Raw genomic sequence first — 81,583 nt, forward strand, 5'->3', positions numbered from 1 at the left:
TCGCCACGGTGGCCGCGCAGGAAATCGATCAGCTGCTTGCGGGCGTTGTCCTTCTGCACCACGGTGTAGCGGATGTTGGGGCGGTCGAACGAGCTGACGAAGTGGCGCGCTTCCTGCAGATCCAGACGCTCGGCGATCTCGCGCTGGGTCGGCGGGTCGGCGGTGGCGGTGAGCGCGATCCGCGGAATCTGCGGCCAGCGCTCGTGCAGCACGGTCAGCTGGCGGTATTCCGGGCGGAAGTCGTGGCCCCACTGCGACACGCAGTGGGCTTCGTCGATGGCGAACAGGGCGATCTGGCTGCGTGACAGCAGCGACAGGAAGCGGCCGGTCAGCAGCCGCTCGGGGGCGACATAGAGCATGTCCAGCTCGCCGGCCAGCAGCTCGCGTTCGACGCGGCCGGCGGTCTCGGCATCCAGGGTGGAATTCAGGTACTCGGCACGAACGCCGAGCTGGCGCAGGGCTTCGACCTGGTCCTGCATCAGCGCGATCAGTGGCGAGATGACGATGCCACATCCGTCACGCAGCAGGGCCGGCACCTGGTAGCACAGCGACTTGCCACCGCCGGTGGGCATCAGCACCAGGGCATCGTGACCGGCAGCGACATGCTCCACGATGTCCTGCTGCGGACCACGGAAATCGTCGTAACCAAAGACGCGTTGAAGCAGGTCGTGCGCGGGACGGGAAGCCATCCGGCTAGTTTACCCCGGCGGGGGAGTCGGCAGGGCTGCGCCCTGCACCCGCTGCAAGCCAGTGCAACGTCAAAGGCAACAGCCGGCTCTGGGGTGATTCGTGGTTTGGTGGGGCGGTGTCGGATTGCGGGGACGCCGCAAGTACGTCCCTGTAGGCTTGGCAGCCGCATCCATGCGGCTGACACCCCGCAATCCGACACCGCCCCACCTTCGACAGTTTCCCGCGGCCGTTGGTGGGTGTCGACCTTGGTCGACACATCTGTCAGATATCGACAAACAAAATGGGGTCAGATCCGTTTTCCTGCGGAAAACGGATCTGACCCCAATGGCTTTGCTGGCAGATCGCGGAAAACTGTCGAAGGCGGGGTGGGTCCGGTTGCGGGGGCGTGAGCCGCATGGATGCGGCGACCGAGCCTACATGGACGTATTCACGGCGTCCCCCGCAACTGGACCCGCCCCGCCAATCCACGGATAGCCCGCTTTTGACGTTGACGTTGACGTTGCAGTTGCCTCTGCGGGTGCAGGGCGCAGCCCTGCCGCCCCCGCCAACCCTTACTGCAGCAGGGAACGCAGCATCCAGGCATACTTCTCGTGGGTCTGCAGCCGCTGGGTCATCAGATCCTCGGTCGGCGCGTCGTCCCCCTTGGCCGCCACCTCCAGCACTTCACGTGCCGTACGGCATACCGCTTCGTTGGCGACCACCAACTGGCGTACCATTTCACGCCAGTCCGCACTGTCGGTCAGGCCCGGTTCCTCGACGATCGAGGTCAGCGCAGCGAATTCCCGGTAGGAGCCCGGGGCATTGAAGCCCAGCGCGCGGATGCGCTCGGCCACATCGTCCAGTGCCGCCCACTGCTCGGTGTACTGCGTCTCGAACATGGTGTGCAGCGAGTTGAACATCGACCCGGTCACGTTCCAGTGGAAGTTGTGCGTCTTCAGGTAGAGCGTGAACGCATCGGCCTGGAAGCGCGACAGACCGTCGGCGATCTTCTTGCGGTCGCCCTGGGTGATCCCGATATCGATGTTCGGCGCCGACGGTGCCGCCGCCGCAAGCTTCTGCTTGCCGGTCTTGGCCTTGGTCGTGCTCTTGGTCTTCGCCATGGGGTTCCTCCTTGTGGAATCGTTGGCCTTCACAATAAACCGGTCGTGATGACTGGTCGCTTTCAAAGTTTTGAACGAACCGATTGATGAACTCTATCGATAAAAATCCATCGCCCCGCCTGCGCCAACAGCGCGCCGCCATCGACGGCGCCATGAGCCGCGACCGGGGCCGTTTGCTGGGGATGCTCTCGCGTTGCCAGGCCAAGCCACAGGATGCGGCACTGGCCGCCACCTTCGAGCAGGCCTTGCAGGCGTCGGTGCAGCGCCGGCAGGTGCGGGCGCAGCAGCAGCCGTCCATTACTCTGGACCCGCAGCTGCCGATTGCGCGTGAAGCCGACGCCATCATCGGGCTGATCCGCGACCACCAGGTCGTGGTGATCGCTGGTGAAACCGGTTCGGGCAAGACCACCCAGCTGCCGAAACTGTGCCTGGCCGCCGGCCGTGGCCAGGCCGGCATGATCGGCTGCACCCAGCCGCGACGGATTGCCGCACGTGCGGTAGCCAGCCGTGTCGCACAGGAACTGCAGAGTGAACTGGGCCAGCTGGTGGGCTACCAGGTGCGCTTCAACGACAAGGTCAGCGAAGACAGCCGCATCAAGTTCATGACCGACGGCATCCTGCTGGCGGAGATTGCCAGCGACCGCTGGTTGTCGAACTACGACACGATCATCGTCGACGAGGCGCACGAGCGCAGCCTCAACATCGACTTCCTGCTGGGCTACCTGAAGCAGCTGCTGCGCAAGCGCCCCGACCTGAAGCTGATCGTCACTTCGGCCACCATCGACACCGGACGCTTCGCCCAGCATTTCGACAATGCGCCGGTGATCAGCGTTGAGGGCCGCACCTACCCGGTGGAGGTGCGCTACCGCGCGCTGGAAGGCGAGGGTGAAGACCAGGGCGAACGTACCGTCAACGATGCCATCGTGTCGGCTGTCGACGAGATTACCCGCCTGGATGCACGCGGCGACGTGCTGATCTTCCTGCCGGGCGAGCGCGAGATCCGCGATGCGCACCAGTCGCTGGAACGGCGAAAGTACCGCAACACCGAGGTACTGCCACTGTATGCGCGGCTGTCCAACCAGGACCAGGACCGGGTGTTCAATACCGGGCCGAACCGGCGCATCGTGCTGGCCACCAATGTGGCGGAAACCTCGCTGACGGTGCCGCGCATCCGTTACGTGGTCGATCCGGGCCTTGCCCGCGTCAAGCGCTACAGCCCGCGCAACAAGCTGGACCGCCTGCACATCGAGCCGATCTCGCAGGCCAGCGCCAACCAGCGCAAGGGGCGCTGCGGCCGTATCGCCGAGGGCATCTGTTACCGCCTGTATGCTGAGGCCGATTTCCAGGCGCGGCCGGAGTTCACCGATCCGGAAATCCGCCGCTCCAGCCTGGCCGGGGTGATCCTGCGCATGCTGCAGCTGGGCCTGGGCCGCATCGAGGAGTTCCCGTTCCTGGAAGCACCGGACGAGCGCGCGGTGGCCGATGGCTGGCAGCAGCTGACCGAACTGGGGGCGATCGATGCCGAACGGCGCCTGACCACCATCGGCAAGCAGATGGCGCGCCTGCCGGTGGACGTGAAGCTGGCGCGCATGCTGGTGGCCGCGCAGGCCGCCGGCTGCCTGCGGCCGATGCTGGTGATCGCCTCGTTCCTGGGCATCCAGGACCCGCGCGAACGCCCGCCCGAGGCGCGCGGTGCGGCCGACAGCGCGCATGCGCAGTTCGCCGATGGCCGCTCCGAGTTCGTCGGCGTGCTGCGCCTGTGGGATGCCTACCGGCAGGCCCATGAAGACCTGACCCAGTCCAAGCTGCGCGACTGGTGCGGCCGTCATTTCCTCGGTTTCCTGCGCATGCGCGAATGGCGAGAGCTGCATCGCCAGCTGCGGCTGCTGTGCGAGGAGCTGGGCTGGAAGGAAGAGGCCAGCGAGGCGTCGATGGCACCGTTGCTGGCCGGCAGCAGTGCGCCGGCCCCGGCGCGTGATGACGCGGCCGCAGTAAAGGCCACCCGCGGCCAGTTGCATCGTGCCGCGCGCCTGGCCCGCGAAGGCAAGGCCGAGGCCGCACCGGCGCCGGTGGCCGTGCGCGCGCAGAAGGAACAGGCGCCGGTTGGCGGCGGTTTCAGCGAACGTGTGCGTGGCGCTGCCTACCAGACCCTGCACCGTGCGCTGGTGGCGGGCCTGCCGACGCAGATCGGCCACCGCACCGAGAAGGGCGATTTCCAGGCGCCGCGCCAGCGCCGCTTCCTGCCGTTCCCCGGTTCGGCGCTGGCCAAGCGGCCACCGCCGTGGCTGCTGGTGGCCAACCTGCTGGATACGCAGAAGGTATGGGGCATGACCCTGGCTGCGATCGAGCCGGACTGGGTGATCGCCGAACTGCCGCACCTGCTGCTGCGCAAGCACTTCGACCCGCACTGGTCGCGCGCGCAGGGCCAGGTGCTGGCGTCCGAGCAGATCAGCCTGTTCGGCCTGGTGCTGGCACCGAAGAAACCGGTCCACTACGGCCGCATCGCGCCCGGCGAGGCGCATGACATCTTCGTGCGCCAGGCACTGGTGACCGGCGAGATCAACACCCGCGCCAGTTTCGTCGCCGACAACCAGAAGGTGCTGGAGGTCGCGCGCGAGGAAGAAGCCAAGCTGCGCCGCGCCGGCATCGTTGCCGACGAAGACTGGCAGGCACGCTGGTACCTGGACCGGGTGCCGCCGCAGATCCATTCGGCCTCCGGCCTGGATGCCTGGTGGAAGGGTCTTGCGCCGGAACAGCGCAAGACCCTGCACTGGTCGCTGGCCGACCTGTTGCCGGGCGAAGGCAGTGAGCAGGAGCGCTACCCGAAGTACCTCGCGCTGGGCCAGGCACGATTGCCGCTGCATTACCGCTTCGAGCCGGGTGCCGAGGATGACGGCGTAACCCTTGACGTACCGCTGCACCTGCTCAACGCATTGGATCCGGTGCAGCTGGGCTGGCTGGCGCCCGGCTTCGTTGCCGACAAGGCTGCGGCGCTGATTCGCAGCCTGCCCAAGGCGATGCGCCGCAACTACGTGCCGGCGCCGGACTTTGGTCGCGCGTTCTACGAGGCGTTCCCGCAACCCAGTGCCGATGCCATCACCGGCGAACTGGCGCGTTTCCTGTCGCGCGCAACCGGCGCGACCGTGACCGCGCTCGATTTCGAGCCCGGTTCGATCGAACCGCACCTGCACATGAACCTGCGGCTGCGCGACGAGCAGGGCAAGGTGCTGGCGACCTCGCGTGATCTGGATGCACTGCGCGCCAAATTCGGCGGTCGTGCCGGCGATGCGTTCGCTGCACGCGCCGGCCGCGAGATGGCGGCCGATGGCCTGCGTACGTTCCCGGCCACGCCGATTCCGCTGCAGGTGCCCGGTGAAGCGGGCGTGCCGGCGTATCCGGCATTGCTGGACGAGGGCGACAGCGTGGCGCTGCGCATCTTCGCTGATCGGCAGCAGGCGCAGGCGGCTCATCCGCTGGGTGTGCGCCGCCTGCTGGAGATCGCGCTGGCCGAGAAGATGAAGCAGGCACGCAAGCAGTTGCCGGTGGGTGCCAAGACGGGCCTGCTGTATGCGGCGATCGAATCGCAGGAACGCCTTCGTGGCGACCTGGTCGATGCGGCGATGAACGCCGTACTGGCTGAAGGCCTGGAAGACATACGCGATGCGGCGGCCTTCGAGCAGCGCCGCGAGCATGCGGCCAAGGCGCTGTTCGGTGAGGCCATGTCGCGGCTGAAGCTGGCCGAGACCATCCTGGCGCTGGTGGCCGAACTGAAGCCGATGCTGGAAGCGCCGCTGATGGGCTGGGCGCGCGGCAACCTGGACGACATGGAGGCGCAGCTGGCCGGGCTGATCCATCCAGGCTTCCTGCGCGATACACCGGCCGACGCATTGGCGCAGTATCCGCGCTATCTGAAAGCGATGATCCTGCGTACCGAGCGCGCCAAGCGTGATCCGCCGCGCGATCAGGCGCGCATGCTGGAACTGCATCCGTTCCTGGAAGCGCTGGAAGTGGCTGAGCAGCAGGGCCTGCGCGAGCACCCGCAATGGCAGGCGCTGCGCTGGGATCTGGAAGAGCTGCGGGTGTCGCTGTTCGCGCAGGAGCTGGGCGCGCGGACCGGCATCTCGGCGAAGAAGCTGGCGCAGCGGGTAGCCGCACTGCGCCAGGCGTGACTCCGATGATGTGATGACGTAGAGCCGAGCCCATGCTCGGCTGCTTTTTTGATGCCTCGTCATCTTCCCGTGCAGATCGCAGCCGAGCGTGGGCTCGGCTCTACACGATGGGCGTCGTTACTTGGTACGACGCACCTTCGGCTGGGTGTTCACGCCGTCGACCTTCAGGTACCACACGCCCATCACGCCGGGCTTGATGCTGACGGCGGGGGACTGCTTGCGCACGCCTGCCAGGGTGCTTGCATCGGTCTGCTCCCATTCCTGGCCGTTGTCCAGCACGTAGACGCGGCCTTTGCCGAAGCCGCGGAATTCGCCCTGCAGCACGCCGACGATCGGCTCGCTGCTGCCGAAATCGAAGAAGCCGCGATTCTTCACGATCACTTCCTGACGGCCTTCCTCGCGTGCCGATTCCCGTACGGCGGCAACCGCCTGGGTGGTGGCCGCTTCGACCTTGCCCTGCAGCCAGCGGTTCAGCGTGGCCAGTTCCTGCGCACTGAGCTTGTCCAGGCCAGCAGCCTTGAACTCGGCCGGTGACATCTGCTGCTGCAGGTCACCCTCTACCACGCGCTGGGCCAGCGCAGGCGCCGACAAGGACAGCAACAGTGCGGCACAGGCCAGCAGCCGTAGGCGGAAACGCGGGGCGATCGAGGACATGTCGGGACTCTCCTGGGTTTGACCGCGAGTGTAACGGCATGTCTTTATGCCGGGTGATGGTGGCCGCGGTGATTGTCCCTGAACGGCGCCGGCGCTAGTGTAGAGGCCTCTGTCTTGCCTGCTCGATGCTGTGAACCGCGCTTCCGTCCCCGGCCTGGATGCCTTGTTGAACCGTCCCTCGGCAGCCGTGCTGCCTGCTCCGCTGCGCCAGGCCCTGCGCGGGCACTGGGAAGCGCCGGAATGCGACCACCAGATGCGCGCCAGCTGGTCGGTGCTGGGTGACACCCTCGACGCACTGGCGATGCTCTCGGCCGACGAAGGCGCGGTGGTGGCCGCATTGCTGTTTGACCTGCCGGGCCTGCGGGCGAGCCTGGAACAGCTGCCGCTGGGCAACCACAAGGCGGCGGTGATCGGCCTGCTGGATGGTCAGGACGCCGCCGACCCGGTGTGGGCGCTGCATGCCGGCCGTGAGGCAGGGCGCAACAGCGAGGGCCTGCGCCGCCTGCTGCTGGCGATCATCCGCGACCTGCGCGTGGTGCCCATCCTGCTGGCCCGGCAGCTGGCGCGGATGCGCGCGGCCGACAAGCTGGATGACGAGCAACGCCGCGCGCTGGCACAGCTGACACGCGACATCCACGCGCCATTGGCCAACCGCCTGGGCATCTGGCAGCTGAAGTGGGAGCTGGAGGACCTGGCGTTCCGCCACCTGGAACCGGAGACCTACCGTCGCATTGCGCGGGAGGTGGACGAAACCCGCATCGCCCGCGAGCGTTACGTCGAGAACGTCAAGAAGGTGCTGTCGCGCGAGCTGGTCGCGCAGGGCATCAAGGCCGAGGTCAGCGGCCGCCCGAAGCACATCTACAGCATCTGGCGGAAGATGCAGAAGAAGCGTCTGGCGTTCGACCAGCTGTATGACATCCGTGCGGTGCGCGTGATGGTCGACGACGTCGCCGCCTGCTATGCCGCGCTGGGCGTGGTGCATGCACTGTGGGCGCCGGTGCCGAGCGAGTTCGACGATTACATCGCCCGGCCCAAGGCCAACGACTATCGCTCGCTGCATACCGCCGTGGTCGGCCCGGAAGGGCGCACCATCGAAGTGCAGATCCGTACCCATGAGATGCACTCGCAGGCCGAGCTGGGCGTGGCCGCGCACTGGAAGTACAAGGAGGGTGGCAAGGGCGCGGAGAAGTCCTTCGACCGCAAGATCACCTGGATGCGCCAGCTGCTGGAGCAGGCGCAGGACGGGCAGGGCAATGAGCTGGCCGGGGCGCTCGATGCCGAGCTGACCGAAGACCGGGTCTATGCACTCAGCCCGAAGGATGAGGTGCTGGATCTGCCGCAGGGCGCCACGCCGCTCGATTTCGCCTACCAGGTGCACACCATGGTGGGCCACCGCTGCCGGGGCGCCAAGGTCAACGGTCGCATCGTGCCGCTGACCTATCGCCTGCGCAGCGGCGACCGCGTCGAGATCCTGACCGGCAAGGAGGCCGACCCCCGCCGCGACTGGCTGATGCCGGCCAACGGCTTCCTGGCCAGCAACCGCTCGCGGGAAAAGGTACGCAGCTGGTTCCACAAGCTGGACCGCGCGCGCAACGTGCAGGCCGGGCGCGAACTGCTCGAGCGCGAGCTGAAGCGCCTGGGGCTGCAGCACTCGGACCTGGCCATCGCGGCGAAGAAGTTCCATGCCGACAGCGTTGACGACCTCTACATCCAGGTGGCGCTGGGCGATACCGGGCCGAACCAGGTCAGCCGTGCCCTGCTGGAAGCCGAACGTGCAGCAAGCCAACCGGCGCCCGCGCCGAGCCTGCCGCGGCCGACCGCGCGCCGCGAGAACCTGGGCAAGTCCAAGTTCACCGTACAGGGCGTGGGCAACCTGCTGGTGCAACTGGCGCGCTGCTGCCAGCCGGTGGCCGGCGAACCCATCGTCGGCTACCTGACCCGTAGCCGCGGTGTCACCGTGCATCGTGCAGACTGCGCTGCGCTGGCCCGTCTGGCGGCCACCAGCCCGCAGCGCATCCTGCCGGTGGAGTGGGGCCAGGCCGGGGGCGGCTACGAGGTGGACGTCGTGGTCGATGCGGTCGATCGCCGCTGGCTGCTGAAGGACATCACCAACCTGATCGCCCAGGAAGACGCCTACGTGCTGGACATCCACAGTGACAACGTGCGCAACAGTGGCCGTGCCCACCTGCGCCTGCGGCTGAAGGTGAGTGACTACGGCCAGCTGTCGACCCTGCTGGGCAAACTGGACGCGCTGCCCGGCGTGAGCGAGGCGCGTCGCCTCGGCTGAGCTTCACGCTGCCCCGGCTACCCTGCACGCATGGAACGCGAGCCCCCGCATCGCCTGCATGGCGCTGAACTTCCTGCGCTGGACCGCGTTCGCCGCGAAGGCCGTTGGTGGTGGCTGCAGGCACGCCACGCGCGCCGGGTGTGGCGCTGGGCGCTGGTCGCGGCGCTGGCGGTGTTTGTGCTGCTGGTGCTGCTGCGCAAGCCGCTGGCCGACTGGTTCTGGGATGAGCCTCGGATCGAGCAGCTGCTGGCCGAAGGTGATGGCGCACTGGCGGCCGGGCGGCTGAGTGCCGCCGATGGCAGTGGTGCGCGCGAGCGCTACCAGGCCGTGCTGGCGCTGGATGGAGATCGTCCGCAGGCCCGCGAAGGCCTGGCCCGTACCGGCGCGGCGGCCCTGCAGCAGGCCCGCGAAAAGATGCAGGCCAACGATCTCGACGGCAGCGCGCAGGCGCTGGCACTGGCCCGGGAACTGCAGGTACCACAGGGCGAGGCGGACGCCGTGGCGCGCCAGCTGCGGGCCCGGCGCAGCGCAGGTGCTGGCATCGGTGCACTGCTGGCGCAGGCACGCAACGCCTTCGCTGCGGGTCGGCTGGATGAAGGTGACAGCAGCGCGCTGCCCCTGTTCCAGCGCATCCTGTCGCTGCAGCCGGACAATCTGCCGGCGCTGGAAGGTCGCGAAGATGCACTGAGCGATCTGCTGCAGCAGGCGCGCGCGCTGGCGGGACGCGGCGAGCTGGCCGAGGCCGCCGCACTACTGCAGCGTGCGCGCCAGTTCGATGCCGGCCATGCTGATCTGCCCGCCAGCCAGGAAGCATTGGCGCAGGCCGTCGAGCGGCGCCTGCGCCAGGCCCAGCGCGCCCTGCAGCGCGGGCAGCTGGAGTCCGCAGCAAAGGGATTTCTCGCCGTTCTGGCAGTGGCGGCCGATGATGCCAGCGCCCAGCGCGGCCGTGAACAGACGTTGCAGGCGGTGCTGGCACGCAGCCAGACGCAGGCCGACGACTTCCGGTTCGAGGCGGCGCGGGCCGATGCCGCGCTGGCGGAGGAGCTGGGCGCTTCGCCGGCCGCGCAACAGCAGCTCGCGCAACGCCTGCAGCGCGCACAACAGGCGCAGAAGGCGCTGCAGCAGCCGGCGGCCAGCAACACGCAGCGCGAGCGCCAACTGCGCGACCACCTGCGCAGCATCGAGCGCGCCGAACGTTCCGGGCAATGGATCAGTCCCCCCGGCCACAGTGCATTCGACGCATTGCGCGAAGCGCAGTCACTGGCGCCGCGCGATGCTCGGGTGAAGGCTGCTGCGGCGCGGCTGCTGCCCGCCAGTCGCGGCTGCTTCGACGACAACCTCCGGCAGAACCGCGTACAGGCGGCAGGGGCCTGCCTGCAGGCGTGGCAGACCCTGTCGCCGACTGCGGCCGGGCTCCCCTCGGCACGCCTGCGCCTGGCCCAGCGCTGGCTGGCCATCGGCAGCGAGCGACTCGGCAGCGGCGACCTGGCTTTCGCCGCGCATGCCGCCGAACAAGCCCGCTTGCTGCAACCGGACCTGGCCGAGCTGCCGGCGTTCGAAGAGCGCCTGCGCCGTGCCGGCGGTCTCCCTGATTAGGTGAAAAACACCCGCTGCACGGTTGCGCGCGCAGCGTCGAGGGAGAAGTGCTTTGCGATGTTGGCCAGGCCGGCTTCGGACAGTTGCCGCCACAGCTGCGGATCCTGGTACAGGCGGACCACCGCATCGGCGAAGCCGGCCGCATCATCGGCCACCAGCACGTCCTCGCCCGGGCGCAGGTGCATCCCTTCCACCGCGCAGGGGGTACCTACCACCGGCTGGCCATGGGCCATGCTCAGGTTGATCTTGCCTTTCACGCCGGCACCGAAACGTAGTGGCGCGATGGAAATGCGTGCGCCATCCATGTAGGGAGTGATGTCCTCGACGAAGCCGTGCATCTGCACGCCGGGCTGGCGCGCGGCCAGGGCCAGCAGGGATTCCGGCGCGGCAGCGCCGATGCAGTGCAGGCGCACATCGGGCAGGCGGGCGCGGATGCCGGCGAAGACTTCGCCGATGAACCATTCCATCGCGTCCAGGTTCGGCGGGTGGCGGAAGCCGCCGACGAACACCAGGTCATGACGCTGCTCGAACGGTTTGCCGGCACCGGCGATGTCATGGAGGTTGGAGATCAGCTCCACCCGCACCGTTGGCGCGTCGGCCTGCAGCTGCTCGCGCTCGGCGGAACTGACCAGCACGGTGACCTCGCACTGCTCCATCACCGCCAGTTCGCTGGCGCGGGTACGCTCGGCAGCGCGCAGCAGTCCAGCATCGCCGGCCACTTCGGCACCACGACGTTCGCGCAGGTAGTGCAGGTCCACCGTGTCGAACACGGTGCGCGCCTGCGGCGCATAGCGCTTCAGCAGCGGCAGGCACTCGTGGGCAACATGGTGGCGGACCAGCAGCGCTACGTGGAAGCGTCCACCATGCGTGCGCAGCCAGCTGGCGACGCCATCGAGGAACGGTGCATACCAGACTTCCACACCCATCCGCTGCAGCGCGTCGGTGGCGGCGCCGCCGTGTTCGCGGCGGGTGGGAACGAACACCACATGGGCCCCGCCCTGCAGCAGGAGGCGGATCAGGTTCACCTGGCGCAGCGACGCGGAATCGCGATCCGGCTGCGGCACTGCCTCGTCCAGGATCAGCACCTGGCGCCGGCCACGCAGCAGCAGCGCCGGTGACGGCACTTCGCCCACCGCCGGGCGGCGGGCCAGCTCGGTGGCCCAGCGGTCGGCGAAGATGGCTTGGTTGCGCACCTGGTAGGCCTTCACGCCGCTGCCGGTGTCGGTGCCGTTACTGGTGCCTTCGTCATGGACCACCCGGCTGGCCGGCTGAACCAGGACGCGCAGGCCCTGCGCACGCACGCGGAAGGCCAGGTCGGTGTCCTCGTAGTAGGCCGGCTTGTAGCGGGTATCGAAGCCGCCCAGCTGTCGCCAGAGGTCGCGCGGCAGCATCAGCGCTGCGCCGGAGCAGTAGTCGACGTCGCGCAGGCTGGCAAAACGCGGGTCGTCCGCTGCCTCGAAACGGCCGTAACTCCAGCCACTGCCATCAGCGAAAATCACCCCGCCCGATTCCTGCAGCCGGCCGTCCGGGTAGAGCAGCTGGCTACCGACCAGGCCGGCGCCGGGCGTGCTGGAGAACGTGTCCAGCAGCGCGTCGAGCCAGCCCGGCTGCGGCACCGTATCGTTGTTGAGCAGCACCACGTAGCGACCGCGTGCGCGCGATACGCCATCGTTGCAGGCCTCGATGAAGCCGCCGTTGTACTCGCGCACTTCATAGCGCAGTCCGGCAACCTGCGGCATCCACTGCACGGTGGCGTCGGTGCTGCCGTCATCCACTACCAGGATCTCGCACGTGGCCTGCGGTGGATGCGCCGCCAAGGCGCGCAGGCAGGCCAGGGTGTGATCGACGTGGTTGTAGACGGGGATGACAATGCTCGCTTCCGGTGTTTCGCTGAACGGCACCGTGAAGGGAGCGAACTCCTGTGCCGGCGGCAGGAACAGCGGCGTGCGTGGCGCGGGCACGGCGCGCTGGGCATGCACGCGGATGCGCTGCCAGGTCGCCCGCCAGCCACGGGTACGCAGGCTGGCCAGGCTCCGGCGGGCCAGGCCCGACAGGCGGTTGATCAGGTATCGGATCTCGGCCAGGGACATCGCCATCCGGTTGCAACTCCAGCTTAAGCAGGGGAACCCGGGAGAATTCGCCAGCCGCAGCGGCTGGGGTAGACTCGCCAGACTCTACATTCTCGCATTCCCGTGCCCCGACGCTACGATTCCGACGACATCGACGATTTCGACGACGACGACCAGCAGGACAACGGCCCGCTGTGGCGGCGCCGGCTGATCACCTGGAGCATGGCTGCGGTCGCGTTGGGATTGGGTTTCCTCATTCCCTATACGCTGTACCTGAACCAGCAGGTGACCCAACGTTTCGGCGAACTGCGCTGGCAGATCCCGACGCGGGTGTATGCGCGGCCGCTGGTGCTCACTCCCGGCAAGGCGATGGATGCGTCCACGCTGAAGACCGAGCTGGCCGCCTCCGCCTACCGCGATGATGGCCAGGGCAAGGAGCCGGCCACCTATGCGGTGAATGGCGGGCGCTTTGTCATCTCCAGCCGCGGCTACAACGACGTCGATGGCCGGGTTGCCCCGCGTCGGCTCGAGTTGTCGCTGGCCGATGGTGCGGTCGCCTCGCTGCGCGATGCCGACAGCCGCAAGGCCCTGAAGGCGGCGCGGCTGGATCCGGCGCGTATCGCCACCCTGTACGGCCAGAAGCAGGAAGAACGCCGCCTGATCCGCATGGACGAGGCGCCGGACCTGCTGGTGACCGGCCTGCAGGCAGTGGAGGACAAGGACTTCAACCGCCACCACGGCATCGACCTGTCCGGTATCGCGCGCGCGGTGTGGGTGACCATCCGCTCCGGTGGCCAGAGCCGTCAGGGCGCTTCCACGCTGACCCAGCAGCTGGCCCGCAGCGGCCTGCTCGGCATCGGCAAGGAACAGACGCTCACCCGCAAATTCAACGAAGTGCTCTACGCCCTGATCATGGAAGCGCGCTATGACAAGCGCACCATCTTCGAGGCCTATCTCAACCAGGTGTACCTGGGCCAGCGCGGCAGCCAGGCGATCCATGGCATGTCGTCCGGTGCCGAGTTCTGGTTCGGCCGTGACCTGCAGTCGCTGGAGACCGAGCAGATCGCGCTGCTGATCGGCCTGGTCAAGGGCCCGTCCTTCTACGACCCGCGGCGCAATCCGGAACGTGCGTTGGACCGTCGCAACTTCGTGCTGGGCAAACTGCACGAAGCCACGCTGATCGACGACGCCGAGTACCAGCGCGCACTGAAGGCCCCGCTGGGCGTGCCGAAGACGCCGGGACTGGTGGCGGCCAACCGCTTCCCCGCCTATGTTGACCTGGTCCGTCGCCAGCTCGGCCATGACTACCCGGAATCTGCCCTGCAGGGCGCTGGCCTGAGCGTCATAACCGGCATGTCGCCGTCCGCGCAGGCCTATGCCGAAGGCGCGGTGACCCGCACCATCAAGTCGCTGGAAAGCAAGCGCCGGCCCGAACTGCAGGCCGGCATGGTGCTGACCGACGTGCACAACGGTGACGTGCTGGCGGTGATCGGCAGCCGTGAAGTGTCCGAGGTCGGCTTCAACCGCGCGATCGAGGCGCAGCGTCCGGTCGGTTCGCTGCTCAAGCCATTCGTGTACCTGCTCGCGCTGGCGCAGCCGGACCGTTACTCGCTGGCCAGCTGGGTCGACGATTCACCGGTGACGGTGCAGCTCGGCCGCGGCCGCAACTGGAGCCCGGGCAATGCGGACAACCGCAGCCACGGCACGGTGCGCCTGATCGACGCGCTGGCACACTCCTACAACCAGGCCACGGTGCGCGTGGGCATGCAGGTCGGTCCCGAGCGCGTGACCCAGCTGATCCATGTGCTGGCGGGCATCAAGGCCGAGGCCAATCCGGCGGTGATCCTTGGCTCGACCGACCAGAGCCCGTACGCGATGGCACAGCTGTACCAGTTCCTCGCCTCGGGCGGTGAGATCCAGCCGCTGCACGCGGTGCGTGGCGTGCTCGATCCGCAGGGCAAGCTGCTCAAGCGCTACGACAAGACCCCGGCGCCGGCACAGGAAGGCGATTCAATTGCCGCCAACCTGATCAGCGTCGGCCTGCAGCAGGTGGTCTCCAGTGGTACCGCGCAGCGGCTCAATGCCGATGGCCTCGGCCGCCTGCAGCCGGCCGGCAAGACCGGCACCACCAACGATGGCCGTGACAGCTGGTATGCCGGCTACACCGGCGATCATCTGGCGGTGATCTGGATCGGCAACGACCAGAACCAGCAGGCCGGCCTGTATGGCGCTACCGGCGCGATGCGGGTCTGGTCGGGCATCTTCCAGCGCCTGCCGAGTGCGCCATTGCGGGTCAGCAACAAAGGCCTGGACTGGCAGTCGGTCGCGGCCACGGGTCTGAACACAACCGATGAAGGCTGCCCGGGCGCACGCCGCTTCCCGTTCGTGGTGGGCTATGCACCGGCGTATGCGCCGTGCGCGCCGGCAGTGCCGCCGGGCGAGCCGGGCGAAGCTGAAGGGGAGGGCGGTGGCTGGCGTAGCTGGTTCGGCCTGGACCGCAAGCCGGAAGCGCCCGCCGAACCTGCCGCAGCGCCCGCCGCCGCTACTCCTCCCCCGAGCCGATGAAGCCGATGAACATGCGATCCCTGCTGCAGCCCCTGGCCCTGACCGGCCTCAGCCTGGCCCTGGCCGCCTGTGTGACCAGCGCGCCGCCGGTGGTCAAGCCAGTCGATACCACTACGCCGGCACAGCGCCTGGCGGCAGTCGATGCGGCCGCAGGTCCTGACGACAAGGAGCTGTCGGTGCAGCCGCTGCGTGATTCGCAGGTGGAAGACCTGCGGGTGACCGCGCAGGCGCAGCGGCAGGCGAACGACCTGGCCGGTGCCGCCAGCAGCTTGGACCATGCGCTGGAAATCGTGGCCAGCGACCCGGCGGTGCTGCAGGAGCGTGCCGAACTGGCGCTGCTGCAGGGGCAGTGGGAACAGGCGGAGACGTTCGCGCGCAAGGCGGTGGATCTGGGCTCGAAGACGGGGCCGCTGTGCCGCCGGCACTGGGCGACGATCGAACAGTCACGCCTGGCGCGGGGCGAGAAGGAGAATGCGGTGTCGGCGCATGCGCAGACTGAAGGTTGCACGGTGCCGGGGATCAAGCGGTACTGAGGTATTCCACTCCACCGGGCGCTGCCCCCTTTGCGGCGCGCGCACTGATGGATGCAGGTGATGGGCCGGTTGGGTGGGGCGTGCAGGGCACGCCGTAAACCCATCCATGGGGGCTCGATGGCGCCTTGCTCGTGTGCGCTGTCCTGCGCACGCGGCAAGACCGGGGTTGGGCGTCCTGCCCAACCCGCCCGAGGCGTGCCTCGGGCCCATGGCGCCAACGGTCCTGCACGCCCCACCCAACCGGCCCGCCATACATCGCGCGTGCCGCAGGCAAGAACAAGATCAAAAACAAAAGCGGGTCGCGCGCTGCGCGCGCTCGCAGTAATCCATCTTCTTTTCCCGTTCCTTCCACCGCTTCTGAGCTACCAGTAGAGCAGGCTCGACGCTACGAAACGCGTCCCTCCGTCACCGGGAAACTGTCGAAGGCAGGGGACTGTGGGTTTGCGGGGTGTCCGCGGCACGGATGCCGCGGCCAAGCCCCGGGGGTCACTTCAGGGACGGGTTCACGGCGTCCCCGCAAACCCACAGTCCCCCGCCAACCCTCAGTACAACCCAGAGCCATGAACCAAGCTGTTGCCGTTGCTTTTGCTGGTGCCCTGGCTTGAAACGGGTGCCGGGCAGCGCCCGGCCGGGTATCCTTTCCCTCTGATGTCCGACCTTGTCCATGCCAGCCGCGAAGCCCTCAGCGACGGCGGCGCGCTCGCCTCGCATCTGGACGCCTTCGTCCCGCGCCCGGCCCAGCTGCGCCTGACCGAAGCCATCGCCGATGCGCTGCAGCAGCGTGACCTGCTGCTGGCCGAGGCCGGTACCGGCACCGGCAAGACGTTCGCCTACCTGGTGCCGGTGCTGCTGTCCGGGTTGCGCACCATCATCTCCACCGGCACCCGCGCGCTGCAGGACCAGCTCTACCACCGCGACCTGCCGCGTGTGCGCCAGGCACTCGGTGTCGGCCTGCGCAGTGCGCTGCTGAAGGGACGTTCGAATTACCTGTGCCGCTACCGCCTGCAGCAGGCGCGGGGCGAGCCGCGCTTCTCAAGCCCAGAACAGGCGGCGCAGTTCCAGCGCATCCTGGCCTGGTCCGGACGCTCGGAGTTCGGCGACATCGCCGAACTGGACGGTTTGGCCGATGATTCGCCGCTGCTGCCGATGGTCACCTCCACCGTCGACAACTGTCTGGGCACCGACTGCCCGTTCTGGGAAGACTGCTTCGTGGTGCGTGCGCGGCAACGTGCGCAGGCGGCAGACGTAGTGGTGGTCAACCATCACCTGCTGCTGGCCGACCTGGCATTGAAGCAGGATGGCTTTGGTGAGCTGCTGCCGGGGGCGCAGGCCTTCGTCATCGACGAGGCGCATCAGTTGCCTGAACTGGCCGCGCAGTTCTTCGGCGAAGGCTTCGGCATGCGCCCGTGGCAGGAGCTGGGCCGCGACTGCCTGGCCGAAGCGCGCGGCGTCGGGGGGGCGCAGTCGGCGCTGCAGGAACCGGTCGACCACTTGCAGCAGGCGCTGCTGGCGTTGCGTTCGGCGATGGAGGGGCTGCCGCCGCGCGGCACGCAGTGGCGTGCGCTGACGATGCCGCAGGTGCGCGATGGCTTCGACACGGTGATGGCAGGGCTGGTGACGCTGGAGCAGGCCTTGCAGCCGCTGCGCGAAGCCGCGGCGGGCCTGGATGCCTGCCATGCGCGGGCGCGTGAGGCGGTTTCGCGGCTCGGTCGCTGGCTGGGCGATGACGAACCCGCCCTCGACTTCGATACTGATCCTGCGGACACCGGCAATGCCACCGATGTGCTCTGGTATGAGCTCACCCCGCGTGGTTTCCGCTGCCAGCGCACGCCGATGGACGTGTCCGGTCCATTGCGCGAGCACCGTGAGCGCAGTCGCGCGGCATGGATCTTCACCTCGGCGACGCTGACCGTGGGCGGTGGTTTCGATCACATTGCCACCCGCCTCGGGCTGGACGACCCGCAGAGGCTGGTCCAGCCGAGTCCGTTCAATTGGCCCGAGCAGGCGCTGTGTTACCTGCCTGAAGGCCTGCCCGATCCGGCCGCGCGGGGTTTCGGAACCGCGCTGATCCAGACCCTGCGGCCGGTGCTGCAGGCCTCGCAGGGCAGGGCGTTCCTGCTGTTCGCTTCGCATCGCGCCCTGCGTGAGGCCGCCGAGGCACTGCGCGATGGGCCATGGCCGTTGTTCGTGCAGGGTGAGGCGCCGCGTGCGACGCTGCTGCAGCGCTTCCGCGAATCGGGCAATGGGGTGCTGCTGGGCTCGGCCAGTTTCCGCGAGGGCGTGGACGTGGTCGGCGAAGCGTTGAGCGTGGTGATGATCGACAAGCTGCCGTTCGCGGCCCCGGACGACCCGGTCTACGAGGCACGCCTGGAGGCGATCCGCAGCCAGGGCGGCAATCCGTTCCGCGACGAACAGTTGCCGCAGGCGGTGATCGCCCTGAAGCAGGGCGTTGGCCGCCTGATCCGCAGCGAAAGCGACCGGGGCGTGCTGGTCCTGTGCGATCCGCGCCTGCTCAACCGTGGCTATGGCCGGGTCTTTCTTGAGTCGCTGCCGCCGTTCCGGCGCACCCGCAGCCTGGCCGATGTGCAGGCTTTCTTTACGCCACAATGGGCGCCCGTGGCCGATGATGCCGTTCCGACCGCCGCCGCCGCGGCGGGCCCGGAGCCGGCGCCCGGTGTCACGTTCCCCCTGTTCTGACCTGATCCGATGAAACTGCTCGCCTTTGAAACCGCCACCGAAGCCTGTTCCGTTGCCCTGCATGTCGATGGACAGGTACTGGAACGTTTCGAGATCGCCCCGCGCCGGCACGCCGAACTGAGCCTACCGTGGGCCGAGGCGCTGCTGGCCGAAGCCGGCATCAGCCGCCGCCAGCTGGACGGTATCGCGCTCAGCCGCGGTCCTGGTGCTTTCACCGGCGTGCGCCTGGCGATCGCCATCGCGCAGGGCATCGCACTGGCGCTGGATCGTCCGTTGCTGCCGGTCTCGACGCTGCAGGTGCTGGCGCTGCGGGCACCGGCGGAAGAAACGCAGATCCTGTCGGCGATCGACGCACGGATGGGAGAGTTGTACGTTGCGCGCTTCGAGCGTGTGGACGGCCTGCCGGTGGCACGCGATGCCGAACGCGTGTGCGCACCCGCTGCGGTAGCGCTGCCGGAAGGGCTGTCGGCCTACGGTGTCGGTACCGGGTTCGCCGCAGCCGAGGGTGCGCTGGTCGCGCAGCTCGGTACAGGTTTGCGCGGATTCGACGCCACGGCATTGCCGCGTGCGTCTGACGTGCTCGCACTGGCGGTGCCGGCGTTCGCCCGCGGCGAAGCCATTGCACCGGAGAAGGTCGAGCCGGCCTACCTGCGCGACAACGTGGCACTGACCCTGGTCGAGCAGCAGGCCGCGCGCGAGGCGAAGGCGAAGGCCAACGGCTGAGCCCCTCGTGGCGGAGTTGGTCGCGTAGATCAAAAGCCGTGGTTTGGCCGGGCGGGTGGGCTGCGCAGGGGGCGCTGCAAGTACGTCCATGTAAGCTCGGTCGCCGCATCCATGCGGCTCACGCCCCTGCGCAGCCCACCCGCCCGGCCTCTGACAGTTTCCGTGCACGTCCGCCACGGAAGATCAAAAAAAGAAAAGTCAAAATCAAAAGCGGGTCGCTTCGCTTGCATCCACGCGTGGCGTGGATGTGTATCGACCAAGGTCGACACCTACCAAAGCAGTGGTGCGCCGCGATCTATCAGAGGCGGGGCGTGTCGGGCGGCGGGGTATCCGCGGCATGGATGCCGCGGCTAAGCCTACACGGACGTACTTGCGGCGTCCCCGCCGCCCGACACCGCCTCGCCACGCTTCAGTACACCAACCGCCGCTGTTGCTGTTGCCGTTGCTCTAGCCTTTCAGCGGGTCCCGGGCCGCAGGCCCGGGCAACAAACCCTACCGGTCGTCGCGCAGTTCGCCGCCGGGCAGGAACACCCACGTGCGGGTGACCTGCAGGATGTCGATCTCATCCTCGGTCTTCGGCAACGGCGGGAACGGCTGCGCCAGCTTCACCACCCGCAGTGCCGCCTCATCCAGCAGTGGCGTTCCGCTCGACCGCAGGATCCGGCTGCTCTCCACGCTGCCATCGCGGCGCACGCCCACGCTGATCACCACCTGGCCGCCCAGCCGGCGCTGCCGGGCCTCGTCCGGGTAATTCAGGTTGCCCACGCGCTCGGCGCGGTCAACCCAGGCCCGCAGGTAATTGGCATAGGCATACTCGCGCGTGCTGGCCGACACGAACTTGCGGTTCGGGCGCTTGGCGTACTGCGCCGAGCGCAGATGCACTTCTGCGGCCAGTCGGGCCATTTCCACATCGCGCTGTTCGCGCGCACTCAGCGGGGCGTCCGGTTCGGGCTGATCCGGCGTGGGGCGGGACTGGGCCTGCGCGACCGCCTCTTCGCCATTGCGGCTGCTGACCACCCGTGCCTGTGGCGGCGGGACCGGCGCGGCCGATTGCTGCTGCTGTGGGACCGGGCTCAAACCGGGCTGCGCCTGCGGCACGATGCCGGCCTGGTTGTCGCGCGGACGCTGTGCGCGGTCGTGTTCGCCACCGCCATCCTGGTTGGCTGCGGCAAGAAAATCGGCCTGCTTCGGCGTCAGCGCGGTGCGGGTCTGGCTGAAGATCACTTCCAGCGTGGGCACCAGCGGTGCATCGCCTTTCACGGCGAAGCCCACGCCCAGGATCAGCAGCGCGTGAACCAGCACCGACAGCGCGATGGTCGCCCCCAGCCGTTGCGCTTCGCGTGGTGGCGGGGGCAGGACGGCAGGTGCGGTTGCCATCAGCGCAGGCCGGCCTCAAGCGCGTCGAACAGGGTGCCGGCGATGTTCAGGCCGAACTGTGCGTCCAGTTCGCGTACACAGGTCGGGCTGGTCACGTTGACCTCGGTCAGGTAATCGCCGATCACGTCCAGGCCGACGAAGCGCATGCCGCGACGCTTCATCTCCGGGCCGACCTGGGCCGCGATCCAGCGGTCGCGCTCGCTCAGCGGACGGCCTTCGCCGCGGCCACCGGCAGCCAGGTTGCCCCGGAACTCGTCGCCCTGCGGGATGCGCGCCAGGCAGTAGTCGACCGGTTCGCCATCGACCAGCAGGATGCGCTTGTCGCCGGCCGTGATGTCGGGAATGAACTTCTGGGCCAGTGCCAGTTTGCGGCCGCCGTCGGTCAGGGTTTCCAGGATCACGTTCAGGTTCGGATCGCCCTGGCCGCTGCGGAAGATCGAGCGGCCGCCCATGCCGTCCAGCGGCTTCAGCACGGCCTGGCCATGCTCCAGCGCGAAGGCCTTCAAGGCCTTGGCGTCGCGGCTGACCAGGGTCGGCGGGCAGCACTGCGGGAACAGCAGCGCGGCCAGCTTCTCGTTGTAGTCGCGCAGCCCCTGCGGATTGTTGACCACGCAGGCACCGGCGGCCGCAGCCACGTCCAGCACCTGGGTGTCGTAGATGTACTCGGCGTCGACCGGCGGATCCTTGCGCATCAGCACGATCTGGCCGGGGCCGAATTCGGTACGGCTGAATGCGCCCAGCTCATACCAGCCAGCCGGGTCGTCGCGCACCTGCAGCGGCGCGGTCTGGGCCACTGCCACGCCACCCTCCAGGGCCAGGCCGCCCGGGCGCACATAGTGCAGGGCATGGCCGCGGCGCTGGGCTTCCAGCAGCATGGCGAAGGTGGTGTCCTTGGCGATCTTGATGTGGGCGATGGGGTCCATCACCACGATGACGTTCAACGGCATGGGCGCACCTGTCAGGCAAGGCGTTGATGGTAGCGGCAACGCCGGTCGCGCGCCTCCCTGCCATACTGCAACGCAGCGTCCGCCCGGCGCTCGCGCACTCATTGCGAAACCCGTCACGTTCAGGAGGCTGCCATGCCCCGCGCCATGGGCCGGCCTTGAAGCGGGCGCGGAAAGTGCGATATAGATACGCTTTCGTAGCGGCCCCCGCCAGAGATCGGGCCGTGCGCTTGGGGATAGGCAATGACTGAAAACACGACTGCGGGCGGGGAACTCGCAGGACTCCGGGTGATGGTCATCGATGATTCGAAGACCATCCGCAGGACTGCGGAAACACTGCTCAAGCGGGAAGGCTGCGAGGTGGTCACCGCCACCGACGGCTTTGAAGCGCTTGCGAAGATCGCAGACCAGCAACCGCAGATCATCTTCGTCGACATCATGATGCCGCGCCTGGACGGGTACCAGACCTGTGCGCTGATCAAGGGCAACCAGCTGTTCAAGGCGACCCCGGTCATCATGCTCTCGTCCAAGGATGGCCTGTTCGACAAGGCGCGGGGACGCATCGTCGGCTCGGAGCAATACCTGACCAAGCCATTCACGCGTGAAGAACTGCTGGGTGCCATCCGCACATACGTCAACGCCTGACCAGGGGGGAAAGGCACAATGGCTCGTATCGTTCTGATCGAGGATTCACCGACCGACCGCGCGGTGTTCACCCAGTGGCTGCGCCGTGCCGGCCACGAGGTGCTGGAAGCGGACAACGCCGAGGATGGACTGCAGCTGGTCCGCGACCGGGTGCCGCAACTGGTGCTGATGGACGTGGTCCTGCCCGGCATGAGCGGCTTCCAGGCCACCCGCGCGATGGCCCGTGACGCGGCGATCAAGCACATCCCGGTGATCATCGTCAGCACCAAGGCGATGGAAACCGACAAGGCCTGGGGCCTGCGCCAGGGCGCGGCCGATTACATCGTCAAGCCGCCGCGCGAGGATGAACTGATCGCGCGGATCAACGAACTGGTGGCCTGATGCGCTCGCCTTTCGACATCCTCGAAGCCTATGAACGCCGCAGCCTGGCCCACGCGGTGCAGCTGCCCGAACGGCAGTTCGCCCAGGACCTCTGGCGTGGCGTGGGCTACCGCGTCGGCCAGCGCCGGCTGGTGTCCGATTTCCGCGAAGTGGTGGAGATCGTGCCGATGCCGCCGGTGACCCCGGTGCCATGCGCGCAGCCCTGGCTGCTCGGCGTGGGCAATCTGCGCGGCAACCTGTTCCCGGTGGTCGACCTGAAGTACTTCCTGGAAGGCGTGCGTACCGTGCAGCAGGAAGGCCAGCGCGTGCTGATCATGCGCCAGGCCGGTGGCGACGTCGCACTGACCATCGATGAACTGTTCGGCCAGCGCAGCTTCGAACTGGACCAGCAGATCGAGGCCGGCACGCTGGCCGAAGGGCGCTACGGCCATTTCGTCGATCGCGCCTTCCATGCCGACGGCCACGACTGGGGCGTATTCTCGCTTTCGCTGCTGTCGCGCACCCCTGAATTCCGGCAAGCCGCGGCCTGAGGCCGGGCATCGCCCCCTGCATTGAAGATCGAGGTTGAACGATGAGTACTGCTTCGGACGCCACCAAGACCGGCAAGCTGCGGCTGGGCGGCAGCAACCTCTGGCTGTTCCTGCTGCTGGCATCGATGATCCTGTTCGGCGTCAACACCGGCGTCGCTACCTGGCAGGGCAGTCGCCTGGCCGATGCCGGTTCCAAGGCGGCCGACCTGCAGGTGCTGTCGCAGCAGCTGGCCAACCAGGGCCGTGACGCGGTGGGCGGCAACGCGCAGGCGTTCACTGCCTTCAAGGCCACCCGCAACGCGATCGAACAGAATGTGTCGACCCTGCAGGGCCGCTATGGCAAGGAGCCGGGCGTGTCCGGTGCGATCGCCACGCTGGGCGAGACCTGGGCGCCGCTGGGCAAGCAGGCCGGGCAGCTGGTGGCCAGTGAACCGGCGGTGCTGGCCCTGGCCGGCAACGCCAACAACTTCACCGGCGCCGTGCCGGGGCTGCAGGCCCAGCTGAACGAGCTGGTGCGTGCGATGTCCGCTGCCGGCGCGCCCTCGTCGCAGGTGTACAGCGCACTGCAGCAGGTCGTGGTGGCCGGCTCCATGGCCCGCCGCGTAACCGAAATGCGCGCCGGTGGCAGCGGCGCTGCTACGGCCGGCGATGCGCTGGCGCGTGACATCACCGTGTTCTCGCAGGTGCTCGACGGCCTGCGCAATGGCAACGAGGAGCTGGGCATCACCGCCGTGCGCGGTGCCGCTGCCGTGGCCGCGCTGGAACAGTCGCAGCAGAAGTGGGAAGCGATGAAGCAGGACGCTGACGCGATCCTGGCCAGCTCGCGCCAGCTGTTCGCGGCGCAGTCCGCCGCCACCGCGCTGGGCCAGGGTTCGGCCCACATGCTGGATGACAGCCGCAAGCTGTTCGACGCGTTCTCCTCGTTCGGCTCGGTGTCTGACACCCGCCTGTTCCCGAACTTCTGGATCGGTGTGGTCTCCGGTGCGCTGTCGCTGATCGCGATCATCGGCTTCGTTTCCACCAACGTGCGCAGCCGCTCGCGCGAGCAGGAACTGCGCTACCAGACCCAGGTGGAATTCAACAGCCGCAACCAGCAGGCGATCATGCGGCTGCTGGACGAAATCTCCTCGCTGGGTGAGGGCGACCTGACGGTGAAGGCCTCGGTGACCGAGGACATGACCGGTGCCATCGCCGACGCGATCAACTACGCCGTCGACGAGCTGCGCCACCTGGTGACCACCATCAATGACACCTCGGCCAAGGTCGCGCTGTCCACCCAGGAGACCCAGGCCACCGCCATGCAGCTGGCAGAGGCGGCCGGCCACCAGGCCAACCAGATCACCTCGGCGTCGGACCGCATCGGCGAAATCGCGGCAAGCATCGAACAGGTGTCGCGCAACTCGGCCGAGTCGGCCGACGTGGCACAGCGCTCGGTGGTGATTGCCGCCGAAGGTGCCGGCGTGGTGCGCGAGACCATCCAGGGCATGGACCAGATCCGTGACCAGATCCAGGAAACCTCCAAGCGCATCAAGCGCCTGGGTGAGTCGTCGCAGGAAATCGGCTCGATCGTGGAACTGATCAACGACATTTCCGAACAGACCAACATCCTGGCGTTGAACGCAGCGGTCCAGGCGGCGTCGGCCGGTGAAGCGGGTCGCGGTTTCGCGGTCGTGGCCGACGAAGTGCAGCGCCTGGCAGAACGTACCTCCGGCGCGACCCGACGCATCGAGAACCTGGTGCAGGCCATTCAGGCCGACACCAACGAAGCGGTCACCTCGATGGAACAGACCACCGCCGAAGTGGTGTCCGGTGCACGCCTGGCCGAGGATGCCGGCACCGCGCTGACCGAGATCGAGCGCGTGTCCAATGCACTGAACACCCTCATCAAGAACATCTCCATCGCCGCCCAGCAGCAGTCGGCTGCGGCCTCGGACATCACCCGCACCATGGGCGTGATCCGGCAGATCACCGGCCAGACCTCGCAGGGTGCGGGGCAGACCGCCGAATCGATCGGCCATCTCGCGCAGCTGGCGGCGGACCTGCGCCGTTCGGTCGCCGACTTCAAGCTGCCGGCGTGACGCGGGCAGGGCGGCGAGCAAGGAACCAGTCGATGAAGCATTTCCATTTCCCACGCCAGAACTCGCGCGGCCACCGCGCGGCGGCGAACGGAGCGCGTCCATGAGCAGTCTGCGCGATGCGATGAGCCACGCAGCGCTGGGCTGGGTCAAGCCCGAGCTGGACGAGACCCTGCGCCAGGTGCGCAACGAGGTCGAGTACTACGCCGAAGACCCGAGCGATGCCAGCCGCATGCGCATCTGCGCCGGCTACCTGCACCAGGTGCAGGGCACCCTGCGCATGGTCGAGCTGTATGCACCGGCGATGGTGGCCGAGGAACTGGAACAACTGGCCAATGCCATCGGGGCCGACGGCGTGGCCGACCGTGATGAAGCCTGCGCGACCCTGATGCGTGGCAGCGTGCTGCTGCCCGACTACCTGGAGCGCCTGCAGAACGGCCACCGCGACATCCCGATCGTGCTGATGCCGCTGCTCAACGAGATCCGTGCCGCGCGTGGCGAAGAAGGCGTGCATGACAGCGTGCTGCTGGCATTCGCACCGGACAGCGTCACCGCCACCGAGGCCGAGCTGGACCATGCCCGCGGCAGCCTGAGCGGGCGCAACCGCGAGTTGCTGGACACGGTCGGCAGTGCGGTGAAGGAAGAACTGCTGCGCATCAAGGATGCGCTGGACCTGCACCTGCGCACCGGCGGTGCTCCGGAACAGCTGCAGACCCAGGCCAACGAGCTCGGGGCGGTGGCCGATACGCTGGGCATGATGGGCCTGGGCGTGGCCCGCAGCGTGGTCGTGCAGCAGCGTGACGCACTGCGTGGGGTGGTGGAAGGGCGCCAGCAGATCGATGAGAACCTGCTGCTGGATATCGCCGGGGCACTGCTCTACGTGGACGCCTCGCTGGACGACCAGGTCGCCCATCTGGGCGCTGGCGGCAGTGGCGAGGACGATCCGAGCGCGGTTGAGAACCGCCGCACGGTGGAGGTGCTGGCGCATGAAGCCATCGCCAACTTCGCCGCCGCCCGCGAGCATTTCGTCGCGTTCATCGAAACCAGCTGGAACCATGCCGAGCTGCAGGATGTGCCGCGCCTGCTGGGTGATGTATCCGGTGCGCTGCGCATGCTCGATCTGGGCACCGCCGCAGACTACCTGCGTGGCGTACAGCAGTACATCGAGGCCGAGCTGATCGGTCGCCAGCGCGTGCCCAGTGGCCGCCAGCTGGACACCCTGGCCGATGCCATGGCCAGCCTGGAGTACTACCTGGAAGCCCTGCGCGACCGCCGTCCGGGCCGCGAGGACATCCTCGACATCACCCGCAGCAGCCTTGAAGCGCTGCGCTATTGGCCGTTGCCGGACCGCAACGCGGTGGAACCGGTTGCCGCCGCGCCTGTTGCGTTCGCATCGCTGCTGGTGGACCGGGAGCCGGTCGCGCTGCAGGCCGAGCCTTTGCAGCCGGAGCGCATCGAGATTCCGGTTCAGCCAGCCGCGCCCGCCGCCGGCACTGTGCCGGTGCCCTTGCCGGACTTCACCTTTGATCCACCACCGGCCACGCCTGCACCGGAGGTGCTGGACAACCGCCTGATGTTCGGTGCGCTGGGGAACCTTGCATCCACACCGCTGTCGCTGCATGACGACCGCGAGGCGGCGCTGGTCTTCGCCGCCTCCAGCGCGCCTGCGCCCGAGGTGCCGCAGTGGGATCTCGCGCCGTTCCATCCGGACGCCGATCCGGCCGCGAGTGCCGAAGACGAACGCAGCCCGACCTTCGCCAGTTTCGATCCGGTCAGCTTCGAACGCGCCGAAACCGGAATGGAATCGGTGCCGCAATGGACGCTGTCGGAGGCGACACCACCGGTATCGGCTGATGTGGCAGTGGCGGATGTCGAGCACGACGTCGACGCGTCGGTACCCTTTGACACCACTGGCTTTGCAGCGCCGGTGTTCGACCCGGTGGCTGCCGAGCACGATGTGGTTGCTGCCCGTGACGACGTGGTGTTCCGTTTCGACGCCGATGCGCTGGATAACGCCGACGACGTGCTGTCGCTGCACGCCATGGAGACGCTGTCGCTGGACGACGACGCCGGACTGCATCCGTCGCTGGAGACCGTCGATGACGCCACGCCCCAGCCGTTGGACGAAAGCCCCGTGGTTGCCGAAGTCGACGCCGTTGCGGCGGATGTGCCGGAGCACGCGGCCGCGCCGATGGCCGAGGTGCTGACGCCGGCCTCCGATGCACCGGCACCGGCGGTGTCGGTGATTGATATCGACACCATCGCACCGATCGATTTCAGCGAAGCCGACGCACAGTTCTTTGCCGAGCTGAGCGCCGCGGCGGCCGACTTCAATCCGCAGGCCATGGCGGCTCCGCCCGCTGCGGACATCCCGGTCGTGGCTGGGACCGAGGCCGGCTTCGAGGCCGGCTTCGACGACGATGCCGAGAACATCGACGAGGACATCCGCGAGGTGTTCCTGGAAGAGTTCGACGACGAACTGGCCAACCTTGGCACGCTGCTGCCGGCATGGCGCACGCAGCTGGACAACATGGACCGGCTGCGGCCGATCCGCCGCATCTTCCACACCCTCAAGGGCAGTGGCCGACTGGTCGGCGCGCGCACCCTGGGGGAGTTCGCCTGGAAGATCGAGGGCATGCTCAACCGCGTGCTCGATGGCAGCCGGCCGGCCACGCCGGCCGTGCTGGCAATGGTCGACAATGCGCACGCCGCACTGCCGCAGTTGAATGCCGCGCTGCGCCATGGCCAGCGCATCAGCGTGGACCTGCAGGCAATGCAGGCCATCGCCGATCGGGTCGGCGCCGGCGAGGAGACCTTCTACGTGCCGTTGCCGGCTGCGGCCGCACCGGCAGCGACACTGGCCGAGTCCGAAGGCGAAGACGAAATCAGCCGCCTGCTGGACGCCGAGGCCGCTGCGTCGGCGCAGGCCGATGCCTCGGCGGTGGCCGAAGACGCCGGGACCCCGGCCAACATCGACAGCGTGCTGCGCGAGATCCTCGAGGCCGAGGTCGAAGTCCACCAGGCGACCCTGCAGGAGTGGCTGCGCTCGGCACAGCAGGCACCGCAGCCGGTCAGCGACGCACTGCTGCGTGCGGTTCACACCATGAACGGCGCCTTCGCGATGACCGAAGTGCCGGAAATCACCGCCGTTACCGGCGGCGCCGAGTCCTACATCAAGCGGGCTCTGGCCGCCGATGTGGTACCTGGCGACGAGGGTGTCGCCGCGCTGGACGCAGCTGCGCAGGCGATCACCGCGACCATGGAGGCGCTGCAGGCCGAACACCCGCGCATTGCGCCGCAGGATGCGCTGGTGCAGCGGCTGCAGGCATTGGCTGGCGAGCTGCCGGAAGCGCGCTGGCCGCTGTTCGCGTCGGAAGACGAGGATGAAGAGGGCACCGAACCGGCGCCAGATGTCGAGCAGGCATCCGAAGCCGAAGCGCCGCTGGCCGGCCTGGACGCGCTGGGCGAAACCAGCATGCGCGTTGCTTCCGATGCGGCTCCCGATCTCATTGCCGAACCGCTTGCCGAAGATGCGCTGGAACCGGTTCCATCTGCGCCCGACCTCAGGACGCCGGACGTCGCCGCCGACAGCGGCCTGGAAGTCGGCGAGTTGACCGCCAGCGACGATCTTTCGCGTTACTTCGATGCCGGCTGGCCGTCGGTGCAGGGAGAAGATGAACCCGCAGTGGCGTACACCGGCGCGATTGAATCGATCCAGCCGGTGGAGAGTGCGCCTGTTGTCGAAGGGGCCGACGCAGCTGCCGCGCCCACGATCGAGACCGTAGACGACGCTGATCTGACCATGGCCGACGATCTGTCGCCGTACCTCGACGCCAGTGCGCTGCCGGTCGACGACCGCGACGCGGAAGAGCTGCCGGTGTCTGCGGAAGTTGACGCGATCGACCTGAATACGTCCTTGTCCTTTGATTCGGGCAGCGGCGATGACAGCGTCATTGACGACGCTGCTGCATTGCCACTCGACAGCGAGCTGTCGAGCCTGCAGGATGAAATGGCTGTGCCGGGTTTCGCAGAACCGGTCACGCTGGCAGCCGCGCTCGAGGCCGGCCTGCACGTGATCGAGCAAGAGCGGACCCTGGACGACGACGGGCAATGGCCCGTGATCGGCCTCCAGGCCAGCGAACTCGCGCCGGGCGAGGCAGATGCCTTTGCCGAGGATGCGGACGTCGGCGGGGAGGCGGCGGTCGGTGAAGGAGAGAGCGCCGATCAGCCGTCCCCGGCGACGGTGATTGAGGCGTTCAGCGCAGAGGCACGCGTTGGCAGTGGTGCTCCGGTGCGGTTCTTCGAAATGGAAGAGGCGCCGGGCCAGGGCACGATCAACACCGGTGACGGCACGGAGATCGCAGCGGCCGACATCGAGCCCCCTGCGCCGGATGTTGAGCAGGCGCCTGTTGCGGCGGATGCCGAAGACGGTGCCGATGCCGATGCGCTTGACTTCAGCGTGTACGACCGCGAGCTGGTCGACATCTTTGTCGAGGAAGGCAGGGACCTGCTCGACCACTGTGATGGCCTGATCAGCGAGCTGCGTGATGCACCGCAGGATCGCGAGGTGCTGGCCGGCCTGCAGCGTGACCTGCACACCCTCAAAGGGGGCGCTCGCATGGCCGGTATCAATGCCATCGGCGACCTCGGCCACAGCATCGAATCGCTGCTGGAAGCGGTGGCCGCTGGCCGTACCGAAATCGAGCGCCGCGACGTGCAGCTGCTGGAACGCGGCTTTGACCGCCTGCACCAGCTGCTCACCCGTACCGGCACCCACCGCGTGGTGGAGCCGGCGCTGGATCTGGTGGAGGCCTTCGAGGTTCGCACCACCACCGATATTGCTGCAGCCGCCACGGCCGCGCGTGCAGCCAGCGAGGCCGAGACCGTGGCGGCGCAGGCTGCGGCCACGCTGACGCCGATTGTCGACGCGCCGCTGTCGGCACCGCTGCCGGCCGAGGGTACGGTCGATGAAGACCCCCTGGCACGTCCGCAGCAGGAACAGGTGCGCGTGCGCGCCGACCTGCTCGACCGCCTGGTCAATCATGCCGGTGAAGTGGCGATCTACCGCTCGCGGCTGGAACAGCAGCTCGGCGCCTTCCGCGGCGCGATGGGCGAACTGGAGCGCACCAATGCGCGACTGCGCGACCAGCTGCGCCGCCTCGACCTGGAAACCGAGGCGCAGATCGTCGCCCGCTACCAGCGCGAGCAGGACCAGGCCGACCAGAAGTTCGATCCGCTGGAACTGGATCGCTTCTCCACCCTGCAGCAGCTCAGCCGTGCGCTGAACGAGTCCGCCGCCGACCTTGGCGGCCTGCAGGGCGTGCTGGACGATCTGTCGCGCCAGTACGATTCGCTGCTGCAGCAGCAGTCGCGTGTCAGTTCGGAGCTGCAGGACGGCCTGATGCGCGCGCGCATGGTGCCGTTCGATGGCCTGGTGCCGCGCCTGCGCCGCGTGGTCCGCCAGGCCGGCATGGATACCGGCAAGCAGGTCCACCTGACTCTGGAAGGCACCCACGGCGAACTGGACCGCAACGTCCTCGATCGCATGGTCGCGCCGCTGGAACACATGCTGCGCAACTCGGTGGCCCATGGCCTGGAAGCGCCGGAACAGCGCCGCGCCGCCGGCAAGCCGGAGGAGGGCGAGATCGCCATCCGCCTGCACCGCGAAGGCTCGGAAATCGTCCTGGAAGTGGCCGATGACGGCGCTGGCCTGGACCGCGAAGCGATCCGCCGCCGCGCCATCGACCGCGGCCTGCTGGCCGCCGATGCGCAGCCGAACGAGCAGGAACTGGACAACCTCATCTTCGCGTCAGGCTTCACCACCGCCGACCAGGTCAGCCAGCTGGCCGGCCGTGGCGTGGGCATGGACGTGGTGCGCAACGAAGTGCGCCAGCTGGGTGGCTCGGTCGATATCCAGTCAGTGCGTGGGCAGGGCGTGCGCTTCACCCTGCGCCTGCCGCAGACGCTGGCGGTCACCCAGGCGGTGTTCGTGCAGATCGGCGAAACCACCTTCGCAGTGCCGGTGGCCTCGGTCAGTGGTATCGGCCGCCTGTCGCGCGAGCGCTTCGAGGCTGCCGACAGCAGCTACCGCTACAGCGGCGAAGACTATCCGCTGTACGACCTTGGCAGCTTGGTCGGCCAGGCCCCGGCGCGTGCCGACGGCCAGGAGCAGGTGCCACTGCTGCTGGTCCGTGCCGGTGATCTGCGCGCCGCCGTCGCGATCGACCAGGTGCTGGGCAACCGCGAAATCGTGGTCAAGCCGGTCGGCCTGCAGATCGCGTCGGTGCCGGGGATCTACGGCGCGACCATCACCGGCGACGGCCGCGTGGTGGTGATCCTGGACGTGGCGCCGCTGGTGCGCCGTTTCCTGGCCAACCCGACGCTGCCGGTACTGGCCAATGCGCCGCGCCAGGAGCGCCAGGTGCCGCTGGTGATGGTGGTCGACGACTCGCTGACCATGCGCAAGGTCACCGGCCGCATCCTCGAACGCCACAACTTCGAGGTCAGCGTTGCGCGTGACGGCGTGGAAGCACTGGAGCGACTGGAAGAGCGGGTACCGGACCTGATGCTGCTGGACATCGAGATGCCGCGCATGGATGGCTACGAGCTGGCTACCGCGATGCGTGCCGACCCGCGCTACAGGGACGTGCCGATCGTGATGATCACTTCGCGCAGCGGTGACAAGCACCGCCAGCGCGCCTTCGAGATCGGTGTCCAGCGTTATCTGGGCAAGCCGTACCAGGAACTGGACCTGATGCGTAACGTGTACGACCTGTTGGGGATCGCCCGTGTCCGTGAGTGAAACCCAGGCGGCTCCGGCCGTTGCCCTGCTGGCCCGTCCCGGCGCGGCGCGCGAGCGCCTGCGCGAGGCACTGTCGCATGCGGATGTGCAGCTGGTGCTGGAAGACGACCCGAACAGCCTTGAGCCGCAGCTGCTGCACGACGCCCGACCTCAGGTCGTGGTGATTGCGCTGGAGACCGCCATTGAGGACGCATTGGAGCGCCTGGAATCGGTGTTGTCCGCACCGGGCCTGACCCTGGTCTTCGACGAGGCCGAACTGGCCGCACGTCGTGATGGCTGGGAGGCCCAGCGCTGGGGCCGTCATCTGGCCGCGAAGCTGCATGGCCATCAGCAGGTGTTGCCGCCGGGGGCTGAAGAAGAACCCAGCCTGCAACTGGCGCCGGGCCATCCGGCACCGCCACCGGCACCGCAGGAAGAAGCGCTGCAGGCGCACCTGGACCAGGCATCGAGCTGGGCCGACGAGGTCCCCGCTGACAGCCTGTACTCGCCGCCTGCGCAGCTGCACGAACCGATTGCGCTGGAACAGGCGCTGGCGGCGCTGCAGCCGGTCGTGCCTGAGCCGCTGGAGGCCCCCGAACCGCCATCGCTGGCGGAGATCGCGCCCGCAGCACCGCCCATTCCGCCTACCTCCTTCGACCACACCGCATGGTCGCTGGTCGATGACGTGGCCGACGTTCCGGCAGCCGCTTCGCAACACGCCGCGCCGGAGGCACCGCTGCCTTCCTTCGATACCGGCCATCTGAGCCTGGTCGATCTGGATGCTGGTGCGCCCGTGGGCGCACGCGCCGGATCGTTGCTGGTGCTGGCCGGCATCGGCGGCCCGGATGCACTGCGTCGCCTGCTGGGCGCGCTGCCTGCATCGCTGAGCGTCCCGGTGCTGGTGCATATGCGCTTGGACGGTGGCCGCTACGGAAACCTGGTCAAGCAGATGGCGCGCGTGTCGCCGCTGCCGGTGCAGCTGGCCGAAGTCGGCCAGCGTGCAACACCCGGTGAAGTGCACGTGCTGGCCGATGACATCGGCGTGCAGGCAGCCAGCGACGGCCTGCATTTCGTCAGCGACGCGCAAGGGATCTCGATTGCCGCGCTGCCGGCTGAGCACACCGCGCTGGTCCTGCTCAGCGGCGCCGACCTTGCGCTTGTGGGGCCGGCACTGGATCTGGCCGCCGCCGGTGCGTGGGTGGCCGGGCAGGTCGGCGAGGGCTGCTATGACCCTGCCGCGGCCACGGCGGTGGTCGCCGCTGGCATGGTGGCCGGTGAACCACAGGAACTGGCGCAGGCCATCGCCTCGCGCTGGGGCGTGGAAGACGATAACGGAGACGCACCATGAGCTATGCCAGCAATGACGAAATCCGAGGCGTCCTGATCCAGGCCGGCAACGAACGCGTGCTGCTGCCCAATGCCACCGTGGCCGAAATGATGTCGCGGGTGCCGGTGCAGCCGGTTTCCGATGCCCCGCGCTGGCTGGTCGGCGAAATCGGCTGGCACGGCTGGCAGGTGCCGCTGGTGTCGTTCGCGCGCCTTTCCGGCCTGGGCGAGGAGGCCGTGGGCGGCCACAACAAGGTGGTGGTGCTGAAGGCCCTCAGCGGCAACGCGCAGCGCCCGTACTACGCGCTGCTGACGCAGAATTTCCCGCAGCTGATCTCGGTGCCGCGCGATGGCCTGCTGGCCGATGCTTCCGAGGAAACCCTGCCGCAGATCGTGCACATGCGCGTGCTGCTGGGTGAGCAGAGCGCGCTGCTGCCGAACCTCGACGCACTGGAAGCCGCCCTGGATTCGCTGGCGGCTTGATCCACCAGGCTGGTAGTGCCGGCTGCCGACCGGCACCGAGCCGAGCATGGCTCGGCTCTACAAGGAAACTGAAATCTGGCGCGGGCCTGTAGAGCCGAGCCTACGCTCGGCTGCCGCCCTGGACGCGCTGGTCGCGGTAGTGCCGGCCGCTGGCCGGCAACCTCATGATCCCTTGGATGCCGGCCAGCGGCCGGTACTACAACGAATCAGCCTCACCCCAGATCGCCCAGCCGCGCCTGCAATGCGGCAATCGCGGCCAGCCCGGCGGTCTCGGTTCGCAGGATGCGCGGGCCCAGTTGAAGGCCCTGGAAGCCTGCTGCTGCCAACTGATCACGGTCGCGCGGCGACCAGCCGCCTTCCGGACCGATCGCGATCACGATGCCGCCCGCCGGCGCCGCGTCCAGCGTCGACAGGCGATGGGCACCCAGCGGGTCCAGGGTCAGCCGCAGCGTATCGGCGGGCAGTGCCGCCGCGGCCTGTGCCAGCGACAGCGGCGGGCCCACCTGCGGAATGCTCGCGCGCCCGGACTGGCCGCAGGCCGAGGTCACCACATTGTTCCAGTGCGACACGCGCTTCTCCGCCCGAGCCGCATCCAGCTTCACCTCGGTACGCTCGGCATTCACCGGAATGATCGCCGCCACGCCCAGCTCGGTGGCCTTCTGCAGGATCAGGTCCATCTTTTCGCCTCGGGCAATGCCCTGCAGCAGGGTGATCGCCAGCGGCGATTCGTTGCCCACCGCCTGCACCGCATCGATGCGCACCTGCACCTCGCGCTTGCCGGCGGCAGTCAGCGTGGCGCTGTAGTCGTGGCCATCGCCGTTGAACAGCACGCAGGTATCACCCTCGCGCAGGCGCATCACCCGCACCAGATGGTTGGCCGTCTCTTCCGGCAGGGTCACGGTCTGGCCGCTGTGCAGCGCCAGGTCGATGGGGCAGCGGGTCACGCGCATGCAATCGCCTCGTCAATCGCCGCCAGCGTGGTATGTGCCAGCAGCTCCAGTTGTTCGTCGTCCACGCAGTAGGGTGGCATCCAGTACAGCACGTCGCCCAGCGGACGCAGCACCACGCCACGTTTCAGCGCGGCCTTGTAGGCATGCAGGCCCAGCCGCATGGCCGGGTCGAAGGGCGTGCGCTTGTTGCCGTCGCGCGACAGCTCGAAGGCAACTACCATGCCGGCCTGGCGCACGTCGGCCACGTGCGGATGGTCGCTGAACGGTGCGGCCAGCGTGCCCATCACCGAGGCGATGCCACGGTTGCGGGCGATCACATCGTCGTCGCGGAAGATGTCCAGCGTGGCCAATGCCGCCGCGCAGGCCAGCGGGTTGCCGGTATAGCTGTGCGAATGCAGGAAGGCGCGCTCGCGTGAGTCGTCGAGGAACGCGTCGTACAGCGCCTGCGTGGCCAGCACGGTGGCCAGCGGCAGGAAGCCGCCGGTCAGGCCCTTGGACAGGCACATCAGGTCCGGCATCACCCCGGCCTGCTCGCAGGCGAACAGGGTGCCGGTGCGGCCGAAGCCGGTGGCGATCTCGTCGGCGATCATGAACGCGCCATGGGCGTCGCATAGTTCGCGCACGCGCTGCAGGTAGACCGGGTCATGCATGCGCATGCCGCCGGCGCACTGCAGGCGCGGTTCCAGGATCACCGCACAGATCTCGCCCGGGTGCTGGTCGAACAGCGTGGCAAGGCCATCGGCGGCCTGCCGTGCACGCTCAGCCGGGCTCTGACCGGGCTCAGCCAGGAAAGCGTCCGGCGAGGGCGCGAACAGCGCTTCGGCCAGCAGCGGCGCATAGACGCGGCGATACAGCGGAATGTCTCCCAGCGCCAGCGCGCCGAGGGTCTCGCCGTGGTAGCCGTTCTCCAATGCGATGAAACGCGTGCGCTGCGGTTCCCCTCGGTTCTGGAAATACTGGAAGGCCATCTTCAGCGCCACTTCCACGCCGGCGGACCCGTTGTCGGCGAAGAACACCTTGGCCAGTGGTTCGCGGCCAGGCTGGCGTGGGGCCAGTGCGAGCAGGCGTTCGGCCAGGCTGATGGCTGGCTCATGGCCGAAGCCGGCAAGCATCACCTGTTCCAGTTGCCTGGCCTGGGCGGCAATGGCACCACCGATGCGCGGTTCGGCATGGCCGAACAGGTTGGTCCACCAACTGCTGACGGCGTCCAGGTAGCGATTGCCGTCGTGGTCGATCAACCATGCGCCTTCACCACGGGCGATCGGCACCAGCGGCAGGGTATGCGGGTGCTCGCGCATCTGCGTGCACGGGTGCCAGAGCACCTGCAGATCGCGTTGCCGCCAGTGCTGGGCCAGCGGGGAGGGGGTTGGGTCTGCTAGCATTTCGGGCTCATGAACATGTTGCTGCCTGCACATTCTATCGGCACCGGCGCAGGCGCCGGCCGCCGCGGAGATTCCACATGAACGATGACCGTGCCGGGCGTCGCTTGCCGATCATCCATCGGATCACCGATGAGGAGAACGGCCCCTTCCAGCGGCAGCATCTGGACCTGGAGTTCTCCAACGGCGAACGCCGCCGGTTCGAACGTCTGGTCAGCCGAGGTCATGGCGCAGTGGTGGTGGTGCCGATGCTCGACGACGAGACCGTACTGCTGGTACGTGAATACGCTGCCGGCATGCACCGCTATGAACTGGGGTTGGTCAAGGGGCGGATCGATGCCGGCGAGACCCCCGAGCAGGCCGCCGACCGCGAGCTGAAGGAAGAGGCCGGTTTCGGCGCGCGCCGGGTCGATGTGCTGCGCGCGATGACCCTGGCCCCGACCTACATGAGCCACCAGTCGTGGCTGGTGGTGGCACGCGACCTGTACCCGGAAAAGCTGGCCGGCGACGAGCCGGAAGAACTGGAAGTCATCCCGTGGAAGCTGGCCGAGCTGGACCAGCTGATGCTGCGCGAGGACTTTTCCGAGGGGCGCTCGCTGGCGGCACTGTTCATCGCCCGCCAGTGGCTGCAGGGACTGCGATGATCAAGCTGACCACGGACCTGCGCGAGACCGCCATCGCCATCGCCCAGGACGCCGGACGGGCCATCATGCAGGTCTATGCCGATGGCTTCGATGTACAGATCAAGGACGACAGCAGCCCTGTCACCAGTGCCGACCTGGCGGCCAACCAGGTCATTGAACAGGGCCTGCAGCAGCTGACCCCGGACCTGCCAATCCTGTCCGAAGAATCGGCACAGGTGGCCTGGGAGCAGCGCCGCCACTGGGGCGCGTACTGGCTGGTCGATCCGCTCGACGGCACCCGTGAATTCGTCAAGCGCAACGGCGAGTTCAGTGTCAACATCGCGCTGATCTACCAGGGCGCACCGGCCTTCGGCGTGGTGCTGGCCCCGGTGACCGGCATCGTCTGGCATGCCATGCGCGGCGAGCTGGCCTATCGCCGGCAGGGTCTGCACGACACCGTGCTGCGCACCCGCACGCCGGCCACCGTACCGCTGCGGGTTGCTGCCAGCCGCTCGCACCGCTCACCGGAAACCGAGGCCCTGCTTGCAAGGATGGGCCGCATCGAGACCATCGCGCAGGGCTCGTCGCTGAAGTTCTGCCGGATCGCCGAAGGTGGCCTGGATGTCTATCCGCGGCTGGGCCCGACCTCCGAATGGGATACCGCCGCCGGCCAATGCGTGCTGCACGCCGCCGGCGGCGCGGTGCTGTCGGCCGCGACCGGCAAGCCGTTCCGTTACAACCGCCGCGAAACCCTGTTGAACGGCGATTTCATTGCCCTTGGTGACACCAGCCTGCCATGGCGCGACTGGTTGTCCGATTGACCCTGGAGGCCGCATGAGCGCGCACGACACTCCCACCACCGGCAGCGCCGCCACCCATGAGCTGGAGCGCCTGCTGGCGATCATGGCGCGCCTGCGCGACCCGCAGGGCGGCTGCCCTTGGGACCTAGAGCAGAACTTCGCAACCATCGCGCCATATACCATCGAGGAAGCCTACGAAGTGGCCGATGCGATCGATCGCGGCGATCTCGATGATCTTTGCGATGAACTGGGCGATCTGCTGCTGCAGGTGGTGTTCCATGCGCGCATGGCCGAAGAGCAGGGCAGCTTCGCCTTCGCAGACGTGGCCCGCGCGATCAGCGACAAGATGCAGCGCCGCCACCCGCACGTGTTCGCCGAGGTGAGCGTCGACGATGCCCACGGCGTGACGCGCAACTGGGAAGCGATCAAGCGTGCCGAGCGTGCGGCCAAGGGCGAGCAGGACACCTCCGCACTGGCCGGCATCTCGCGCGGCTTGCCGGAGTGGCAACGTGCGGTGAAGCTGCAGTCGCGCGCGGCCAAGGTCGGTTTCGACTGGCCAGGTCCGCTGCCGGTGCTGGACAAGGCGGCCGAGGAACTGCAGGAGCTGCGCGAGGAGTTCGAGCGCGGGGATATCGCCGGCAACAAGGCGCGCCTGCAGGAAGAGCTGGGTGACCTGCTGTTCGTCTGCGCCAACCTGGCCCGCCATGCCGACATCGACCTGGGCGCGGCGCTGCGCGGGGCCAACCACAAGTTCGAACGTCGCTTCCGTGCGATGGAAGCGCAGGCCGACGCGCAGGGGGAAGCGCTGGCCGCGATGGACCTGGAGGCGCAGGAAGCGCTGTGGCAGCAAGCCAAGGCAGCGGAGAAAGCGTGAAGACACTCGGCCTGTTCCTGCTGACCGCGCTGGCCGAGATCGTCGGCTGCTATCTGCCGTGGCTGTGGCTGCGCAAGGGCGGCAGCATCTGGCTGCTGCTGCCGGCGGCCGCCAGCCTGGCGCTGTTCGCCTGGCTGCTGACCCTGCACCCGACCGCCAGTGGGCGGGTCTATGCCGCCTACGGTGGGGTCTACATCGGCACGGCGCTGTTCTGGTTGTGGCTGGTCGACGGCATCCGTCCCAGCCGGTGGGACCTGTTCGGTGCCGCCCTGTGCCTGGCCGGCATGGCAGTGATCATGTTCGGTCCGCGCACCTCATCGGTGTAGGGCCGAGCCATGCTCGGCCGCTCTTCCTTCCCACTGCGCCGGCGCGCGCAAGCCGAGCATGGCTCGATGCTGCAAGGGCAGCGATGGTGCATGATGGTGGCGGCCCTGGTTCCCGGAGCACGCGCATGTCCCGCTTCGCCAGCTTCCGCGAGTTCTATCCGTTCTATCTCAGCGAGCACCGCCACCCGGTTTCGCGGCGGCTGCACTTCATCGGCAGCTGCGGCGTGCTGGTGCTGGTCATGGCAGCGGGCCTGCGCGGGCAGCCGATGCTGTTGCTCGCTGCGCTGGCCTGCGGCTATGGATTCGCCTGGGTCGGCCATTTCTTCTTCGAGAAGAACCGGCCGGCCACCTTCCAGCATCCGCTGTACTCGTTCATGGGCGACTGGGTGATGTTCGCCGACATCCTGCGCGGGCGCGTGCCCTGGTAGTTCCGCTGTGAATGTGGCCTTCACGCGCTATGCTGGGGCCTGGACGTCACAGATAAGGAAAAGCGAGATGTTCCCGACCATGTTCTTTACCGTGGTACTGGCCTTCGTGGCCGTGGTCATCCTGTTCAAAGCGGTACGGATGGTGCCCCAGGGCTTCGAATGGACCGTCGAGCGCTTCGGGCGCTACACGCACACCATGACGCCGGGCCTGCATTTCCTGATCCCGATCGTGTACGGGGTGGGGCGCAAGGTGAACATGATGGAGCAGGTGCTGGATGTGCCCAGCCAGGAAGTGATCACCAAGGACAACGCCGCCGTGCGCGTGGACGGCGTGGTGTTCTTCCAGGTCCTGGACGCTGCCAAGGCCGCTTATGAGGTCGCGAATCTGGAAGTGGCAATGATCGCCCTGGTGCAGACCAACATCCGTACCGTGATCGGCTCGATGGACCTGGATGAATCGCTCAGCCAGCGCGAGGTGATCAATGCCCAGCTGCTGAGCGTGGTCGACCATGCCACCAATCCCTGGGGCGTGAAGGTCAACCGCATCGAGATCCGCGACATCCAGCCGCCGCGCGACCTGCTGGATGCGATGGCGCGGCAGATGAAGGCTGAGCGCGAGAAGCGCGCGCAGATCCTCGAGGCAGAGGGTTCGCGCCAGTCGGAGATCCTGCGCGCCGATGGCGAAAAGCAGGCTACCGTGCTGGAGGCTGAGGGCCGTCGCGAAGCCGCGTTCCGCGATGCGGAGGCCCGCGAGCGCCTGGCCGAGGCCGAAGCCAAGGCGACCCAGATGGTGTCGGCGGCGATTGCCGAAGGTGACGTGCAGGCGATCAACTACTTCGTCGCCCAGAAGTACGTCGAGGCGTTCAAGGAACTGGCCAGCTCGCCGAACCAGAAGCTGGTGCTGATGCCGATGGAGGCCAGCGGCGTGATCGGTTCGATCGCTGGCGTGGCCGAACTGGCCAAGCAGGCACTGGGCGACCAGACCACCAAGGCCGCAGGCAAGCGGCCACCGCCGATCGGAGGCTGACATGCGCTGGGAAGTCGTCGGTTGGGGCGCGTTGGCGCTGCTGCTGTTCGCGGCAGAGGCGTTGGCACCCGGGGCGTTCATGCTGTGGATCGGCATTGGCGCAGCGGCCGTGTTCGTCCTGGTTGCGGTGTTCAGCGGCATTCCGTTGCTGTGGCAGGTCGTTGCCTTCGTCGTGCTGAGCGTGGTCTCGATCCAGTGCTACCGGCGCTGGGGCAGGAAAAGGGCGCGGCCCAGCGATGCGCCGTTGCTCAACCGCCGTGCCGAGCAGCTGGTCGGTCGGGTGGTGCCCTTGCAGCAGGGCATCGTCAGCGGGCAGGGCCGGGTCAGCATCGATGACGCGTCCTGGCCGGTGAGCGGCCCGGAGCTGCCGGCGGGTACGTGGGTACGGGTGCTGGCGGTACAGGGCAGCACGCTGCAGGTTGAGGCTGCGGGCCGCTCCTTGTAGAGCCGGGCCTCTTCGTGCGGGCGTCGCGTGGGTTCGGCTCCGGCGCTGCGCTGCGGCGCGACCTGTGGGTGACCGATCTGGGATAATGGGGGTTCTTGTTTCCTCTGCTGCCGGACCCGGTCATGACCCAGAAGACGCTGCTCAACGATACCCACCGCGCCCTTGGCGCCAAGATGGTCGATTTCGGGGGTTGGGACATGCCCATCCACTACGGCTCGCAGCTGGACGAGCACCACCTGGTGCGCCGTGAGTCCGGTGTGTTCGACGTCAGCCACATGACCGTGGTCGATCTGCGTGGTGAGCAGGTCAAGCCGTTCCTGCGCCGCCTGCTGGCCAACTCGATCGACAAGCTGAAGGTCACCGGCAAGGCACTGTACTCGTGCATGCTGAATCCCCGTGGCGGCGTCATCGACGACCTGATCGTCTACTACCTGGGCGACGACTTCTTCCGCATGGTGGTCAATGCCTCGACCCGCGAAAAGGATCTGGCCTGGCTGCGTGAGCAGGCCGCACCGTTCGGCGTGTCCGTCGAGCAGCGTCCGGACCTGGCCATCCTGGCCGTGCAGGGGCCGCAGGCGCGCGACATCGTCATCAGCCTGGCCCGCGAAGCCGACCGCGCCGCGCTGACCAAGCTGGGCCGCTTCGCCGCCCTGCAGGTGCAGTCCGACGATGGCGTCGAGCTGTTTGTCGCCCGCACCGGCTACACCGGCGAAGACGGCTTCGAAATCCTGCTGCCGCAGGATGCCGTGGTCGCGTTCTGGAACCGCCTGCTGGCGGCAGGCGTGAAGCCGGCAGGCCTCGGCGCGCGCGACACGCTGCGCCTGGAAGCCGGCATGAACCTGTACGGCCAGGACATGGACGAAGAGATCAGCCCATATGAGGCAGCATTGGCCTGGACCGTGTCGCTGGACGAAGGCCGCGACTTCATCGGCCGCGGCGCGCTGGAAGCGCAGAAGGCTGCCGGCACCGCGCGCCAGATGATCGGCCTGGTGATGGACGAAAAGGGCGTGCTGCGCCACGGCCAGGCAGTGACGACGTCCAGCGGCGAGGGCGAGATCCTGTCCGGCACCTTCTCGCCGACGCTGGCCAAGGGCATCGCCTTCGCCCGCGTGCCGGCCGGTGAACTCGGCCAGGTCACCGTCGACATCCGCGGCCGGCAGGTGCCGGTACGCGTGGTCAAGTTCCCGTTCGTGCGCGAAGGCCAGGCCCAGCCCGGCGTGCTCGCCGACGCCTGATCCGAACGTGCCGGTCGTCACTGACAGCAGTGGCGGCCGGTTGGTTACACTAGCCCCGTTTTTTCCACCCCCTGCATATCTCTGGAGCAGTCCCATGAGCGAGATCCCCGGCGACCTCAAGTTCCTCAAGTCCCATGAGTGGGCCCGTGTCGAAGGCAATGGCCGCGTCACCGTCGGTATTTCCGACCACGCCCAGGGCCTGCTGGGTGACCTGGTCTACGTCGAACTGCCCGAAGTCGGCGCCGAGGCCAAGGCCGGCGAACAGATCGCCGTTGTCGAGTCGGTGAAGGCCGCCTCGGACGTCTACAGCCCGATCAGCGGCAAGGTCGTCGAGGTCAACTCGGCCCTGTCCGACAAGCCGGAAACCATCAACGAAGATGCCTACGGCGAAGGCTGGATGTTCGTGGTCGAACTGGCCAACGCCGAAGAGGTCAACGATCTGCTGGATCCGGACGCGTACGCCGAAGTCCTGGAGAGCGACGACCACTGAGTCGCGCTTGCGGATTCTGAAACGGCCACCTTCGGGTGGCCGTTTTCGTTTTGGCGAGTGCGTCGGACTCATGACGGCCGGTTCGCTTGGCACCCTCGGCGTGGCATCAGCGGACTGACAATCGGTGCCGATCGGCGTGCGCAGTTTTGCGCAAATCCGCGTTTCCGCCCCGCGCCGACGTACTCGGATGTGAAAACTTTTTGCCCCCCGTTGCGGCGCCGTTGTGCTGGCGTTGGTGCCAGCGGCAGCCGGTGCTGACGATGTGTGCACGCAGTGGCCACCGACGTGCATGCATCTGCGCAGAGTGCTTATTTCAAGTACTTTTTGTTCAACGCTTGCATGGTTGTTGCTGCAGGCAGCATGCGTGCGTGGCGCTTCGGCGGTCGTCGAGCGCGGAGCGTGGCGACCGTGCAGGCACCACCATGGATGGCGCGGATGTGAAAATTTTTCGCGGGGGTTGTTGACAGTAAAAAAAACCGTGATTAGGTTTCGCCTCAGCAGACCTTGCCTGCCCAACCGAGTGCGCAGAATCAATCGTCCGATGCGAAGCAGCCCCTTCAAGACCACCGCGACCCTGATGACGGTGGACATGGCCCCGCTTCCCCCGGAGAAATGCAAGGCAACTCCCGTTCCGATGCCCGCTCCGCCGATCGAGGCTGGCATTGCCGCATCCGTAACGGCGCGCCTGACGCGCCGGCGGTCCCCGCACGCAGCATCCGCGGGTTTGATCCACCTGGGCGTTTCAACTCCCTATCACTGACGAGGAGCCATCCCATGGCAACCAAGAAAGCTGCGAAGAAAAAGCCCGCCGCCAAGAAAGCGGTGAAGAAGGTCGCGAAGAAGGCCGCTGCCAAGAAGGCAGTGAAGAAGGTCGCGAAGAAGGCGACTGCCAAGAAGGCGGTGAAGAAGGCTGCGAAGAAGGTCGCCAAGAAGGCCACTGCGAAGAAGGCAGTGAAGAAGGCGGCGAAGAAGGTCGCCAAGAAGTCCACTGCCAAGAAGGCCACCAAGAAGGTAGCCAAGAAGGCCACCAAGAAGACTGCCAAGAAGGCAACGGCCCGCAAGCCGGCCAAGAAGGTCGCGAAGAAGGCAACTGCCAAGAAGGCCGTCAAGAAGACCGCCAAGAAGGCAGTGAAGAAGACCGCGAAGAAGGCCACCAAGAAGGCTGCCCCGAAGAAGGCAGCGAAGAAGGTTGCCAAGCGCAAGCCGGCCGCCCGCAAGAAGAAGGCCGCTCCGGTCGCTCTGCCGGCAACCCCGGCACCGCTGATCTAAGTACTTCCCGATAGCCGCATCCTGAAACCCCTTCCCTGGCTGCCCAGCGGGGAGGGGGTTTTTTTATGGGGCCATTGCCAGCACCGAGCCATGGCCGACTGCCTTTCTGACGTTTGACGCGCTGCATCTGTGGAGCAGGGGCCTGTCTTCCGAGCTGGCCGGGCATGGCCAGGTCCTACAAAACAACAAAAAGGGCGGCCCCCAGGCCGCCCTTGATGCTCACGGTCGAGCCCGCCGGATCAGCGCGGGGAAGCCACCGCGCGGTTGCTCGAGGCGCCCTTGCCCTTGCGCTTGTCCTGCTGCTGCGCAGGGCTGCTGCCCTCGGCCATCAGGTTGTCGCTGCCGAAGTCGGTGTCCACGTCCAGCCAGCGCTGCGCCGGCAGGCCGAGCGCGGAGTCGAGCACGGTCGGCAGCAGGCCGCTGGGCAGGCTGCTTTCGCCGTTCCACATGATGGCGATGCCCAGATCGCGTTCCGGCACCAGCGCGACCAGGCCGCGGTAACCCTGTACGGCACCGGCATGGAACACCACGTCGTGGCCGGCGTAGTCGAAGGTGCGCCAGCCCAGGGCATAGCCCGCCGAATGCAGGCGCTCACGGCGCCAGCCTGAACGCATCTCGCCGGGGGTGCTGATCAGGCTCGAATGCAGCGTGGCCAGCAGCGGTGCCGGCAGCACGTCGGGGCGGTGGCCGGTGTGGGCGAGCAGCCACTGCGCCATGTCGCTGGCACTGGCATTGACGCCGGCCGCCGGGGCGACCCGGTAGTAGGTCGGCTTCGGCGTCAGCGAGACCCAGCCGTTGCGGCTGCGCACGTGCGGACGCGCCCAGCGCGAGCTGGCCTGGATGCCGGCCAGGCCGAGGCTGGCATCGTTCATGCCCAGCGGCTTGAAGATACGGCGCTCGACCGACTGCTCGTAGAAGCTGCCGGAGGCCGCGTAGACGACATCGCCGATCAGGCTGAAGGCCACGTTCTGGTAGGCATAGCACTCGCCCGGCAGGCACTTCAGGCTGGTGTTGGCCAGTTTCTGGGTCAACGCGTAGTACTCGGCGTTGCCTTCGATGTCGCGGTCGTAGGCGTTGTACGGCAGGCCGACGCGATGGCTGAGCACGTCGGCCACGGTCAGGCGATCAGTGGCTTCCGGCGAGTTCAGGCGGAAACCCGGCACGTAGTCGGTGACCTTGCTGTCCCAGCGCAGCGTGCCGTCGTTGACCAGCAGGCCGGCCATGGTGCCGGCGAAGGCCTTGGACAGCGAGGCCAGGCGGAACACGGTGTGCGCATCAACTGGCAGCGGATTGTTGACGTCGGTGACGCCATAGCCGCGCGCGCTGAGGATACGGCCGCCCTGCACGATCGCCACCGCCATGCCCGGCACGCGTTCGCCATAGGTGAGCTGCTGCGCCATCGATTCGATGTTGGCGACGTTGAAGCCGGGCGCCGGGGCCTGCACGCGGGGCACCAGGCCGGTGCGGTAGGCCGCCGGCTGGGTGTGGGCGACGGTGGGACCCGCAGCAGTTTCGATGTTGGTCGGCATCGGCGGCAACGCCGGCGGGGTCTGCGCGGTGGTGGACAAGGCAACGGGCATCAACATGCCCAGCAAACCGGTGGCCGCCGATCGGATCGGACGACGCAGGCTGTTCTTTTTCATCGGTTGGACCCGTGCGCGACTGCTGATGGCGATTCTAGCGCCGCTTTTCCCCTGTGCACAAACAAAGCGAAGATGAATGCGCATCTCGTTGAAAAAGTTGGCATTTTGACGCTCTGGAAGTGTGTCCGAACGTGTCGTTCCTGCCTCTCATGCCACTACGTTGCGGCCATCGGTGCGCGCGTCACGCTGGCGATGTTGCAGTGCATTGGCTAACGTACGCGCTTCACCGCCCCGGAGCCTGCCATGCCGCTGTCCAACCGCCGTCTTCTGGCGAGGGACGCCGCGTGAGCGCGGTGAAGGGCAAGGGGCCGCTGCGTGGGCTGACGGCGGCACTGCGTGAGTCGCCGGCGCTGTGGTGGTCGTTCCTGTACTTCTTCTGCCTGCTCAGTGGCTACTACGTGCTGCGCCCGGTGCGTGAGGCGATGGCTGCCTCGGCGGACCTGGAAACGGTGTTTCCGCCGATGCTGATCGCCTGGTTCGCCAGCCATGGCATCGCGCTGAAGGACTTCGTCCTGCAGTTCCTGTTTTCCTGCGTGTTCGTGATCATGCTGGTGCTGCAGCCGGTGTACGGCTGGCTGGTCAGCCGCTTCCCACGGCGGGTGTTCCTGCCGGCGGTGTATGGGTTCTTCATCGTCACCCTGCTGGGCTTCTACGTACTGTTCGATAGCGGTGTGCCGGGCCGCGGCATGGCGTTCTTTTTCTGGATCACTGTCTTCAACCTGTTCGCGGTGGCGGTGTTCTGGAGCTTCATGGCCGATGTGTTTTCCAACGCGCAGGCACGTGCTTTCTACGGTTACATCGGCGCGGCTGGCACCGTCGGTGCCTTCCTCGGTCCGATCATCACCAGTGCGCTGGTGCAGCGCGTGGGTATCGCCAACCTGATGCTGGTCTCTGCGGGATTCCTGGTCGTCTGCCTGTTGTGCATCTGGCGGCTGCGGCACTGGGCGGTGCTGCGCGAACGCGAGCAGCAACTGGTGTCCGGCGAGAAGCCAATGGGCGGCAGCGTGCTGGATGGCTTGAAACTGATCGTGCGTGAACCTCTGCTGCGCTGGCTGGCGATCATGGTGGTGTTCGGTGTGGGCGTGGGCACCCTTTTGTACAACCAGCAGGCCACTATCGTGCGTGCCTCATTCAATGATGCAGGCGCCGCCACCGCGTTCTTCTCGCGTATCGACCTGGCGGTGAACGCACTGGCGCTGCTGATGCAGCTCGCCCTGACCCGCTGGCTGCTGTCCCGGCATGGCATTGCGCCGGCGCTGCTGATTCCTGGTTTCGCGATCCTGATCGGCTTCTCGGTGCTGGCGGCCTCGCCGATGCCGCTGATGGTCGCGGTGGTGCAGGTGATGACCCGCGCCAGTGAATTCGCGCTGGCCAAGCCGGCGCGCGAAACCATCTACACCCGCGTGGACCGCCAGTGGCGCTATAAGGCCGGCGCAGCGATCGACACGGTGGTCTACCGGGGCGCGGACCTGAGCTTTGCGTGGCTGCACAAGGGGCTGTCCCTGTTCGGCTCGCACGTGGTGTTCATGGGTGGCGTGGCGGTGGCCGGCTTCATGACCCTGGCCGCGTTCGGCGTGCTGCGCGAAGAAAAGAAACTGCCGCGCGACCGCTGACGCGGCCCAATCTTCCCGAGGAGAGAAACGATGTCGCTGATCGCGCTGCTGCTGACCGTGCTGGTCGCGGTGCTGCACCTGTACTTCCTGGTGCTGGAGATGTTCCTGTGGACCCGCCCGCTGGGCCTGAAGACCTTCCGCAACACGCCGGAGAAGGCAGAGATCACGCGCGTGCTGGCGGCCAACCAGGGCCTGTACAACGGCTTCCTGGCGGCGGGCATCGTAGTGGGGCTGGTGATCGATCAGCCAGTGCTGGTGACGTTCTCGCTGGCCTGCGTGGTGGTGGCGGGGTGCTATGGGGCGTACAGCGTGAGCCGCCGAATTTTCATGATCCAGGCGGTGCCTGCGATCCTGGCGTTGGTTCTTCGCGCGGTGGCGTAGTTTCCAGCCAACGGCGCAGCCCCTCGTGGGTTGGTCGCGTGGAGCGGGTCATGTGTTGGGTGTGGCGGGTGGGCCGTGCAGGGGACGCTGCAAGTACGTCCATGTAAGCTCGATGGCGCCATCCATGGCGCCAACGCCCCTGAACGGCCCACCCGCCACACCCCTGACAGTTTCAGGGCGCGGCCAGCCCACGGAGAAGAAAAAGAAGTTCAAGAGCAACAGCAACAGCAACAGCAAAAGCGGCCGGTGGGCCGCTTTTGCTTCTGCCCTTCTTTTTTCTCTTGCGTGGGTGGACGCCGCAGAGATGCGTCCGAGGCTGGGGGCGGTGGGTTCGCGGGGGTGTCCGCGGCATGGATGCCGCGGCCAAGCCCCCAGGGATGGGTTCACGGCGTCCCCCGCGAACCCACCGTCCCCAGCCTAACCAGGGCTTTCCGCGATCAACCGTCCACCCACGAGGGGCTGCGCCGTTCGCGGGGACCTACTTCGCCGGCGACAACCACATGTCGATCACCGCGCTGAACACCTCCGTGCCCGCACGGTCGCGCACGCTCACCGTCACCGGCAGCGCATAGCCCTCGGCCGCGACGACAATCGGCTGTGCCGGCAACGCCACCGCCTGCAGCGTGCCACGCGCCTTGGCCAGGTACTGCACCTGCATCCCCTTCGGGATCCAGCGCATGCCCTTCGGCAGCGATGCATCGACCATCAACCCGGCGGTCAGTTCGGCCAGGTTGCACATCGCGATCGCATGCACCGTGCCGATGTGGTTGCGTACCCTGCGGCGGTCGGCCAGCGTCCCTTCGCAGCGGCCGTGTTCCAGGCGGGTGATGCGTGGCGCGATGCTGGCGAAGTACGGCGCCTTGAAACACACCGCGCGCGAGAACAGCCAGTTGCCAGCAGGCCAGCGCTGCAGGCTTTGGTAAAGCGAGAGCAGGGGTGTGGACATGAGGGGTATTCCGGTCGGCGGATAACGCGACGGCGGGCCGAGGCCCGCCGTCGAAGGCAACGTGTGTCGCGGGCGATCAGGCCGCCTGCGAATGCGGGTCCTTGTGCTGGCGGTCGTAGTAGCTGGCCGCGCGCAGTTCGTGGGTGTCGAAGTCGTCCACGGTGATGGTGTCCAGGGTCAGCGTGCGCAGCTCTTCCAGCAGGCTGCGCTCGTCCTGGGTGATCACGCCCTCGGCCACGGCCTCGTCCAGCTGGCTCTTGAAATCCAGCGCCTCGATGCCCTTGCTCTTCAGCGCCTTGAGGAACTTGCGCTCCACCGGCTCGGCCATGATCGCCTTGCTCAGGTAGCTGTTGATGCGGCCACCCGGGTTGTTCTCGCACGGGGTCAGGAACACGCCACTGGCCAGGCGGTCGCGGGCTTCGTTCGGCGCCATCAGCAGGGCGGCGACACGGCGGCTCAGGCGATCGCCCGGCGCCTCGGCACGACGGCCCAGCGGGAAGATCAGTGCCCACATCAGCCAGCCGATCGGACGGATCGGGAAGTTGCGCAGTGCGGCCGACAGCGACTCTTCGATCTTGTGCACGCTGTCATGGAAGGCCCAGGCCAGCAGCGGCTGGTCGGCCTGCGGTGCGCCTTCGTCGTGGTAGCGCTTGAGCATTGCGCTGGTCATGTAGACGTGGCTCAGCACGTCGCCCAGGCGGCCGGACAGCGATTCCTTGAACTTCAGCTTGCCGCCGAGTGTCATCATCGAGATGTCGGCCATCAGGGCCAGGTTGGCCGAGTAACGGTCCAGCTTGCGGAAGTAGCGGCGGGTGTAGGCGTCACCCGGAGCGGCGCCGAAGCGCGCGCCGGTCAGGCCGAACCAGAACGAACGCACGGCGTTGGAGATGCCGTAGCGGATGTGGCCGAACAGGCTGCGGTCGAACTCCTGCAGGCCGGCACGGGTGTCCGGATCCTGCGCCGCCTTCATCTCCTTCAGCACCCATGGGTGGCAGAGGATCGCACCCTGGCCGAAGATCAGCAGGCTGCGGGTCATGATGTTGGCGCCTTCCACGGTGATCGCGATCGGCGCGGCCTGCCAGCTGCGGCCGGCGAAGTTGCGCGGCCCCAGGATGATGCCCTTGCCGCCGATCACGTCCATCATGTCCGAGATCACTTCGCGGCTCATAGTGGTGCAGTGATACTTGGCGATGGCCGACGGCACCGACGGCACGTCACCGCGGTCGACCGCCGCGGCGGTGGCCTGCGACAGTGCGCTGATCTTGTAGGCCTTGCCACCGATGCGGGCCAGCGCCTCCTCGACGCCCTCGAAGCGGCCGACCGACAGGCCGAACTGCTTGCGGATGCGTGCATAGGCGCCGGTGACGGCCGCACCGGCCTTGGCACCACCGCTGGCGGTGGACGGCAGGGTGATCGAGCGGCCTACGGCCAGGCACTCGTTGAGCATGTTCCAGCCCTTGCCGGCCATGGCCGCGCCACCGATCAGCTGGGTCAGCGGGATGAACACATCCTTGCCCCGGATCGGACCGTTCTGGAAGGTCGAGTTCAGCGGGAAGTGGCGACGGCCGATCTCCACGCCGGCTGTGTCGCGCGGCAGCAGGCCCAGAGTGATGCCGATATCGCGGGTATCGCCGATCAGGCCATCGGGATCGTACATGCGGAAGGCCAGGCCGATCAGCGAGGCGACCGGTGCCAGGGTGATGTAGCGCTTGTCGAAGGTCAGCTTGACGCCGAGCACCTGCTCGCCGTTCCACTCGCCCTTGCAGACGATGCCGTAATCGGGAATCGAGGTGGCGTCGGAACCGGCGAACGGACCGGTCAGGCCGAAGCAGGGCACTTCACGGCCATCGGCCAAGCGCGGCAGGTACTGGTCCTTCTGTTCCTGGGTGCCGTAATGCACCAGCAGTTCACCCGGGCCCAGCGAGTTGGGTACGCCGACGGTGGAGCTGACCACCGAGGACACCGAGGCCAGCTTCTGGATCACCTTGTGGTGGGCCAGCGCGGAGAAGCCCAGGCCGCCATATTCCTTCGGGATGATCATGCCGAAGAACTTGTTCTTCTTGATGAAGGCCCACAGCTCCGGCGGCAGGTCGGCATGGACGTGGGTGATTTCCCAGTCGTTGACCATCGCGCACAACTCTTCGACGGGGCCATCAAGGAAGGCCTGTTCTTCGGCAGTCAGCTGCGGCTTGGGGTAGTTGAGCAGGATGTTCCAGTCCGGATCACCGGTGAACAGTTCGCCCTCGAATCCGACCGAACCGGTTTCCAGCGCGATGCGCTCGGTCTGCGACAGCGGCGGCAGCACCTTGCGGAACACCTTCATCATCGGGCCGGTCAGCAGCGGCTTGCGGATGAACGGCAGCAGCAGCGGCACGGCGATGACGGCCAACACGGCGGCCGCCACGATCGTGGCGGTCTGGTTGACGTAGGGGATGAACCAGCAGGCGACCAGCAGGGCCACGCTGATCAGCGTCCAGGTAACCAGCCGCATGCGGTGGTAGGCGACGAACGCGCCTGCCAGCAGCAGGGCGAGGAAGGGAAGAACGATGCTCATGAGCGTGCTCCGGTGACGTGCTCGTTTGTGGCGGACGAAGCCGCAGCATCCGCTGCGGGCAACACGTCCAGATAGTCCAACACAATAGCGGTAAAGGCGTCGTTGTCATCGCCTGCGACCATATGCGTGGCCTGCGGCAGCTGTACATGGCGCGCGTGCGGCGCCAACGCCAGGAATTCGGCCACGGTCTGCGGCGTGACCAGATCGCTGCGGCCGCCGCTGACCAGCAGCAGCGGGCACTTCACCTGGCGCGCGGCCTCGGCCAGTGCGTCCTGGTGCTGCTCGCTGTCGCGGGCCAGTTCGGCCACCAGGCGCGGGTCCCAATGCCAGCGCCAGCGGCCGTGTCCGTCTTCGCGTAGCAAGGCACGCAGCGACTGCTCGGATTTGCGCGGGCGGTGAGGCATGTAGGCCGAGATCACATCGGCGGCCTGGGCCAGCGAGGCAAAGCCGTCGGGATGGGCGGTCATGAAGGCGAGGATGCGTTCGACGCCGGCGATATCCCAGCGCGGCGTGATGTCGACCAGTACCATCGCCGAGAACAGGCCGGGCCAGCGCGACTCAGCCAGCAGGCCGAACAGCCCGCCCATCGACGCTGCAACGAGCACCGGCGCACGCGGCTGTTCACCGGCCAGCACGATCAGGTCATCAGCGAACTGTTCGCCGTGATAGGGCAGGTCGGTGGCATTCCAGTCTGAATCGCCATGGCCGCGCGCGTCGTAAGCGAGTGTCTGCAGGCCGGCCGCAGACAGGGCGCGTGCGGTGGCGTTCCAGGCGTGGCGGGTCTGGCCGAAGCCGTGCGCGAACAGCACGCGACCACGACGACCGTGCTCGCTGGCCGTGGCCGCGAGGCGGGCGCCATGGGCGGCCTCCAGGCGCAGGTCATGGAACGCAGCGGGAGTAGGGGACATAACCATACTTGCTAGTATGGATCGCTTGCGGGGGAAGTCAATACTGCATCGTATGGTGCGTTGCAGGTTAGGGTCCAGGGGGGGCTTTGACGGTTTCGCCTGCAACGGCGTACTGCAACGAACCCCGGCGTATGGTTAAATCAGTCCATGAATCAACCTGACGCTTCCGCCGGCGAACCGCGCGCCGGCCGCAACAGCCGCCTGAGTGCCGAAGACTGGGCCCAGGCGGCCCTCGACCTGATTGCTGAACAAGGCGTAGGCGCCGTTGCGGTGGAACCGCTGGCGCGGCGACTCGGCGTGACCAAGGGCAGTTTCTACTGGCATTTCCCTTCGCGCGATGCATTGCTGCAGGCGGCGCTGGAGCGCTGGGAACTGTTCGAACAGGAACAGGTGTTCGGCAGCCTGGAAGACGTACCGGATCCGCGTGTGCGCCTGCGCCAGCTGTTCCAGATGGTGGCGCATGAAGTGCAGCCGCACATCATCTACAGCGAGCTGCTGAAGGCGCTGGACCATCCGATGGTGCGGCCGGTGATCGACCGGGTTTCGCAGCGTCGCCTCGACTATCTGGTTGCCTCGTTCCGCCAGGCAGGGCTCAGCTCGACCGATGCACGCCATCGCGCACGCCTGGCCTACGCCGCCTATGTCGGCTTCCTGCAGTTGTCGTTGCAGCTGCAGCAGCCGAAGCAGGCGCGCGAGGATTTCGAAGCCTATGTGGAGCACCTGATCGAGACGCTGATTCCGAACGGTTGAGCGTTGTTGCTTTGTTGAGTGCAGAAGGCCGCGGCAATTGCCGCGGCCTTTTTCGTTGGGTGCTGCCGCAGCCTGGAATGCGCAAAAAACAACGGCCCCTTGCGGGGCCGTTGCTGCATCAGCCGATCAGTGGATCGATCAGAACTTCTGCTTGTACTGCATGTACATGTAGCGGCCCGGCAGGTCGTACTGCGGGTCGAACATGTTGTACGAGGTCGAGTACGAGACCGGCGGATCCTTGTCCCACACGTTGTTCAGGCCGACCATGATGGTGCCCTTCCACGGCGTGTTGTAGCGGAACTGGACGTCGTGGTAGGTGGTCGCGCCCATGTGGTTCTCGCGGTTCTCGGGATCCGAGCAGTAGTTGCGCAGCGAACCACCCAGCAGGCAGGACTCGGTCATCCCCGACTTGTAACGCAGGCCGTAGTTGACGCCGAAATCACCATAGGACCAGTCGACGTACAGGTTGGAACGGATGCGCCAGTACGGATCCTGATCGAGGTAACGTCCCTGGCGACCTTCGACCTGCGAGTCTTCGGTGGCCTTGGTTTCCCACTTGCTCAGGTAGGTGCTGTCGAGGGTAATGGTGAACTGGCCGATCGAGGTTTCCGGCAGGCGATACAGGATGCCCAGATCCCAGCCTTCCACCTTGTACGACGCCAGGTTCTGCAGCGGCATGTCGACGTTGGTGATGGTGTAGCGCTCGGCGGCAGTGCCGTAGGTCGGGTCACGGGTAATCAGGCCGCAGTAGGCTGCCTGCTCAGCCGGCGAGCCGCCGTAGCAGTAGTTCATGATGTCCTGGATTGCCGGACGAGTGATGGCATCATCGATCTTGATCTGCCACCAGTCCAGGGTCACGTTCAGGCCGGTCACGAAGCTCGGGCTCCACACCAGGCCCAGCGTCTTGCTGGTCGAGGTTTCCGGCTTCAGGTTCGGGTTGGACTTCCAGGTGAACGGCTCGGCGGTCTGGGCGGCACCGGACTGCGGCACGCCGTCATCGTCGCGGGTATTGGGCTGCACGAAGCCAGCCGGAACACCCTGGGCAATACACTGCGCCAGCACTGCACCGGTCGGGCCATTGGCGGCCGCGCACGGATCGGCGTAGGTTTCGAACGAATCGCCATCACCTGCGAACAGGTTGCTGATGCTCGGCGCGCGGAAGCCTTCCGAGTAGTTGCCGCGGATCATCAGGTCGTCGATCGGCTTCCAGCGGAAGCCGAACTTGTTGTTGGTAGTGTTGCCGAAGTTGCTGTACTTCGAGTAGCGGGTTGCCGCGCTGAAGTCCAGCAGCTTGGCGCCCGGCAGATCGGCCAGGACAGGGATCGACAGTTCCAGGAAGAACTCGTCCAGGTCATAGCTGCCCTTGGTCGGCTTGGCGCCGTTGCCGGTGCTCAGGCCCGCAGCAATGAAGGCGTCCGGATCGAACTGGCCGGATTCCTTGCGGTACTCGTAGCCTGCGGCGAACGCCAGGGCACCTGCCGGCAGCTGGGCGATTTCACCGGAGATGTTGGCGTAGTAGCCCTTGGACACCAGGTTGGAAGAGTCGTGGGCGGTGAACGAGGTGTAGTCGATGGCACCCTGGCTGATCGAGCCTTCCGGGCCCAGCGCATTGACCGGCACGCAACCCTGAATGATGTCGCCACCCGGAGCGGTAACGCACACCGGCACGCCACCACGAAGCTCGGACGGACCATAGGCGTTGCGCAGGTTGGCCAGGTTGAACAGGCCATAGGTCAGGTCGTTCTGGTCAGTCTTGTCGTAGCGGTAGCCGACGTCCCAGTCAAAGTTGCGATCGGCGAACTCGAAGAAGCCTTCGAAGCCACCGTAGAAGTGCCAGTTCTTGACGTTCTGGTTGAACGAACGGCCGCCACTCTCGTTGAAGCGACGGTTGACGCCGGTCAGGTCCTCACCGGTCGGGTTGTACATGCTGTCCTTGCTCAGGCGCATGCCGGTGACGGGCATGGCGGCCAGCAGCTGTTCGGACTTGCGCTCGTTGTACATCGCCTCGGTGCGGAAGGTGACGTTGTCGGTGATGTTGTACGAGCCCGATGCGAACAGCGAGGTGCGCTCCTGCGGGGTCAGCAGGTAGTTGTCCGGTGCGGTGTTGTAGCCGTGGACGTTGGCATTGAACGGCGTTTCCACGCCGTTGATCAGGACATAGCGCTCGTCATTGCGCAGGTAGGAACCCGGCATGCCGGTGCTGCTCTGGCCGTCGAAGAACGGAGGGCCGCCGGCGGAGATCTTGCGATCACCAGCCATGACCTTGTCTTCCTTCACGTAGGAGACACCCAGCATCAGCGACGCGCGATCGGTGGTGGTACCGATGGTGAAGTCGGCGGCTTCGCGTTCGCCGTCACCAGCGCTGTACTGGCCCTTGTAGAAGTTGGCTTCCGCGCCATCGAAGTTCTGCTTGGTGATGATGTTCACCACGCCGGCGATCGCGTCCGAACCGTAGATGGTCGACGCGCCGTCCTTGAGGACGTCGATACGCTCGATCATCGCGGTCGGGATGGTGTTCAGGTCGACGCTGCCATCCAGACCGGTGGTCCAGCGACGGCCATTGACCAGCACCAGGGTACGCGCAGAACCCAGGTTGCGCAGGCTGATGCCGGCCGAGCCATCACCGCCGTTGTTGAACGTACGGTTCAGCGCGGCGCCGTTGGCGGCGACGCGCTGCAGGATGTCGGCGACCGAGGTCACGCCCTGCTTTTCGATGTCGGCGCGGGTCAGGCTCAGGACCGGCTGCGAGGTTTCGATGTCGGTGCTCTTGATGCGCGAACCGGTGACCGAGATGCGGTCAAGGTTGGTCGCTTCCTGAGCCTGGGCGGTGGCTGTGGACGCCACACCGGCAACGAGCGCGACCAGAACGGCGTCGCGCAGCTTGTTGGACTGGAAATTCATTGGCTCTCTCTCTCCAAGAAATCTTGGCTGGGTTAATGCCCGGCGGGGGAGCGAAAAGCGCTCCCAAATCGCGAGGGCTGAACCGATAGTAGCGGGCGTTGGCCAAGAATTAAAGCTGCGTTAATCAAGCCTGTGATTTTGGTAAAAATGAAATTTCACACTGGAAATCAAAGGGTTGAAGTGCACGTGCGCTGACGATGTCTCGTTTGTTAGCGCAAAGTGACGAAAAAAGTTCTCGTTGATTTGTATCACAGTGTGTCGGCATGCGTTGCACGGTATCGAGTACGCCGAAAAGCGCGCTGCGTGTATCACGAGCGCGCACATGCAACGGGCGCCTTTCGGCGCCCGGAAGAAGTCATTGCAGTGAAGACCCACGTGGGCCGGGTCAGAGATCCTGTTCGTAACGCACGTACGGCACGGTGCCGTCGTCATTGCTTTCATTGCGCGGGGAGAACGGATTCTTGCCCCGGCTGATCACGTTCTCGGCGCCAACGGTCAGCTGGCCGGACCACGGGGTGCGCCAAGTCAGGCCGATGCCCAGGCCTTCCCACTTGCCAGGCTTGCCCGGCACGTCGATCACGCGGCCGATGATGCTGCCGGTGAAATTGCCGTACCCGGCGCCAATGCTCAGGCTTTTGCTGTCCCAGCGGTCGGCGATGGACGGCGCTGCGTCGGCCAACGGTACCAGCCGCGCCTTGGCGTAGGTACCGGCAATCGAGACAAAACCCTCGCGACCGATGTTCTTCTGCGCGAACACGGTCAGATCGTTCTGCTCGGCGCGCAGCGAGGGTGTCTTGTTCGGGCCGGACAGCCACGCCGGCAGGGTTTCACGGCCCGTGCCCGCGGTGATGCCGAGGCGGCCGCTGCCGCGGTTCAGCGCGGCAGTCCCGGTGAAGCGGCGGCTGTTGAGGTCGTCATCGTCACCCAGGCTGGCCAGCATGCAGTGACTGGCCAGGCCGCTCATGCTGGTCCCGCTGCTGCTGTTGCAGAGCAGGCCCAGCGAATCGCCGGAGGACAGGCCGAAGGCCGCATCCAGCGAGTTGCGGCCGAAGTGCCAGCGGGCGCCGGCAGCCTGTTCACCGGTGGGCTCCAGGTACAGCAATGCCTCGACCTTGCCGCTGCCCTTGTTCCATACCGGCAGCACGGTCCGGGTGTCCTTGCTCTGCGCGTGCGCGCCCGTGATCGCGCCAAGGGCGATCAGCAGGGCCAGCGGTAGACGCAGGAAGGTACGCATCGGACCAGTTCAGACAAGGATGGACAACGGAAGTTCCCGTAGAGACGGGAACTTGATCGTAGGGTGTTTATGAATTCTTAACAAGCCTTGATCCCCCCAGATGCAAGACAAGCTGTTCACTGAAGCCGTTCGGGCGCCGGTACAGTCCCCTCGGCACCGTGGAACAGTATGCCGAACTCCGTCAAAGGAAAGTGATACTCCCGCCCGCAGAATTCGCAACGGACCTCGACGGCGCCGGTGTCCGCGGCCGCGGCACGTGCCTCGTCCTCGCCCAGCGACTGCAGCATCGATGCGACCCGCTCGCGGGAACAGGAGCAGGCGAAGGACAGCGGCTTGTCGCCCATCAGTTCCGGCTTCTCCTCGTGGAACAGGCGGTGCAGCAGCTGCTCGGCCGGGGTGGCCAGCAGTTCGGCCTTGCCCAGGGTCTCGAACAGGGCGCTGGCACGCGCCCAGCCGTCCTCGTCACCCTCATCGCCTGGCAGCTTCTGCAGCAGCAGGCCGGCGGCGCCATTGCGGTCGGCGGCCAGCAGCAGGCGCGTCGGCAGCTGCTCGGACTGGCGGAAGTAGTCCTCGAAGGCCTCGTCCAGCTCCGGTGCGGTCAGTGCGACCAGGCTCTGGTAGCGCTGCGGCTCGCGCGGGTCCAGGCCCGGGTTTTCGATGGTGATCGCGAGAAGGGCGTCATCACCCAGGCTGGACAGGTCGCGCGGCGCATCGGCCCCCTCGCTGAGCTGGGCGATGCCGCGCAGGGTACCGGCGGCGGTGCATTCGGCGAACAGGGTGCGCGGGGCGGTGCTGCTACGCAGCTGGATCGACAGGCGCCCATCGATCTTGGTATGGCCGGTGAACAGCGCCGAGGCAACACAGGCCTCGCCGAGCAGTTCGGCAGCGGTGTCCGGGTACGCGGCGTGGGACAGGATTTCCTGCCAGGTGGCCTGCAGGCGCACGTGGACGCCACGGACGCCAGCGTCGGGCAGCAGGAAGCGGATCAGGGAATCGGGGTTGGCGGTCATCGGCTCACATCGCGCGTAAACGGGGGCGGTTGCCGGATAATGCGCCGACAACCAGATAGAAGAAGGATGCACCAGTAATGGGGGCAGGGGGAGAGCAGCACAAGGTGGAAGCCGTAGCAGAAGGCCCACGCCGCAGGCGCTGGCGCTGGAAACGGCTGCTGTGGCTGCCGGTGTTGCTGGCGGCCTTCAGCTGCCTGCAGGTGCTGGTGCTGCGGTTCATCGACCCGCCGGTATCCACGGTCATGCTGTGGCGCTATGGCGAGGCGCTGGGCGAGGCCGATTGGTCCTATCGCCTGCATTACCAGTGGCGCGACCTGGACCAGATGGCGCCGAGCCTGCCGATCTCGCTGGTGGCGGCCGAAGACCAGCGCTTCCCCGTCCACAATGGCTTCGACCTGCAGGCCATCGAGAAGGCCCGCGACCACAATGCCAAGGGCGGGCGACTGCGTGGCGCCAGCACGATCAGCCAGCAGGTGGCCAAGAACCTGTTCCTCTGGCAGGGCCGCAGCTGGATCCGCAAGGGGCTGGAGGTCTGGTACACCGTGCTGATCGAAGCGCTGTGGCCAAAGGAGCGCATCCTGGAGATGTACGCCAACATTGCTGAGTTCGGCGATGGTGTATATGGCGCGCAGGCAGCGGCACAGACATTCTGGGGCAAGGATGCGGCGCGGTTGAGCCCGGCCGATAGCGCGCGGCTGGCGGCGGTGTTGCCGGCGCCGCGGCGCTACAACGCGGCAAAGCCAGGGCCGTACGTGCAGCGGCGTGCGGCCTGGATCCAGCGCCAGGCACGGCAGCTGGGTGGGGCCGCGTACCTTTCGGAAGAGTGAGCGCGCGCTGCCTGATCTGCGGGCGGCGGCAACGTACAATCCGGGCATGACCCGCGAACGGCTTACTTTCGTCATCGCCGCCTACAACGAGGCCCTGGCATTGCCGTTGCTGCATCCGCGGTTGTGCGCGGTGCTCGACGCGCTGCCCGACATCGACGGCCACATCCTGTACGTGGACGACGGCAGCCATGACGGCACGTGGGAGGTGATCGCCCGCCTGGCCCAGTCCGATGCGCGGGTTTCCGCACTGAAGCTGTCGCGCAATTTCGGCAAGGAAGCGGCGCTGACCGCCGGGCTGGACCTGGTGCGCGAAGGCGCGGCGATGATCCTCGACGCCGACGGCCAGGATCCGCCGGAACTGGTGCCGCAGTTCGTCGCGCGCTGGCGTGAGGGCCATGACAACGTGTATGGCACGCGCATGGCCCGCGACGGCGAGGCCTGGATCAAGCGCGCCACGGCGGCGATGTTCTACCGGGTGATCGGTCGTCTGTCACGCACGCCGATCCCGGCCGATACCGGTGATTTCCGCCTGCTGTCGCCGCGTGCGCTGAGTGCGCTGCGCGAGATGCGTGAGCGCCACCGCTTCATGAAGGGGCTCTTCAGTTGGGTGGGTTTCAAGCGGATCGCGGTCCCCTATCACCGCCATGCGCGCGTGGCCGGCACCAGCAAGTTCAGCCTGTGGCGGCTGTGGAACTTCGCGCTGGAGGGCATTACCGGCTTCTCCACCGTGCCGTTGCGGGCGGCGACCTACCTGGGGCTGGCAACGGCGGCGGTGGCCTTCGTATTCGGTGTGTGGGTGATCATCAAGGCGGCGCTGTATGGCGACCGGGTGGCGGGCTGGCCGACGATGATGGCGGTGATCCTTTTCCTGGGCGGGGTGCAGCTGATCGCGCTGGGCCTGATCGGTGAGTACCTGGGGCGGCTGTACGAAGAGTCCAAGCAGCGGCCGTTGTACCTGGTTGACACGTGGCTAGCATCCGCCGTGGCAGACTCTGCCCTGCAACCCACCCTTGGAGGGCAGGCAGATGACCACGGTACGGCAACTGTTGGACGGCAAGTCTCCTGAAGTGCATGCGGTCGCGCCGGAGGCGGCGGTGATCGATGCGATCCGGCTGATGGCGGAAAAGGGTATTGGTGCGGTGCTGGTGATGGAGGGGCCGCGGCTGGTCGGCATTCTTTCCGAGCGCGATTACGCGCGCAAGATCGTGCTGCGTGATCGTTCCTCACGAGATACGGCGGTGGCCGAGATCATGACCGCACAGGTGGTGACGGTCTCGCCGGGCGAGCAGGTGGAGCATTGCCTGCAGCTGGTGACCGACTACCGCATCCGCCACCTGCCGGTGGTGGAAGGCGCGCAGGTGCTGGGGGTGATCTCGATCGGCGACCTGGTGAAGTCGGTGATCGATGCGCAGCGGCGCGAGCTGGACCAGCTGCAGCAGTACATCGTCGCCGGGTGAGGGTGTCGCTGGCGGGCCTGCGGCCCGCCGGCCCGCTTTTCGAAGCCAGAGCCAGAGCTGAGAGCAGCGCCTTCCTGTCCTGCGGGGAGGCGGAGGGCATGGGCGTGCAGGACACGCCGTGAACCCATCCATGGGGGCTCGATGGCGCCATCCATGGCGCCAACGGTCCTGCACGCCCATGCCCTCCGCCTCTGGACACATTTCTGCGAGCGCGGTGCGTACATGCGCGGTGCCTCGCCTTTTGTAGGTGCCAACCTTGGTTGGCAACAGCTTTTGACTTTGCTTTTTTCTTTTGACTTTGAATTTCCGCTCTCGTTCCGCGCGCGCAGGAAACTGTCGGGAGGGGGACGGGTGACGCAGGCAGGACCGTTGGCGCCATGGATGGCGCCATCGAGCCTACAGGGACGTACTTGCGGCGTGTCCTGCCTGCGCCACCCGTCCCCCTCAAGCCGCGATCAATGCAGGCGCCGCGAACAACGCTGTAAACCTACTTCGCATACTGCCCGCCGCAGTCGGCATCCTTCCCCGGCCCCAGTTCGATCGTCGCCAGCAACGCCGCCGGCGGCGCGATGCTGCCCAGCGCCAGGGCCACGGCGCCACGAATACCCAACGCCTTGAAGTCGGGCCGGAATGACGGGTCCTTGAAGGTGCCACTGATGTGCAGCGGAGAACGCAGTACCAGAATGCTCCTGTCCTTCGGGCGTGGCTTCAGCAGCAGGTCCAGGGTCTCGTCGCGCAGGCTCACCGTGCCTTCGCCGATGAGGATCGTGTCGGTGGTGTCCACCGCCATCGCCTGGCTGGTCATCAGGCCGTCGCGCACGCCGAAGTCGGCGAAGGCGCAGCGCAGGGGGATCTGCTTGTCGCCGGTCACCAGGAATTTCAGCGATTCGGTGATGTCCAGCCCCGCCAGTTCCATCACCAGGTTGCCGACATGGCCGCGGCCCATCGCCAGGCCGACCTTGCCACTGCTGCTGCCGAGCATTGCGGCGACCGAGTTGCCGTGGCCGCTCAGGTCCACCTCGCCGCCGATGCCACCCTTGGCCTGTTCAGCCAGCTTGGCATCAGGGAACAACTGGCCCAGCTGCACGCCGCGCACGCTGGCCTTCAGCGCGGTGCTGATCTGCGAACGGCGCGCGTCCATGCGGATCGTGCTGCGGATGTCGCCGCCGGCGACGCCGAAGTTCAGCGGGTCCAACCGCAGCACGCCGTCATCCAGCAACAGGTGCGCATCCATGTCGTCCAGCGGCAACGAAGGGGCGTTGATGCGGTGGGCCTTCCAGCGCACGTCGGCATCCATGGCGCGCAGCTTGCCCAGGTTGTAGGGCGTGTCGGGCAGCACCCGTGCACGGGCGGCAATCCGTGCGGCCTCGGCCTTCTGCTCTGCGTTGGCCGTTTCGCCGCCGCCGGTTTTTGGCGGGGCGCCGACGAAGCCGGCAAGGTCATCAAAGTCCAGGCGCCTGGATTGCAGCGTGGCGGTCAGCCGTGGACGATCGCGTCCCACCTCGAACTGCAGGTTGCCCCCCAGGTCGCTGTCGCCGACCTTGCCAGTGAAGCTGTCGTAACGCCAGACGTCGTGGTCGCGTTTGAGGCGTCCGTTCAACGCATAGGGCGGTGAGGGCGGGATGGCGATGCCGAGCAGAGGGTAGAGATCGGCCAGGTCCTGGCCGCTGAGCGCGAACTGCAGGTCGAACACGCGCAGCTGGAAGGGGTTGGTCAGCGTGCCACTGGCGACTGCGTGAGTGGCGCCGGCCCGGCCATCGAGATGGATGCGGAACGGGTGGTCGCTGTCGGTCAGTTCCAGGGGGGATTCAGTGCCGCCGCGCAGCGTGAACGGATTGCCCTGCCAGCGGCCTTTACCCTGCACCAGCAGCGGTGGCGCAGTGTCGGCCTGCTTCGGTTGGCCGCTGCGCACGTCCACGAGGATGTCGGTGCGGCCCAGCGTGTCGAGGAACTGCAGGCGACCGTCGTCGATGCGCAGCCGCTTGAGTTGGGGGCTTGCCCCGCCGGTGCTGCCGCCGAGGAAATCCCAGTTGCCCGGGTCTCCCTTGCGCGGTGCGGTTTCCAGCAGCACATCCGGCCGGGTCAGGCGTACTTCGGGCAGCTGCACGCTGCCGCGCAGCAGGGGCCACACCCGCACATCGATCTCGACGCGGTCCGCCGTGGCCATGGCGGGCTGTTTTGCCCAGCTGGCATTGGCGAAGGTGATCGCATCGGCGCGGATCGTGCTGGTGCGGCCGAGGTCGACATCCAGGTTCCCGATGTGCAGTGCGCGGCCGGTGCGTGCCTGCACCGCACGCTCCACGGCCCCCTTGAACCAGTTCCAGTCCCACAACGCGAACAGCACCAGTATTGCCGCCAGCATGAAGACCAGGATCGTCAGCCAGCGCCGGCCACGTGGGCCGGGACGGCGGAGGCGCCAGCGGTGCGTGCGCTTTGCAGCAGGGGAGGCGGCAGCATTCACGCTGCCATGGTTGCCCCCTCTTCGTGGACAGGGCGCGAAGCGTCCATGTGCATGGCGTGCACGCGCTGCGTTCGAGCGGTCGTTTACAACACCTGCATGGTGACCGCGACAAAGTGGCAGACACTGCCGCCGATCACGAACAGGTGCCAGATCGCATGCGAGTACGGGATCGATTCACGGTGGTAGAAATAGGTGCCCAGCGTGTACGACAGGCCGCCGGCAAACAGCCAGGCGAGGGTGCCACCGTCGATCGAGGCCCACATCGGCTTGATCGCCACGATCACCAGCCAGCCCATGGCGATGTAGATCACCGTGGAGAGCACCTTGAAGCGGCCGGTGTAGAACAGCTTGAACACCACACCCGCCAGCGCCAGCGCCCAGATCGCAGTGAACAGGCCCCAGCCCCACGGACCGCGCAGGCCGATCAGGGTGAACGGGGTATAGGTGCCCGCGATCAGCACGTAGATCGCGCAGTGGTCGAACACCTTCAGCCGGCCCTTGGCGACCGGATGCTGGATGGCGTGATACAGGGTGGAGGCGGTGTACAGAAGCAGCAGCGCGATACCGAATACGATCGCGCTGGCCAGCTGCCAGCCGTCGCCGTAGATCGCAGCCAGGGTGATCAACACCGCACTGGCGGCCAGGGCGAATACCGCGCCCAGGCCATGGGTCAGGGCGCTGGCGACTTCTTCACGGATCGAAGCAATGGACGTCGTGGACATGGGCATGGGCGTTGTTCGCGGGGAGGGGGACCCGCGTCCCCCTATCATCGCCGCGATGGCCGCCATGTGCACGCCCGTCACCGTATGGGGGATGAATCCGCGCCTATCCACGCATGGCGTGGATCTACCAGGCGCGGATCCGCCTCCGTGGCATCAGCCCACCGAAACGGTATGCGCCGCTTCGCGGGTGGCCGAGAAGCGCACGTCCGGCGAGCGTTCCTGCGCCAGCTGCAGGTTGACCCGGGTCGGCGCCAGGTAGACCAGGTGCCCGGCCGCATCCAGGGCCAGGTTCAGCGCGTTCTTCTCGCGGAATTCTTCCAGCTTCTTCTCGTTGCTGCAGTGGACCCAGCGCGCGGTGGTCACACTGACCGGCTCGAAGGTGGCTTCCACGCCGTACTCGTCCTTCAGGCGGTAGGCGGCCACGTCGAACTGCAGCACACCCACCGCACCCAGGATCAGGTCGTTGCTGGTGAGGGGGCGGAAGAACTGGGTTGCGCCTTCCTCGGACAGCTGGGCCAGGCCCTTCTGCAGCTGCTTGAGCTTGAGCGGATCGCGCAGGCGTGCGCGACGGAACAGTTCCGGGGCGAAGTTGGGAATGCCGGTGAAGGTGACCGCTTCGCCTTCGGTGAAGGTATCGCCGATGGAGATGGTGCCGTGGTTGTGGATGCCGATCACATCGCCCGGCCACGCCTCGGCCGCGATCTCGCGATCGCTGGCCATGAAGGTCAACGCGTTGGCCAGCTTCATTTCCTTGCCGGTGCGCACGTGGAAGGTCTTCATGCCGGCGCTGAAACGGCCCGAGCAGACCCGCATGAAGGCCACGCGGTCACGGTGCTGCGGGTCCATGTTGGCCTGGATCTTGAACACAAAGCCGGTCAGCTTGTTCTCTTCCGGTGCGATCTGGCGGCCGGTGGTGGAGCGCGCCTGCGGCGATGGCGCGTGCTCGACGAAGAAGTCCAGCAGTGGCTGCACGCCGAAGTTGTTCACGCCCGAGCCGAAGAACACCGGGGTCTGCTTGCCGGCGCGGTAGGCGTCCAGGTCGAACGGGTGGCTGGCGCCCTGCACCAGTTCCAGCTCGTCGCGCAGGTCGGCCAGCATCTGTGCACCGATCTTCTCGGCCAGGCCGGGGGCATCGATGGACGGGAAGATGGTGGAATCCTGGCGGGTGAAGTTGCGGCCCGGCTCATACAGGTGCACTTCGCCGGTCAGCAGGTGCACCACGCCCTTCAGGCGCTGGCCCATGCCGATGGGCCAGGTGACCGGGGCGCACTGGATGCCCAGCACGGTTTCCACTTCATCCAGCAGCTCGATCGGTTCCTTGCCCTCGCGGTCGAGCTTGTTGATGAAGGTCATGATCGGGGTGTCGCGCAGTCGGCAGACTTCCATCAGCTTGATGGTGCGCTCTTCCACGCCCTTGGCCACGTCGATCACCATCAGCGCCGAGTCCACCGCAGTCAGCACGCGGTAGGTGTCCTCGCCGAAGTCGGCGTGGCCGGGGGTGTCGAGCAGGTTGACGATCTTGCCTTCGTACGGGAACTGCATCACCGAGGAGGTGACCGAGATGCCGCGCTCCTTTTCCAGTGCCATCCAGTCGGAGGTGGCGTGGCGGGCGGCCTTGCGGCCCTTGACCGAACCGGCCATCTGGATCGCGCCTCCGAACAGCAGCAGCTTTTCGGTCAGCGTGGTCTTGCCAGCGTCAGGGTGGGAAATGATGGCGAAGGTGCGGCGACGCGACGCTTCGTTGGCGACTTCGGACATGGCAGTGGCGCCCGCCCGGGGCGCTATTCAAAGAGATAAGCGCCCGATTATACCGGCCGGGGCCGGTCAGCGCCCGGTACCGCCGTCTGCTTCGCCCTGGCGGGCGAACTGCAGCTGTCCCTGCCCGGCGAAGATGCGCACCGGCACCGAGCGCAGGCCCATGCCGCGGTTGACCTGCACCACGAAGTGCAGGTGCGGCGCAGTGCTGTAGCCGCTGTTGCCGGACAGGCCGATCGGTTGCCCGGCTCCCACCGCCTGGCCGCGGCGCACGCGCATGCCGCCGTCCTGGAGGTGGCCGTACAGGGCCATGCTGCCGTCGCTGTGCAGCACGCGGATGAAATTGGCACGGGCACCATCGCGCTCGCGGTCCTGGCCATTGCCACGGAAGCCATCCTGGATCTGCATCACCGTGCCCTCGCGCGCGGCCAGCACCAGGGTGCCCTCCGGCAGTGCGAAGTCGACCGCGTCGCGGTTCTCCTCGTCGTCATGGCTGAATCGCCCCTGCGGCGCTTGGTCCACACGCAGGCGGGCCGCATCGAACGGCAGGCGATAGGCGACATCTTCGGCCTGTGCGGCCGGGTTGCCCGGCACCGACTGCAGTCGCAGATCCAGCATGCGGCCATCGATCGGGGCGGGCAGGTGGCCGACCACCAGGCTGCTGTCGCCCTGGATCAGCGACTCGACCGGGAGGCCTTCGACCGGGTGTCCGGGGGCGGCGCGCAGCTGGATCTGCAGCGGCCCTGCCAGCCCGTTGTCGATCCGCGCCTGCCATTGCGTACCGACCGGCTGCAGGCGCAACTGGGCCATGGGGGCGGCGCCCTCGGCACTGCCTGCGCGGGTGGCACGGGCGGAAGGGGGAGCCAGTCCCCAGCCTTGGCGCCAGTCGCCGGCGTGTACGGTCGCGCTCGCCAGCAGAGGCAACAGCAGGCAGGACAGGGGCAGGCGCGGCATCGGGGTTTCCAGCGAGAGGACCGCCGGGACTGTACCCGATCCTGAACGGGGCGACCGGGACGGCCCTCGCAGAGTGACCCTGGAAATATCTATCGCTTTATCCGCATGAAGGGATTGACAGTGCCGGAAAGGGCTGGCATCGTGACTCCACCATCGAGACCGGCAGAGGGACAGGCCCTTTGAAGCCGGGGCAGCCCGCAGGCGCGCAAGCGTCTGCGTAGGTGCCAAATCCTGCGGGGACCGTGGCGTCCACCGAAAGATGGTTCGAACCATGCACCGCACGTGCATCTCGAACGCGGGCCCCGCGAAGGCTCGATGGCCGATTCCCCAACCGGATCCCGCCATGAGCTTCGCCGCCAGCACCGCCATTCGCCCCGAACCCTTTGTCCCCGTCAGCGTGCCGGTCGCAGACCGCGTGCATGCCGAGCGCGGCGAGTTCGCCGCAGTGCTGTCGATGCGTCACGCAGGTCCCAGTCCGGTGCGCCTGCGCTATGAATGGGTCGGCCCGGCCAATGCGCCGGTGGTGGTACTGGCCGGTGGCATTTCCGCCCATCGCCACGTGGCGTCCAATGCACAGTTCAGCGAGAAGGGCTGGGCCGAAGGCCTGGTCGGCAGCGGGCGCGCGCTGGATCCGCAGCTGCTGCGCGTGCTGGCCGTCGATTTCGTCGGTGCCGACGGTGCGCTGGACGTGCCGATCGATACCGCCGATCAGGCCGACGCATTGGCGCTGGTGCTGGATCATCTCGGCATTCGCGCGCTCAAAGCCTTCGTCGGCTATTCGTATGGCGCGCTGGTCGGCCAGCAGTTCGCGATCCGGCATCGTGCCCGCGTGCGCCAGTTGGTGCTGGCCAGCGGTGCGCATCGTCCGCACCCTTATGCCGCCGCCTGGCGCGCATTGCAGCGTCGCGCGGTCGCGCTGGGCCAGCTGCAGTGCGGCGAAGACCACGGCCTGGCCCTGGCGCGGCAGTTTGCCATGCTCAGCTACCGTACCCCGGAAGAATTCGGCGAGCGCTTCGATGCCGCACCGGAAGTGATCAATGGCCGCGTGCGCGTGGCTGCCGAAGACTATCTCGACGCGGCCGGCGCGCAGTACGTCGCGCGCACGCCGGTGACCGCTTACCTGCGCCTGTCCGAATCGATCGATCTGCACCGCGTCGACCCGGCCGCGATCCTGCCGCCGACCGTGGTGGTGGCCGTGGAGGGCGACCGCCTGGTGCCGCTGGCCGACCTGGTCGGCCTGGTCGAAGGGCTGGGCCCGCGCGGCAGCCTGCGCGTTCTGCGCTCGCCCTATGGCCACGACGCCTTCCTCAAAGAAACCGATCGCATTGACGCGATCCTCGCCACCGCCTTCCGTACTTCTGGAGAGTCCGCATGAGCCTGCACGCCAACGAGCCGTCCTGTAGCCGCACCACTGCCGCTGTCCGTGCCGGCATCGATCGGGACACTGCGCATGGCGCGGTCACGCCGCCGATCGTGCTGTCGTCGAACTTCAGCTTTGAAGGTTTCGGCAACAAGCGCCAGTACGACTACACGCGCAGTGGCAACCCGACCCGCGACCTGTTGGGCGAGGCGCTGGCGGAACTGGAGGGCGGCGCCGGTGGCGGCATCACGGCGACCGGCATGGGCGCGATCAACCTGGTGCTGAACGCACTGCTGCAGCCGGGCGATACCCTGGTGGTGCCGCACGATGCGTACGGCGGCAGCTGGCGCCTGTTCAATGCGCTGGCCAGGAAGGGCCACTTTGAACTGGTCACCGCCGACCTGACCGATCCGCGTGCACTGGCGCAGGCGCTGGCCACCCAGCCGAAGCTGGTGCTGGTGGAAACGCCGTCCAACCCGCTGCTGCGCATCACCGACCTGCGCTTCGTCATCGATGCCGCGCACAAGGCCGGTGCACTCGTGGTGGTCGACAACACGTTCCTGTCGCCAGCGCTGCAGCAACCGCTGTCGTTCGGTGCGGACCTGGTGCTGCACTCCACCACGAAGTACATCAACGGCCACAGCGATGTGGTGGGCGGGGCAGTGGTCGCGCGTGATCCGGCACTGCACGAGCAGCTGGTGTGGTGGGGCAACGCGCTGGGCCTGACGGGTTCACCGTTCGATGCCTTCCTGACCCTGCGCGGCTTGCGCACGCTGGATGCGCGCCTGCGCGTGCACCAGGAAAACACCGCGTCGATCGTTGCCCTGCTGGACCAGCATCCGGCGGTCGGCCGCGTCTATTACCCGGGGCTGGCCGATCACCCAGGCCACAGCATCGCCACGCGCCAGCAGAGTGGTTTCGGTGCGATGCTCTCGTTCGAACTGGCCGACTGCGAAGGCGACGATCCGCATGCCGCAGTGCGTGCATTCGTCGATGGCCTGCGCTGTTTCACGCTGGCCGAATCACTGGGCGGCGTCGAAAGCCTGATCGCGCATCCGGCCACCATGACCCACGCCGCGATGAGCGCCGAAGCGCGAGCCGCTGCCGGCATCAGCGAAGGCCTGCTGCGCCTGTCGGTCGGCATCGAGGCCGAGCGTGACCTGTTGGCCGATCTCGGCGCCGCTCTGCAGCGTGCCGAAGCGGTGATTGATGCGGCTGCGCGCCGCAAACAGGCGGTGGATGCATGAGCGCGCTCGCCGCAGAGATTCCTGTTCTGGGCGTGGGACGACTGGCGCTGCTTGGCACCGGCACGGTCGGCTCGGCCTTCGTACAGCGCTACCAGGCGTTGCAGGCACGTGGGCTGGAACTGCCCAGCGTGCAGTGGCTGGCCAATTCACGCACTGCGTTGGAGATCGATCGTGACCTGGCGGTGCCGCTGGAACTGGCACGGCGTGCACCGCGCGATGGCCAGAGTTCGCCACCGTGGGCGAATGCCGAAGGACTGGAGCGTGGCGACGTGGTGGTCGACGCCACCGCCAGCGAAGACGTAGCCGCGCGCCACGTACAGTGGCTGGCGCGCGGCGTGCACGTGGTCACCGCCAACAAGCTGGGGCGTGGTGCACAGCTGGCACGCGCGCAGGCCATTGCCGAGCGTTGCGCAGACACGGGTGCGCGCTACGGCGACAGCGCTACCGTCGGCGCCGGCCTGCCGCTGTTGAGCAGCCTGCGTGCGCTGCTGGCCGGTGGTGATCACATCCATGCCATCGAGGGCGTGCTGTCCGGTTCGCTGGCGTGGCTGTTCCATCGCTATGACGGCAAGTCGCCGTTCTCGGCGGCGGTGCGCGAGGCGCTGGCGGCCGGCTACACCGAGCCGGATCCGCGACTTGACCTGTCCGGCGAGGACGTGCGGCGCAAGCTGCTGATCCTGGCCCGCAGCAGCGGGCTGGCGCTGGATGCGTCGCAGGTAGAGGTGGATTCACTGGTGCCTGAAGCGCTGGCAGCGCTGCCGCTGGAGGATGCGGTGGCGGCGCTCGAGCAGCTGGATGCGCCGTTGCAGGCGCGCTGGCAGCAGGCGCGCGACAATGGTCGTGTGCTGCGCTTCGTTGGCCGCGTTGATGCCGAGGGTGCACAGGTGGGCCTGCGTGAGCTTCCGGCCGACCATCCCTTGGCGCAGGGCGCGGGCACCGACAACCGCGTCGCCATCCATAGTGATCGCTATCGCCTGCAGCCGCTGTTGATCCAGGGACCGGGCGCGGGTGCGGAAGTGACTGCGGCCGCGCTGCTGGATGATGTGTTGCGGATCGTCGGCTGATCGCACCGCTCCTGTAGACCCGAGCCCACGCCCGGCTGCTCCTGGCAGGATCCCCATCCTGCCGCATGAGCCGAGCGCGGGCTCGGCTCTACAGGGGCACGCTTGCCGGTCAGCGCGACTTCAACGCCTTCAACAGCGCGCTGTTGAACTGCTTCGGGTCCTGCACCTGTGGCGAATGGCCCAGTTCGGCGAACTCGATCAGCGTCGCGCCCGGAATCGCCGCGGCTGCCGCTCTGCCGAGTGCCGGATAGTTGCCCAGCGTCGCCTTCACCGTCGGCGGCGCCAGGTCACGGCCGATCGCGGTACGGTCCTTCTGGCCGATGAACAACGTGGTGGGTACCTGCAGGTTCTTCAGTTCGTAGACTACCGGCTGGTTGAACACCATGTCCGAGGCCAGGGCCTGGCTCCAGGCAACGGCCTGCTTGCCCGGACCTTCGTACATGCCTGACTGCATCCGCGCCCACGGCTCGTAGGCCGGCTTCCATTTGCCGTCGTAGTACACGTCCAGCTGGTAGCGGCGGATGCTGTCATAGCTGATGTTCATTTCGCCGGCGTACCACGCGTCCACGCTGCGCCACGGCACGCCCAGCGCCTTCCAGTCCTCCAGCCCGATCGGGTTGACCAGTGCCAGGCTGCGCAGGTCCTGTGGGAACATCAGCGCGTAGCGCACTGCCAGCATGCCACCCATCGAATGACCGACCAGGTGCACCGGCACATCACCCAACTGCAGTTGCTGCAGCAACGCATGGGTGTTGGCGGCCAGCTGCGCGAAGCTGTACTGGTAGCGCTCGGGCTTGCTGGATTTGCAGAAACCCACCTGGTCCGGGGCGATCACCCGGTAGCCGGCTGCAACCAGGGGCTTGATCGATTCCTTCCAGGTGGCCGCGCAGAAATTCTTGCCATGCAGCAGCACCACCACGCCGATGGGCGCCTTCTTCGGCGCGATGTCCAGGTAGGCCATCTCCAGCGGCTGTCGCTGCGATTCCAGCGCGAAGGTCTTCACTGGATAGCCGTAGTCGAAGCCCTCCAGGCGCGGCCCATAGCTGGGCGCGGCGAGGGCGGACAGCGGAAGGCAGGCAAGCAGGGCGGTAGCGATCACGCGCATGGGGCAGTCCTGGGCAGGGGAGCCCCGAGCCTAACCGCAACGCAGTGATGGTGTCGTCCGACCGGCCAGGGACAACGGGGTAGAGTCGACTGTCAGTCGACTGCTATTCGATCAGACCGCGAACATCCCGCGCTGCGCGCGATAGTCGACTGACAGTCGACTCTACCTGCGGCCCGGCGCCATCGCGCCGGGCCCGGTCGACCTCAACACTCGATGACGTTCACCGCCAGGCCACCGCGGCTGGTTTCCTTGTACTTGTCCTGCATGTCGCGGCCGGTATCGCGCATGGTCTTGATCACCTTGTCCAGCGACACCTTGTGCTTTCCGTCGCCGCGCATCGCCATGCGCGAGGCATTGATCGCCTTCACCGCACCCATCGCGTTGCGTTCGATGCAGGGGATCTGCACCAGGCCGCCAATCGGGTCGCAGGTCAGGCCGAGGTTGTGCTCCATGCCGATTTCAGCGGCGTTCTCGATCTGGCTGGGATTGCCACCCAGTGCCGCGACCAGGCCACCGGCGGCCATCGAGCAGGCCACGCCCACTTCGCCCTGGCAACCCACTTCGGCGCCCGAGATCGAGGCGTTTTCCTTGTACAGGATGCCGATCGCTGCCGAGGTCAGCAGGAAGTCGAATACGCGCTGCTCATTGGCGCCGGGGCAGAAACGGTCGAAGTAATGCAGCACCGCCGGCAGCACGCCGGCGGCACCGTTGGTCGGCGCAGTTACCACACGGCCACCGGCGGCATTTTCTTCGTTCACCGCCAGTGCGTACAGATTGACCCAGTCCAGCGTGGTCAGCGGATCGCGCATTGCCGCTTCCGGCTTCGACGACAGCTCGCGGTACAGCGCCGGCGCACGACGGCCCACCTTCAGGCCACCCGGCAGCACGCCTTCCTCGCGGATACCGCGCGCCACGCAAGACTGCATTGCGCTCCAGATCTCGCGCAGCTGGGCACGAATCTCGTCTTCACTGCGCCAGCACTTCTCGTTCTCGAACATCAGCTGGGCAATGCTCAGGCCGCTGCGTGCGGTCTGCGCCAGCAGCTCGTCGCCGCTCTTGAACGGGTAGGGCAACGGGGTCTCATCGGGCACGATCCGGTCGTCGGCCGCGTCGTCCTGGTTGACCACGAAGCCGCCGCCGACGGAGTAGTAATCGCGGGTAGCGATTACTTCGTCCTCGGCGTTGTAGGCGGTGAAGCGCATGCCGTTGGTGTGGTACGGCAGCTTCTGGCGCTTGTTCATGCCCAGGTCGCGCTTCTCGTCGAAAGCGATCTCGTGCTGGCCCATCAGCTGGATGCGCTTGCTGCTGCGGATGCGCTCGAGCGTAGCCGGAATGATGTCCGGGTCGATCAGGTTCGGGCGCTGGCCTTCCAGGCCGAGCAGGATCGCCTTGTCGGTGCCGTGGCCGCGGCCGGTCAGCGCCAGCGAGCCATAGACATCGGCGCGGATGCGCGCGACCTCGGGCAGGCGGCCCGGATCGAGCAGCCAGCGATGGATGAATCGCTCGGCGGCCTTCATCGGCCCGACGGTGTGCGAGGAACTCGGGCCAATGCCGATCTTGAAAACGTCGAACGTGCTGACAGCCATGGATGCCGTACTGCGGGTACCGGAAGAGACCGCTATTCTAGCGGCTCACGCCGCACTTCCATGGCTGCGGCGCAGCATTTCGGCAGAGGGAGCAAAACCGGTGTTGACTCTGTTCCAGCGTGACGATTGCCACCTGTGCGACATGGCCCTGGCCGAACTGGCCAAGGCGCGGGCGCCGGAGTTCGAATCGGTGTTCCTGGATGACCAGCCGGCGCTGGAATCGCGCTACGGCGCGCGGGTGCCGGTGCTCCGCGACGAGCGCGATGACCGCGAGCTGGACTGGCCGTTCGACGCGGCCACGGTGCAGGCCTGGCTGGCCGTCGATCGGTAGTGCCGGCCGCTGGCCGGCAACCCCTCTGTTCCCGGTGATGCCGGCCGGCGGCCGGCACTACCGGAGGCGTGTTATTTCGCGTCGAACTTCACGATCGTGCTGATCGCGGTCTCATCCGGGATGGTCTTGGTATCGGCCCAGTCGCCACCGCCGACGCCGAAGTCCAGGCGCTTGACCGTGGCCTTGCCCGTCAGCACCGGCTGGGTGCCCGGCTTCCAGGTGAAGGTGAGGGTGACCGGCTTGCTGACGCCACGCAGCTCGAGGGTGCCATCGGCGGCGAACTGGTCGTTGCCGACCGCGCGGAAGCCTTTGGCGGTGTAGCGCGCAGTGGCAAACTTGCCGACGTTGAAGAAGTCGGCACCCTGCAGGGTCGAGTCGCGGTCGCTGTTGCCACTCTTGGCACCGGCCAGCGGGATCACCACGTCCAGCGAGCCGGCGGCCGGATTGGCCGGGTCGAAGCTGAGCTTGGTGGCGAAGCCCGGGAAGCTGCCGGTGAACACCTCGCCGTCGTACTTGGTCGCGAACACCAGGATCGAGCCGGCGCCGGGGGCCTGCGCATAGTCGGCAGCGAGCGCCGGGGCGGTAGCCAGCATGCCGGCCAGGGCGGCGGCCACGGCGGCCGGAGTGGTCAGTTTCAGGTTCATCGGTCAGTCCTTCTGAGGGGAGGCAAGCCAGCCGCGCGGCAACATGCGGGACAGGGTCGCATCGCGCTGGAACAGGTGGTGGTAGAAGGCGGCACCGGCATGGGCCAGTACCACCGCGATCAAGAGCCAGAAGCCGTATTCGTGGATGGCATGTGACACCGCGACAACCTGCGGGTCGGGTCCGCTCAGCTTGGGCACATCCACCAGGCCGAACCAGCGGAACGGGCGCAGGCCGCTGGCCGAGTCGTACAGCCAGCCCGACAGGGGGATGGCGAACATCAGCACATACAGCAGCACGTGGGTGGCGCTGGCGATGCGTTCCTGCCAGCTGGGCACGCCCGGCACCGGCTTCGGCGCACCGGCATACAGGCGCCAGCCCAAGCGCAACAGCACCAGCGCCAGCACCGTGATGCCGATCGACTTGTGCGCGGTATAGACCCAGAAATACTTGGGGGTCTTGGGCAGCTCGCCCATGGTCAGGCCGACCACGCCCAGGGCGAGGATCAGCAGTGCGATCAACCAATGCAGGATCTGGCTGACACTCCCCCAGGCGGCGGGGGTGTTCTTGGCGGTCATGAAAGGTCCTCTAGCGGGCCATCTTGGGGTCGGAGTGCGGAACGGGAGCGGGAGTTCCCGGGGCGTCGCTGCGGTCGAGGGTGGCTTCAGCCTCGATCCTCAACTGCACTGCATCACCGATGACGCCCGGCCAGGCGGTGATGCCGAACGCGCGCCGGCTCAGCGTGGTGCTGGCCGAGAAACCGGCGGTGCGTCGGAATGGGGGCAGGGGGTAGCGCTTGATGGCGTTGAGGGTCACGTCCAGCGTGATCTCCTGGCTGACCCCGCGCAGGGTCAGGGTGCCGATCACGTGGGCGCGCCTTGCATCGATCGGTTCGACCCGGCTGGAGACAAAGTGTGCCTTCGGGAAGCGCTCACCATCCAGCAGGCTGCGCGCCAGCGTGGCCTGGTTCCATTTGGCATCACCAAGGTCCAATCGCGACACGGGAACCTCGACGTCCAGTGTGGCTTCGCGCCAGTTGTCGGGATCGAACTGCAGGCGTCCTTCACTGCCGGAGACCGTGCCCATCGCCTGCGAGTAACCGGCGTGGTCGATGGTGAACAGCACACGGGTATGCACCGGATCGAGGCGATAGGTATCCGCATCGGCCCAGGCGGGAGCGGTGGCGAGCAGCATCGGCAGCAGGGCCAGGCAGGGACGCATCGATGGCGGGCTCCGGAAGGGGACGTTGCGATCATACGCACAGCCCCCCGCCAACGTTGCGTGCATGGCTGCAACAGTTCGTGGTGGGTCCACCGGTGGAAACAGCCTGTTGCAGCCATGAACCCGGCGCTGTGTGACAATCGGGGCAGGACAGGGGGTTCAGGATGACGAGCGGTTGGCGCCTGTGGCGCCGGGGCATCGCGGGAATGGGGCTGCTGCTGATGGCATTTGCCGCGGCGGCTGCGGCCCCGGACATGGCCGAGACACCGCGGCTGCGCCGTTTCGGTGCCGCCGAAGGCATGCCCTCGCGCATGGTGCTGGCGCTGGCCGAGGATCGCCAGGGCCATGTCTGGGCCGCCACCGATGGTGGCCTGGTGCGCTATGACGGTGGCAACCTGCGGGTGTGGGAACATGATCCGGAGCAGCCGGGCTCGCTGCCCGGCAACGAAATCGAGACCCTGCTGGTCGATCCCCTGGACCGCGTCTGGGTCGGCATCAATGGCAAGGGCGTGGCCCGGCTGGATGCCGACCGCGACCGCTTCAAGACCTTTGATACCGTCAACGGCCCCTGCATGAGCCAGTTCTGGACGCTGGCCTACGCCGAGGATGCACTGTGGATCGGCACCAGCGGCCATGGCGTCTGCCGTTTCGGTGAAGATGGCAGCCTGCGCTTCTTCGAGCATGATCCGGCCCGTCCCGAGGGATTGCCCAGCAATACCATCTACAGCAGCCTGGTCGATGCGCAGGGACGCCTTTGGATCGGCACCGAGGCGGGCATTGCGCGCTGGAACGGGACTGGGTTCGAGGCTGTCGCACCGCGCGAACTGGGGGCGCTGAGCGTGTTGCGCCTGAGCCGCGACCCCGACGGCTCGATCTGGGCCGGCAGCCAGAATGACGGCCTCTACCGTATCGACCCGCAGGACCGGGTCAGTCGTCCACGCTGGGCCGACAGTGCGCGCCTGCGTTCGGCGCTGGTGCTGGCTGATCGCCAGGGCGGTTACTGGGCAGGCACCTCCGATGGCCTGTTGCGTGGAGATGCCAGCATGCTGTGGCGGCTCGATGGCGACCGCGGCAGTGGTTTCCTCACTGCCCAGAGTGGTGTGCTCGATCTGCTGCAGGACCACGAGGGCGGATTGTGGGTGGCGCTGCTGACCCAAGGCCTGGCCTACCTGCCCCCGGACTGGCGCCGGTTTTCGATCTGGAACCAGCTTGACGGCAAGCCGCTGGACAGCCAGTACCTGTTGAGTGCAGCCAGCGATGGCCAGAACTACTACGTTGGCTCGGCACATGGCGTGTACCAGCTGGATGCGCAGGGAACCCTGCGGTTGCTGGCCAGCGATCGCGAGATTGGCAGCGGGGCGGTGTGGTCGGTGCTGCCGCGGCCGGACGGGCGCCTGTGGCTGGGGCGTGCCGGCCGCATCAGCGTGTACGACCCGGCCACCGGCGCGTTGCACGATTGGCGTATCGACGGGGGCGCGGACCTGCGCCAGCGCGTCGATCTGATGCGGCAGGCCGCCGATGGCACGGTCTGGCTGTCGGTGATGAACCTCGGCCTGCAGCAACGCAGTGCCGACGGCCGCATACTGCGCAGCTACCCGCTGGAGGATTTCCGCAAGACGGCCGATTCACCGATTGAGCAGATCCGCTTCGATGCCCAGGGCAAGGCCTGGGTGATGGGCGACATGGGGATCTGGCGTGAACAGGCCGGGCGCTTCGAAGCGGTGCCGGGCGTTTCGCGCGGGCTGATCTATGACCTGGTGTGGGTCGATCCGCAGCAGCTGTGGCTGGCCCGGCAAGGTGCGCTCGAGCGCTATCAGTGGGATGGCATGAGCCTGCGCCTGATCCAGCGCATTGATGGCAGTGCGGGCGTGCCGCCGGTGAGCATGGGGGGGCTGGCGTTGGCCGAAGACGGCCGCCTGTGGGCGACCACGCCACGTGGCCTGCTGCGATGGGATCCGAAAGCGCGCCGCCTGCAGCAGTTCAACGAACGCGATGGCCTGCCGGACGCCGAGTTCACCAGCCGGCCGCCGGCGGTGAATGCCGACGGTCGCGTGCTGGCGGTGGCCCAGACCGGCCTGGTCGAGTTCGATGTGAATGCCGCCGATACCACGCTGCCGCCTTCGTCACTGGTGATCGCCGAGGTCCGCGTGCGGCGCGATGATGCCCGTGGCTGGCAACCGCTGCCGACCAGCGGCACGTTGTTGCTGGGGCCGGATGACCGTGACCTGCAGATTGATGCGCGGCTGCTTTCCTATGCCAACCCGCAGGGCAACCGCTACCGCTTCCGGGTTCAGGGCTACGACCAGAACTGGGTGGAGCAGGGCGGTGACGGCCAACGCACGCTGTCGCGGCTGCCGACCGGCAGCTACGTCATTGAAGTCCAGGCGGCGACGGCCAGTGGCGCCTGGACACCTTCGCAGCGGCTGCAGGTAAAGGTTTTGCCACCCTGGTGGCGCAGCGGCATGGCGATCTTCGGCTACCTGCTGATCGGCTCGTTGCTGCTGCTCATCGTGGTGTGGTCGATCCGTGCGCGGCTGCGCCGCCGCCAGCAATGGCAGTTGACCGTGCACAAGCAGCAGCTGGCGGAGCAGGCATCACAGGCCAAGAGCCGGTTCCTGGCCACGCTGGGCCATGAGGTGCGCACGCCGATGACCGGCGTGCTCGGCATGAGCGAACTGCTGCTGGCCACCCCGCTGGATCCAGTGCAGCGCAGCTATGCAGGCTCGATCCAGCAGGCGGGCAGCCACCTGCTGCGGCTGGTCAATGACGCGCTGGATCTGGCCCGCATCGAGGCCGGCCGGCTGGAGCTGGACCTGCGCCCGTTCGATCTGGCCAGCCTGCTCGACCAGGTGCAGGCGTTGATGCAGCCGATGGCAACGCAGCGCAATCTGGAGTTCCGCCGTGGGGACGATCCACCTGGGCCGATCAGCGTCAGTGGCGACGAGATGCGCGTGCGGCAGATCCTGCTCAATCTGCTGGGCAATGCAATCAAGTTCACCGAGCGCGGGCACGTCGGCCTGGCTGTGCGGCTGGAAGACAACGGTGGTGGACTCTGCTTCGAAGTGCATGACACCGGCCCGGGCATCAACGCCGAGCAGCAGGACCGCCTGTTCCATCGCTTCGAACAGGCCGATGGCCCGCGCACCGCGTCGCGCTATGGAGGCAGCGGGTTGGGCCTGGCGATCTGCCAGGAGCTGGCCGTGGCCATGAACGGGCGGATTGAAGTGGACAGCCAGCCGGGCAAGGGCGCCCGCTTCCGGGTATGGCTGCCGCTGCCCTGGAACCGGCAGGCCGCCAATGCGCCGGGCGAATTGCCGGTACTGCCGATGCTGCCGCCACTACGCATCCTGCTGGTGGAGGATGACGCGACCGTGGCCGAGGTCATCGCCGGCCTGCTGCGTGGCCGTGGCCACGACGTGGTGCACGTGCTGCATGGTTTGGGCGCGCTATCGGAGATCGCCACCGATGGCTTTGACGTGGGCCTGCTTGATCTGGATCTGCCGGCGCTGGACGGCACCGCCATCGCCCGGCAGCTGCGCACCATGGGCTATGAACTTCCCCTGGTGGCGGTCACTGCACGGTCCGACGCCTACGCCGAGACCCAGGTCCTGGCGGCTGGGTTCGATGGCTTCCTGCGCAAGCCGGTGACCGGTGACATGCTGGTGACTGCCATTGCCCAGGCGCGCGCAAAACGACAAACCGCCCTTTGAATGCGCCAGCGCCGGGCGTGAACGTCGCGACTTTCGGTTTACCATGCCGACGCCCGTAGTGCGGGAATCATCAGAAGCAGCGTGAGGAGGCAATCGGTGGTGTATCTGCGGGCGGCGATGCTGCTGCTGGTCCTCCTGTGCGGCCTGTCACCCGCTGCGGCGCAGCCGGTGCCACCGAACCCGCGCCAGGTGACGGTGTTCGACGGCTTGCCGTCCAACACCGTGAACCGCATGGCCGAGGATCGTTACGGTTACCTCTGGATCGCTACCAATGACGGCCTGGCCCGCTACGACGGGCGCAACTACCGGATCTGGCGCTCGGAAGACGGCCTGCGCGACAACCGCATCTGGACGGTGCTGGTCGATGCCCGCAACCAGCTCTGGATCGGCACCGAGAACGCCGGCCTTGTACGGATGTCGGCCGATCGCCGCCAGCTGCACTTCTACGACCGCAGCAGCCAGCCGTTGATGGGCACCAACACGGTCTGGAGCCTGGCCACCACGCCGGATGGTTCGGTCTGGTTCGGCACCCACGAAGGTGGTCTGTACCGCCTGGACAACCAGGACCGGTTGCAGCGCTTCCTGCCTGAAGCGAACAACCCGCGCAGCCTGCCGGCGGCATCGGTGCCGTACCTGGCCACCCTGGCTGACGGCAGCCTGTGGATCGGCACCAAGCATGGCGTCGCGCGCTGGACCGGCACGGACTTTGAGCGGGTCGGGGCCGGCATCATTCCCAGCCTGCTGATCAATGGCTTGACGGCCGAATCCGATGGCAGCCTTTGGATCAGCACGATGGCCGGCGCCATGGTGCGCCGTCCCGATGGTCGTTTCGAGGCACCGTCCTGGAAGCTGCCCGAAGGCGAGCAGGTGCTGGGCATGATGCTGCGCGACGAGCAGGGCGGGCACTGGCTGGACACCCGCACCGGCCTCGGCCGGGCGGTCGATGGCCAGTACCAGGCCGTGCCCCTGTACAGCGCGGTGGCACGTGGCCCGGTGCGCCCGAACTGGACAGGTGCCTACGAGGATCGCGAGGGCGGCATCTGGTTGGCCAGCACGAATGCCGGCCTGTGGCACCTGTTGCCGCGCTGGTGGCAGTTCTCGGTGCTGTCGCGGCTGGAGGACGACCCGCGCTCGCTGCGCAATGCCTTCGTGCTGGGCACCAGCCCCTCCAGCAATGGCGGCATCTGGACGGTCGGCAGCCACGGCGCGCTGGACCGCTTCGATCCGAAGACCGGCAGCATCGAACAGCACCGTACCTGGGTCAACGGCATGCACTGGCTGACCTCGGTGCGCGAGGATCGCCGCGGCCAGGTCTGGATCGGTTCCAACGACGCACTGCTGCGCTATGACCCGAAGCGGCGTGATCTGCGCCGCTGGGGCCGGGATGCCGGCGCCGACGCGACCATGGAAGGAGTCATCGAATCCATGATGACCTGTGATGGTGACAGTCTCTGGCTGATGCTGCCGTCGGGGCTTCAGCAACGCGATCTGGATGGGCGCCTGCGGCGCCAACTGGATAATGGCCAGCGTGGATTGCAGCAGGGCCAGCTCAATCTGGACGTGGAATGCGGGCCACAGGACCATATCTGGCTGGCAAGCAGCCGTGGCCTGCTGCAGTGGCTGCCGGAAAGCGAGCGTTTCCAGCCGGTGCCGGGTGCGCCGGCGACCGCGATCCATGCACTGCACGTGGGCACCGATGGCCAGGTCTGGCTGTCCGAAGATGGCCGCCTGTCGCGCTACCGCTGGAGCCAGGGCCGGCTGGAGCGGCAGGCCGTGATCGGTGCAGAGCAGGGCTACCCGGCGATCTCCGCCTCGGGGCTGGTGGTCGATGCGCAGGGGGTTGCGTGGGCAACCAGTGCGCGTGGCCTGGTGCGCATCGGGGCCGACGGCCAGAGTGTGCGCCTGTATGGCGTGCACGATGGCCTGCCGAGCCAGGAATTCCGCGAACACACGCTGGTGATGTCGGCAGACGGTCATCTGGTGGCAGGTACACCGGCCGGTGTGGTGGTGTTCGACCCGAAGCAGGTACGTCCGTCGATGCGGCGTGCGCCGCTGGTGATCGAGCGGGTGGAGGTGCGCCGCAACGAGCAGGTGCTGGACCTCACCCACGACGCGCCGTTGCAGATCGCCGACGGCGACCGCGATCTGCGCATCGTCGCGCGCCTGTTGTCGTTCGCCGATTCGGCGTCCAACACCTATCGTTACCGCTTGGCCGGCTATGACCCGGACTGGGTGGAAGTGGGGCCGGCCGGTGAGCGCTTGTTCTCGCGGCTGGCACCGGGCAGCTATCGGCTGGAAGTGCAGGCGCGGTCGGCTGACCATGTCTGGTCACGTGTGCAGAGCCTGGAATTCCGCGTGCAGCCACCGTGGTGGCGCAGCTTGTCCGGCCTGTTGATGCTTGCCTCGTTCGCGCTGCTGCTGACCAGCTGGTTCGCCTGGCTTTACCGTCGGCGCCTGCAACGTCGCCACGCCTACCAGCTTGCGCTGCACAAGCAGGAACTGGCCGAACAGGCGTCGGCGGCCAAGACCCGCTTCCTGGCCAATCTTGGCCACGAGATACGTACACCGATGACCGGTGTGCTGGGTATGAGCGAGCTGCTGCTGGCCTCGCCGCTGGATCCGCAGCAGCGTGGCTATACACAATCGATCCGCCATGCCGGCGAGCACCTGCTGCATCTGGTCAACGATGCGCTGGACCTGGCGCGGATCGAATCGGGCCGCCTGGAGCTGCAGCACAAGCCGTTCGCACTGGGCAGCCTGCTGCAGGACCTGGCCGCGCTGATGGGGCCGTTGGCGGCGCAGAAGGGCCTGCGTTTCACGCTCGACAACCAGCTGCCCGCCGGCCTGCAGGCCAACGGCGATGCAATGCGGGTACGGCAGATCCTGTTGAACCTGCTCTCGAATGCGGTCAAGTTCACCAGCCGCGGCACCATCACCCTGCACGCCCGTAGCGACGCCGAACTGCGATCGCTGCATTTCGAAGTGCGCGACACCGGCCCGGGCATCAGCCAGGAACAACAGCAGCGCCTTTTCCGCCGCTTCGAGCAGGCCGATGGCGCACGCACCGCTGCACAGTACGGTGGCAGTGGCCTGGGCCTGGCAATCTGCCGCGAACTGGCGCATGCCATGCAAGGGCGGATCCAGGTGGAGAGCCAGCTCGGTCGTGGCACCTGCTTCGGCGTGACGTTGCCGTTGCCGATGGTGGTCGATGCCCATGCCGAGGCAGAGGGTGATACGCACCGCCAGGAAGCGGCCAACATGCCGCCATTGCGGGTACTGCTGGTGGAAGACGACGCGACCGTGGCCGATGTGATACGCGGGCTGCTGAGTGCGCGTGGGCATGAGGTGGTGCATGCAGGCCATGCGCTGGCGGCGCTGCGCGAGATCAGTGCCGGCGATTTCGACGTCGGCCTGCTGGACCTGGACCTGCCGGGCCTGAGCGGTTTCGAACTGGCCCAGCACCTGCGCAACCAGGGCTACATGCTGCCGCTGCTTGCCGTGACCGCGCGGACCGATCCGGACCTGCAGCAGCAGGTGGAAGCGGCCGGCATCGGCGGTTTCCTGCGCAAGCCGGTGACCGGTGAACTGCTGCTGGAAGCGATCGCCAGGGTCATGGGGCGGTAGGGTGCGGCGGCAGGGCCTGCGGCCCTGCACCTGCTGCAAGCCGGAGCAACAGCAACCGCCGAAGCAAAAGCTGGCTTCCTGTGGGATGGCGGGGTGGGTCCGGTTA

60 protein-coding genes and 1 riboswitch (1 of these 61 running past the window's edge) are annotated in these 81,583 nt (G+C 67.2%); of the genes, 36 read left to right on the forward strand and 24 right to left on the reverse strand.

The features are described from left to right. Both recQ and ACTXG9_RS13115 read right to left on the reverse strand, forming a co-directional pair. A protein-coding gene (gene recQ, locus ACTXG9_RS13110; protein ID WP_111102128.1) for a DNA helicase RecQ crosses the window boundary here: on the reverse strand, positions 1-689 show its 5' end (the start). The gene continues 1,117 nt to the left of window position 1, outside the view; only the first 689 of its 1,806 coding nucleotides appear in the window; it begins with the start codon at positions 687-689; its stop codon lies off the left edge, out of view. A gap of 552 nt (positions 690-1,241) precedes the next feature. Then, on the reverse strand, positions 1,242-1,790 hold the full coding sequence (locus tag ACTXG9_RS13115) for a Dps family protein (protein WP_019660109.1): 549 nt from the start codon (positions 1,788-1,790) through the stop codon (positions 1,242-1,244). An 86-nt stretch (positions 1,791-1,876) separates the two neighbouring features. On the opposite strand from ACTXG9_RS13115, the gene hrpA reads away from it, so the two are divergent. Beyond that, positions 1,877-5,959, forward strand: coding sequence for an ATP-dependent RNA helicase HrpA (gene hrpA, locus ACTXG9_RS13120; RefSeq protein ID WP_206621710.1), 4,083 nt, complete (start codon positions 1,877-1,879; stop codon positions 5,957-5,959). Positions 5,960-6,076: 117 nt separating this feature from the next. Here the strand turns inward: hrpA and ACTXG9_RS13125 are convergent, their stop codons facing one another. After that, positions 6,077-6,613, reverse strand: a complete 537-nt coding sequence (locus tag ACTXG9_RS13125) for a hypothetical protein (RefSeq protein WP_010481716.1) — start codon at positions 6,611-6,613, stop codon at positions 6,077-6,079. A 130-nt stretch (positions 6,614-6,743) separates the two neighbouring features. Between ACTXG9_RS13125 and ACTXG9_RS13130 the strand changes: the two genes are divergently transcribed. Further along, positions 6,744-8,900, forward strand: a complete 2,157-nt coding sequence (locus tag ACTXG9_RS13130; protein ID WP_206621709.1) for a RelA/SpoT family protein — start codon at positions 6,744-6,746, stop codon at positions 8,898-8,900. A 30-nt stretch (positions 8,901-8,930) separates the two neighbouring features. Next, the gene (locus ACTXG9_RS13135) at positions 8,931-10,496 is read left to right on the forward strand and encodes a hypothetical protein (RefSeq protein ID WP_111098881.1); all 1,566 of its coding nucleotides are present in this window, start codon (positions 8,931-8,933) and stop codon (positions 10,494-10,496) included. Here ACTXG9_RS13135 and ACTXG9_RS13140 read toward each other — a convergent pair. Next, entirely contained in the window at positions 10,493-12,592 is a 2,100-nt protein-coding gene (locus ACTXG9_RS13140; protein ID WP_111098880.1) for a glycosyltransferase, read from the reverse strand. The two genes, ACTXG9_RS13135 and ACTXG9_RS13140, sit on opposite strands and share 4 nt — an antisense overlap. Before the next feature lie 96 nt (positions 12,593-12,688). Between ACTXG9_RS13140 and mrcB the strand changes: the two genes are divergently transcribed. From mrcB to tsaB, 4 genes are all read left to right on the forward strand, one after another. Next, positions 12,689-15,130 (forward strand): penicillin-binding protein 1B, encoded by a 2,442-nt coding sequence (gene mrcB, locus ACTXG9_RS13145; RefSeq protein WP_456115808.1) that lies wholly within the window; start codon positions 12,689-12,691, stop codon positions 15,128-15,130. After that, entirely contained in the window at positions 15,127-15,663 is a 537-nt protein-coding gene (locus ACTXG9_RS13150) for a hypothetical protein (RefSeq protein WP_206621708.1), read from the forward strand. The genes mrcB and ACTXG9_RS13150 overlap by 4 nt, the downstream gene beginning before the upstream one ends. A gap of 648 nt (positions 15,664-16,311) precedes the next feature. After that, positions 16,312-18,360 carry an ATP-dependent DNA helicase gene (locus ACTXG9_RS13155; protein WP_206621707.1) on the forward strand — a complete coding sequence of 683 codons (2,049 nt, stop codon included), beginning with the start codon at positions 16,312-16,314 and terminating at the stop codon, positions 18,358-18,360. Positions 18,361-18,369: 9 nt separating this feature from the next. Continuing rightward, positions 18,370-19,083 (forward strand): tRNA (adenosine(37)-N6)-threonylcarbamoyltransferase complex dimerization subunit type 1 TsaB, encoded by a 714-nt coding sequence (tsaB, locus tag ACTXG9_RS13160; RefSeq protein ID WP_180877684.1) that lies wholly within the window; start codon positions 18,370-18,372, stop codon positions 19,081-19,083. 492 nt (positions 19,084-19,575) lie between these two features. Here tsaB and ACTXG9_RS13165 read toward each other — a convergent pair whose 3' ends face one another. Both ACTXG9_RS13165 and gshB read right to left on the reverse strand, forming a co-directional pair. After that, positions 19,576-20,460: an energy transducer TonB family protein gene (locus ACTXG9_RS13165; protein WP_021203311.1), complete on the reverse strand. Its 885-nt coding sequence runs from the start codon at positions 20,458-20,460 to the stop codon at positions 19,576-19,578. Further along, the gene (gshB, locus tag ACTXG9_RS13170) at positions 20,460-21,407 is read right to left on the reverse strand and encodes a glutathione synthase (RefSeq protein ID WP_019660098.1); all 948 of its coding nucleotides are present in this window, start codon (positions 21,405-21,407) and stop codon (positions 20,460-20,462) included. Before gshB ends, ACTXG9_RS13165 begins: the two co-directional genes overlap by 1 nt. A gap of 240 nt (positions 21,408-21,647) precedes the next feature. Here gshB and pilG point away from each other — a divergent pair, with 240 nt between their 5' ends. The 7 genes from pilG (at position 21,648) to ACTXG9_RS13205 (ending at position 33,625) form a co-directional block, all read left to right on the forward strand. Continuing rightward, the gene (gene pilG, locus ACTXG9_RS13175) at positions 21,648-22,049 is read left to right on the forward strand and encodes a twitching motility response regulator PilG (protein ID WP_005418455.1); all 402 of its coding nucleotides are present in this window, start codon (positions 21,648-21,650) and stop codon (positions 22,047-22,049) included. An 18-nt stretch (positions 22,050-22,067) separates the two neighbouring features. Continuing rightward, on the forward strand, positions 22,068-22,430 hold the full coding sequence (locus ACTXG9_RS13180) for a response regulator (RefSeq protein ID WP_111102088.1): 363 nt from the start codon (positions 22,068-22,070) through the stop codon (positions 22,428-22,430). Beyond that, a complete protein-coding gene (locus ACTXG9_RS13185; RefSeq protein WP_111102087.1) occupies positions 22,430-22,960 on the forward strand; it encodes a chemotaxis protein CheW in 531 nt (176 codons plus the stop codon). The genes ACTXG9_RS13180 and ACTXG9_RS13185 overlap by 1 nt, the downstream gene beginning before the upstream one ends. Positions 22,961-23,001: 41 nt before the next feature. Beyond that, positions 23,002-25,038, forward strand: a complete 2,037-nt coding sequence (locus ACTXG9_RS13190; RefSeq protein ID WP_019660096.1) for a methyl-accepting chemotaxis protein — start codon at positions 23,002-23,004, stop codon at positions 25,036-25,038. Between the two features lie 100 nt (positions 25,039-25,138). Further along, positions 25,139-31,837, forward strand: coding sequence for an Hpt domain-containing protein (locus ACTXG9_RS13195; protein ID WP_456115809.1), 6,699 nt, complete (start codon positions 25,139-25,141; stop codon positions 31,835-31,837). Next, entirely contained in the window at positions 31,824-33,164 is a 1,341-nt protein-coding gene (locus ACTXG9_RS13200) for a chemotaxis protein CheB (RefSeq protein WP_164145263.1), read from the forward strand. Before ACTXG9_RS13195 ends, ACTXG9_RS13200 begins: the two co-directional genes overlap by 14 nt. After that, on the forward strand, positions 33,161-33,625 hold the full coding sequence (locus tag ACTXG9_RS13205; protein WP_005410712.1) for a chemotaxis protein CheW: 465 nt from the start codon (positions 33,161-33,163) through the stop codon (positions 33,623-33,625). The genes ACTXG9_RS13200 and ACTXG9_RS13205 overlap by 4 nt, the downstream gene beginning before the upstream one ends. A 212-nt stretch (positions 33,626-33,837) precedes the next feature. On the opposite strand, the gene ACTXG9_RS13210 is transcribed toward ACTXG9_RS13205, so the two are convergent. Next, positions 33,838-34,575 (reverse strand): 16S rRNA (uracil(1498)-N(3))-methyltransferase, encoded by a 738-nt coding sequence (locus ACTXG9_RS13210; RefSeq protein WP_021203308.1) that lies wholly within the window; start codon positions 34,573-34,575, stop codon positions 33,838-33,840. Continuing rightward, the gene (gene bioA, locus ACTXG9_RS13215; protein ID WP_021203307.1) at positions 34,566-35,957 is read right to left on the reverse strand and encodes an adenosylmethionine--8-amino-7-oxononanoate transaminase; all 1,392 of its coding nucleotides are present in this window, start codon (positions 35,955-35,957) and stop codon (positions 34,566-34,568) included. Before bioA ends, ACTXG9_RS13210 begins: the two co-directional genes overlap by 10 nt. Positions 35,958-36,034: 77 nt before the next feature. On the opposite strand from bioA, the gene nudE reads away from it, so the two are divergent. From nudE to ACTXG9_RS13265, 10 genes are all read left to right on the forward strand, one after another. Then, positions 36,035-36,598, forward strand: a complete 564-nt coding sequence (nudE, locus tag ACTXG9_RS13220) for an ADP compounds hydrolase NudE (protein WP_019660090.1) — start codon at positions 36,035-36,037, stop codon at positions 36,596-36,598. Next, complete coding sequence (gene cysQ, locus ACTXG9_RS13225; protein ID WP_019660089.1) at positions 36,595-37,398, forward strand: 3'(2'),5'-bisphosphate nucleotidase CysQ; 804 nt, start codon at positions 36,595-36,597, stop codon at positions 37,396-37,398. Before nudE ends, cysQ begins: the two co-directional genes overlap by 4 nt. Positions 37,399-37,411: 13 nt before the next feature. After that, the gene (gene mazG, locus ACTXG9_RS13230; RefSeq protein WP_111102081.1) at positions 37,412-38,251 is read left to right on the forward strand and encodes a nucleoside triphosphate pyrophosphohydrolase; all 840 of its coding nucleotides are present in this window, start codon (positions 37,412-37,414) and stop codon (positions 38,249-38,251) included. Then, positions 38,248-38,577: a YnfA family protein gene (locus tag ACTXG9_RS13235; RefSeq protein WP_010482716.1), complete on the forward strand. Its 330-nt coding sequence runs from the start codon at positions 38,248-38,250 to the stop codon at positions 38,575-38,577. Before mazG ends, ACTXG9_RS13235 begins: the two co-directional genes overlap by 4 nt. Before the next feature lie 125 nt (positions 38,578-38,702). After that, positions 38,703-39,005, forward strand: a complete 303-nt coding sequence (locus tag ACTXG9_RS13240) for a DUF962 domain-containing protein (protein WP_019660087.1) — start codon at positions 38,703-38,705, stop codon at positions 39,003-39,005. Positions 39,006-39,072: 67 nt separating this feature from the next. After that, complete coding sequence (locus ACTXG9_RS13245) at positions 39,073-40,032, forward strand: SPFH domain-containing protein (RefSeq protein WP_019660086.1); 960 nt, start codon at positions 39,073-39,075, stop codon at positions 40,030-40,032. Position 40,033: 1 nt separating this feature from the next. Next, positions 40,034-40,477 carry an NfeD family protein gene (locus tag ACTXG9_RS13250; RefSeq protein ID WP_019660085.1) on the forward strand — a complete coding sequence of 148 codons (444 nt, stop codon included), beginning with the start codon at positions 40,034-40,036 and terminating at the stop codon, positions 40,475-40,477. 122 nt (positions 40,478-40,599) lie between these two features. Further along, the gene (gene gcvT, locus ACTXG9_RS13255) at positions 40,600-41,712 is read left to right on the forward strand and encodes a glycine cleavage system aminomethyltransferase GcvT (RefSeq protein WP_111098950.1); all 1,113 of its coding nucleotides are present in this window, start codon (positions 40,600-40,602) and stop codon (positions 41,710-41,712) included. Between the two features lie 94 nt (positions 41,713-41,806). After that, on the forward strand, positions 41,807-42,202 hold the full coding sequence (gene gcvH, locus ACTXG9_RS13260; protein WP_019660083.1) for a glycine cleavage system protein GcvH: 396 nt from the start codon (positions 41,807-41,809) through the stop codon (positions 42,200-42,202). A 774-nt stretch (positions 42,203-42,976) separates the two neighbouring features. Next, the gene (locus ACTXG9_RS13265; RefSeq protein WP_019660082.1) at positions 42,977-43,471 is read left to right on the forward strand and encodes a hypothetical protein; all 495 of its coding nucleotides are present in this window, start codon (positions 42,977-42,979) and stop codon (positions 43,469-43,471) included. 239 nt (positions 43,472-43,710) lie between these two features. Here the strand turns inward: ACTXG9_RS13265 and ACTXG9_RS13270 are convergent, their stop codons facing one another. After that, complete coding sequence (locus tag ACTXG9_RS13270; protein WP_019660081.1) at positions 43,711-45,114, reverse strand: serine hydrolase domain-containing protein; 1,404 nt, start codon at positions 45,112-45,114, stop codon at positions 43,711-43,713. Between the two features lie 284 nt (positions 45,115-45,398). On the opposite strand from ACTXG9_RS13270, the gene ACTXG9_RS13275 reads away from it, so the two are divergent. Then, on the forward strand, positions 45,399-46,727 hold the full coding sequence (locus ACTXG9_RS13275; protein WP_111102079.1) for an NTP/NDP exchange transporter: 1,329 nt from the start codon (positions 45,399-45,401) through the stop codon (positions 46,725-46,727). A gap of 30 nt (positions 46,728-46,757) precedes the next feature. Then, positions 46,758-47,108: a DUF1304 domain-containing protein gene (locus tag ACTXG9_RS13280; protein ID WP_111102078.1), complete on the forward strand. Its 351-nt coding sequence runs from the start codon at positions 46,758-46,760 to the stop codon at positions 47,106-47,108. A 478-nt stretch (positions 47,109-47,586) separates the two neighbouring features. Here the strand turns inward: ACTXG9_RS13280 and ACTXG9_RS13285 are convergent, their stop codons facing one another. The 3 genes from ACTXG9_RS13285 to ACTXG9_RS13295 all read right to left on the reverse strand — a co-directional run bounded on the left by ACTXG9_RS13285 (position 47,587) and on the right by ACTXG9_RS13295 (position 51,522). Next, entirely contained in the window at positions 47,587-48,054 is a 468-nt protein-coding gene (locus tag ACTXG9_RS13285) for a hotdog fold domain-containing protein (RefSeq protein ID WP_111098783.1), read from the reverse strand. Positions 48,055-48,130: 76 nt separating this feature from the next. Beyond that, positions 48,131-50,608, reverse strand: coding sequence for an acyl-CoA dehydrogenase (locus ACTXG9_RS13290; RefSeq protein ID WP_021204706.1), 2,478 nt, complete (start codon positions 50,606-50,608; stop codon positions 48,131-48,133). After that, complete coding sequence (locus tag ACTXG9_RS13295; RefSeq protein ID WP_206621985.1) at positions 50,605-51,522, reverse strand: alpha/beta fold hydrolase; 918 nt, start codon at positions 51,520-51,522, stop codon at positions 50,605-50,607. Before ACTXG9_RS13295 ends, ACTXG9_RS13290 begins: the two co-directional genes overlap by 4 nt. Positions 51,523-51,663: 141 nt before the next feature. On the opposite strand from ACTXG9_RS13295, the gene ACTXG9_RS13300 reads away from it, so the two are divergent. After that, on the forward strand, positions 51,664-52,266 hold the full coding sequence (locus ACTXG9_RS13300; RefSeq protein WP_005418411.1) for a TetR/AcrR family transcriptional regulator: 603 nt from the start codon (positions 51,664-51,666) through the stop codon (positions 52,264-52,266). 138 nt (positions 52,267-52,404) lie between these two features. On the opposite strand, the gene ACTXG9_RS13305 is transcribed toward ACTXG9_RS13300, so the two are convergent. The 3 genes from ACTXG9_RS13305 to hslO all read right to left on the reverse strand — a co-directional run bounded on the left by ACTXG9_RS13305 (position 52,405) and on the right by hslO (position 57,411). Further along, positions 52,405-55,167 (reverse strand): TonB-dependent receptor plug domain-containing protein, encoded by a 2,763-nt coding sequence (locus ACTXG9_RS13305; protein WP_111098784.1) that lies wholly within the window; start codon positions 55,165-55,167, stop codon positions 52,405-52,407. 385 nt (positions 55,168-55,552) lie between these two features. After that, positions 55,553-56,401: an XOO1806 family protein gene (locus tag ACTXG9_RS13310; RefSeq protein ID WP_019660074.1), complete on the reverse strand. Its 849-nt coding sequence runs from the start codon at positions 56,399-56,401 to the stop codon at positions 55,553-55,555. A gap of 116 nt (positions 56,402-56,517) precedes the next feature. Further along, entirely contained in the window at positions 56,518-57,411 is an 894-nt protein-coding gene (hslO, locus tag ACTXG9_RS13315) for an Hsp33 family molecular chaperone HslO (protein WP_197575685.1), read from the reverse strand. 77 nt (positions 57,412-57,488) lie between these two features. Between hslO and mtgA the strand changes: the two genes are divergently transcribed. The 3 genes from mtgA to ACTXG9_RS13330 are packed head-to-tail and all read left to right on the forward strand — an operon-like array spanning position 57,489 to position 59,695. Further along, positions 57,489-58,238 carry a monofunctional biosynthetic peptidoglycan transglycosylase gene (mtgA, locus tag ACTXG9_RS13320; protein ID WP_111098786.1) on the forward strand — a complete coding sequence of 250 codons (750 nt, stop codon included), beginning with the start codon at positions 57,489-57,491 and terminating at the stop codon, positions 58,236-58,238. A gap of 46 nt (positions 58,239-58,284) precedes the next feature. Continuing rightward, positions 58,285-59,304 carry a glycosyltransferase family 2 protein gene (locus ACTXG9_RS13325; RefSeq protein ID WP_021204700.1) on the forward strand — a complete coding sequence of 340 codons (1,020 nt, stop codon included), beginning with the start codon at positions 58,285-58,287 and terminating at the stop codon, positions 59,302-59,304. Further along, the gene (locus ACTXG9_RS13330) at positions 59,264-59,695 is read left to right on the forward strand and encodes a CBS domain-containing protein (protein ID WP_019660070.1); all 432 of its coding nucleotides are present in this window, start codon (positions 59,264-59,266) and stop codon (positions 59,693-59,695) included. The genes ACTXG9_RS13325 and ACTXG9_RS13330 overlap by 41 nt, the downstream gene beginning before the upstream one ends. A gap of 487 nt (positions 59,696-60,182) precedes the next feature. On the opposite strand, the gene ACTXG9_RS13335 is transcribed toward ACTXG9_RS13330, so the two are convergent. The 4 genes from ACTXG9_RS13335 to ACTXG9_RS13350 form a co-directional block, all read right to left on the reverse strand. Further along, a complete protein-coding gene (locus ACTXG9_RS13335) occupies positions 60,183-62,156 on the reverse strand; it encodes an AsmA family protein (RefSeq protein ID WP_206621974.1) in 1,974 nt (657 codons plus the stop codon). An 83-nt stretch (positions 62,157-62,239) separates the two neighbouring features. Next, entirely contained in the window at positions 62,240-62,878 is a 639-nt protein-coding gene (trhA, locus tag ACTXG9_RS13340) for a PAQR family membrane homeostasis protein TrhA (protein ID WP_021202025.1), read from the reverse strand. A gap of 153 nt (positions 62,879-63,031) precedes the next feature. Next, on the reverse strand, positions 63,032-64,636 hold the full coding sequence (locus ACTXG9_RS13345; RefSeq protein ID WP_111104445.1) for a peptide chain release factor 3: 1,605 nt from the start codon (positions 64,634-64,636) through the stop codon (positions 63,032-63,034). A gap of 66 nt (positions 64,637-64,702) precedes the next feature. Next, positions 64,703-65,587 carry a M23 family metallopeptidase gene (locus tag ACTXG9_RS13350; protein WP_111098788.1) on the reverse strand — a complete coding sequence of 295 codons (885 nt, stop codon included), beginning with the start codon at positions 65,585-65,587 and terminating at the stop codon, positions 64,703-64,705. A gap of 147 nt (positions 65,588-65,734) precedes the next feature. Beyond that, a riboswitch (SAM riboswitch) is annotated at positions 65,735-65,853 on the forward strand. Between the two features lie 77 nt (positions 65,854-65,930). Between ACTXG9_RS13350 and metX the strand changes: the two genes are divergently transcribed. From metX to ACTXG9_RS13365, 3 genes are read left to right on the forward strand one after another with little or no spacing between them, the layout of a single operon-like run. Then, on the forward strand, positions 65,931-66,962 hold the full coding sequence (gene metX, locus ACTXG9_RS13355; RefSeq protein ID WP_019660065.1) for a homoserine O-succinyltransferase MetX: 1,032 nt from the start codon (positions 65,931-65,933) through the stop codon (positions 66,960-66,962). After that, complete coding sequence (locus ACTXG9_RS13360; protein ID WP_206621975.1) at positions 66,959-68,194, forward strand: O-succinylhomoserine (thiol)-lyase; 1,236 nt, start codon at positions 66,959-66,961, stop codon at positions 68,192-68,194. The genes metX and ACTXG9_RS13360 overlap by 4 nt, the downstream gene beginning before the upstream one ends. Beyond that, the gene (locus ACTXG9_RS13365) at positions 68,191-69,258 is read left to right on the forward strand and encodes a homoserine dehydrogenase family protein (protein ID WP_111098790.1); all 1,068 of its coding nucleotides are present in this window, start codon (positions 68,191-68,193) and stop codon (positions 69,256-69,258) included. Before ACTXG9_RS13360 ends, ACTXG9_RS13365 begins: the two co-directional genes overlap by 4 nt. 109 nt (positions 69,259-69,367) lie before the next feature. Here the strand turns inward: ACTXG9_RS13365 and ACTXG9_RS13370 are convergent, their stop codons facing one another. Both ACTXG9_RS13370 and ACTXG9_RS13375 read right to left on the reverse strand, forming a co-directional pair. Beyond that, a complete protein-coding gene (locus tag ACTXG9_RS13370; protein ID WP_019660062.1) occupies positions 69,368-70,363 on the reverse strand; it encodes an alpha/beta fold hydrolase in 996 nt (331 codons plus the stop codon). A gap of 203 nt (positions 70,364-70,566) precedes the next feature. Continuing rightward, positions 70,567-71,949 (reverse strand): L-serine ammonia-lyase, encoded by a 1,383-nt coding sequence (locus tag ACTXG9_RS13375; RefSeq protein WP_021202030.1) that lies wholly within the window; start codon positions 71,947-71,949, stop codon positions 70,567-70,569. A 100-nt stretch (positions 71,950-72,049) separates the two neighbouring features. Here ACTXG9_RS13375 and ACTXG9_RS13380 point away from each other — a divergent pair, with 100 nt between their 5' ends. After that, positions 72,050-72,280 carry a glutaredoxin family protein gene (locus ACTXG9_RS13380; RefSeq protein WP_058981142.1) on the forward strand — a complete coding sequence of 77 codons (231 nt, stop codon included), beginning with the start codon at positions 72,050-72,052 and terminating at the stop codon, positions 72,278-72,280. 71 nt (positions 72,281-72,351) lie between these two features. On the opposite strand, the gene ACTXG9_RS13385 is transcribed toward ACTXG9_RS13380, so the two are convergent. Genes ACTXG9_RS13385 through ACTXG9_RS13395 form a run of 3 tightly spaced genes read right to left on the reverse strand, consistent with a single transcriptional unit; the run spans position 72,352 to position 74,143 of the window. Then, positions 72,352-72,924 carry a YceI family protein gene (locus ACTXG9_RS13385; protein WP_021202032.1) on the reverse strand — a complete coding sequence of 191 codons (573 nt, stop codon included), beginning with the start codon at positions 72,922-72,924 and terminating at the stop codon, positions 72,352-72,354. Between the two features lie 3 nt (positions 72,925-72,927). Beyond that, positions 72,928-73,500, reverse strand: a complete 573-nt coding sequence (locus ACTXG9_RS13390) for a cytochrome b (protein WP_019660059.1) — start codon at positions 73,498-73,500, stop codon at positions 72,928-72,930. A 10-nt stretch (positions 73,501-73,510) separates the two neighbouring features. Continuing rightward, a complete protein-coding gene (locus ACTXG9_RS13395; RefSeq protein WP_021202033.1) occupies positions 73,511-74,143 on the reverse strand; it encodes a YceI family protein in 633 nt (210 codons plus the stop codon). Positions 74,144-74,307: 164 nt separating this feature from the next. On the opposite strand from ACTXG9_RS13395, the gene ACTXG9_RS13400 reads away from it, so the two are divergent. Beyond that, positions 74,308-77,853 (forward strand): sensor histidine kinase, encoded by a 3,546-nt coding sequence (locus ACTXG9_RS13400; RefSeq protein ID WP_111104429.1) that lies wholly within the window; start codon positions 74,308-74,310, stop codon positions 77,851-77,853. Between the two features lie 96 nt (positions 77,854-77,949). Continuing rightward, positions 77,950-81,477: a hybrid sensor histidine kinase/response regulator gene (locus ACTXG9_RS13405; RefSeq protein ID WP_019660056.1), complete on the forward strand. Its 3,528-nt coding sequence runs from the start codon at positions 77,950-77,952 to the stop codon at positions 81,475-81,477. Positions 81,478-81,583: the final 106 nt, after the last annotated feature.

Source organism: Stenotrophomonas maltophilia group sp. LNF247, assembly GCF_054083135.1.

Bases quoted from the DNA above. Each gene is read 5' to 3' on its own strand.
- ACTXG9_RS13115 (WP_019660109.1), bottom strand. From the start codon at position 1,790: ATGGCGAAGACCAAGAGCACGACCAAGGCCAAGACCGGCAAGCAGAAG.
- hrpA (WP_206621710.1), top strand. From the start codon at position 1,877: ATGAACTCTATCGATAAAAATCCATCGCCCCGCCTGCGCCAACAGCGC.
- ACTXG9_RS13125 (WP_010481716.1), bottom strand. From the start codon at position 6,613: ATGTCCTCGATCGCCCCGCGTTTCCGCCTACGGCTGCTGGCCTGTGCC.
- ACTXG9_RS13135 (WP_111098881.1), top strand. From the start codon at position 8,931: ATGGAACGCGAGCCCCCGCATCGCCTGCATGGCGCTGAACTTCCTGCG.
- ACTXG9_RS13140 (WP_111098880.1), bottom strand. From the start codon at position 12,592: ATGGCGATGTCCCTGGCCGAGATCCGATACCTGATCAACCGCCTGTCG.
- ACTXG9_RS13150 (WP_206621708.1), top strand. From the start codon at position 15,127: ATGAAGCCGATGAACATGCGATCCCTGCTGCAGCCCCTGGCCCTGACC.
- ACTXG9_RS13155 (WP_206621707.1), top strand. From the start codon at position 16,312: ATGTCCGACCTTGTCCATGCCAGCCGCGAAGCCCTCAGCGACGGCGGC.
- tsaB (WP_180877684.1), top strand. From the start codon at position 18,370: ATGAAACTGCTCGCCTTTGAAACCGCCACCGAAGCCTGTTCCGTTGCC.
- ACTXG9_RS13165 (WP_021203311.1), bottom strand. From the start codon at position 20,460: ATGGCAACCGCACCTGCCGTCCTGCCCCCGCCACCACGCGAAGCGCAA.
- gshB (WP_019660098.1), bottom strand. From the start codon at position 21,407: ATGCCGTTGAACGTCATCGTGGTGATGGACCCCATCGCCCACATCAAG.
- pilG (WP_005418455.1), top strand. From the start codon at position 21,648: ATGACTGAAAACACGACTGCGGGCGGGGAACTCGCAGGACTCCGGGTG.
- ACTXG9_RS13180 (WP_111102088.1), top strand. From the start codon at position 22,068: ATGGCTCGTATCGTTCTGATCGAGGATTCACCGACCGACCGCGCGGTG.
- ACTXG9_RS13185 (WP_111102087.1), top strand. From the start codon at position 22,430: ATGCGCTCGCCTTTCGACATCCTCGAAGCCTATGAACGCCGCAGCCTG.
- ACTXG9_RS13190 (WP_019660096.1), top strand. From the start codon at position 23,002: ATGAGTACTGCTTCGGACGCCACCAAGACCGGCAAGCTGCGGCTGGGC.
- ACTXG9_RS13195 (WP_456115809.1), top strand. From the start codon at position 25,139: ATGAGCAGTCTGCGCGATGCGATGAGCCACGCAGCGCTGGGCTGGGTC.
- ACTXG9_RS13205 (WP_005410712.1), top strand. From the start codon at position 33,161: ATGAGCTATGCCAGCAATGACGAAATCCGAGGCGTCCTGATCCAGGCC.
- ACTXG9_RS13210 (WP_021203308.1), bottom strand. From the start codon at position 34,575: ATGCGCGTGACCCGCTGCCCCATCGACCTGGCGCTGCACAGCGGCCAG.
- bioA (WP_021203307.1), bottom strand. From the start codon at position 35,957: ATGCTAGCAGACCCAACCCCCTCCCCGCTGGCCCAGCACTGGCGGCAA.
- nudE (WP_019660090.1), top strand. From the start codon at position 36,035: ATGAACGATGACCGTGCCGGGCGTCGCTTGCCGATCATCCATCGGATC.
- cysQ (WP_019660089.1), top strand. From the start codon at position 36,595: ATGATCAAGCTGACCACGGACCTGCGCGAGACCGCCATCGCCATCGCC.
- mazG (WP_111102081.1), top strand. From the start codon at position 37,412: ATGAGCGCGCACGACACTCCCACCACCGGCAGCGCCGCCACCCATGAG.
- ACTXG9_RS13240 (WP_019660087.1), top strand. From the start codon at position 38,703: ATGTCCCGCTTCGCCAGCTTCCGCGAGTTCTATCCGTTCTATCTCAGC.
- ACTXG9_RS13245 (WP_019660086.1), top strand. From the start codon at position 39,073: ATGTTCCCGACCATGTTCTTTACCGTGGTACTGGCCTTCGTGGCCGTG.
- ACTXG9_RS13250 (WP_019660085.1), top strand. From the start codon at position 40,034: ATGCGCTGGGAAGTCGTCGGTTGGGGCGCGTTGGCGCTGCTGCTGTTC.
- gcvT (WP_111098950.1), top strand. From the start codon at position 40,600: ATGACCCAGAAGACGCTGCTCAACGATACCCACCGCGCCCTTGGCGCC.
- gcvH (WP_019660083.1), top strand. From the start codon at position 41,807: ATGAGCGAGATCCCCGGCGACCTCAAGTTCCTCAAGTCCCATGAGTGG.
- ACTXG9_RS13265 (WP_019660082.1), top strand. From the start codon at position 42,977: ATGGCAACCAAGAAAGCTGCGAAGAAAAAGCCCGCCGCCAAGAAAGCG.
- ACTXG9_RS13270 (WP_019660081.1), bottom strand. From the start codon at position 45,114: ATGAAAAAGAACAGCCTGCGTCGTCCGATCCGATCGGCGGCCACCGGT.
- ACTXG9_RS13280 (WP_111102078.1), top strand. From the start codon at position 46,758: ATGTCGCTGATCGCGCTGCTGCTGACCGTGCTGGTCGCGGTGCTGCAC.
- ACTXG9_RS13285 (WP_111098783.1), bottom strand. From the start codon at position 48,054: ATGTCCACACCCCTGCTCTCGCTTTACCAAAGCCTGCAGCGCTGGCCT.
- ACTXG9_RS13290 (WP_021204706.1), bottom strand. From the start codon at position 50,608: ATGAGCATCGTTCTTCCCTTCCTCGCCCTGCTGCTGGCAGGCGCGTTC.
- ACTXG9_RS13295 (WP_206621985.1), bottom strand. From the start codon at position 51,522: ATGGTTATGTCCCCTACTCCCGCTGCGTTCCATGACCTGCGCCTGGAG.
- ACTXG9_RS13300 (WP_005418411.1), top strand. From the start codon at position 51,664: ATGAATCAACCTGACGCTTCCGCCGGCGAACCGCGCGCCGGCCGCAAC.
- ACTXG9_RS13305 (WP_111098784.1), bottom strand. From the start codon at position 55,167: ATGAATTTCCAGTCCAACAAGCTGCGCGACGCCGTTCTGGTCGCGCTC.
- ACTXG9_RS13310 (WP_019660074.1), bottom strand. From the start codon at position 56,401: ATGCGTACCTTCCTGCGTCTACCGCTGGCCCTGCTGATCGCCCTTGGC.
- hslO (WP_197575685.1), bottom strand. From the start codon at position 57,411: ATGACCGCCAACCCCGATTCCCTGATCCGCTTCCTGCTGCCCGACGCT.
- mtgA (WP_111098786.1), top strand. From the start codon at position 57,489: ATGGGGGCAGGGGGAGAGCAGCACAAGGTGGAAGCCGTAGCAGAAGGC.
- ACTXG9_RS13325 (WP_021204700.1), top strand. From the start codon at position 58,285: ATGACCCGCGAACGGCTTACTTTCGTCATCGCCGCCTACAACGAGGCC.
- ACTXG9_RS13330 (WP_019660070.1), top strand. From the start codon at position 59,264: ATGACCACGGTACGGCAACTGTTGGACGGCAAGTCTCCTGAAGTGCAT.
- trhA (WP_021202025.1), bottom strand. From the start codon at position 62,878: ATGTCCACGACGTCCATTGCTTCGATCCGTGAAGAAGTCGCCAGCGCC.
- ACTXG9_RS13345 (WP_111104445.1), bottom strand. From the start codon at position 64,636: ATGTCCGAAGTCGCCAACGAAGCGTCGCGTCGCCGCACCTTCGCCATC.
- ACTXG9_RS13350 (WP_111098788.1), bottom strand. From the start codon at position 65,587: ATGCCGCGCCTGCCCCTGTCCTGCCTGCTGTTGCCTCTGCTGGCGAGC.
- metX (WP_019660065.1), top strand. From the start codon at position 65,931: ATGAGCTTCGCCGCCAGCACCGCCATTCGCCCCGAACCCTTTGTCCCC.
- ACTXG9_RS13360 (WP_206621975.1), top strand. From the start codon at position 66,959: ATGAGCCTGCACGCCAACGAGCCGTCCTGTAGCCGCACCACTGCCGCT.
- ACTXG9_RS13365 (WP_111098790.1), top strand. From the start codon at position 68,191: ATGAGCGCGCTCGCCGCAGAGATTCCTGTTCTGGGCGTGGGACGACTG.
- ACTXG9_RS13370 (WP_019660062.1), bottom strand. From the start codon at position 70,363: ATGCGCGTGATCGCTACCGCCCTGCTTGCCTGCCTTCCGCTGTCCGCC.
- ACTXG9_RS13375 (WP_021202030.1), bottom strand. From the start codon at position 71,949: ATGGCTGTCAGCACGTTCGACGTTTTCAAGATCGGCATTGGCCCGAGT.
- ACTXG9_RS13385 (WP_021202032.1), bottom strand. From the start codon at position 72,924: ATGAACCTGAAACTGACCACTCCGGCCGCCGTGGCCGCCGCCCTGGCC.
- ACTXG9_RS13390 (WP_019660059.1), bottom strand. From the start codon at position 73,500: ATGACCGCCAAGAACACCCCCGCCGCCTGGGGGAGTGTCAGCCAGATC.
- ACTXG9_RS13395 (WP_021202033.1), bottom strand. From the start codon at position 74,143: ATGCGTCCCTGCCTGGCCCTGCTGCCGATGCTGCTCGCCACCGCTCCC.
- ACTXG9_RS13400 (WP_111104429.1), top strand. From the start codon at position 74,308: ATGACGAGCGGTTGGCGCCTGTGGCGCCGGGGCATCGCGGGAATGGGG.